Source organism: Streptomyces sp. WAC00040 (assembly GCF_056835925.1).
This window is the reverse complement of record NZ_JAKQZE010000001.1, coordinates 3,915,080-4,030,422: the sequence shown is the minus strand read 5'-3', so window position 1 is coordinate 4,030,422 and position 115,343 is coordinate 3,915,080. Positions and strand designations below refer to the sequence as shown.

The window sequence follows — 115,343 nt, the reverse complement described above, 5'->3', positions numbered from 1 at the left end:
CCATTTGCCGAGCTGCTCCGTCACCTGCGGCGTAACGCGAATCGGACGCAGGACGAGCAGGCCGGTGCGATCAACGCCGCTTCCGGCCGGGCAACGGTGACCCGCCGAGAGGTGAACCGGTACGAGAACGGTGCGAACGTTCCGACGGATCACACCCTGGGGAACATCGCTTTGGCCTGTGGCGTCCCGCTGGAGCCGCTGCTGCGCGAGGCGAAAGCCGCCCGCGCCAGGCGGCGAGAGAAGAACAAGGCCGAGGCGGAGGACCTGGACGACGTGAAACGCCGAACGCTGCTGGGAGGCGCAGTCATCGGTGCGGCTGCGGCTGCCGAGCCGTGGGGCCGGCTGGCCTACGCACTCAGCAAGGGTTCCAAGATCGACCCTGAGTCCGCGGGGGTGCTTATTGATCATGCGGCCCGGTTGCACGTGGACGAGCTGAACGAGAGCGCGCTCAGCCTGCAGTCCCGCGTCGAGGCGCACTTGGACGCGATCACCGCAGCCCTTCCCCGCGCCGGAGCCCACGAGCGAGCCCTGACCATCGCGGCCGGGGAGACTGCCGCTCTTGCTGGGTGGGTCGCCTGGGACCTCGGCGAGCACGACAAGGCCACTTCCTATTACGGAGTGACCTCGGAGTGCGCGAAAAAGGCTGGACACCCCCCGCTGCGCGCTCTCGCTCTGGGCTACGCGAGCTACGGTGCCCCCAGCCCAGCGAAGGCGCTGGAGATGCTTTCGCAGGCAGCTCAGGACGTACGCGGACGTGGCAACGCAACCGCCGCAGCGTGGGCTCTAGGCCGGTACGCGGAGGAAGCCGCTCAGTCAGGCGATGACGCTGGCGCCCTTCGTGCTCTCGACCAGGCCAAGTTCGCTTATGACTTCGCCGACCATACGAGCGAGCAGGCGTGGGTCCGCTTCGTGACGCCATACCGCATGGACTCGTTAACCCTCTCGGTCTACGGCGAACTCAAGCGTCAGGAGCTGACCGCCACGGCCGACTCCGCAGTCGAGCGCCTCGGCGGTGAACTGCCCGAGTCCGGTGTGGTCGTACTGGGTGACCTGGCGTCCGCCCTTCTGCGCGGCGGTGACGTAGATCGCGGGGCCTACGTAGCGCACCAGTTCGCCGCAGCGGCGGAGTCGAAGCCCAACACCATGGGCCGGCAGCGGGCTCAGGCCATCGCTGCCGGGCTCCCCGACACTGAGCGTGACCTGGCCAGCCACCTGCTGACGTTCGCGACGCTGTGAAGCGTCGAAGCGCACAGGCTCGGTGAGAGCGAGGCGCTGTAGTGGGGGCCTTTACCCCGGGCGCGTCTCGTCGACGACCCAGGACAGGTACGCCTCCGACCCTCCGGTCACAGGCAGCGTGACCCACTGGGGGACGTCGTACGGGTGCCTCTCGTGCAGCCATGCCTCTAGCGCGGGGAGGCGATCCGACGAGGTCATGTAGGAGATCCGCCACTCCTGAGCCGCCTCGACCTTCCCCTGCCACCAGTAGAAGGCGGTGATGGGCGCATCGATGTGGACGCCCGCCGCCAGTTTGCTCTCAACAGCGCCTCTGGCGAGGGTCTTCGCCTGCTCCTCGTCGTCACTGGTCGTCTGCGCGATCACGATCCCGTGGTCCATGCGGCTACCTCTCCAGCTCGGGTACCGCGACCCTATCTATGTGTTCGACGCAGGCCAGCGGGTGGTAGCCGGCGGGAGACTACGCAAACGCACTGATTGCTTCTGAAGCACCTGTGATCCCGCGAAAGGAGCGCTTCTTTGACGTCACTGTGAAGGCGCAGCAGGTCGGCCTTGACCACCCGGTGGGCGTTGCCGGGGGGCGCAGCCTCGCCAAGACCGGTCTGGACATCAGACCGCCTGACCGGCCACGACACCGCAAGCGCACCCTTAGTAGGTGGCGGCGTACTGCTGGAGGAAGGTCTGCGCCGCCTTGTTGATGGCCTTCACTGGATCTGCGGTGCGCTGGAAGTTGAACCACTCCCCTGCGATCCGCAGCCGGGTGAACTTCTCGTGGAGGTGGCTCTCCAATGGAAATCCGCCCGGCGACTGCCAGCGCAACACTATAAGAGAAACTGACCCGATCTGGAGCTGCTTCAGGCGCTTCTGGATGTTCGCGGCTACACCGATCTTTATGGACTTCGGGACGGATTCGGTGGACACGGCATAGACCCACCGGGAGTCCATCTCGTTGGTGCTCTCCGCCTCGGGCACACGTGACGCCCGGACCTCTGAGCAGGCCTGACAAACCCCTCTCAGGCCACCGCACGAGCACTGGCCGCAGTCGTCGCAAGGCACGCACGGTTGCTGGTTGGCTGGAGGTATCGCCTCGAGGTTCACGGAGAGGAGGAGACCCAGGCCGTGGTGCTCACGCTTGTCGATCGCACCGACCGCGGTGAGTTCAGCAAGGACTGGTAGCAAAGCGTCCGAGTCGGTCAGGCCCACAACATGTGCAACGTGGTCCAGGTCGAAGGTGTCGCTGCCCTCGTCGACCTGTTGGACTGCGGCGAGGACAGCGTATGTAAGGCGGGCGGTGGGGCTGAGCTCCTTGTTGAGAAGGGTGACGGCGTCGACCAGGACGGCGTAGGGGTGGCGGCGGTAGACGCGGATGAGGAGCCTCCTTCGGCGGAGGCGGCCCGCAGTGTTCGGGCCGCCATGTGATGAAAGCGCCGGGCGCGCGGATCCGTTCCAGAGCGGCCCCGGCCGACCGCCTATGGAGAGCCGTCGAAGTGCCGCCGCCTTGCGGCAGCCGCACGGTGCCCAGTCGGCGCCGACCGAGGGTGGACCTTCACCCGCGAGTGGGCGAGCACTACGCGCCCGCGCGCTCACTCTTCGTACGGGGCCTCCCAGAAAGAGTCCTCCGAGTCAGCGGCCTCTGCCTCAGCTATCTGTTCGGCGATCTCCCTGCGGACGGCCACCGTGTCCGCAGGAGACCACCCCGAGCCGCTGCCGAAAGGCAGTACACGGTCGTGGGGCTGGTACAGCTCCTCGCTTTCCAGACCGCGGCGACAGGCGCGGCACTTCCACGGCCGGCGCAGGGTGATCCACTGCCTGAGCCCGCACCAGGGGCACAACGCGAAGTACGCGCTGGGCCCGTGAGCGGCGGCCCAACTGGCGTAGCCTGACCGGCTGCGAGCGACCGTGATGCCGCCGTGGGTGCGTTCCGCGACCCAGCCAAGGAGGACCATTTCGCCACCGGGCCACGCGCAGGCGCAGGGGCCGTCGCAGCGGCAGGCGCGCGCCTTGCCCAGCTCGACGGCCTTCTCCTTTCGGGGGGTGGCTGGGCCCTTGACCTCAAGCCATGTCCCGATCTCGGGCAGCCAGAAGTCCGGCAGGTAATGCGCCCCTGACGGCAGGGTTATTCGCTCGGGCTCGTACTGCCAGAAAATGCTTTGGGTGTCGAGGGTGCGGGCCCAGTCGGCTTCGAGCCGAGAACGGAAGGTGGTACCGCTGTACACCGTCGATACGGCCTCGATGGGCTGGCCCTCTTCGGGGAGGTCCGTCACGGCGTCTCCGTTCTGGGTCAGTTCTGCGCCGCCCCGCAATTTGACCGCTAACCTCGCGCTTTCATGAAGCGACCTGTCCGACGGGTGGTCACATGGGCGAGACGTGCTTCTGAACAGCAAGATTACGGCTTCTCTACTTTGTTGGCCATCACCGAGTTCGCCCTCAACATTGGCGAAACGCTCCACTCACAGGCTGGTCGGTGCTGCTGGCCGAGATGGTCCGCAAGTCCGCTCCGAACAAAGCGATATCGGCGGCACTCACGCCGTGGCGCAAGCCGCGGGCAGTGCACGATCCGGGGAAGATCCTGCTGGATGTGGCCTTGGCCGTCGCACTCGGCCGGGGCTGTCTGGCCGACATCGGCATGCTGCGGGCCGAGCCGGATGTTCGGCCCGGTGGCCTCCGATCCCACAGCCCTCCGTGTCATCGACAGACTCGCCGCATCCGGCCCGAAAGCCCACGCGGCGATGCGGGACGCACGTTCCCGAGCACGGGGCGGGTCTGGGAGTTGGCCGGTGCGAGCAGTCCGGCCACCGACGGCCAGGTGATCGTGGACATCAGCGGAGTGCTAACCCTCGCGCGCTCCAAGAAACAGGACGCCACCGCGACCCGGAAGAAGGCCTCGGCCACCACCCCCTCGTCGCGTTCGTCGACCACGGCCAAGCCGGGTCCGGGGAGCCGGTGGCCGCCCTGCTGCGGCCCGGCAACGCAGGCTCCAACACCGCCGCGCACCACATCGAAACCGTCCAACTCGCCCTGGCACAACTCCTCAAGGCTCTGCGGCTGGGACGGCAGACACTGATCCGCACCGACTCCGGCGGCAGCATCCACGTCTGATGGGCAGTGGCTGTCGTATTCCGTCCGAATGACCATCACAGACGCCATCCACCAAGCCGTACTGAAGATCCCTAAGAAGGCGTGGACGCCGGCCCTAATACGCCGGCGGCACCCAGCGGCCCGGCGCCTGGGCCGCGGAGATCGCCGATATGCCCGACCTCGGCACCTGGCCCAGGGGGATGAGTCTGGTCGTCCGGGAGGAGCGGCCTCACCCCCGGAAAAGCCGCACCCCACACGCACAGCGTCCCCGTCAGCGAACTGATGAGAACTCATCAACGATTGAGGCTAACCTCCGTTCCATGCAGTTCATCCTCGATGGCGAATCCCTCGAGCTGACGTCCACGCTTGTTCGTAGGCGTCTCGCTGGTCACGTGCCCGAGGAGATCCGCGAGTACTGGGTCGAGGTAGATGGTGTGCATTGGCCGGTCAAGCAGGTCATCTCCCTTGCGACAGGTGCCAAGCGCAGCCGGTTTCAGTCGCATGCCTCTCGGCGGTGGCTGCAGAACCTCGGGTTCTTGATCGGTGCCGGATCCTCGGCCACCGAGAGCGGCTCAATCCCGCGGCTGACCGGCGCGACTCGTCGTGGGCCTTTCGACGAGTCCCAGCTCAAGGAACTGGAGGCGCTCGACGTCCGCGTTGCGTTCTCGTGGCTGAGCGCGGGCCCGATCACGCTGGACGAAGCCGGCCTGCCGAGGTTTCCCGGACTCCCGCGAGCGCCAGGGCTCTACCGCTACGATTTCGGTGTGGACGACGACGGCATCCGCGTGATCTACATCGGGGAGTCCGTGGAGCTGGCCAGGCGAGCCGGCAACTACCGCAACGCCAAGACGGATCGCTCTCGTCAGCGCACCAGCCGCCGCGTCCACAAGGAGATCGTCGGCCACTTGGAGTCCGGTGGTTCGATCGCATTCGCCATCGCAACGTCAGTCCGCTGGGGTGACGATGTCGAGCTGGACCTGCGGCTCAAGTCCGCCCGTCGCCTTGCCGAGAACGCTGCGGTGCTCCTCGCGCAGTCGCAGTCCGGGATCCGCGTGCTCAACATCGACGCGGAGCTGGGAGAGGGCAGCGAGTGAGCAGTCTCCCGGATCTTCGCTTCCTGCTCTCGATCAACAGCGAGAACGCGTGGAGCGATCTGCTCGCCACCCTCATGAATGCCGACCAGGCGATCACCCGCTCCGTGCTCGGGATCGAGGCTGTTGGCCCGCTCCAGATTCGTCGGGAGGTCTCGAAGTCGCGGGGCCGGAAGGCATCGGATCGACCCGACCTGGTGGTGGAGGCGAACGGTCAGGTTGTCGCTGTCGTCGAAGTGAAGCTGCTTGCCGGCCTCGGAATTGAACAGCTGGAGCGGTACTACAAATACGTCGTCGAGGATGACCGAGACGACTGCCAGTTCGTGGCGGTCTCACTTCAGCGCATCCGCCTCGACACCACCCATGCCCAGGACTGGCAGAACCTCACCTGGGAGGAGATCATCGCTCCCTTCGCCTCGTCCCCGGTGCCGTGGGCCGCGACGACAGCCACAGCCTGGACGAGCCACATCAAATCCCAGGTGCCGGAGGTGGATGGCCACACCGTCTGGAATCAGATCGACGGTATCGACCTGTACCTCGCTCTCCGACTTCGTGCTGCCTATATGTACGACAACGTCGCCTTGCCCGGCTGCTCATCGAAGTCCATCCAGGAGATCGGCTCCGGTGGCCTGTACATCGCGATCGTGGACGCCCCGATTCCGGGCAGCGGTTACACCGTCCGCTGGGAAGCCACCGAGAGCTTGCCGACTCAGGACGTTGGCAAGCTCGTCGACAGCAGCGGGCTTCGCGGGGTCGACTTCCGCTTCTTCCTCGTGCAGCAGCGAGTCACCTCCTCCAAGGCCTACGACTGGGATCACCTGGCGCTGCTCTGGCAGGAGTACCTCGCCCAAGAGGACTGGATTCCGTGGAGACCCCATCCGCCGCGCAAGACCTTGCAATGGGAGAAGGATGGCGTGGCTAGGCTCAAGGCGCTCCGCGCTCCAGCGTTCCTCGGCGCTGGCTACGGCGAGAAGCAGGCCAAGCTCAGCGGTGAAGTGGAGTTCGGCGCGCGCTTCGTGCTGCCGCCCTCAACCACACTCAAGGAAGCCACCGAGGTGCTCAGCAGGGTGGCTGTGATCGGGTCCCGGATGGCACAGCACGCGACTCAGCCGCAAGGGAGACTGTGATCGCATTAATCGACGGAGAATCTGACAGCGGCGATGCAGGGGTGGACGGATAGATGATGGGCGACTTTGGACCCGACCGCTTGCGGCAGCTCTTCGGCGACCCGAACGAGAACGGGGTCTACCTGGTCGGCGTCGTGGAGTTCTCGGACGATGCGAGCGAGGACCAGTTGTCGTACGTCGGGAACACTCAGATGGGGACCCTGGAGTCAGTTGCCAGCAGGCTCGGCTATGAGCGGCGTGACATCATGATTGCGGAGCCCTACCGAGAGCCTGGCCGTGGGGTGCTGCCGGACGGAACAGAGCTGGCAGTCACCTCGACCACCGTGCCGGGGAGCGCATCCTGGCATCGAAGTAGCCGGGAGCCAACGCCGGAGGAACGGCTCCGGTGGGCAGGGCATCCAGTGCCACCGCCACCTCCGCCCGAGCCGGTGCCGGTCGGTCCCAACATGGAGACAGCGAGGCCTCGGATCGAGGAGCACCAAGGCGAGGTCTTCTACACGAAGACCGGCAAACCCTTCACCTACCGGACCAACCACTACACCCTGGTCATCGTCGAGAGCCGGCGCAACGTGCAGTGGCACGAGATCACGTCAGCGCTGGAGGCATGGCCGATCGCGGGGCCGTCGGAGATTCCACGATGCCCCGAACGTTCAGGGCGGTACGTCTACGGGATCGTGTCCGACGAGCGGATCCGGCAAGGGGACTGGTGACAACCTTGGACCTGCGGCTCTGTGGCGGCTGATGCGATGCTCGCCGAACCTGCCAAATCGTCGGACGCTGCAGCTACGGTCAGGAGTGAGGTTCTACTACCGCGACTTCCTCGTCGACTGAGCGCCGAGGAGGACCCGAGTACTGACGAGGACGCATGGCCGAGGACCAGGAGTACGACGAGGTCGACGCAGTTGTTCGTATCCCCAAGGGCGAGCACCTCGCCGACTCGCGGAAGAGCGAAGGCTGGAAGCGTGGGTTCACTCCCAAGACGAGTGACAAGGGGCCGGAGCACGTCGAGATCCGCCTGAAGGCCGAAAAGGAGTCAGGTTCAACAGACAAGCCCGAGATCGTCTACGTCACCGAGTACGTGGCGGATCAGCGTCCTCAGCTCACCCCCGGCCAACAGGTCGTGGCTGACATCGCGGGCCAGATCATCGGTGATCTCGTAGAGATCGCAAAACCTCGCGTTGCCCACTGGTGGCATACCCAGGCCGTGCCGGTCCTCGTTGCCAAGGGCGAAGCCTTAGTGCTGAAGCAGCAGGCCCGCAGAGCCCAGAAGAAGGCCTTGCGGGCCGGGGCCACGACGACACCTCCTGTTGCCGTCCCGGGGGTAGAAGCTGACGCGCCTTCCCAAGATCTGGCCACCGCGCCCAGCGACCCGAAGGTCACTGTTACGAGCGAGCAGTTCCAGCAGATGTTCATGACTTGGCTCGCTCGTGAGGACGCCCAGCAGGCGCTCTGGAACCTCATCGTGAATGCCGAGGTCGAGGACGGCGGTGTTGCCACCCTGGCATGGCAGCAGGAACTGAAAGAGCTTTCGCCTGAGCAGCGAACCGAGCAGGTCATAAAGTTTCTCGCTACCAACCCCTCGATCCTGGAGGACTTCACTCGTCAGCTCATGGGCAGCATGGCCCTCGGGCTCGGCGAGACGGCTCTCAGGCGCGACCGGGCGTAGGGGGCCGCACCGTTTCAGGATGGCGCGTCACTAGAAGGGGCCTCCGACCTACGTCGGAGGCCCTCTGTAAGGCAAAGCCGCTGGTGGCGTCGGGCGAGGCGGGCTGTACGCCGGGTTCTGTCGCCCGACCAAGGACAAGGGCACTAGCCAATCTTGGCCGATCAGGTCGCGCGATTCACCGCTTGAGCTTCCAGCCATGCCTCTACCTCCGGCCAGCGGTAGCGCAAATAGCGGCCGACCTTGTGGGCTCGCGGCCCCTGGTGTCGGTGATTCCATATGTAGACCGTATTCAGAGGTACGCCCAGGAAGTCGGCCAGCTCCTCCGCGCTCATCAAGGGACAACGGTCCCCCGCGCCACTGGCGGCTTCTTCCGCAGGGGCAGTGGTTCGACGCATGGGCACTCCAAAACGGTTCGAAGCGGGCAGGAAAGAACCACGTGAGCGGTACTCCGCTGTGGTGGTGGGCGAACGTTTGCATTGAATTCCGGCCGGACCAAACAGAGGGCCTTTCGGCGAAATACCTACGACTCTTGCGAACTCTCGAAGGACACAGGCGAATCTTCGCTGAGGGTTCGTCGAGCCCTCGTCGAACCCTCAGCGAGCATTCGTCTAGGTGAAATCTTCTCTACCACTCTGCGCCCTTTGTCGCGAAGACCCCAAGAATGCATTTGACATCTTCAGCTCGCCTGGATCAACATCCAATTCACTCAGGGCGCGATGAACGGGCAGACAATCTCGCCGTCGACGATGACCCTGATCGAAAAGAGTCCACAAATAGACTCAAAGGGCCGTTGGAAACTAGGAGTTGAGTCGATGCCGTACGATCGCTGGCACAAGTCGCGCCCGAAAGACGGGGAGTCGACCTGCAAGGAACACGGCAAAGTTCCGACGCGGGATCACGGGACGGGGAAGCGGTGGCAGGCCCGATGGCGCAACAGGGAAGATGTACAGCAGACAGAGCTGTTCCGCACCGAGGTCGAAGCCCGCAGGCATGAGACCAAGATGCGGTCCGGAGTGGACGACGGTTCGTACATCAACCCTCGCGCCGGGGAGGTCAGGGTCAGCGAACTCGCCCTTACGTGGCTCAAGGGGCACGAACACAAGAATCCACGGACTTACCGACGCCACAAGGAGCGGATTCTCCTGCACGTCGTTCCTACCGCAGTTGGGAAGATGCGCGTAAAGGACGTGAACGCCTCATCTTTGCTGGACTGGCTGCACGACCGTCGCAGGCTGCTCGAAAGTTCCACGCTGCGCCTGGTCTTCGACAATCTTCGGGCTGTCTTTGACCTGGCCGTGGACGACAGCCTGATACACAAAAATCCGTGCCTCGCCAAGTCGGTGCAGGACGCCAAGCCGAAGCGAGGAGGTGGCGGCCGGGCAGATCTGACCCTAACGTGGGAGGACACCGAGAAGATCCGCGCCGAACTTCCCGACCGCTACAAAGCACTTGTTGACTGTGGTCGCGGCCTGGGTCTGCGGCAAGGTGAGATATTCGGCCTGTCACCAGAAGATATCGACTGGGCACATCCAGACGGCGCCATGGTGCACGTGCAACGGCAAGTAGTCCACGACGGCTCGTTCCTCGTATACGCCCTCCCCAAGGGCGGAGACGACGAGGACCCGAAGGACCGGTGGGTCGAGCTGACCGACGACGTGGCCATCCCCCTGCGCGAGCACATGGAGAAGTACCCGCCGGTCGAGGTGACCCGACCGTGGGGCAGCAAAGGCGGCTCCCCGGTCACGGCGCGGCTGATCTTCTACACCCGGGAGAAGACCGCCATTCAGTCGAATTGGTTCAACTCCTACCGCTGGAAGCCCGCCCTGGCGTCGGCCGGCCTCATCAAGCCCCTTGAGCCCGACGCGAAGGGACGACGCTGGGAGAAGTCCCGCGACGTGATGATGCACGCGCTCCGACACCTGTACGCGTCGATGATGATCAACGGCGGGGTAGACGTGTACACGCTCGCGGACCGACTCGGACACGCCGATCCCGCGTTTACCCTGCGTAAATACGTGCACCGGGTCGTGGGAGCCGGTTCCAAGGTCCGCATCGCGGTCCGGAGCGCCTACACCGGGGCCGCGTGAGTCCTGTTCCGTTCGGCTTGTGCAACAACCGTGCAAGATGATCTTCGAGAGGGGTCATTTGCACAGGTCAGAAGCTTTGTCTATGAGTTCCGCGACATCTGAGGGACAGGTCCCGCGCACCCCCCTTCCGCCCGGCGGAAGGGGGGTGCGTCGTCATGCGTGTCAGGTCGAGATGGCCTCGAGCAGGTCACCGACCTTGGGGTCGGGCAGGGCCCGTGCGACGTCGGCCTGGGCGACGATGCCGACCAGCGTGTGGCCGTCGATGACCGGAAGCCGGCGTACCTTGTGCCGGCTCATCGTCCGCAGGATCTCTTCGGCTTCGTCGTCGGCCCCGATGGTCACCACTTCTCCCTGGGCGAGGTCGCCGGCCTTCACCTGGGCGGGATCATCACCGGCACCAAGAACCTTCACGACGATGTCGCGGTCGGTGAGCATGCCTTTGAGCTTGTCGTCGGTGCCGCAGATGGGCAGGGCTCCGATGCCGAGTTCGGTCATCTTCTTCGCCGCGTCCAGGGCGGTCTCCTCGGCGCCGATGCAGGTGGCGTCCGGGGTCATGATCTCGCGTGCGGTCGTCATCGTGGACTTCTCCTCCTTGTTTCCGGCGGACTCGGCGGTGGGTGCGCCTGCGATGGTGGCCGGCGGGGTGGCGAGAACGCCGTCGCCGTCGCCCCGGCGCAGCACGGCGTAGCCGACCCCGATCCCCAGGGCGACGGGCCATTCCAGCACGTCCGCGGCCCCGAGGACGCCCAGGCCGAGGTAGAGCGGGAGGCCCTTCTTGGCGGGCAGGACCTGGCGGGCCACGGCGACGGGGAGCATGGCGGCGTTCAGTGCGCCGCTTGCCACCTGGCCGGGCGAGGGCATGGTCAGGGAGACCGGGGGCCGCTTCGCCGCCGACGGGGGTCGGGCGGCCCCGGAAGGGGGCCCGGCAAGGCGCTCGCCGGGGGCGGCGGTTCCGGTGCCGGACGGGAAGTGAGTTCGGGGTGTGGAGGTCACTGGTATCGCCTCGACTGTTCGATCAGGACTTCTGGAACCCTTATCAATAGGTCTATCCCGTATCGCCCCTTTCATGAGCTTCGATGAGACTGCCTCTGAAGGTTCATCCGCACCGACCGCTCTGATGCGAGGAGGCACGCTTCATGCCGCCGGAGCATGCCTCGGCCCTCGGAACGCCGCCGTTCCTGCGTTCGATCGTCTCCGGCGTCGCTTCTCGCGCGACGTCCGGTGCCCGGGCCGCCTGGGCAATGGCGGAAGGACTTCTGGCCGGGCCCGGCCGTGAAGTGTGGTGGTCGTCCGAGCGCTGTTACATCGCCGTCTACGGGGTCCACGGCGAGGGGGGCGAGGCCGTCGCCCGTCGTGTGCAGCGAGCCGTGGAGGGGCATCCGGGGGTGCTGTGGGCGCGGGTGAACGCGCCCATGGAGCGGGTGATCGTCGCGGTCGCGTCGCCCGCTCCCCCCGAGAGTGAGCTCGTCGCGCTGGTCGAGCAGGCCGAAGGCGACCATGCCGCCGACGAGGAGGCGTTCGACGAGTGGCAGCCGGAGCCGCACCACCCCGCGGAGGGTCCGCCTTCCCCGGCGGTTCCGGCTCTGGTGGCGGACACGCTGGGCCTGGCCCTGGTGACGTTCCGGCGGCTCGCTCCGTGGCTCGGCCTGCCGCCGGAGGTCGCCGGCGTCATCGATGCCGTTCGCCACCATCCCCGGCTTCGGCACCTGGTCGAGGGCATCGGCCCGACTGAGCAGGTCGATTCGCTGCTTCCGGTGGTCGGCGCGCTGGTGCAGGGTGTCGCCACGGGTGGTGGAGGGCTCGCCCTGGACGTGCTGCAGCGTCTTGCGGTGTGGCGGGAGGCGGACGCCGAACGCACGGCATGGCGCGAGCGCGAGGCCCTGCTGGTCCGCGGGCCGGAAGAAGCCGCCGCCGACGCGGTCACGGCCGGGCGGGCGGGCCCGCCCCCGCAGGACGGCGCCGACCGGTACGCCGAGCGGTCGATGGCGGCGGGCCTCGCAGCCGGTACGGCCGCCTTGCCGTTCGCCGGCCTCCGCAAGGCGATCGCGGTCGGTCTTGCCTCGGTACCGAAGGCGCCCGGCGCGGGACGTGAGGGCTTCGCCACGGCTCTGGGCCGGTACCTGGCACTGCGCGGGGTGGTGACGATGGACCGCACCGCGCTGCGACGCCTGGGCCAGGTGGACACCATCGTCCTGGAGGAAAACGCTCTTCGGGGGGACCGGTACGAGCCGGTGGACCTGGAGTTGCTGGAGGGGGCTGAGCCCGAGCAGGTCTCCGAGCGGCTCTTCGCGCTCTTCGACTCCGATGCGCCGCTGGCCGTCAGTCGCGCGGGCGACTGGGTGCTGGGGCCGCTGGACAAGCTGGACCTCGAAGGGCGGAGCGGTGGCAAGGCAGCGAATCGGCTGCGGCGGCGGGGCAGCGAGAAGACCCTCGGGCTGGCTCAGGGCCGTCGGCTCCAGGCGGTGGCGGGACTGGGCACCGAGTCGGCGCCCGGAGCCGACGCCGTCGCCGCGGCGGCGCGACGGGCCGGGGCCCGGGTCGTGGTCGCTTCCGACCAGGAAAGCCCCGGCCCGACGTTCGCCGACGCCGTGGTGGCGGCGGGCGACAGCCTGGCGGCCTCGGTCCGTGACCTCCAGGCCGAGGGCGCGGTCGTTCTGCTGATCTCCGGTGACCGCCGCGCGCTCGCCGCTGCCGACTGTGCCATCGGTGTGCAACGCGAGGACGAGCACACCCCATGGGGCGCCCATGTTCTCGTCGGGGCGGACCTCGAGGCGGCGGGCTTGATCGTCGACGCGGTAGGGGTGGCCGCCGTGGTCGACCGCGACAGCCACTACCTGGCCGCCGGAGGGAGCGGGGTCGGCGCCGTCGCCGCCCTCCAGGGACCGGCCTGGCGGGCGACCTCGCGGGCACTCGCCGTGAGCAACACGGCCGGGGCCGTGGCCTTCTGCCTCGGCATCTGGCGCGCCCGGCAGTTGCTGAGCCGCCCCTTCACGCCGCCGGTGACCCGCGTCCCCTGGCACCTCATGCCCGCGGACCGCGTCATGGAGCGGCTGGGAACGCGCGCGGAGGGCCTCTCCGTGCAGGAGGCGGCCGCTCGCAGCCCCGAGGCGCACGCGGGAGAGCCGACGAAGCTGACCTTGCCGTACGCGTTCGTCGAAGAGCTTTCCAATCCGCTCACCCCGATCCTCGCCGCCGGCGCCGCGCTTGCCGCGGCCGTGGGCTCCCGGACCGACGCCGCTCTGGTCGCCGCCATTACCAGCGTCTCCGCGCTGGTAGGCGGCGTCCAGCGCGTGCGGACGGATCACGCGCTCGCCGAGCTCTTCGCCCGGTCGGCCATCGAGGCGCGTGTGCGACGCGAGGGGCGGGAGCGTCTGGTCGCCTCGGGGGATCTCGTCCCAGGCGACATCGTCTCCCTGGGGCCCGACTTCGTGGTGCCCGCGGACTGCCGGTTGCTGGAGGCGGAAGGCCTCGAGGTCGACGAGTCCTCGCTCACCGGGGAATCCCTGGCCGTGAGCAAAGATCCCGCGCCGGTGGTCGCCGCGCACATCACCGGACGCCGCTCGATGCTCTACGAGGGCACAACCGTCTCGGCCGGACGAGCCGTCGCCGTCGTCGTGGCGACCGGCTCGGCGACGGAAGCGGGACGCAGTCTCGCCACCGCCCGCCAGGCCGCACCGGAAACGGGCGTGGAGGCCCGGCTCTCCTCGCTCACCCGCGCCAGCATGCCCATCGCCCTTGGGTCCGCCGCCGCCGTCGCCCTCTCCGGCCTCCTCCACGGCCGCCCCCTGACCGACAATCTCGCCTCCGCCGTCAACCTGGCCGTCGCCTCCGTCCCGGAAGGTCTGCCCTTCCTCGTCAACGCCGCGCAGCTCGCCGCCGCCCGCCGCCTGGCCGACAAGGGCGCCCTCGTACGCAATCCCCGCACGATCGAGGCGCTGGGCCGGGCCGACGTCCTCTGCTTCGACAAGACCGGGACCCTGACCGAGGGAACCCTGGAGCTCTCCGGCGTCAGTCACGGAGAAGAGGCCGCCGCCCTCGACCGGCTCGACAGCCGCCACAAGGAGGTGCTCGCCGCGGCGCTGCGCGCCACGCCGCCCGCCCGTCAGGCCGAACCGATGGCCCATCAGACCGACCGGGCCATCGTGGACGGCGCTCGCCGGGCGAACGTCACCACTCGCACCGGCGCGCCCCGTTGGCGGCGCACGGACACCCTTCCCTTCGAGCCGGCCAGGGCGTACCACGCCACCGTCGGCCACGCCGGCGGCGGTGTCCTGCTCAGCGTGAAGGGGGCGCCGGAGAACGTCGTCGACCGATGCACCCGGCGTCGCCGGCCGCACGGTGCCGTGGCTCTCGACGACGCGGCCAGGAGCGCCCTCGCGGGAGCGGCCGAGGACCTCGCCGCGGCGGGCAGAAGGGTCCTGGCCGTGGCGGAACGCCGCATGGAGACCGGCGAGGAGCTCACGGACGAAGCCGTGCAGGAGCTGGTCTTCCTCGGCTTCGTCACACTCGCCGATCCGGTGCGCGACAGCGCGGCACCCGCGACGGCCCGGCTGCGCGAGGCCGGCGTGCACACGGTCATGCTCACCGGCGACCACCCGGCCACCGCGGACGCCATCGCCTCCACCATCAGTGACGACGTCACGCAGCCGAAGGTCTGCACGGGCCCGGAGATCGACGAACTGGACGACGCCGCCTTGGACGAGCTGCTGCCCACCGTCGACGTCATCGCGCGCTGCAGCCCCGGTCACAAGGTGAGGATCGTCCAGGCCTACCAGCGCATCGGCAGAGTCGTGGCCATGACCGGCGACGGGGCCAACGACGCTCCTGCCATCCGCCTCGCCGACGTCGGCATCGCGCTCGGGCGCCGCGGCACCCCGGCGGCGACCGCGGCCGCGGACCTCGTCGTGACCGACGACCGGCTGGAGACGATCGTCTCCGCGCTCATGGAGGGCCGCGCCATGTGGACCTCCGTCCGTGCGGCGCTCGCCATCCTCATCGGCGGGAACCTCGGCGAGGTCACCTTCAGCGTCCTCACCTCCGCGATCACCGGCGCCACGCCGCTGAACGCACGTCAGATCATGCTGGTGAACCTGCTCACCGACCTCGCCCCGTCCCTCGCCATCGCGGTGCGTGAGCCCTCCGGCCAGTCCGGCGAGCGTCTCCTCGCCGAGGGCCCCCACCGCTCACTGGGCACCGCCCTCACCCACGAGATGCTGGCCCGCGGCATCGTCACGGCCCTCGGCGCGGGCCTCGCGTGGACGGCGGCCCGCCTCACGGGCCGCGGGCGGCGCGCGGCCACCGTGGCCCTCGCCGCCGTCGTCGGCACCCAGCTCGCTCAGACCCTCACCACCGGCGGCACCGACCGTAACGTGCTGGTGGCCGGGCTCGGCTCCGCGGCCGTCCTCGTCGCCATCATCCAGGTCCCCGGCGTGAGCCGGTTCTTCGGCTGCACCCCGCTCGGGCCCGTCGCCTGGGGCATCACCGCCGGCGCCGTCACCGGCGCCACTCTCCTCGGCCACTTCCTCGCGCCGTGGATCACCTCACGTCTCGCCCAGGGCGACAGCGGTTGATCCTCGGGCCCGGTGATGCGGGTACTCGCAGAACATGCCGTGTCACGGTCGGGGCCCTCATGCCTCCGACGCGGTCAGGGCCGCCCCGCTCCCGCCGTCGGCATGTCCGGCGCCGTAGGGCACCGGGGCTTGACGGGTCAGCGGGTGCGGACCGCCGTGACGGTGAAGCGTTCGACCTCGGCGATGTGGCCGCCTGTGAACGCGACGACCGTCAGCACCGGGTCGACGGCGCCGGTGAAGGAGACGGACGACCTCCACGGTTGGCTGTTGCCGCCCGCCGACATGCAGCACGAGGTGCCCAGCAGATCCCGCGACGACGGCTGGCGCACGTCCACGCGGACGCTCTCGTCCACGCCGGTGATCCGGCCGCCGACCGTCATCGGGGAACGGGCGACGGAGCCGTAGGCGGGCACGGTCATCGAGAACGTCGTGTCGTCGGTGCCCACCACCTCCCAGGGGGCGTCGGGTCCGGTGCCGAAGCGCACGAGGTGGATGACGGCCGCGGTCCCCGTGCTCTCCGTACCGCTCAGGCCGACGCCGATCCGGGCCTCCCTGCCGTCGACGGACCGTGAGGTGACCCGGTCGACCTCCTCGAAGCCCAGGTAGTGCCGGGTGAAGGAGAGTGCGGTCTGCTCCGGGTCGAGGTGCCAGGGCTGGTGGCCGCCGGAACGGAACTCACGCTCCCACTCGCGGGCCTGGTCGACTGTCGTGAAGGGCCACAGCGGCTGGAGGTTGGAGAACCCGGGCAGCTGCGAGCTGCGCCCCGGCGCGGACGCGGTCGCGGTCGCCGAGGGCGTGCCAGGCGCGGTGGTGGCCGTCGGGTCGGGCGCGGGAGCGGACTGCGGCGGCGAGGACGTCGCGGGGCGGGACGACGGTGATTCCGACGCCCTGGCCGACCCGCCGGAGCCGGTGCAGCCGACGAGTGCCAGGACGGTCAGGGCCGTCGCGGCGACGAGCCGGAAGGGGAGACGGAACGGAAGCGGGAGCCTGGTGTTCATCGATCCCCCAGGAAACGAGTGACGGCCGCGCCTTATGCGTGCGGCCATGGTGCCACCCCTGCCGACCGCGTCATAGAGCGCGCGCCCGGGCGTCCGTGTATTCCGGCCCGTTTGTTCGGGGAACTCCCGCCCGGGAGCGGCTGAAAACGGCTCGGATTCCGGCGTGCGGAACGATGACGGCGGAAAATCCACCCTTTGATCTTCACCCGTTCGGACATGCTCGCCGGACACCTGTCCGACGTTTCGGAATGATGTCGTGGAATACGTCCGCACTCATCGCCGTCGTGCGGCGGATCTCATGTGCAGCCAGACACGCCTGTTCAGCGAAGGGACGTCGCTCCGATGCCGAGGATCGAACTGAACACCGGGAAAGACGCCGGCGTCGAACTCCACTACGAGGACTACGGAAACGGAAGACCGGTCGTGCTCGTCCACGGCTGGCCGCTGAGCGGCCGGTCCTGGGAGAAACAGATCGGGCCGCTGGTGGAGTCCGGATATCGCGTCATCACCTATGACCGCCGCGGATTCGGGCAGTCGTCACAGCCGTGGGACGGCTATGAATACGACACCCTCGCCGACGACCTCGGCGCCCTGCTCGCCCATCTCGACCTCACCGACGTGACGCTGGTCGGCTTCTCCATGGGGGGCGGGGAGGTGGTCCGCTACATCAGCGCCCACGGGACCGCGCGGGTCAGGCAGGCCGTGCTGGCGGCCGCCGTGCCGCCGTATCTCTACCGGTCCGCGAAGAATCCCGACGGCGGCCTGGACGACGCCACGATCAGCCGCTTCGAGGTGGGTGTCCTCGAGGACCGGCCGGCGTTCGTGGACGGGTTCGTCACCGACTTCTTCCGGGTCGGCGAGCGCACCGACCTCGTCAGCGCCGCGCAGCACGCCTACAACGTCGGTATCGCCACTCTGGCGTCCCCCAAGGGCACGCTCGACTGCATCGCGGCGTTCGCGCGCACCGACTTCCGCGACGACCTCGCCGCGGTGGACGTGCCGACCCTGGTCGTCCACGGCGACTCGGATGCCATCGTCCCGTTCGAAGTCAGCGGCAGGCGGACGCATGAGAGCCTCGCCGACAGCAGCCTGGTCCTGATCGAGGGCGCGCCCCACGGGCTGAACGTGACGCACGCGGACCGGTTCAACCAGGCGCTCCTGGAATTCCTCGCCCGCTGAGCCCTCTACGGGCCCATGCCGTACGGGAAAGCCGACTGTCGGACCCGCGGACTAGGTTGGCCGCCATGACGGATTTCGTACTCGTGGCGGGCGCGTGGCTTGGTTCCTCGGCGTGGGAGGAGGTGGTGCCGAGGCTGCGGGCGGCGGGGCACGGCGCTCATGCCGTGACGCTGTCGGGACTCGGCGAGAGGCGGGGTGAGCCGGCCGGCCGGCAGACCCACGTCAAGGACGTCATCGGTGAGGTCGAGCGGCGCGACCTGCGGGACGTCGTCCTCGTCGGTCACAGCTACGCGGGCATCCCGGTCGGGCAGGCCGCGGAGCGGATAGGCGACCGGTTGACCCGGGTCGTCTTCGTCGACTCGGAGGTTCCGACCGACGGCGCGTCCTTCGCGGACGGCTGGTGGCAGGGCCGGGCGGCAATGGAGGCCGCACTCGCGGAGAACGACGGCTTCTGGGCGCCCCTGACCGCGGCCGACTACACGGACGCCGGGCAGGGTCTCACCGACGAGCAGATCGGCCGCATCGTGGCGGGCTCGACGCCGCACCCGGGAGCCTCGTTGACCGACCCGGCGGTGCTGGCACGCCCGCTCGGCGAGCTTCCGGCGACGTACGTCAAGTGCCTGCTCGACGGCCCGGAGCCGAACGCGACGGTGGCCGCTCTGCTGGCCGGCGAGCGCTGGCGGCTGGTCGAGATGGACACGGGTCACTGGCCGATGTTCTCCCGGCCGCACGAGCTGGCGGAGCTCCTGCTGCGGGCGGCCGACGGGTCCTGAGTCCGCGTAGGGCGCCGTGCGGTCCGCGGCAGGGCGAAGGGCCCCGGTTCCTTTCCGGAGCCCTTCGCCGTGGACCAGAAGCGGTGGCTGTCAGCCGGGGACTCGCCTGCGACCGCCGCCACCCCGTCCGCCGGCCGCAGCGGCCATGGCCAGGCCGCAGATCAGGGCGACCGCACCGACGATGACGTTGCTGACGACACTGCGGGTCGTGTCCATCGCACCGGCTACGACCCAGGGAGCGACGATCGTCCATACGCCGATGGCGCATGCCGCCCACGCCATGGCGTGGGTGCGCTCGTAGGCGGAGCTGAAGCCGCCCATGCACAGGGCAAAGGCGATACCGGTGATCAGGTTGGACACGGCCAGGTTGGTCAGTCCGCTGAAGCCGACGATCCATGGGGATGCCGCCAGGTAGATACCGGTGACAAGGCCCAATGTCTCCACGGCCTGGGCGCGTGGAGTGCTGGTCGCCCGCTCGAAGCGGGAGCGCATCTCGGCCAGGTCCGGGTGTTGCTCTATGTCTGCGTGGGTGGTCATGGTGGACGCCGCCTCCTACCAGCAGCCTTATGTGTCCTTTATATCCATGGAACGCCTATAACGTCCATGGGTCAATGGGGAATTTCTCCCGGTACAGGCGGTATTCCGCCCGAAGCACCCGGGGCTCAGGCGCCCGCGCCCGGCGTGACCCCGCCCTTGAGTCGTTCGAGGTCGGACGGGCGGACCTGGATGGCCAGCAGTGCGATCAGGGCCGCCAGCACCGCGAAGATCGCCGCCATGATGAACGCCGCGGACACGCCCGAGGTCAGCACCTGGTCCGCCCAGGGCGGCGGGAGTTCGCCGGTGCGCTGGAAGGCGAGCCGCTCGGCCGGGGTCGCCTCCGCCATGAACTGCGGCACCAGGTCCTTCGCCTCGTTGGTGCTCGCCGTGCCGAAGACCGTGACCAGGATCGACAGGCCCAGAGAACCGCCCACCTGCTGAGTGGCGTTCAGCAGACCGGACGCCGCGCCGGACTCGTGCACCGGCACGTTGGAGAGCGCCATGAGCGTCAGCGAGACGAACTGCATGCCCATCCCGAGGCTGAAGACCAGCATCGGCCCGAGAATGCTCCCCGCGTAGGTGGAGTGGATGTCGGTCAGCGTCAGCCACGCCAGTCCCGCGGCGGCCAGGACGGCGCCGGTCACCATGAACGGCTTCGGACCGTACTTCGGCAGCAGCTGCGAGGCCAGGCCCGCGCCGATGGTGATGACCACGCTGACCGGCAGGAACGCCAGGCCGGCACGCAGGGGCCCGAAGCCCAGCACGTTCTGGACGAACAGGGTCAGGAAGAAGAACATGCCGAACATGGCGGCGGCGAGCGCCAGCATCATGCCGTACGTGCCCGCCCTGTTACGGTCGGCGAACATGTGCAGCGGCGTGATCGGCTGTTTCGAGCGCCTCTCGACGGCGAGGAAAACGCCGAGCAGCACCACGGCGGCGCCGAACGACGCCAGTGTCCAGCCGTCGCTCCAGCCCTCCTGCGCGGCGCGGATGAAGCCGTAGACCAGTGCCACCATGCCGAGCGTGGAGGTCAGGGCACCGGCGAAGTCGAAGTGGCCGGGGTGACGTTCCGACTCCTTGATCCAGCGGGGCGTGGCGATCGCGATGAGCAGACCGATCGGCACGTTGACGAACAGTACCCAGCGCCAGTCGAGCCATTCGACGAGCATGCCGCCGGCGAGCAGACCGATGGCGCCGCCTCCCGCGGACACGGCCGCGAACACCCCGAACGCCCGGTTGCGGGCCGGGCCCTCGGTGAACGTGGTGGTGATCAGCGCGAGCGACGTCGGCGAGGCGATCGCGCCGCCGACCCCCTGGAGGGCCCGGGCGGCGAGCAGTTGGCCGGAGTTCTGGGCGAGTCCGCCGAGCAGGGACGCCAGCACGAAGAGCAGCACGCCGAAGATGAACACACGCCGCCGGCCGAGGATGTCACCGACCCGGCCACCGAGGAGCAGCAGACCGCCGAACGTCAGCGTGTAGGCGTTGACCACCCAGGACAGGCTCGTGGTGGAGAAGTCCAGGGAGCTCTGGATGTGCGGCAGCGCGATGTTCACGATGGTGATGTCGAGGACCACCATCAGCTGGCAGGACGCGATGACGAACAGTGCCATTCCGTTTCCGCCACCGCGATCGGGGGCGGCGGTCCGGACGGAGGAGGTCGGCTGCGGAGTCGTCATGGCGCATCGTGCCTCGTGAGGGGTCCCCTCGGCGCGGGGTGCGGACAAGGCCGTCCACTGTTCGACGTTAAGCCTGTCGGGTGAAACGCCACCAGTCGATCAAGGGGTGAGCAAGGACCCGCTCAGGGCAGGACCGCCACCCCGTCCACCTCGACCAGGCACTGCTCGTCCCACAGCCGTACGACCCCGACGACGGCCATGGCCGGGTAGTCGCGGCCCGCCAGGCGCCGCCAGACGCGGCCCAGTTCACGGGCGTGGACCCGGTAGTCGGCGACGTCGGTCGCGTAGACGGTGACCCGGGCCAGGTCGTGCGGGGTGCCGCCCGCTGCGGCGAGCGCGGTGAGGAGGTTGGACAGGGCGGTCTCGAACTGTGCGGGGAGGGTGTCGCCGACGACCTTGCCGTCCGTGTCCAGTGCGGTCTGGCCGGCCAGGAAGACCAGGCGGCTGCCGGAGGCGGTGACGGCGTGGGAGAAGCCGGTGGGCGGGGAGAGCTCGGCCGGGTTGTGGCGGGACAGGGTCATGCGCGGGCCTCCTCGGCGTAGAGCTCCTTGGCGATGATGGTGCGCTGCACCTCGGAGGCGCCCTCGTAGATCCGGGGGGCACGGACCTCGCGGTAGAGATGTTCGAGGAGATGGCCCCGCTGGAGGGCGCGGGCGCCGTGCAACTGGACCGCGGAGTCGACGACGAACTGGGCCGTCTCCGTCGCGAGCAGCTTGGCCATCGCCGCCCGTTTCGGCACGTCGGCGGCCCCGGCGTCGTACGCGCAGGCGGCGGCGTGGACGAGCAAACGCGCGGCCTCGGTGCGGGTGGCCATCTCGGCGACGGTGTGGGCGACGGACTGGAGTTCGCTCAGCGGGCCGCCGAAGGCACGGCGGGCGGCGGTGTGGGCGAGGGTCGCGTCGAGGGCCGCCTGTGCCATGCCGACGGCGAACGCGCCGACGCTGGGGCGGAAGAGGTTGAGGGTGCTCATGGCGACGCGGAAGCCGCGGTCCGGCTCACCGAGCAGGTCGTCGGCGGTGACCGGCACGTCGTCGAAGGTGAGCGCGCCGATGGGGTGCGGGGAGAGCATCTCCAGCGCGCTGCCGGCGAGGCCGGGGCGGTCGGCGGGGACGAGGAACGCGGTGACGCCGCGGGCTCCCGCGCCTTCGGTGGTACGGGCGAAGACGGTGTAGAAGTCGGCCTCCGGGGCGTTGGAGATCCACCGCTTCTCGCCGCTCAGCCGCCAGCCGCGGCCGTCGGGCACCGCTTTCAGGGCGAGCGCGGCGGCGTCGGAGCCCGCTTCCGGCTCACTGAGCGCGAAGGCGGCGACGGCCCGCCCCGCGACCACCTCGGGGAGCCAGCGGTCGCGCTGCGCGTCGGTACCCGCCTGGACGAGCGGCGAGGTGCCGAGTCCCTGGAGGGCGAGTGCGGTCTCCGCCTCCGTGCAGCCGTACGCCAGGGACTCGCGCAACAGGCACAGTTCGAGCGCACCGGCCGTGAACAGCCTTTCCAGCAGCCCCAGTTCACCGAGCGCCAGGATCAACGGGCGGTTGACACGGCCCGGTTCGCCCTTCTCCGCGAGGGGCCGGAGACATTCCTCCGTCAGGGTGCGCAGCCGGGCGCACCAGGCGGTCTGTACCGGATCGAGCGAGAATACGGACATTCGTGCTCCCACTGAGTACGGCCTGGACGGTCCGCAGACGGCCGGGACGGCCCTCACGGGCGCCCTCGAAAAGCACGGTATCGCGAACTGTTGACTGTCGTCACTGTCACGATACGCTCGTTTGGCGACGCCGACCCGACAGGGGGCGAACCATGGAGCTGACACCCTCGGCCCACCTCGACACCTTCGCGCGCGACCATCTGCCGCCCGCCGGCCAATGGCCGGAACTTCTCTTCGAGCTGCCCGAGCTGCGGTACCCGCAGCGGCTCAACTGCGGCGAGGAGCTGCTCGACCGCACGATCGAGCGCTTCGGCGCGGACCGTCCCGTCTTCCGTTCGGGCGCGGGAGAGGTCTGGTCGTACGGGCAGCTGCGCGAGCGGGTGGACCGGATCGCGCACGTCCTGACCGCGGAGCTCGGGATCGTCCCCGGCAACCGTGTGCTGCTGCGCGGGCCGACCACGCCGCATCTCGCCGCGTGCTGGCTCGCCCTGATGAAGACGGGCGCCGTGGCGGTGACCGTCCTCGCGCAGCACCGGGCCGGGGAACTGGCCACGGTGTGCGAGATCGCCTCGGTGAGCCACGCCCTGTGCGACGTGCGGACGGTCGACGACCTGGTCAAGGCGGAGGTGCCGGGGCTGAGGATCACCGCCTACGGCGGCGACGCCCCCGACGATCTGCTGCGCCTGGCCGCCGCGGCCGGGCCGGAGCCCTACGAGCCGGTACGGACGGCGGCCGACGACGTCGCGCTGATCGCCTTCACGTCGGGCACCACCGGCCGCCCCAAGGGGTGCATGCACTTCCACCGGGACGTACTGGCGATCGCCGACACGTTCTCCGCCCATGTGCTGCGGCCCGAGCCCGACGACGTGTTCGCCGGCAGCCCGCCGCTCGGCTTCACCTTCGGGCTCGGCGGGCTCGTCGTCTTCCCCATGCGGGCCGGGGCGTCGGCGCTGCTGCTGGAGCAGGCGGGCCCCGGGCAGCTGCTGCCCGCGATCGCGGAGCACCGGGTGTCGGTGCTGTTCACCGCGCCGACCGCCTACCGTGTGATGCTGGACCAGCTCGACTCCCATGACACGCGGTCGCTGCGCCGCTGCGTGTCGGCCGGGGAGAACCTGCCCGCCGCGACCTGGCAGGCATGGCTGGAGCGGACCGGGCTGCGGATCATCAACGGCATCGGGGCGACCGAGCTGCTGCACATCTTCATCTCCGCCGCGGACGGGTCGATCAGGCCCGGCACCACCGGGGTCCCGGTCCCCGGGTGGCAGGCGCGTGTGGTCGACGGCGAGGGCCTGCCGGTGCCGGACGGCGAGCCGGGACTGCTGGCCGTACGCGGCCCGGTGGGCTGCCGCTATCTTTCCGACCCGCGGCAGACCCAGTACGTACGGGGCGGCTGGAACCTCACCGGTGACACCTACGTCCGGGAAGCCGACGGCTGGTTCCGCTACGTCGCCCGCGCCGACGACATGATCATCTCGGCCGGGTACAACATCGCCGGACCCGAGGTGGAGGACGCGCTGCTGCACCATCCCGACGTCGCGGAGGCAGCGGTCGTCGGGCGGCCCGACGAGCTGAGGGGCCAGATCGCCGTCGCCTACGTGGTGCTGCGGGACGGCGCCGCGAACGGTGGGGCGACGGCCGATGCCCTGCGGGACTTCGTCAAGGGGCGGCTGACGCCGTTCAAGTGCCCGCGGGAGATCGTCTTCCTCGACGCTCTGCCGCGTACACCGACCGGCAAGCTGCAGCGCTACCGGCTGCGAGCTCTAGAGTGATCGCGTGGCCGAGCAGCACACCCCCAGATCCCTGATCGTCACCCTGTACGGCGCGTACGGACGCGAACGGCCGGGTCCCCTCGCCGTGGCCGAACTGATCCGGCTCCTGGGCGTCCTGGGCGTCGACGCCCCGTCCGTGCGCTCCTCGGTCTCCCGGCTCAAGCGGCGCGGGCTGCTCGTGCCCGAGCGCACCCCGGAGGGCGCGGCCGGCTACGCGCTGTCCGCGGACGCCCGGCAGCTGCTCGACGACGGGGACCGGCGCATCTACGCGCCCTCCTCCGCCGAACTGTCCGACGGTTGGGTCATCGCCGTGTTCTCCGTGCCCGAGGCCGAGCGGCACAAGCGCCACCTGCTGCGCTCGCGGCTGGTCAGACTCGGCTTCGGCGCCGCCGCGCCCGGGGTGTGGATCGCCCCCGCCCGGCTCTGCGAGGAGACCCGGCACACGCTGCGGCGGCTGCGGCTCGACACGTACGTCGACCTGTTCCGCGGTGAGCACCTCGGTTTCGCGGCGACGGCGGAGGCGGTCTCCCGCTGGTGGGACCTGGCGGCGATCGCCAAGCAGCACGAGGACTTCCTCGACCGGCACGAGCCCGTGCTGCGTGCGTGGGACGCCCGCGAGGAGACGCCCGCGCAGGACGCCTACCGGGACTATCTGCCGGCGCTGGACTCGTGGCGGCGGCTGCCCTACGCCGACCCCGGCCTGCCGGCCGAGCTGCTGCCCCAGGGCTGGCCGGGCGGGCGGTCCGCCGAGGTCTTCGGACGGCTCCACGCGCGGCTGCGGGACGCGGGGGCGCCGTTCGTGACCGGGGCGTCACGGCCGTGACGGAGGAGCCCCGGCGGTGACCGGGGAGCCGCATGAGCTGGGCGACCAGCTCGGGCCCGTGTGGATGGTGGCCGCGAACGTCGTGCTGTGGCGGCGGTACGGGGACTTCGGGCAGGAGCTGCGGCCCGGCACCAAGGCCTACCGTGGCGGAGCCAAGGTGTTCGTCGCGTCCGCGTACCCCGGCACGGGGCACGAGCAGCTGACCACCATAGGGCGCGGCCGGCGCACCGGCCGCTGGATCACCATCGACACCGCCACCCGCCATCTGCACGGCTTTCGCGCCGCGCTGGTGTGCACGCCGGCCGTGCTGCGAAGGTACGCCCGGGTCACCTGGTGGCCGGTGCGGAACGAGGAAGAAGCCGTCGCGTGCGCGGAGCGGCTCGGGCGGATCGCCGTCGAGCAGCGCGCCTCGTACCACGGCGGCCCGCATCCCGATCCGTGCCGGTGCCACGAGTGCCTCAGCCGAGCGTGAGCCTCGGCTTCGGTGCGTCGGTGCGGCCGGTGGGCGGCTTGCGGCTGCCCGCCCGGTACGGCAGCGGCCACGGCGCCCCTTCACCGGTGTAGTTCTGGTCGGCCGCCGCGTGGAGCGTCCAGTTCGGGTCGTAGAGGTGCGGTCTGGCGAGGGCGCAGAGGTCGGCGCGGCCGGCCAGCAGGATCGAGTTGACGTCGTCCCAGGAGGAGATCGCGCCGACGGCGATCACCGGGATGTGGGCCTCGTTGCGGATCCGGTCGGCGTAGGGGGTCTGGTAGGAGCGGCCGTACTCGGGGCGTTCGTCGGCGACGACCTGGCCGGTGGAGACGTCGATGGCGTCGGCGCCGTGGGCGGCGAAGGCGCGGGCGACGGCGACGGCGTCCTCGGCGGTGGTCCCGCCGTCGGCCCAGTCGGTGGCCGAGATCCGGACCGTCATGGGCCGGTCCTTGGGCCACTGCTCGCGCACGGCGTCGAACACCTCGAGCGGGAAGCGGAGCCGGTTCTCGAGGGAACCCCCGTACGCGTCGTGACGCCGGTTGGTCAGCGGCGAGAGGAAACCCGAGAGCAGATAGCCGTGGGCGCAGTGGAGTTCCAGGAGGTCGAAGCCGCTGCCGGCGGCGCGCCGGGCAGCCTCGGCGAACTGCTGCCGGATCCCGTCGAGTCCCGTGCGGTCGAGGGCGTGCGGGACCTGGTTGACCCCTGGCCGGTACGGGAGCGGGGAGGCGGCGGACACCGGCCAGTTGCCGGTGTCGAGCGGCTGGTCGATGCCTTCCCACATGACCCGGGTGGAGCCCTTGCGGCCGGAGTGGCCGAGCTGGACGCCGATCGCGGTGCCGGGCGCATGGTGGTGGACGAAGTCGGTGACGCGGCGCCAGGCGGCCGCCTGCTCCGCCGTGTAGAGGCCGGTGCAGCCGGGGGTGATCCGGCCCTCGGGGCTGACGCACACCATCTCGGTCATGACCAGGCCCGCCCCGCCGAGGGCGCGGGCGCCGAGGTGGACGAGGTGGAAGTCGCCGGGCATGCCGTCCCGGCCGACGTACATGTCCATCGGTGAGACGACGACACGGTTGCGCAGGGTCAGCCCGCGCAGCCGGAACGGGGTGAACATCGGCGGCGTGCCCGGCAGGCAGCCGAAGTCCCGCTCGACCGCGCCGGTGAAGGCGGGGTCCCGCAGCCGCAGGTTCTCGTGGGTGACGCGGCGGCTGCGGGTGAGGAGGTTGAAGGCGAACCGGCGCGGCGGCTGGTCGGTGTGGACGGCCAGCTCCTCGAACCAGCGCATGCTGGCGGCGGCGGCGCGCTGGGTGGACTCGACGACCGGGCGGCGTTCGCTCTCGTAGGCGGCGAGGGCCGTGGCGAGGTCGGGCTGCTCCTCGACGCAGGCCGCGAGGGCGAGGGCGTCCTCGACGGCGAGCTTGGTGCCGGAGCCGATGGAGAAGTGGGCGGTGTGCGCGGCGTCGCCGAGCAGCACGATGTTGCCGTGCGACCAGCGCTCGTTGACGACGGTGCGGAAGGCGGTCCAGGCGGAGGAGTTGCCGCGCAGTGGCCGGCCGCCGAGGACCTCGGCGAAGACCTTGGCGCAGCGCTCGGTCGACTGCTGCTCGTCGCAGGTGTCGAAGCCGGCGGCACGCCAGACCTCCTCGCGCATCTCGACGATGACGGTGGAGGCGTCGGCCGAGAAGGGGTAGCCGTGCAGTTGCATCACGCCGTGCTCGGTCTCGGCGATCTCGAAACGGAACGAGTCGAACGCGAAGTCGGCGGCGAGCCAGATGTAGCGGCAGCGGTGGGTGGTGACGTGCGGCGCGAAGACGTCGGCGTGCGCCTCGCGGGTGGCGCTGTGGACACCGTCGGCGGCGATGACGAGGTCGTGGCCCGCGGCGAGTTCGGCGGCGGGCGGTGCGGGGGTGCGGAAGCGCAGGCGTACGCCGAGGGAGGCGCAGCGTTCGTGGAGGATCTCCAGGAGCCTGCGCCGGCCGAGGGCGGCGAAGCCGTGTCCGCCGGAGGTCAGGGTCTGTCCGCGGTGGCCGATGTCGATGTCGTCCCAGCGCACGAACTCGCGCCGGAGGCAGCCGTGGACGGTGGGGTCGGCGTGCTCGATCCCGCCCAGGGTCTCGTCGGACAGCACGACGCCGAAGCCGAACGTGTCGTCGGGTGCGTTGCGTTCCCAGACGGTGATCTCGCGGGCGGGGTCGAGCCGCTTGAGCAGCACGGCCGCGTACAGCCCGCCGGGCCCGCCACCGATGACGGCGATCCGCAGAGGCCGGGCCTTCCGCTCCGGCCGGACTGCGGTGTCCGGGGCCGCGGGCCGGTCATGGCCGGCCGCGTGGTGTGTACCCGCGGGCCCGGCCGGGGGCGGCGTCAGGGAGACCATGTCAGCGGCCCTGCCACTTGGGCGGCCGCTTCTCGGTGAAGGCCGCGTGGAACTCGGCGTAGTCGTCGCCGTTCATCAGCAGCGCCTGCGTCGCCGCGTCCAGCTCGACCGACGCCGCGAGCGGCATGTCGAGCTCCGCCGTCAGCAGCGCCTTCGTCTGGGCGTACGCCAGGGCCGGGCCGCCCGCGAGGTGGTGGGCGAGTTCGGCGGCCCGGGCGTCCGCCTGCCCTTCGTCGGTCAGTTCGCTGATCAGGCCGATGCGTTCCGCCTCCGGCGCGCGGACCGGCTCGCCAAGCATGAGCAGACGGGTCGCATGGCCGAGGCCGACGACACGGGGCAGCAGATAGGCCGCGCCCATGTCACCGCCGGAGAGCCCCACCTTGGTGAAGAGGAAGGCGAAGCGCGCGGACGGGTCCGCGACCCGGAAGTCCGCGGCCAGGGCCAGCACCGCGCCCGCGCCTGCCGCCACGCCGTGCACCGCGGCGATCACGGGGAAGGGGCACTCCCGCACCGCCCGGACGACCTGGCCCGTCATCCGGTTGAAGTCGAGGAGCTGGGCGGTGTCCATGGACAGGGTCGCGCCGATGATCTCGTCGACGTCCCCGCCGGAGCAGAAGCCGCGTCCTTCACCGCCGAGCACGAGGGCACGCACCGAGCGCTCCCGTGACAGCTCGGCGAGCAGGTCGCGCAGGTCGGCGTAGGCGCCGAAGGTGAGGGCGTTGAGTTTCTCCGGGCGGGCGAGGGTGACGGTCGCGACGCCGTCCTTCCTCGTCAGCCGCAGATGACGCCACTCCTGCGTACGTGGCACGGAACCGGTAAAGGGGCTCATGGAGTGGGGCCTCCCTCGGCACGGGCGGTCTGCTGCGCTGCCTCTGGCCTCGAAGCTATCACTCATTCGTGACTTCCGTCATGAGTCCGCAATACGAGTGTTGCGACTCCGCGAAAGTCCCGTACCGGTTGTGGCACAGGTGCCGGCCAGGCCGGGTACTCGCCCCCGTTCCGGCGTCCTGGACTTCGTAGGGTCGTGATCAGCAACCGCCACCGAACGGAAAGCCGCCTTGTCCCCAGCCACCGACTCCGCCTCATGGCGTGTCCCGCTGCCGCACACCACGGCGGCCGTGCCCATCGCCCGCGCGCTGGTGCGCGCGGCGCTGGCCGGCGGCGACCACCCGGCGCCCCCGGACCGCGACACCGCCGAGCTGCTCACGGCCGAACTGGTCGCGAACGCCGTGGAGCACACCCCCGGCGGATCACCCATAGAGCTCGTGGTGGAACTGCTGCCGACGGGCTGCCAGGTCGAGGTCCATGACCACGACCCGACGCCGCCCCACGGGCTGTCACCGTCCGTCCCGATGCCGCGGCCCGACCCCTGGCAGGAGCACGGACGGGGGCTGCTCCTGATCCGGACGCTGAGCACCGCGTGCGGTCATCGGCCCACTGCACGCGGCAAGGCGGTCTGGTTCACCCTCCCCGGACCGGCCTGATCCGGTCCCCGCGCCGCGGCGCCAGGCGTCAACGAGCGGCATCGCTCCGGTCCCGGGCCTGCTGGGCGCCGGCCGCGAGACGGAGTTCCGACGGCCGTGGAGCGCGTAGACGACCGCTCCGACCAGCAGGAACCCCGCGAACCGGAACCAGGTCGCCCGGCCGGTCCACATCGGATACGGGCGGCAGGCCAGATCGTACGGAGAAGTGCGAGTGGGGCCGGGCGTGCGAGCCCGGACCCCACTGATCGCGGACAATTCTCCCGCCGTTCGCTTGATCACCCGAATCGGCGCATGACTATACGGATGCCGTGCTCCCGCCGGCCGTGACGCCCGCCAGCGTGGCCACCATCACGGCCTTGATGGTGTGCATACGGTTCTCCGCCTCGTCGAAGACCACCGAGTGCTCCGATTCGAAGACCTCGTCGCTGACCTCCAGCTCCGTCAGCCCGTGCCGCTCGTGGATCTCCCGGGCGACCTTGGTGCCCAGGTCGTGGAAGGCGGGCAGGCAGTGAAGGAACTTCACCCGCGGATTGCCGGTGGCGCGCAGCACGTCCATGGTCACGGCGTAGGGAGCCAGCGCCTTGATCCGCTCGTCCCAGACCTCCTTGGGCTCGCCCATCGACACCCAGACGTCGGTGGCGACGAAGTCGGCGCCCCGCACGCCCTCCGCGACGTCCTCGGTGAGCGTGATCCTCGCGCCGCTCACGGCCGCGGCAAGGTGCGCCTGCGCGACGACCTCCTCGGCGGGCCAGTAGGCCTTCGGCGCGACGATCCGGACATCCATGCCCAGCAGAGCGCCGGTCACCAGGTAGGAGTTGCCCATGTTGAAGCGGGCGTCGCCGAGGTAGGCGAAGGAGAGCTCCTCCAGCGGCTTGTCGCTGTGCTCCTTCATGGTGAGGACGTCGGCGAGCATCTGGGTGGGGTGCCAGTCGTCGGTGAGTCCGTTGTAGACGGGCACCCCCGCATGGGCGGCGAGTTCCTCCACGACCTGCTGGCTGTCGCCGCGCAACTCGATGGCGTCGAACATCCGGCCGAGCACCCGGGCGGTGTCCTTGGCGGACTCCTTGCTGCCGATATGGGAGCCCGACGGGTCCAGGTAGGTCGTCGAGGCGCCCTGGTCGGCGGCCGCCACCTCGAAGGAGCAGCGGGTGCGGGTGGACGACTTCTCGAAGATCAGCACGATGTTGCGGCCGCGCAGCCACTGCACCTCTGTGCCCGCGCGCTTGGCCGCCTTGAGCTCGGCGGCCAGGTCGATCAGACCGCGGAACTCCTCGGCGGTGAAATCGAGCTCTTTGAGGAAGTGGCGGCCTTCGAGATGTATCGCCATGATGGCTGCTCCTGCGTGACGGACGAGGTGACAGTGGAACTCTATACGATCCACTGCATCGCTATACAGCATCCCGCTCGACGGGGCAGCTCATGCAGCGCGGACCGCCACGCCCCCTGCCCAGCTCACTGCCGGGGATCTCGATGACCTCGATGCCCTGCTTGCGCAGATGGGTGTTGGTGGTCACATTGCGCTCGTAGGCCACGACGACGCCCGGTTCCACGGCCAGGACGTTGCAGCCGTCGTCCCACTGCTCACGCTCGGCCGCGTGCACGTCCTGCGTCGCGGTCAGCACCCGGACGTCCTTCAGGCCGAGCGCGGCCGCTATGGCGTCGTGCATCCGCTCCGGCGGATGGTCGCTGACCTTTAGACCCCCGCCCTCCGCCGGTTCGATGGTGTACGAGCGGAGCATGCCGAGGCCCGCGTACTTGGTGAACGTGTCGCCGTCGACCATGGTCATGACCGTGTCCAGATGCATGAAGGCCCGTCGCTTCGGCATGTCGAGGGCCACGATCGTGCGGGCCGAACCGGCCGCGAACAGACCGCGGGCCAGCATCTCCACGGCCTGCGGTGTCGTGCGTTCGCTCATCCCGATCAGCACCGCGCCGTTGCCGAGCACCAGCACATCGCCGCCCTCGATGGTGGACGGGTAGTCGTCCTGCCCCTCCGACCAGTGATGGAACGGTCCTGCCTCCGGGCCGACGAAGAGCGGATGGTGCTTGTAGATCGCCTCGAAGTGCACCGTCTCGCGCTGCCGGGCCGGCCACCGCATCGCGTTGATGGCGACGCCGTCGTAGATCCAGGCCGAGGTGTCACGGGTGAACAGGTGGTTCGGCAGCGGATGGAGCAGGAAGTCGTCCAGATCCATCACATGGAAACGCACCGACGTCGGCTCGGAATGGCCCGCGAGGAACTCCCGTTTGGTCATCCCGCCGACCAGGGCCTCCACCAGGGCGGTGGTGGGCAGTTCGTCGAAGGCGGCCCGCAGGTGGTCGGTGGCGAGCGGGCCGTACTCCTTCTCGTCGAAGACCCGGTCCAGCACCAGTTTCCTGGCTTCGGGGCTCTCCAGCGAATCGCGCAGCAGATCACCGAAGAGATGGACCTCCACCCCCCTGTCGCGCAGCACGTCCGCGAACCCGTCGTGCTCCTGCCGGGCGCGGCGCACCCAGAGCACGTCGTCGAAGAGCAGTGCGTCCTTGTTGCTCGGCGTGAGCCGCTTCAGCTCCAGATCGGGCCGGTGCAGCACGACCCGGCGGAGCCGCCCGGCCTCGGAGTCGACATGGAATCCCATGTCCCCATCCTGGCCGTGCGGGCCCCGGGACACACGCCGTACGCGGATCTTCGGTCGTTCTTGCGTCGCGCTGCGGCCGGCGTTCCGCCGCGGGGGGCTCTCAGGACGTCACCGCGAGGACCACGATGAGGACCACCAGCACCACGCCGAAACCGCCGAGGGCGAGGACGAATCCACGCCCGTTCCCGGCCGTCACACCGGACGAGCGGTGCCCGCCGCCGGACGGCCCGAGGCCGTCGGTCCCGGACCGCGCCGTTTCGCCGGGCGGATAAAGGGTGCGGGTCTGCGGCTGGGCGGTGGCACGGACCGCGGGCTCAGGCTCGCGGCGGGGCGGCTCGTGTGTTCGGCGGGGCGGCTCCGGGCGGTGGGGCGGCTCGGGTGAGCGACCGACGGGCCCCTGCGGCCACTCCGGGCCTTCCCGGTACTCCGTGGGGCCGGACGGCTGTTGCTGGGCAGGGGGCCGCTGTTCGAGGCGCTCCGGCGGCCGGGCGGGAGGCTCCGGAGGCTCGTGCGTGACGCGGTCGGGCGGCGGCCCGGGCAACGCCATCGTCCGGCGCACCAGCGCCTGCCACACCGGCAGCGTGATCCCGGGGTCACTGCGCCCGGTGAGGATCTGCTCGGCCGCCCCGCGCCCGATCGGGTCGGTCCCGCCGCACAGTTCGGGCAGCAGCCTCTCCAGACGGGTCCCCACATCCGGTTCGGCGGCGAACGGCCGCACGGCCCATCGGTACAGCGACGCCGCGTTCGCGGCACGGACCGGCTCGTCCGGGCCGCTCCGGGCCGCCGAGGCACCGGGAGAGAGATACAGCCGTCGGCCGAGGACCGCGTGGCACATGCGCCTGCGCTCACCGGCGGTCCAGTCGGGCCAGCCCTCCGCGATCCGGCGCACTACCAGCGTCAGCACGTCGTACGTGGGGTCGCCCTCGAGCACCGTCAGCAGGTCGCCGTTACCCGACTCCACGATCGTGTCGGCGAGTTCACGCTCGTCGCGGCAGGCGGCCAGCCGCGCGGGCAGTGAGCCGGTCTCCCTGGGGGCGGAGCGGCGGCCGAGGACCGGCCACCGGCGCCGCTCCCCGTCCGGTTCCGGCCAGGTGGGGCGCACGACCGGAAGCCGCCCGGGCGGCCCGGGAGCCGCCGGCGCTCGCGTGTCCTGAACGGGCGACGCGGCGAACGGCGTTGCCGCCGCGACGGAAGGGGACGGCTCCGCGCGGTACCCCGCGGACCTGGACGGCTCCGCACCGTACTCCGCGGACCTGGACGCGAGAGGCTCCGAGCGGTACTCCGCGGACCTGGACGCCGGAGGCTCCGAGCGGTACGACGCCGGCGTGGACGGCTCGGACGCGTAGTAAGTCTCGGCCGCGGACGGCTCCGGACGGTACGTACGCGGCCCGGACCGGTCGCGCCCGGCCCGGCGCTCGAGCGCGGCCAGAGCGTCCTCCGAGGCCTCCAGCAGCGCACGGCCGTCCCTCACCGCCGCGCCACGGGGAAGCGCCCTCGACAACGCGTCGGCGAGCTCGAACTCGTGCGTGTCGCCGCGTTCGACCGCGTACAGATAGGCGCGTACCAGGCGCTCCGCCACCTCCTGCGGCCGGCCTTCCGGCGCCTGGAGCGGGTCCGTGCGCACCCTCGGACCGTCCTGGTCGGGCGAACTGGACCAGCGGCTCACGAACATGAACCTGATCCGGCGGCTCTCCGCCGTGTCGTGCGTCGCGAACGTCCACGGCTGCGGCAGGACCCTGCCGAAGATCCCGTACAGGGCCCACAGCAGCAGGCACGGCCCGTCGTCGCCCGCGCGGTCCAGCACGGTGTGCAGCGCGGCAGGGTCGCGCAGCACCTCTGCCGCGACCGCCGTCAGTTCGGCCTCCGTCCGGCGGAGCCCGCCGGACAGCCGCCTCCCGCCCTCGAGGGCCGACCGTTCGAGGGCGCCGAGCGGCACCGGGTCCAGCGCGCCGCGGACCTCGCCGAGCGCGATGCCGCTGCCCTCCCAGTCCCAGGTGTGCAACCCGAGGCAGGTCTCGGGGCCGAGGCTCCGCTCGGCCCCGTACAGGGCGTGGCACAAGGTGTCCTGGCGGCCACCGAGACCCCGCCCGGACGTACGGTGCACCAGCAGCGCCGTCGCCGAGTCCTCGCTCACCAGACGCACCAGCGCCGGGGCCGTGCCGGGGCCCGCCGACCTCAGCAGGTGGGTGACGGGCCGGAACAGCCTTACGACGTCGCCGCGTTCGCCGGACCAGGCGACCGGGCCGAAGCCCGTGTTGCCCATCGGGTTGGCGGCGTCCCAGCGGAAGACGATCTGGTCCACGGTCCCGGTGTGACGTGACGTCATACCCCTGTCTCCCTCAACTCGGCTCCGGGCAGGAGCCCGCACATTGCGAACACGGACAGCAGTGGGGCGAGGACCCGGCGCGGCCGCACGCCGTGCGGGAAGGTCTCACCCCTCTCCTGGCCGCCGGTCGCCGCCACGAAGTGCAGCGTGCAGCGGGCGCAGTCGTCGAACGGCTTCAGCCATGCCTGGCTGCCGTGGTGCCGGACGAAGGCATGGACGTCGCGGCTCTCCGCGCGCAGGGTGCTGTCGTCCAGGACCGCCGGCAGTCCGCGGGCCAGCCAGCGGTCCACCGAGGGGTCGAAGCGGACGAGGTCGCTCTTGTTCAGTGCCACGGCCGCGGGGGCGGTGATGTACGGGCCGGTGCGCGGGATCCGGCCGAGCACGGTGGCGAACGCCTCGTCGCCGAGGTCGCGCTGGACGAGTCCGGTGCGCTCGCGCACCGGGTCGAGCTGAGGCAGCCGCAGGGCCCTCAGCGGGTCGAGCACGAAGATGAACGCGCCCACGCCCATGAGGAACCGGGTCACGTCGCTGTTCTGCGCCAGGTCCTCTCCCGCCAGGTCGAAGAAGACCACGGGCCGGGTCACCCCGTGCCCGGTGACCAGCAGGCCGTCCGCGAACTCGGCGAAGCGCACCTGTCCCGTACGCCGCAGCACCTCGCCGCGGTGCAGCGGGTGGACCGTCTCCGCGAGGTACTCGCGGTGCTCCTCCGGGTTGAGCGGCAGGCACTTGAGCCCGTACGGCTCGAGACCGCCCTGCTCGATCTCGCCGAGCATGGCGGCCAGCAGGTGGGTCTTGCCGGCGGCGGAGCTGCCGACCATGGCGACGGTGAGCGGCTCACCGCTGGTGAGGTAGGGGACGGGCAGCCGGTGCGGCTGGTTCTCGTCCGCGTGCGGGCACATCTGGAAGGCCTGGCGCAGTGCGTCCTGACGGTGCATCGGACGGTACTCCGCGCTGAGATCGAGTTTCCTGGGCTCCTTCTTGCTGTCGAGCGTGAACAGTTGCGTCTCGTCGTAGTGCACCGGCAGCAGACAGTGCGGGCACAGCGGGGGCCGGGTCGGCAGGGGCACGTCCACAGGGCCGTCGTGCCGGGGTTCGGCGGCCGGCCTGGGAGCGGGCGAACGGCCGCCGCCCAGCAGCCGCCGCAGCGAGCGGCGGGGCGGGGGGTCGACCAGTTCCACGTACACCTGCTCCTGGTCCGGCGGGGCTGCGAGACCGAGCCGGTCCCGCTTCTCCGCGAGCCTGGCGTCGAACTCCGCGCGGGCGCGGCCGAGCGGGTCCGGGGCAAAGGAGACGACCGCCGGCGGATCGCCGACGTTCAGCAGGCGCATCAGCTCGGCCGGCGCCGCCCGCATCTCCGCCAGGGGAGCGAACGAACCGCTCTCGCCGAGCGCGGCGAGCCTGCCGAACTCGGCCAGGTCCTCGGGAGGCGCGGTCGCGTCCCCGGGGCGGCCGGACAGGAGGAAGTACATGAGCCGGGCCACCGACCACAGGTCGTCGCGCGGATCGGCGGTGCCCGCGCCGTCCCGCTGCTCCGGAGCCGCCCACGGCGCCGCACCGAACGCCTCGCGGGGCTCGCCGACCCGCTGGGTGCGGTACAGCTCGCCCAGCCGCACATGGGTGCCGTCCCAGCGGACCGTGTGGGGGTTGATGTCCCGGTGCACCAGCTGGACGCTCTCCAGCAGGCGCACCGCGAGCGCCAGCTGGCTGAGCACCTTGTGCTGCTCCGCCACGGTCAGCGCGCCCTGCCGGGCGGCGACGGGCCGCCCGGCGTGCGCCTTGTAGAGGACGAAGGGTTCCGGGGCGTCGAGATGGAACCCGACGAGGCGCGTGAACAACTCGCTGTAGGGCTCACCCCCGTGCTGCCGCTCCACCGCGACCGCCGCGCTGACCTCCCGCTCGAGCGCGCCGTAGGCGTCGGCGCTGCCGTGCGCGGAGCGCGGCAGCCGGTACTGGATCACCCGCCAGCCCTTGCTGAGGGTCACTTGCCGGGCCACCAGCGGCGCCCGCTCCGGCATACGGACGTCGTCGGAGAAGCGGGCCGAGAAACGGACGGGGTCCTGGCGGTGGGTGTAGAACTCGAGCTCCTCCACGTCCTCCGCCTGCGCCCCCGTGTTGTGCGGCACGGTCATCGCGTTCCGCCCTCCTCTCCCCTGACCGACCTGACCGTGTCCGGGCGCATCGGCATCAGCGTGAGCACCCCGGCGTGCCTGCCGCCCGCCGTCCACACGACGTCCTCCGCGGCGGCCGGCCACGCGTCCTGGCCGGTCTCCGGCTCAGCGCCTCGCCGCAGGGCCTCCGGCGCGAAGCGGAACCGCCTCGCCGCGTGCGGGTCCTTGGAGAGCAGCCGCCGGTGCTCGGCCCCGCACAGCGGGACGACATGCTCCGTGCCACCGTCGGCCAGGAGACGGCGCACCCGGTCGGAGGAGACCCCTAGCAGACCGGCGATGCCGGGCCGGTTCCCGGGATCAGGGGCGTACGGGGGCGGTGCGGCGACTGCGTCCCTGATCAGCCTCCGGTGCTCCTCGTCGAGCAGTTCGTTCATCAGTGGGCGCAGCGGCACGCCGGCCGCGGTCGCCGGTTCACGCTCCACGGCTGCCCAGCGGGAGGCAAGGATCAGCGCGGCGCCGTGGGTCAGGTCGCCGACCAGGGTGTCGACCAGTTCCGGGCCGCCGTCTCCGGTCTCCCGTTCGAGCCAGGGCGGGCCGTCGCCGTCGGAGCGGGACGGCCACAGGCTGCGCAGGGCGAGCGGCTGCTCCTCGATCGCGGACGGCCGCTGCTCGGCGGCGTGCGGTCGCGTCCCGGCGGTCTGCGTCACGGGGCGGCCGCCGGCGGCCGGGTCCGGTTCGGGCTCCGCGGCAGGGTCCGCCGCATGGCCGTCGTCGAAGCCCGGGCGGAAGCCGGAACCGGCCCCGGGCGCGGCGTCGCCGAAACCTGAGCGGAGGTCCGCGCCGGGGCCCGGCCCCGTATCCGCGCCGAAGTGGCCCGTTCCGTAAGGGCCGTGGACAGTGCTGTCGTCCGGGAAGGCCGTGTGCGAGGCCGCGTCCGGCACGGACGATTCCGCCCAGTCGTCGGCATCGCCCCAGCTGTCCCAGTCGAAGCCGCCCGTCGGCCCGGCGGACGGACCGGCCGGTTCGTCCACCAACAGCGCCCGGTCCACCGACGGACCGGCGCCCAGCCTTTCCTCCACGGTCTCGGCGAGTGACCCCACCAGCACGGCGACGGTGCGTGCCGCGTCGGAGCAGTGGTAGCGGGCGTCGGCGAGCAACCAGTCGTGCACGACGGTGTCCGCCAGCAGTTCGTCGACCCCTTCCACGGCTCCCGCGGCGAAGGCCCAGTCCGTCTGCCCCCACCAGTCGTCGACCGCCGTCGTCCAGTCGCGTATCGCAAGCAGCACCAGCGCGGTCAGCGCGAGGGCCAGGGCGATCGCGCCCGCCCAGACCGGCAGGGACAGCGCCGTGCCGGCGAACGCCCCGGCCACCCCGCCGACGGCGCCCGCCGCGAGGCGGGTGAGGGCTCGGGCGTCGCCGCCCCCGTCCAGACGCCCGTCGCGGGAACGACCGGGACGGCGCCGCAGCATCAGTACGGCGAGACCCGCGCCGGCCGCCGCGCAGAGCGGTCCGCTGAACCACCCGATTGACGGCCACAGCCCGGCGACGCAGCAGATCAGCATGGCCAGGCCCGCGTCGGCCGCCCATGGGCGGCGGATCAGGAACGGTGGCGGCAAAGGGAGTTCCGCGACGCGCTCCGGCGGACAGGTCTCGTCGAGCCGGCGCAGTCTCGCCGTGCTGCCCGCCGGCGCCGACCGGCCGGAGAGCGCGTTGAGCGTCGCCGCGACGGACCGCAGGGGCAGCCGCTGCCGGAGGAGGTGCTCCGTGTGGTCGCGCAGCGCCGGTCCCACGCTCGCGCGGGTCACCTCGGGCACCTCCGTCAGTTCGATGCCGCGATCGAGCAGGCGGCTACGCTGCTCCGGGCGGACACGGTCGCCGCCGCCGTCACCGAGCGCACCCGCGACCTCTGTGCGGTACGCGGCCAGCGCGTCGGCGAGGCCCTCGAACCGGGTGGGGAGGTCGGCCTCCTTGCCGGCCACTGAAAACAGACCTGCCGCGCCCCGGATCGCCTCGTAGGTCTCTCTGGTGTCGTGCAGGGCGTCCACGCACTCCTCGTGCCGCGTGTCGATCCTGCCGCCGGGGGTCAGCCACGGCCGGTCGGCGAGGCTGCGCGGTACCGACCGGCCGAGGAGGAGCGACAGTTCGGGGCTGAGGCCGTCCTGCCGGGTCCCGCCGGGCGCGGTGCCCCCCTCCGGCGGGGTGACGGATAAGGGCAGGTCCTGGCCGGTGAGGTGCTCCAGCGCCTGCCGCCAGGCCCGTGACCGCGCCTCCTCCGTCAGGTCGTGCTCCAGTACGTGTACGGCGGGCACGGCGACGCCGTGCGGCACGTCCGCCAGTTGCCCGAGGACGCAGTCGAACACGGCCGGTTCCACCAGGAGTTCCAGCAGCGGCCGCAGTGACGCGTCGAACTTGTCGGTCCCCGGCGCGGCGCCCACGAGCGTGTCGGGCAGCCACAACACGCCGGCCTCCGGCGGGCCGAGCGGCAGCGGCCGGTGGAGCTGCCGCTGCCCGGGGGCGCCGGTCGCGAGGCAGAGCAGCCGTGCCGGTCCGTAGGAGTAGAGCTGTTCGTAGCGGAGCTGGTGGTCCACGAGGTCCGCCGCGCCATCGATGACGAGGAACCGCCGCGTGCGGTCGTGTTCCGTCTCCTTCAGTGCCGCGGTCACCGGCGCCCCGTGCCGCAGGTCCACGACGACGGCACGGGCCGGGCGGTTCTGTTCCATGGTCACCATCGGTCGCCGTCCTGGTCGTGGCCCTGCCGGCCCCAGTTGCCTTCGTCCCAGGGGTCGCTGGGGCCCGGCGCCTGTGTGCGGGCGGGGTCCTCGTCACGACGGGGGCCTGCGGCCGGTTCGTGGTCGTGGGGGTACGCGTCACGGTCCTGGCCCGGGTCCCTTCGGCCGTGGCCCACGTCGCCCCGTCCGTGGTTGTCGGCCTGTCCGTCCGCGTACGTCCGTTCTCGGCGGGGGTCCGTGCGCGGGTCGGGCCGCGGCTCGTCGCGCGGATCGGGCCGCGGCTCGTTGCGCGGACCCGGGACCGGCGCGTCCTCCTGGCGGCGTGCGGCCTCACTCTGCGCCACGCGCTGGTCGAGCGCGCGCAGGTTGGGCCGGGTGGGGCGGGTGGCGCCGGGGAAGCGCATGTCGAGCGCACCGGGGAAGGTCTGCTCCCAGAAGTCGCGCAGCGGGACGAGCCATTCCTCGTCCTCGGCTCCGAACTGCCCGCTCAGCTCCTTGATCAGGGCGAGCTGGCGGGGTGCCACCTCGTGCACCAGCCGGCGGAACAGCGGCGAGGGGGCTTCCGGAGTGGTGGCGAGACCGACCGGCTGGGCGCTCATCAGCCGCTCGCACACCTCCTCGACGATCCGGCCCTCGTCGAGCAGCGCCCACTGCTCGTAGGCCCGCAGCAGTCCCGCCCAACTGGAGACGCTGTTGTCGAAGGCCTCGAGGCGCAGCGTCATGGTGGCCGCGCCGCCCTCCTGGAGGCGGATGCGGATCTGCTCGGGCGAGTCGGGCGATCCCTTCACCTCGACGAGGCCGTTCCAGACCGCGCACAGGATGCGGTGCAGGATCCGGCGCCGGTCCTCCTCGGTGCTGGCCAGCCAGTCGTCGCGATAGCCGAGGCGCTGGCGCCAGTGCAGGAAGTCGTCCACACCGGCGGCGTCCCGGGCCTCCGCCCACAGCCGCAGCACGTGCCGCACCTCCGAGACGTCGGTGAGGCTCATGCCGCTGCGGAACAGCACGACCGTGATCGACTCCGTGTCCACGGCCCGGAATTCGGGCACCGTTCCGTACGGCAGGCGCAGTTCACGCTTGAGGAACGCCGCGGCGCCCGAGCCGGCCTCGCTCTGCGGGTGCACGATGAGCACCTTGAGCGGGCCGCTGCCGTCCGGCTCGAAGCCGACCGGCAGCAGCCCGACGAGCTGGGAGCGGAACTGCTCCAGCCATCGGGTGTCCACCTTCGCGGCGGCGTCCTCGTCACCGGCCGCGGCCTGCAGCAGCACTCCCAGCGACGGCAGCAGCGGACGGTCGCCGAGCACGCTCGACTCCACGAACAGTCCCTTGACCCGCCGCTCGATGACCTGCTTGATCTCCTTGACACCGGCTTGCGGCGAACGGCGCACCGACTCCAGGGCCCGCATCCAGTCGTCCGGCCGGATCAGCTTGGCCACCAGGCGGGCGGCGCCCGGGTTCTCCGGCAGGTCCTCGTGCTGGTAGAGCCGGCGGATCACGTCGTCGTAGAAGGCGGCGAGGGTGTTCTGCGGGGGCAGCAGGTACAGCACGCCCTTGCGGTCCTTGCGGTAGAGCTCCTTGCGGCGCTCCGCGAAGAACTTGCGCTCGTCCTCCTCGTGACCGCGCAGCGCCTTGACCAGCTCGCCGATCTCCTTGGTGGTGCGCAGCAGCGGGGGCCGCCAGCGCGACTCCTGGTCCTTCCAGCCGCGGTGCCACTTCTGCCGGGCCCGCCACTGGTACCAGGCGTCCTGCTCGTCGAGGGCGTTCTGCACGTCGGGGTCGCCCCAGCGGGCCGGTACGAGGCCGCCGACCGCCCGCTTGATCAGCGGGATCTGCGGCGGGTGGACGTCCACGCCCTCGCCGCGTTCCGGGTCGTTCCTGCGGTTGTCCAGCATGCCGACGAACCCGGCCTCCGCGACCCGCTGCGGATGGCCGGGCAGCCCGGCGAGCAGTCTCTCCAGTCTGAACGGGTCGATCACGCCGAGCAGTTCGCGGCAGCCCGAGCCCGGCCGGAACTCCTCGACCAGCCGCGGGATTTCGGCGTCCAGTTCGCGCTGGAGCCTGCCGAGCGCGTCGTCCATGTCGCCGAGCCGGTTCCGCAGGGCCTGCATGATGGCCCTGGTGCCCTTGGGCAGCGGGTCGGGCGGCACCACCACCGGCGCCTCCCTGGTCCACAGTCGGCCGATGGCGGAGCGGTCGAACAGGTCGCGGACCCGCTCGGTGCCGTCGTCGGCCGGCTTGCGCGCCTCCTCGTCCATCGCCCGCACGGCCTGCGCCAGCAGCCGTCCCGCCACTATCTCGGCGAGGTCGTCGACCGGCACGGTCAGTGAGGCGGCCAGGCTGGTCGACATGGACCGGTGGCCGATGCCCGACCTGGACGGCTTGGAGCGCTCCACGCTCTTGTTGACGAAGCTCGCCGCGAAGGACTGGTAGTCGCCCTCGGTGCGGCCCTGGCTGTTGTCGTCGCCGAGTTCCGTGCCGATGAGGGACATCACCATCGCGGTGATCGAGCGGCGGAGGTCCTCCGGTTCGATGCCGGCGGTGCGGCTGAACAGGAACGCGGTCTGCACCGTCGAGGGGCGCAGCGTGACGAGCCCCTCGCCCGGGTAGCGGACGCCGAGCGAGCCCTGCTCCTCCACGTCGCCGAAGTCGGACCGGGCACTGGGCACGTTCTGGTCGTCGACGAGGCGGGAGAGGTCCACCAGGGCGCGGGACGAGTTCAGTTCGGCCTCACGGCCGCCGCCGGCCTCCGGCGGGAAGGCGGAGGGCATGACGACCAGCGGATAGATCTTGACGCCCTTGACCTTGGACCTGCGGAACTCGTGGCCGATCAGATGGATGAAGTCGTAGAAGATGCCGGCTCCGGTGCCGCCGGCCACGGAGAAGGCCACGAATACGTCGCAGCCGCGAATCTGTCCGCCGCCCATCTCCCGCAGGTCTCCCTGCGAGTTGCTGATCGCGCCGATCGCCTCACGCAACTGGCGCAGCACCGGCTCGAGTCCGCTGCGCAGCGTCGCGAACAGCGCCGACCTGCCCACGGTCGGCAGCTGCCCGGCCCCGGTGTGCAGGGGCGCGACCCGCGGCTGCCGCTCCTGGGGCGGCAGCCAGTGGTGGGTCTCCTCGTGCAGCGCGACCCGCAGCATCCGCGCCACCTCGGGGGAGCTGTCGTAGTCGCTGGGCAGCAGGTCGTGGATGATCCGTGAGGTGCGGGCGTGGGCGGCGGTCTCACCGGCCTTGAGGCCGGCCGGCTGGAGCCGGTCCAGTTCGGACTCGCTGAAGTCCGCATAGACGAACTGCAGGCAGTCCGGCAGCTGGAACGGCAGCCGGCGGCCGTCGGTGACCAGTTTGTTGCCGTCGGGCCCGCACAGCTCCCGGCGCAGTCCGCGCTCCAGGTCCGCGCCGATCCTGGCGCCCGTGCCGCCCAGACCGACGTAGAGCATGGGCTGGTAGATCTTCATGTCTGTCTCCCCTTGCGCCGCCGTGGACGGGCGCTCGTGGCCGAGAGGTGGGTCAGAAGTTGGGGTCGGAAGGGGTGGTTCCGCGTCGTGGCGGGGCGGCGGAGGCGTCGCCCCGGGTCCGTCCGCCGCGGGCGGTGCGATCGGAGGAGCCCTGGGGCCTCGCGCCACGAGGTCCCGGCACCCGCCGGCCGCCGAAGGGGCCGCCGCTCCGGCCCCGGCCCTGTCCGTTACGGCCGGTCCGGCCCGTTCCGGAGGCGGTACGGGCGTCACCGACGACGAGTTCGAACCCGTCGGCCAGACCGGCCGGCTGGCCCTGCCCGATGGCCCGTTCCGGTCCGCCGGGCGGCTTGAGCAGCAGTTGCCCGGCCGTCGTGCGCCGCAGACGGTACGCCTGGGCTCCTCCGCCGCGCCGCAGCGCCGGAGCCCCGCCGCCGGAGCGGCCGACGGAGAAGAGGAACTCCCCGCCGGGGCTCTGGCCGGCCCTGATGGTCAGCGTGTCGGGGCGCTGCCCCTCTGTCCGCAGTTCGAGCCGTACACCCGAGAGGTCCCGCCTTCTCACCCCTGCCCGCCGGCGCACGGCGATGACGGCGGCCAGCGCGCACAGCAGGAGCGCCGCGCCGCTGAAGGCCCACCACCACCTGTCCCACAGGGTGGGTTCGGCGGTGACGCGCACCCCGAGGAAGACGTTGTCCACGACCCGGCCTCCGTCGCCGAGGTCGGTCACCGTGATCCGTCCGGACAGCTCACCCAGGGGGACGTCCGGGCCGAGGGTGACGGTGAACGGGGTGGAACTGCCGCCGGGTGCGGCGTTCACCGTCGCCGGGCCGATACGCAGCGCCGATCCGGGAGGCTGGTCGGCGAGGGAGAGCCGCAGGGTGTGCGGCCCCGAGTCGTTGTTGGTGACGTCGAGCGTGCCGCTGACCGTCTGCCCGGGGTGGACGTCGCCGCGGTCGACGCTCAGCCCGGCGGTGAGTACCGGGGTGCCCTGCGAAATGCGGGCGTGCAGGGGCCGGCGGTCGCTGGTGATGCCGGGTGCGGTCATCTCGGTGGTGAGCCGCAGTTCCCCGGAGGCTGTGGCGGGAACGGTGAACCGTCCGGCATAGCGGGCGTCCTCGGCCCGCTCGTCGGGCTTCTTGCCCCCGTCCGCGAGCGGTACGACGACCGGATCGAAGCCCGCGCCGGTCATCCGGGCGGAGACCCGAATGCCCTTGAGCTGCTCGGGGTCGGTGATCACCACACCGCGCCGGGTCTGCATACGGACCTCGACGACGGCCTCCTCCCCCGGCCGGGGCGAGGCCGGGCTGAGCGTGACCGCGGAACGGAGCCTGCCCTGCCAGATGGCGCGTACGGCGACCTCGCGGTCGCGGTGGCCCTCCGGCGCCTCGATATGGATCCGCCACTTGCCCGGCAGCGGGTTCTTCACCCGCAGCGCCTCGACCGGCCCGTCCTGTCCGCTGGTCTCGAAGGCGGAACCGTCGAACTCGCCCTGGGTCGGCACCCGCCGGCCCTCGGGGTCGTAGTAGGTGACGGTGACCTTGGGGTCGTGCTTGCTGACCGTCAGGGAGCCGTCGGTGGCGATGGGCGGGATGGTGACGGACAGGTCGGCGGGCGGTCTACCGACCGTGCCGTGCGCGACGCGGGCGCAGCGGGCGGCGGCGAAGGTCTCCTGGAGGGCCTTGTCGATCTGCGCCGAGCTGTCGACCACACGCATCTTCGGGGCGGCGCCGGGCAGGTCGGCGCAGCCGTTGCGGAATCCGCCCTCGGCCATCCTGGTCAGCGCGGCCCGGTCGATGCTGTCGCCGAAGCCGAGCGGCCAGATCTGCACGGACTCCCGCCGCGCCCTGTCCAGTTCCTCCGTCAGGCGCTTCGCGCCGTTGGCCTGGCGGCTCGCCTCGTCGGTGCCGTATTCGGGGCTGTCGGAGACGTCGAGGCGGCCGTCGGTGAGCAGGAAGACGACCTTGGGGATCTCCTTGTCGCCCTTCTCCGCCAGCCGGTCAACGGCCTGCCGTACGGCCGCGGGGAAGTCGGTGCCCGGTCCGGTCTTCTTGTCGTCGCGGTGGGCCAGCTGCTGCACGCAGTCGCTCAGCCGCTGCCGTCCCGCGGTGTCGGCCGTGGTCAGGGCGCACACTTCGCTGACCGGTGACTGGCCCGGTTTCTCCGAGCTGCCGAAGCCGATCACGGCGGCGCGCGAACGTGCGGAGATCTCGCCCTGGGTGATCAGCGAGGCGGCTTCCACCTCACGTGCCAGGTCCTCGTCGGACAGGCTCTCCGACTGGTCCACGACGACCGCGAAGTCGATCGGGTCGGGCCCGTCGGACGCCGGCGCGGCCTCCCTGCCCAGGGGGCCGGCGGCCAGTCCCGGCCCGGCGGCCGGAAGTATCAGGAGCGCGCAGACCAGCACCGGCACACCCGTCTTGCGGAACATTCTCATCGTCTCTCACCACAGCTCGCCGAAGAGGACCAGCAGCGCGCCGAGGGTCAGCGTGCAGACCCCCGTGCGCAGCCACCGGTATTTGGCGGCCAGGACCGCCCCGTGCACCCGTGCCTGGCTGACCAGCCAGCGCACGACGTCCTCGCCCGACTCCGAGAGCCGGACGAGCAGTTCATCGGTCGGCGTGCCGACCGCGAGATCGCGAAGGAAGGTGGTGTCCGCGCCGGTCCGCGTGCGCGGCAGTATCACGCCGACGAGCATCAGCACGCCCACCGCGTAGAGCAGCAGCCCGGCGGTCACGACGGCTGCCGCCGCCCGGGACGCCGGCAGCGGGAGTTCGTTGCGCGAGAAGGCGACGGCCAGTGCGGCGACCGCACCGGAGAGCAGGATCGCAGCCTTGGCGTCGGCCCGGCCGATGTCCTCGCGTACGGAGTTGAGCAGCCGCTCGGCGACGAACCGTACGTCGCCGCCGGGGTCGGCGCCTGACCCGCTGCCGGGGCCCGCGCCCCCGGGGCCGGGCCCCGGAGGCGCACCGGTGCCCGGGCCCGGCGGTCCGCCGCCGTTCACTCGTCCCCCCAGTCGTCGAAGTCCGCGCTCGGGCGGGCTCCGCCCGATCCGGCAGCCGGCCGCGAGTCGCGGTCCCGCTCCGCGGACGACTGCACCCGGGTGGGCTCGTACACGTGCCCTTCGTCGGGGGCCGGGCCGGCGGCGTCCTCCGGCTCCTCGTCCCAGAACGGCCGCCTCGGCTCCGGTGTCTCATCCCTTGGTGGGGTGAGCGCGGGCCGGCCCCCCTCGGGGGACGTGAGTACCCGGTCGGTGACCCTGCCGGTCACCCTGCTGCTGTTGTCCCGCAAATACCGGAGCACCTCGTACATCTGCTCGCCCACGTCGTGCCGTTCCAGCATTCCCGCGTCGAGCAGCCGGTTGAACAGGTGCAGATAATCGGCCTGGCCCTCCCGTTTCTCCTGTCGGATCGCCTGGCGGATCTCCCACACCTTGTCGGGGTTGCTCGCCATCAGATGGGTGATCTCGGCCTCCTCGCCGCGCCGCAGGACCTCCTCCAGCTGGGCGGCGCGCTCCGCGACGCGTTCGCGCTCGTACCGGTCCTTCCGCCGGTCCGCCTCGGCCTGCGCCCGGTCCTTCTCCATCTCGAAGGCGACGTCGTCACGCTCGGCGACCCGGTCCCTGACCTGGTCGCTGAGGTCGATGAAGACATGCACCCGGGTACGCAGACCGAGATCGGCGCCCAGATCCATCCGGCCGGCCCGCAGTTCGGCCTGGACGGCCTCCTCCGCGCGCTGCGCCTCCGTCAGCCGGAACCGCCGGGACACCTGGCGCAGCCCGTACAGCAGATCGCCGTGCAGCATCTCGCGTACGTCCCAGACGGCCTTCTCGACCACGAGCCGCGGGTCGTCCACCTCCCACTGCACCTCGGCGCGCGTCTTGAACGACTGGGCGTCGCCGGCCGCCGGCAGGGCGAGGTCGAAAGCGGTGACATGGCGCCCGAGGATCACCTCGAAGACGGCGCGGGGTCCGCCGAACCAGGGCTTGTCGTGGTCCTCCCTGCGGCTCGGCCACAGCACGCTGTGGCCCCCGTTGGGGTACAGGTACACGGCCGCCACCTGGCCGCTGCGCGGCGTGTACGGGAGGACGCACTCCCGCAGCAGCGGCCCCTTGCGCGGCTCGGCGGCACCGGCCTGCTCGTCGGCGCCTGCCCGCTCGTCGGGCCGGAACGGCTGCTGCGCGGGCGGTTCTCCGGCGCCTGACGGGGTCATCGTTCAGCTCCTTCCGCCGCCGCGTCCCAGAGCTGGCGGGCGGTGTCCTTGTCCAAGGGGTCGTCGTCGTCCCGGACCAGCCGGGCCAGCAGGTGCCGCACCCGGTCGCGGTCCCTGCGTTCCACGGTGATCAGCGGGAGGAAGCCGCGGACCACCTCCAGTTGGGCGGGGTCGTCCGCGCACTGGCGCAGGACCCGCCCGAGGGCCTCGAGCGCCACCTCGCCGGAGCGGGGGGTTCCGAGGGTGAGGCCCACCAGGTCGGCGAGCTTGCCGACCAGGGGTTCGTGGGTGGCGAGCAGGGCCACGAGGAGCGGCCGGCGGGCGTGCTCCTCCAGTGCCTCTGTCTCGTCGAGACCCCACAGATACGTGGTGCGCGTGGTCAGCGTGCCCAGCACGCTCAGCAGCACCAGGTCGGCGAGCTCCCGCTGTCCGCCGCGCAGCCAGGCGCCCAGGCGGGCGACGACCGTGGCCGGCTCCGCGCCGGCCAGCAGCCGGGTGACGCTGAACGCCGCGTTGGACAGCGTCGTCACATCGCCCGCCCGCACGGCCTTCGCCAGCGCGTCGAGGGAGGCGCGGACGGAACCGGCGGCCATGCCGTACCCGTGTGCCAGCAGGGCCGTCGTCGCCAGCGCCTCGTCCCCCGACGTGGCCCACTCCTTCAGCAGCGCGCCGACCGCGGGCCGTACGGACGCGTCCCTGGACGCCTCCGCCAGCGCGGTCGCGGCCGACATCTGCTGGACGGGGCTGTCCACGGCGGCCATCGGGCCGATCAGTTCGCCCGCCCCGTGGACCCAGTCCCATGAGCAGAGAACGCCGGCGGCGACGGAGGCCCGCACCCACACTTGGGGCCGCGGGTCGTCGCACAGGGTCCGCAGCCAGCGCACCACCGGGCCGCGCGCGTTGTGGTAGCCGTTCCACACCTCGCGCAGGACGGCGGTCGCGAGGGCCTCGCCCTGGAAGCGGATGGCGCGCACGGGGATCTGCGCGTCACCGAGGTCGAACTCCGCATCCTCCACGACCGCCCGGGCCAGGGCGGGGCGGTCGTCGGCATGGGTGCCGAACAGCCGCCGTCCGACGGGTTGTTCGGGGTCCAGGGTGACGGACATCTCCCAGGCGAGCTGCTCGGCCGCTTCCGCAGCGAGGCCGTAGGGCGAGCCGTTGAACACGGCGACGGCGATACGGAAGGCCGCGGCGCCCAGCGCGGGACCCGCCTCGGGGAGGGTGCCGGGACGGTCGGCCCCTGCGAACCACGCGCGGGCCTGTGCCCGTACGAAGGTGGTGCAGCGGTCGAGGAGTTCGTCGTCGCCCAGTTCGCCGCGCCAGTGGCGGGCGAGCAGCTCCGCGAGACCGGCGGCCTCCTTGGGGCGCAGTTCGTCGAGTCCGAGCGCGCCCTTCAGGTCCTCGCGGCGGGCCAGTGCGCGGCAGGCGTCGAGGGCCTCCGGTGGTTCACCGAGCAGCTGGATGCGCAGATGGCGGTGGAGGACGTCCTCGGTCCCCGGCGGGCGCAGCTGGATCCCGTAACGGCCGCGCAGCAGCCGGTCGGCCAGGTCCCCGCTCTCCACGAGGACGACGCCGAACGCCTTGGCGGTCAGCAACTGCCTGCTGAAACGGTCCAGGTGCAGTTCCGTGAGCCGGCCCGGGTGGCGGCCCTCGTCCCGGCCGTCGCCGCGGGTGCTCCGGCCGGCCTCCCGGTGCAGTTCGTCGGACGGGAGCTCCAGGAGGTGCCCGTACTCCTCCTTGAGCATGTCGCCGGAGATCCGGTGCACGGCCTCGCTGGGGTCCAGCCGGGTGACCTGGTTGTCGGTGAGTTCGGACAGCAGGGCGAGAGCCGTGGCGGTGCGGCCGCTCCCCCGTTCTCCGCACAGGACCAGCAGCCCGCACTCCCGCAGCCTGGTCCGCATGCGGCCGTATCCGGGGGTCTCGCAGTAGACCCCGGCGAGTCGGCGCAGCTCCTCCGCGGGGACGGGGCCGTCGAGCATGGCCGGGCCGGCGCCGGCGCCGAACTGGTTGATGAAGTAGTTGCCGTGGAAGTACTGGCCGTCGTCGCCGAAGGTGACGACCCGCTCCGCCTGCCGCGGTGCGAAGGTCCGGCGTGCCGCGTGGGCGGTGCCCGATCCGCCGGTGCCGCCGGCGGATCCCATCGGACTGCGGCCCGCCGTGGCGAAGGGGTTGGGCGGTTCCGGAGCCGGTTCCGCGGCGTCCTGCGCGGCGGCCTCCGCGTCCGGTTCCGCGGGTTTCCGGTCGGGTGCGGGGGCCGGCTTGTGCTCGTCTGCCGGGGCGTCGGGCGGTGGGGCTTCCGGCTGGTCGTTGCTCATGCGGCACCGTCCCCGTCGGGGGCGGCCGGGCCGCGGTTCTTGCGGATGCCGGTCACCTCACCGTGGAACACGTTGTTCTCGAACGAGGCCACGTCCCCCTGGGCGTTGATGTGGGTGACGGTCGTGCCCGCGGTACCTGCCGCCCTTGCCCGGTCCGTCGTGCCGGCCGCGCCGGTCGTGCCTTTCGTGCCTGTCGTGCGTGACCCCGGCGGGTCCGGAGGCGGTGGGCCGTCCCCCTGTACCGGCCCACCGCCGGTCCCGGTCCCCGGTCCGCCCGCGCCGCCCGTACTGCGGTGCTCGGCGCCCGGCCCCGCTGCGGGCCGGTCCTCGGGCAGCGGGGGCTCGGGTAACCGGGGGATGTGGAACCAGGCGGTCTCGTCCGTCTCCTTGAGACGGACCCGCGCGCTGCGGTACGCCTCCGGTTCGACGTAACGGCCCCCCTCGGCCACCACGTTGGCGTAGAGCCAGTCGGAGACGACCAGCAGCAGATCGCTGCCGGGGGCGAGCTCCATCGTCCGCCTGGCGACCGGGCTGTCGCAGAGCCGTGCCGCCACGTCCACGGCACGGCCCACCAGTCCCCTGCCGTCGTCGAGCACCGGGCCGGCGTTCATCCCGATCCTCAGCCGGAGGCGGTCGGCGCTGCCCGCGTTGTGTTCGCGCAGGCTCTGGAACAGCGTGTCGAGCCAGGTGCCGACCATCAGCGTCGGCGGTACGCCGGGGTCGAGCGCGGCGAGGATCCCGTCGCCGCGGTCCTCCTGGTGGACACGGTCCACCTCCACTCCCACGGAGGCGTAGGCCTCGGCGAACGCCCCGTACATGGCGGCCCGCATACGCCTCTTCGCGTCGAGGCCCATGCGCCCCGAGCCGCAGGCGTCCCCGAAGACCACCAGTCTGTTCACGGCTGCTGCACTGCTCACTCGGACCCCCTGGGTGCTGTCGTCTCGGGAACAAGACTCGGTGCGTCGTGCGACGGGCGATGTAGCCGTTTACACAAGTGGCGGGCTTTTCTTCCCCGGTCCGCGCTGCGGCGGTTGCTCGCGGCCCTGCGCGAGGAGCCGCAGCAGGTCCATGTCGGTGACGATCAGCCGCCGGTGCGCGGTGCGGACGACCCCTTGCTCCCGCAGCAGCCGCAGCACCTTGGCGACCGCTTCCCTGGTGGCTCCTATGGCCGCCGCCAGGTCGTGCTGCGGCAGGGGCAGGTCGATGACGGTGCCGTCGCCGTCGGTGCGGCCGACCCGTCCGCCGAGTTCGACCAGGCGGGCGGCGAGCCGCTGGAGCACGGAGCCGGACGCCAGCGAGCGCCGCTCCACGTCCGAGCTGCGCAGGCGGGCCGTGAGCTGGCGCATGATCAGCGCCGTCGCCTGCGGCCTGGCGGCGAGGAAGCTGCGGAAACGCTCGCCGGAGACGGCCACGGTGCGCACCTCGCCGAGCGCGGTCACCGTGGCGCTGCGCGGGCCGCGGTCCACGGCCGCGAGGTCGCCCACGACCTCGCCGGCCCCGCGCAGGGCGAGGATGAGACGGCCGCCGCGGTCGGTGCCCACGGAGACCACGGCCCAGCCGGAAAGCACCAGGAGCACGAAGGTGCTCGTGTCCCGCTCCTCGATCATGACGTCACCGGACGCGTAGACGCGGGGCGCTCCGAGCGCGGTGAGCGTGGCGCGGTCCTGTGGAGTGAGGGCGTCGAGAAACGAACAGCCCCCTCCGAACAGACTCATCGACTCGCCCCCCGCAGCGGATGTGCTGGCCCTTCGGGGGACCACGTCCTTCGCCGGCGTTCCTTCCCGCGCAGTGGTCTCGCACGGCACTCCGTGCCACACAGTTGACCAACCGTCACACTGCGTCGGGGCAACGACGCTATGGGCCGGTCAATGGTCGGTCAATACGATCTCGATGGAGCTCGGGGGCATGAGGGGGCGCATTCAGCCACGTGCAGGCGCATGAGCCTCAGTCGTACCTCTTGAACGAGCCCCCCGACGTACTGACGGCCTCGGGCGCCCGCCGGGCGCCCGAGGCCGTCACACAGCCGTCGCGGCCGCATCGTCCGTGCGCCGCCTGTCCTCAGGACCTGCGGCTCACAGCCGCGGGTCCACCGGTTCCGACTCCAGAGCCAGTACGGCGAACACCGCTTCGTGGACCCGCCACAGCGGCTCCCCGTCGCCCAGCCGGTCCAGCGCCTCGAGGCCCAGGGCGTACTCGCGCAGCGCGAGGGAGCGCTTGTGGTTCAGGAACCGCTCCCTCAGCCGCTCCAGGTTCCGCGGCCGCGTGTACTCGGGGCCATAGATGATCCGCAGGTACTCACGGCCGCGGACCTTGATGCCCGGCTGCACGAGACGGCCCTTGCCGTCCCGCGCGAGAGCCTGGAGCGGCTTGACGACCATGCCCTCGCCGCCCCGCCCGGTCATCTCCAGCCACCAGTCGACACCGGAGCGCACAGACGCCTCGTCGCCCGTGTCGACGATCAGCCGCCTGGTGACCTGGAGCAGGCCGGTGGCGTCGTGCTCCACCAGCTTGTCCAGCCAGGCCAGTTGCTCGTCGTGCGGGACCGCGGCGAGCGAACGGCCCTCGGCCGCGAGGATCTGGAAGGGTGCGAGGCGCACTCCCTCCAGCCCGTCGGTGGTCCAGCAGTAGCGCCGGTACGCCTCCGTGAACGCGGCCGCGTCGGCGGTGCGCTCGCGCTGCCGGTCCAGCAGGGCCTCCACGGCGGCGCCGCGCGCGGCGGCGGCCTCCAGGGCGGCGGTCGCTGTCGGCAGCACGGCCCCTGAGGCCGCGCCGACCGCGGCGTACTGCGAGCGCAGCAGCCCGGACGCCTTGAGCGACCAGGGCATCAGCTCCGCGTCCAGCAGCAGCCAGCTCGTGTCGAGTTCGTCCCAAAGCCCGGCGTCGGTGACGGCCGTGCGCAGACGTCCCAGGATCTCCTCCGTGACCGCCGGGTCGTCGAAGAACGGCCGCCCGGTGCGGGTGTGCAGCGCTCCGGTGGGGCCTTCGACACCGAAGCGCGCACGCGCCGCGTCCGCGTCACGGCAGACGAGCGCGACCGCCCGCGAGCCCATGTGCTTCTCCTCGCACACGACCCTGGTGATGCCGTCGGACCGGTACTGGGCGAACGCCTCCGCCGGGTGCTCCAGGTAGCCGTCCTCCCTGGACGTGGCCGTCGGGGCCATCGTGGGCGGCAGATAGGTGAGCAGCCGCGGGTCGACGGCGAAGCGGCTCATCACCTCGAGCGCCGCCGCCGCGTTCTCCTCGCGCACGCCGATGCGCGCCATGTGCCGGGTCTCGACCACCCGCCTGCCCTGCACGTCGGCGAGGTCCAGCGGCCGGCCCTCACGGCTGCCCGGGGCCTCGGTGACGAGCGGTCTGACCGGCTCGTACCAGACCTTCTCGGCCGGTACGTCGACCAGTTCACGCTCGGGCCAGCGCAGTGCGGTCATCCGGCCGCCGAAGACGGCCCCGGTGTCGAGGCAGATCGTGTTGTTGATCCATGAGGTGTCGGGCACCGGTGTGTGGCCGTAGACCACGGCGGCACGGCCCCGGTAGTCCTCCGCCCACGGATAGCGGACGGGCAGTCCGAACTCGTCGGTCTCCCCCGTCGTGTCCCCGTACAGCGCGTGCGAACGCACCCGCCCCGACGTGCGGCCGTGGTACTTCTCGGGCAGGCCCGCGTGGCAGACGACGAGCTTGCCCTCGTCGAGCACGTAGTGGCTGACGAGGCCGTCGATGAACTCCTTCACCTGCTCGCGGAAGGCGTCGTCCTCCTTCTCGAGCTGCTCGATGGTCTCCGCGAGGCCGTGGGTGTGCTGGACGTTGCGGCCCCGCAGCCAGCGGCCGAGCTTGTTCTCGTGGTTGCCGGGCACGCACAGGGCGTTGCCGGCGGCGACCATCGCCATCACCCGCCGCAGCACGCCGGGGCTGTCGGGGCCGCGGTCGACGAGGTCTCCCACGAAGACGGCGGTACGGCCCTCGGGGTGGGCGCCGTCCACATAGCCGAGCTTGCCGAGCAGGGTCTCCAGCTCGGAGCTGCACCCGTGAATGTCGCCGATGATGTCGAACGGGCCGGTGAGGTGGCGGAGGTCGTTGTAGCGGCGCTCGAGGACGATCTCGGCGCTCTCCACCTCCTCCACACTGCGCAGGATGTGCACCTTGCGGAAGCCCTCGCGCTCCAGGCCCCGCAGTGAACGGCGCAGCTCGCGCCGGTGGCGCGCGATGACATGGCGGGGCATGCCGGCCCGGTCGGGCCGGCCGGCGTTGCGCTCCGCGCACACGTCCTCGGGCATGTCGAGGACGATCGCGATCGGCAGGACGTCGTACTGCCTTGCCAGCCGCACCAGCTGCCGGCGGCTCTCCGCCTGGACGCTCGTCGCGTCGACGACGGTGAGCCGTCCGGCCGCGAGCCGCTTGCCCACGATGTAGTGCAGGAGATCGAACGCGTCGCCGCTGGCGCTCTGGTCGTTCTCGTCGTCGGCGACCAGTCCCCGGCAGAAGTCGGAGGAGATGACCTCGGTCGGCTTGAAGTGCCTGCGCGCGAAGGTCGACTTGCCGGAACCGGTGGCCCCGACGAGGACGACGAGCGACAGGTCGGTCACCGGGAGCCGGCGGCCGGGCGCGGTCGTGCTTTCGGAGAGTGTCGTGCTGGTCATGCGGCCTTCGCCTCCTTCTCGGTGATCTCGAACACGGCCATCTGCGTGGGCGGGCCCACTTCGGGGTCGTCGGGCCCGACGGGCACGAGCCGTACGCCGTAGCCGTGGCGCTCCGCCACGCCCTCGGCCCACGTGCAAAACTCCTGGCGGGTCCACTCGAAGCGGTGGTCGCCGTGGCGCACATGTCCGGCGGGCAGGCTCTCCCAGCGGACGTTGTACTCGACGTTCGGGGTCGTCACCAGTACTGTCCGCGGCCGGGCCGAGCCGAACACCGCGTACTCCAGGGCCGGCAGCCGCGGCAGGTCGAGGTGCTCGATGACCTCGCTCAGCACGGCGGCGTCGTATCCCGTCAGCCGCTTGTCGGTGTACGTGAGCGATCCCTGCATCAGCTTGACGCGGGACGCCTGCCGCTCGCCCATGCGGTCCAGCTTGAGACGCCGGCCCGCGACGGTCAGCGCACGCACCGACACGTCGACGCCGACGATCTCCGTGAACCGCGTGTCCTTCAGCAGGGCCTGCACCAACTGGCCCTGACCGCAGCCGAGGTCGAGCACCCTGCTCGCGCCGGCCGAGTGCAGTGCCTCCAGGACGGCGGCCCTGCGCTGCTCGGCGAGCGGTACGGGGCGCTCCTCCGTGTCGGTGGTCTCGTCGACCGCGTTGTCGACGTCCTCGACGTCGAGGTCGTCGGCCTCGGCCAGCCGCACCAGTTCGAGGCGCTCCATGGCCCGGCGGGTCAGTCCCCAGCGGCGAGACAGGTAGCGGCTGGTGATGAGCTTCTGTTCGGGGTGGTCGGCGAGCCAGCCCTCACCTGCGCGCAGCAGCTTGTCGACCTCGTCGGGCGCGACCCAGTAGTGCTTCGCGTCGTCGAGGACGGGCAGCAGCACGTAGAGCTGGCGCAGCGCGTCGGCGAGCCGCAGCTCCCCTTCGAGCACCAGCTGTACGTAGCGGGAGTCGCCCCACTCGGGGAACTTCGTGTCGAGCGCGACCGGTTCGACCTGCACCGTGCTCCAGCCGAGCGGCCCGAACAGCGACCGCACCAGCTCGGCGCCGCCGCGGGCCGGCAGCGCGGGCACCTCGATGCGCAGCGGCATCGGAGCCTCCGCTCTCCCGGGCAGTGCGGCGCACACGCCGCGCAGGGCGCTCTTGAAGACCGTGGTCAGGGCGACGGCCAGCAGGGACGACGCCGCGTAGGGGCGGTCGTTGACGTACTGGGCGAGCGCCGAGTCGGGGGCGCCGCCGCGGCCCTTGCCCTTGCCGCGCCGCACCAGTGCCACCGGATCCACCTCCAGGAGCAGTGCGGCCGTGCACCGCTCGGCGGACGCCTCGGGGTAGAAGACGTGCGCCGTGCCGTGCGAGGTGGAGAACGCCTGCGCCTTGTCGGGATGCTTGTGCAGCAGGTATCCGAGGTCGGTCGCGGGGCGTTCAACGGTGCCGGTGGTACTGATCGTTAGGAACACGCGTTTGAGTATCGTCCTCATCGGCCGCTCCGACCAGGGGTTTTCGTCAGGGGACGGCCCGTGTCCGGGGCGCCACCACGCGTGTCCGGCCCGCCTTCAGGGGCTCAGCAGCCGAGCGAGCTCCGCGATTTCGCGAGGGCCGACCCGGCAGCAGCCGCCGGCCAGGCGCGCCCCGGCCTCGCGCCATGCGCGCACCATGCCCGGGTCGTACCCGAAGCCGCCCTGCCAGGACCGGGAGACGGCGTCCCACCGTTCGCCGCTGTTCGGGTACACGACGGCCGGCTTGCCGGTGACCTCCGAGGCGAGTGCGACCGCGTCCGTGGTCTCGCGCGGGTCGCAGCAGTTGACGCCCACCGCGATGACCTGGTCGCGGCCGGCGGCGAGCGCGAACGCCTCTGCGAGCGGCTGCCCGGCGCGGGTGCGGCCGCCCGCGACGGTGTACGACAGCCACACCGGCACGCCGCACTCTTCGGCGGCGTCGAGCAGCGCCCGCGCCTCGTCCGTGTCCGGCACGGTCTCCAGGGCGAGCACGTCCGGACCGGCTGCGGCGAGCGCCTCGATCCGTGGCCGGTGGAACCGCTCCAGCTCGCGCACGCCGAGTCCGTACCGGCCGCGGTACTCGCTGCCGTCCGCGAGCATGGCGCCGTACGGTCCGACGGATGCGGCGACCCACACCTCGTGGCCCGCGGCGTCCGCCGCGGACCTGGCCAGGCCGACGCTGCGGCCCAGCAGTCCGGCCGCCTGCTCCCGGCCGAAGCCCCGCCGGGCGAAGCCCTCGAACGTGGCCTGGTAGCTCGAGGTGATCAGTACCTGGGCCCCCGCCCGTACGTAGGCCGTGTGCGCGGCCTCGACCTGCTCCGGGTCCTCGGCGAGCAGCCGGGCCGACCAGAGGCTGCCGGTCAGGTCGCAGCCCTGTGCCTGGAGCTGGTTGGACAGGCCGCCGTCCAGGACGAGGGGGCCTTCCTCGAGGGCGGCGGCGAGCGTACGGGCGGGTTTCACGGTGCTCCCCCTCGGGTCAGCTCAGCTGCGAGCTGACCTGTGACGAGATCAGTTCCAGGTGGTCGAGGTCGTCGAGGTCGAGCACCTGGAGGTAGAGGCGGGAAGAGCCGGTGGCGGCATAGCGCCCGATCTTGTCGACGACCTCCGCGGGCGACCCCGCCAGTCCGTTCGCCTTCAGCTCGTCCACCTCGCGGCCGATCGACGCCGCGCGACGGGCCACCTCCGCGTCGTCCTTGCCGACGCAGACCACCAGCGCGTTGGAGTAGACGAGGTCGTCGGGGGCACGGCCGGCCTTCTCCGCGGCGGCGCGCACCCGGGCGAACTGCCGCTGGGTGTCCTCGATCGAGGCGAAGGGCAGGTTGAACTCGTCCGCGTACTGGGCGGCGAGGCGGGGGGTGCGGGTCGCTCCGTGGCCGCCGATCAGCACGGGGATCTTCCGCTGGGCGGGCTTGGGCAGTGCGGGCGAGTCGGACAGCTGGTAGTGCGTGCCGTCGTAGGAGAAGGTCTTGCCCACCTCCGTGGCCCACAGTCCGGTGACGATCGCCAGCTGCTCCTCGAGCCGGGCGAACTTCTCCTTCGGGAAGGGGATGCCGTACGCCTTGTGCTCTTCCTCGAACCAGCCGGCGCCGAGGCCCAGTTCGACCCGGCCGCCCGACATCTGGTCGACCTGGGCGACCTGGATCGCCAGCACGCCGGGGAGCCGGAAGGTGCCCGCCGTCATCAGGGTGCCGAGGCGGATGCGCTTGGTCTCACGGGCCAGTCCGGCCAGGGTGATCCAGGCGTCGGTCGGCCCGGGCAGCCCGTCGGAAGAGCCCATGCTCAGGTAGTGGTCGGACCGGAAGAAGGCGTCGAAGCCGAGGTCCTCGGTGGCTTTGGCGACGGCAAGCAGGGTGTCGTAGCTCGCCCCTTGCTGGGGCTCGGTGAAGATTCGAAGATCCATGCTTCCATCCTGCACCCTGGACTACCGGCCCGGCGGCCGAAGGCTCCCTCTGACCGTCAGGGGCCGGCGCGGCCGCGGACGGTTTCCGGCGGCCGGTCCGGTTCCCGTTCGGCGAGCCGGCGCAGCATGCCGCGTACCCGGTCGCTGGACTCGTCGGCGGCGTCTATCGTCTCGATGCACTGCCAGTAGAGCCCCTCGTCGTCCGTGGCGCAGGCGACGCCGACGAGTGCGATGCCGACGTCTCCGAGCAGCACGTTCAGAGCGATCAACGTGGCCTCCGGGTCGGCCACTTCGGTCAGTCCCGTGGCCCGGACCGTGCCGCTGCGCACCATCGGATGGTCGAGCACGCCGCATCCGCGACCGCCGATCTCGCTCAGCCCTCTGGCCTCGCCCCGCAGTTCCGGCGGGCCGACGAGCACCAGACGGGCGCCGATCGCCTGCGCCAGAGCCTGGGCCTGCCATGCCTCCGCGACGATCTCCGGCACCGCGCGGCTCTGGGCCAGCGCATGACGGCACATCCTGACGAGCCGTTCCGCATCCATGTGCGCACCCCCGTTCGTGCGAAATCCTGCCCACTGAGTTCATTACCCAGAGTGAAGCCCATTGAGCCGGAAAGCCAGGGGAATTCGGAAATCTGTGGACAGCCAGGCCGTTGTGGATAACTCGACAACTCCGGAGAGTGACGACGTGGCATTGTGTGCCCGGTGGTACCCGGCTGTTCGCCCCCGGTTCTCACTTCGGTGGGAAACGGACCTCGTTGCGGTCGATCTTCTCCGACAGCGCCTGAAGGGCGTCGATCCCGAGCACCTCGCAGAACTGCAGCAGGTAGGCCAGCACGTCCGCGACCTCGTCGCGCACCCCGTGCGCCCTCTCCGGCTCCTCCATCACCCGCGCCGACTCCTCCGGTGTCAACCACTGGAAGATCTCGACCAGTTCGGCCGCCTCGACGCTCAGCGCCACGGCGAGGTTCTTCGGCGTGTGGTAAGGCTCCCAGCCGCGCGCCGCCGCGAACCCGGCCAGCCTGCGCTGCAGCCCTTCGACATCCAGCCCGTCGTCTCTCGTCACGGCACCAGGTCTACCACCGTCACGCCGTCGATCCCCCGCGCGCACGACGCGTCCGTGACGGTCCCCACCAGCCTGATGTGTCCCCGAGCGCACATCTCCGCCCCCAGCGCCACCAGTTGGCGGGTCTGTTCGGGGTCGAGGCTGCGGTCGAAGCCGTCGGCGAGCACCGTGAGCGACTGGTAGGCCACGGGCACCTCCGCCACCTGGTCCATGGCGAGCACGCCCGGCCCGGTGAGCAGCACCAGGGCGAGCCCCAGATACCTGAGCTCCCCTTCGCCGAGCCGTCCCACCGGTGTCGAGCCCAGCGCACCGCCCCGCGCGAGCAGGGCACGCACCCGCCCGCCCGCCAGTTCCTCGACCGCGACGTCGGCCACCGCTCCCGCGCACCCCATCCGGGCCGCCGACGCGAGCCTCGCGTGCCGCTTGGCGCATTCGCTGCGCGTGCGGTGCAGGACCTCGGCAAGGTTGTCGCAGCCCCGGCGCAGCCGTCCGGACCCCGCCGGCACGGGCCGGCGCATCCGCTCCGGCCGGGGGTCGCAGGCGAACACCGACCGCAGTGCCACCACGACCTGTTCGGCCGCGGCGAGCACCTGTAACTGCGCCTCTGTGCTCCCCGCGACGCGCAACGGCAGCAGCGCGGTGCCGAGCCTGTCGTCGGGCAGCGGACCGCGGGTGACGGTCGCGGAGCCCGCGGTGTGCCACGCCGCCTCCACGACGGACCGTGCGGGGTCGCGCAGTGCCGTGGTCAGCAGGGTCCGGCCGCCGCCGGTGAGCCGTTCGCCCGCCACCCGCAGGCTCGGCTCGGTCTGCACGGCCAGGTCGAGCATGACCGGCCCGGCCGGGCCGTCGACCGTACAGCCGATACGGAATCCGCGCCGCCCCTGTCTGTCGGCGACCGCCCGCTCCGGGACGCAGTCGGCCGGCTCGGGGAAGGCGGTGGCCAGATCGCGGCCGGCGCCCAGGAGCGCCAGCGCCTCGCACGCCTGGAGCGCGCTGGACTTGCCGCTGCCGCTCGGCCCCGCGAAGAGCGTCATGGGGCCGAGCGGGAAGGCGGCGGCCCGGTGCGACCTGAAGGCGGAGAGCCGTAACTGTGTGACGGCGGGCCGGGCGTTGGTCCCGCGGCCGGGCGACGCCTGGGGACCGACGACCGGCGTGCGGCTCCCGATCGGCGTTCCCACGTCCATGACCTGGGTTTTCGTGTCCATGATCGGGACGGTACGCAGCCCGGACACGCCGAACCGTTCCGTCTGAGGGACCTTCCTACGAATGGGGTACGGGCTCGGCCGCGGCCCCCTCGACCTCGGTGCCGACGGGTGCGAGCAGGAAGACGTTCCGGTCGACCCGGTGCATCTGGCACCCGAGTCCGAACACCACACCGCTGCTGAAGTCGAGGATCCGCTTGGCGACGTCGGCGTCGGCGCCGGTGAGGTCCAGCAGCACCGGCATCCCGGCGACGAGGTACTCGGCGACCTCGCGCGCGTCACCGAAGACCTGTACGCGCAGCACGATGAAACGACGGTGCTCGGCGGCCTCGTACTCCCGTGGGACCGTGACGTGGTCGACCCGCGACGGCCACTCGTTGCGGCCGCGCAGCGGGACGACCTGGGCCAGACCTTCCCACTGCTCGTCGGTGACGTCGTACCTCTCGTACCTACTCATGGGTCCATCCTCACCCCCCTCACCCTTTCGGCCCAACAGCGACACGGATGGAGGAACGGGAACCCGCCCGGCACCGTGCCCGCCGCGGGCGCAACGCCGGGGGCCCGGCCCTGAGGGCGCCCCTGAACGCAGCGATCCCCTGGCCCGGAGTCCGGACCAGGGGATCAAGGGATCAGGGCCAAAGGATCAGCCGCGTTCGAAGACGGCGACCGTGCGTGCCGGGACCGTGAAGGTGCCCGAACCCTTCTCGTACGCGGCCGACTTGACGGTCGCGTCCGCGCCCGCGCGCTGGACCGGGTGGAGGGCGTAGGCCTCGCCGGCCAGTGCCGCGACGCGCTGGGTCTGCTGCTGCGGACCGGCGTTGAACACCACGACCAGGTCGTCGAGCCGCATGGTGATCACGCCGGGGGTCTCGTCCTTGCCGGACAGCGGGAAGGACAGCGCCGACTGGACCTGCCCGGCGGTGGACAGGCCGAAGGCGGGCTCACCGGTACGGATCTTCAGCAGGTCCCGGTAGGCCGCGGAGGCACCGTCGATCTCGGCGCAGCCCACGGTCAGCGACGGGTCGGTGAGCAGCGGCTTCGCGAAGCCCCACTTGGACTTGTTGTCGGCCGCCGGAGGCAGTCCGCGGCCGAAGCCGTTGCCGTCGCGGCAGTCCCAGTGGATGGCGTTGAACCAGTCACCGCTGTCGTACGAGTTGCGGTCCAGCGACTTGGACCGCAGCAGGTCCGAGCCCGCCTGGGACAGCGACGGCCCCTGCGACAGTGCCGACGTCGCCATCGCGAGCACCTGCATCCGGGCCCGGTCGTCCGGCGACGTGCCGGCCGGCAGCTTGAAGGCCAGGGCGTCGTACAGCGCCTCGTTGTCGTGGGCGTCCGAGTAGGCGAGGGCGTCACCGGGCACGGCGGCGTAACCGGCCGGGGCGCCGTTGTAGTCGACCTCGGATCCCTTGACGGTCCGGCCGCTGGTGTCGGTGAAGGAGTAGGACGCGAGGTTGCCGGACAGTCCGACCTTGATCAGGTCCTGGTAGTGCAGCAGCCGGGCCTTCTGCTCGGCCTGGGTGCCATTGGCCTTCGAGGTGTTCGGGTCGGTGTAGAGACCGGAGGCGAAGCCCTGCACGCCCGGGTCCTCGTCGAACGGTCCGCCGCCGCGGACGGCGTCGCGTGCCCGGTCGGAGAAGGTGGCGATGCCGGTGCCGGCCATGTTCTTCTGGGTGGCCTGGACGAACCGCGCGTCGTCGGCGATCTCGCCGAAGTTCCAGCCCTCCCCGTAGAGAATGATCTTCTTGCCGTCCACGCCGTCCCGCTCGAGCGTCAGCTCGTCGAGCGCGGCGCGGACCGCCAGGATGTTCTCCTTGGGGTGGTGTCCCATCAGGTCGAAGCGGAAGCCGTCCACCTTGTAGTCACGCGCCCAGGTCACGACGGAGTCCACGACGAGCTTGCCCATCATCGCGTTCTCCGGCGCGGTGTTCGCGCAGCACGTGGAGGTGGCGACGCTGCCGTCGGCCAGCAGCCGCTGGTAGTAGCCGGGCACGACCTTGTCCAGTACGGACTTGTCCGACTGCCCCGCGGCCACGGTGTGGTTGTAGACCACGTCCATGACGGTGCGCAGGCCGTCCTCGTTGAGCGCCTTGACCATCTGCCGGAACTCGACCGTGCGCTTCGTGCCGTCCGGATCGGTGGAGTACGAGCCCTCGGGGACGGTGTAGTGCAGCGGGTCGTAGCCCCAGTTGAACGCGTCCTTCGCGGCCGCCGCGGCGACGCAGGCCTGCTGCTCCTCCGAGTCGGGTGCGTAGATCTTCAGGTCGCACTCGGGCTGCTGCTGGTCCGACTTCTTCTCGGGGATGGTGCCGATGTCGAAGGCGGGCAGCAGATGCACGTACGAGGTGCCGGCGCCGGCGAGTTCGCGCAGGTGCTTCGAGCCCTTGCTGTCCTTGTCGGTGAAGGCGAGGTAGGTGCCCTTGTTCTCGGCGGTGGCGTCCGCGATGGAGAAGTCGCGGACGTGCAGCTCCTGGATCTGGGCGTCCTTCAGCGGCACGGCCGCGGGCTTCTTCAGCGTCGACCAGCCCTTGGGCGCGAGAGACCTGTCGGACAGGTCGACGACGACGCTCTTCTCCGAGTCCGCCGTGAGCGCCAGCGAGTACGGGTCGGTGACCTTGTTGGTGACGACCTTCTGGACGGAGGGAGCCCAGACCTTCACGTTGTACCGGTAGGTGTCCCCCTTCCAGCTCCTGCTGCCCTTGACGGACCAGACTCCGCTCGCCTCGTCGCGGCGCATCGCGACGGTCCTCCCCTCGAGTTCGAGGGAGACGTGCTGGGCGGTGGGCGCCCAGAGCCGCAGTGTCGGCACGCCCTTGCGGTCGAAGGTGGCGCCCAGGTCGGCCTTGGTGGCCCTGGCCGCGTACACGTCGTCGAGCACTCCGGCGATCTGCACCCCGGTGGCCGTGACCACGGCTCCGTTGGCGGCGTACTGGGCCGCCACGAGCTGGCTCTTCAGCGCTTCCCGGATGCGGTCGCGGTCACGCGGGTCGACCGTGTGGGCGGTGTACTTCGACAGGTGCGGGAACTTCCCCTTCTGCGCGTCGGTGAGCTCCGTCCTCGCGAGGCGCAGCACGCGGCGGTCACCGGTGAGCGCGCCGTCCTCGACCGCGATCGAGCCGTCGCGCGAGTAGAGCAGGGCGCTGGAGGCGGCGGCCTCACTGCCGTTCCAGGCGACCGTGTTCTCGTCGATCCAGACCGCCTGCGCCTTGGTCAGGTCCAGTGCCGCTCCGCCGCCCTTGGGCTGCGGCAGCAGGTACCTCTCCTGGCCGGCGAGCAGCCACACCTCGTGGCCGTGAGCCTTGAGGTCGAGCGACTGGTCGGACGGCAGGTCCTTCTCGTCGCCCTTGTGGAGGATGTAGCTGAGCGACGTGGCGCCGGGCGCCAGCGGCACCTCGTAGACCGCGCCGTACGCGTCGGTCCGCACCGGCTCCAGCGGCTTCGACCAGTCGGTCGGGTTCGCGGCGCCGGTCCAGGTGTGCAGGCCCCAGCCGGCGTGGTCGCCGTCGGCCCGCTTGTAGTGCAGGATCGCCTTGCCGGTGTCCTGGGGCGGGTAGGCGCCCTCGGGGGCCGTGTTCCGCACCTCCGGCTTGCCCTGCTCGATCCAGACCTCGCCGGTCCGGGACAGATCGATGCTGCGGTCGGCGTCGGTGTCCTTCACGCCGTCCTTGTTCACGGCGATGAAGCCGACGGAGGAGGCGCCGGGCTTGAGCTTGACGTAGGCGAAGGCGCCGTAGGCGTCACGGCCGGTGAACGGCTTGCCCGCGGGCCAGGTGGTGCCTTCGCCCTCGGCGATGTCGCCCCAGGTGTAAAGGCCCCAGTCGTCGTAGTCCCCGTCGGCGCGCTTGTAGTGGACGATCGCGTAGTCGCGCTGGGTGGCGCTCGGCGGCTGCTCGACGGCCGGGGCGCCGCTGGTGGTGGCGGCCGTGGCACTCGCGGTACGGCCCGCGCTGTCGACGACGACGGCCTTGTAGCGCAGGGCCGTTCCGGCCGGGGCCGTGATGTGCTGGGTGACCTTGTAGGGGGCGTGGTCGGCGGAGCCGAGGACCTGCCACCTGCCGTTGCCGGTCTGGGCGGCGAAGACGACACGGTTCTGCTGCCCGCCGTCGACGTCCGCGGAGATCTCGACGGTGCCGGTGGCGCCGGCCTCCGGCGCCTCGAGCGTGATCGACGGCACGGCGGCGGGCGCGGCGAGCGGCCCGGCCGCCTTGAGGACGACGGAGGAGAGCGCGGGGACGGTCACCTCGATCTTCTTGTCCGCCCCGCTGCGGACGGTGCCGTCGGCGCCGTGGATCGCGGTGAAGTCCATGGCGGCCGAACCGGTCGGCACCTGGACGGTCTTCGCCTCTGTGGCGTTGTTGAGCGCGACGACGTACTCGGTCGCCGCCCGGGCGTCGGTACGGGAGAAGGCGTACACCGAGTCCTGCGCGTACCGCTGCTGCTGGATACCGTCACGCAGCGCCGGGTGAGCCTTGGTGAGCTTCGCGAGCGCGGCGATCTGCCGGTAGAGCGGGTGCGACGTGTCGTACGCGTCCTCGGCGTGGGTGCGGCCCGTGCCGATCTGGTCGTCGTCCAGGAAGTCGGCGGTCCTCGAGGCGAACAGCGTCTGGCGGGCGTCCTTGTCGCCGCCGGCCCCGGTGTATCCCTGCTCGTCGCCGTAGTAGACGACGGGGTTGCCGCGGCTGAGGAACATCAGTTCGTTGGCGAGCCGGTAGCGCTTCAGCAGCTCGGCGTCGTCGGCGTCCTTGTTGTCCTGCGCCAGGAAGGTGCCGAAGCGGCCCATGTCGTGGTTGCCGAGGAAGGGCACGGACTCGTAGGCGTTGGCCTTGTCCGTGGTGTAGCGGTAGTCCTGTGCGAAGAGGTTCGCCAGCTTCTCGGCGGACCCGCCCTGCGAGGCGAAGGTGCGTGCCGCGTCCTGGAACGGGAAGTCGAGCGTGGCGTCGAGGCGGCCCTGGGTGACGTACTTCGAGGTGATGGCCGGGTCCGCGGAGTAGACCTCGCCGAACATGAAGAAGTCGTCACGGCCGTGCTTCGCCGCGTACTCGTCCAGCGAGGTCGCCCACTGTGTCCAGAACTCGGTGTTGACGTGCTTGACCGTGTCGATGCGGAAGCCGTCGATGTCGAAGTCGCGGACCCAGCGCTGGTAGATCTTCTCCATGCCCTCGACGACCTCGGGACGTTCGGTCCACAGGTCGTCCAGGCCGACGAAGTCGCCGTGCTCGGAGGACTCGCCGGCGAAGGTCGAGTCACCGCGGTTGTGGTACATCTCCGGGTCGTTGAGCCAGGAGGGGACCTTGAGGTTCTTCTTGGCGTCCGGCACGACGGGGGTGCGCGGGAAGGAGTCCTCGTCGGTGCGGGGGAAGCGCCGGGTGCCGTCGGCGTAGTCGCTGTCGTCGAACGGCACGCCGTCCTCGGTCAGATAGGGGAAGGCGCCCTTGGAAAGGTAGCCGTACGACTTCTCCTTGTAGTCCACGACGTCGGCGGTGTGGTTGGTGATGACGTCGAAGAAGACCTTCATGCCCTTGGCGTGGGCCTTGTCGATCAGCCTCTCCAGGTCGGCGTTGGTGCCGAAGTGCGGGTCGACCTGGGTGAAGTCGGTGATCCAGTAGCCGTGGTAGCCGGCGCCCGCGTCCTTCCCCTCGCCCTGCACGGGCTGGTTCTTGAAGATGGGCGCCATCCAGATGGCGGTGGTGCCGAGCCCCTTGATGTAGTCCAGCTTCTCGGTGAGCCCCTTGAGGTCGCCGCCCTGGTAGAAGCCCTTGTCGGTGGGGTCGTAGCCGGTGGTGAGGCGCGAACCGGTCAGTCCGCCGCGGTCGTTGTTCCTGTCGCCGTTCGCGAAGCGGTCGGGCAGGACGAAGTAGAACTGCTCGCGGGTGAGGTCGTGGCGGGCCGGCTCTGCGGCAAGCGATCTGTCCGACGGCGGCTTGGGCGGTTCGGGCGCTGCGGCCGCCGGAAGGGCGGTCACGAGCGCCGCGACCGTCGCCGTCGCCGCGGCGGCGGCCACGATGTGGCGCAGCGGGACACGGGGGCGTATCAAGGCGGGTCTCTCCTGGATGAGGGTGGTTGTGGTGCGAGTGCGGTGCCCCGCGCCCGGGGAGGGACGCGGGGCAGCACAGGGGATGGCGTCAATTGCGCCAGGTGTCGTTCAGCGTGACCTTGCCGGAGGACGGGACGGTGGCGGTGCGGTTGGCGCCGCTCTCCCAGGTGACGTTGCCTGCTCCGTCCTTGCGGATGTACTTGTACTCGAAGGACGTGCCCGCGGCGAGGTTCACGTCCGCTTTCCACACGGGGTAGGCGGCCGGGTCGAGCTTGACCGCGCCGGCGGGGTTCCAGTTGCCGAGCGCCGGCTGGTTGCCGGTGACGTAGATGTTCTGGCCGACGACCGTGGTGGCGTTGACGGCGAAGGACGCGCCCACGCTCACCGGTTCGGGGTCGGTCGAGCCCCCGCCGCAGTCCCGCGCACCGGCGTGCAGTGCGAGGGCGGTGCCGGCGCCGAGCGTGGCGGTGAACTGCCCGGAGCCGTTGACGGCGACGCTCCTGCCGCTCTGCACGTCGCAGTAGGTGCCGGACGGCAGGGAGGTCTGGAAGGTGCGGGTCAGCGCGGCGCCCTCCTGGTTGATGGCGACGTACGCCTTGGTGCCCCGCCCGAAGGCGATCTGGTCGGCGCCGTTGTCCCACCAGTTGGTGACGCCCTGGCCGCGGGCGGTGTTGCGGAAGCCGACCATCGAGGAGATCTCGCGCCAGGAGTGCTGGCACTTCCACCCGTCGCTGTAGCAGCTGCTCACCGCCCCGCCGTTCGGCGGGCCGGCGTCGTGGTTGGTGAACTCGTATCCGGAGTGGACGTCGGGCGAGCCGTACGGCCAGGCGAGCATGAAGACGTGGGCCAGTGTGTAGTTGGCCCCGTCCTTGTAGGTGAGGGTGTCGCCAACGCGCTCCGTGTCGTGGTTGGCGACGAAGACGGCGGACTTCCCGGACTCCATGAAGCCCCAGCCCTCACCGAAGTTCTTCAGGTGGGCGAGGCTCCCGCCGGTGAAGACCTGCTTGAGGCCGCGTCCGTAGCGGAACTCCTGGACGTCGCCGCTGCCGAGGTACTCGCTCGGGGAGACGGCCTCGCCCGCGCCGTGGATGGCCTCGTGCTTCCAGTAGACGCCCGTGTTCGCGAGCCTGCCCTTGATGGCGGCCAGGTCGTCGGCGGGCATGTGCTTGGAGGCGTCGATGCGGAAGCCGTCGACGCCGAGCGACAGCAGGTCGTTCAGATATGCGGCGATCCGGCCCCGGACGTACTCCTCGCCGGTGTCCAGGTCCGCGAGCCCGACGAGCTCGCAGTTCTGCACGTTCCCGCGGTCCTGGTAGTTGTTGATCTGCGAGGTGCAGTTGTCCATGTCGGGCGCGGAGTACAGACCGGGGTAGTTGTACTTCGTGTACGCGGATCCGCCGGTACCGGTGCCGGAACCGGCGGACATGTGGTTGATGACGGAGTCGGCGATGACCTTGACGCCCGCCGCGTGGCAGGCATCGACCATGCTCCGGAATGCGGTGCGGTCACCGAGACGACCGGCGATCCGGTAGCTGACGGGCTGGTACGAGGTCCACCACTGGCCGCCCTGGATGTGCTCCTGGGGCGGCGAGACCTGGACGAATCCGTAGCCGGCGGGGCCGAGGGAGTCGGTACAGGCACGGGCGACCGCGTCGAACTTCCACTCGAACATCACCGCGGTGACGTCCTTGTCGCCGGGTGGGGCGGCCTGGGCGGTACTGGGGGCCGTGACGGCGACGGCGGCTCCTGCCACAACGGCGAGTGCCGCGGCCACGGTTCTGTTGGCCATGGTTCCTCCTGGGCTCACAGGAAGGTGCGGATGCGAGGGGTCAGCCTCGTGCGGCAACGCGCCGTGCCCGCAAGGCCTTGGGGATTTCTTGCTGCAAGAAGTCTGAAACTCGTTGCGGACGAGACCGTATGGCCCGCCCGGCCGCCGGTCAACCCTTCAGGCAGACTCCGGTGACATGCTTGAAAACCCGCTGTTTCCTGGCCGCAAACTCTTTCGCAAGTCATTGCAACGGTGTTACGTTCAACCATGACTCCGGTCCGGTCGGCCGGGGGTTCCGGTCAGTGCCGGGGCCCTACGCGCCCGGCCGGCCGGGCCGGTCACGCTACCGGCCCGTGAACGCCGGAGCGCCTCAACAGGCCGCGTAGGGACGGGTATCGGGCCAAGGCCCCCCGACTTCGCCGGCCGAGGCCGCGCAAACGGGAGGCCCGGGGCCGCAGACAGACCCCGCCACGCCCCGATCAGGGGCAGGCCCCGGGCTTCCGAACAGCCTTCGGGCGCCGCCGCATTCACCGGAGCGCGACGGCGCCCCGGCCGAGCGGCGCCGTCTCCGCGCCGCCACGCACCATCAGTTCCCGCCGAAGGCGCCCCGGCACCGCCTTCATCGACGACGCGCCTCCGGCCGATCGACGCCTGCCCGGCGCCGTGTCAGCGCCGCGGCGCGCCCGTCGAGCCGCGCACCACGAGTTCCGGCTGGAAGACGAACTCCGTTCGCTGCACCGGGTTTCCGTCGATCTCCTCGACCAACGCGTCGACCGCCGCCGTCGCCATGGCCTGCACCGGCTGACGCACCGTCGTGAGCGGCGGGTCCGTGAAGGCGATGAGCGGCGAGTCGTCGAAGCCGACGACCGAGACGTCCCCGGGCACCTCCAGTCCCCGCGCCCGCACCGCCCTGATGGCGCCCAGCGCCATCAGGTCGCTGCCGCAGACGATGCCTGTGCACCCCTGGTCGAGCAGCAGGCCGGCGGCGGCCTGGCCGCCCTCTACGGAGAACAGCGTGCGCTGGATGAACCCCTGCGCCTCGTCCGCGTCCAGCCCCAGCATCGTCCCGAGGGCCTCGGTGAAGCCCTCGGCCTTGCGCAGCGAGGGCACATAGCGGGTGGGGCCGATGGCCAGACCGATGCGCTCATGGCCGAGTTCGACGAGGTGCCGCACGGCCATCCGCGCCGCGGACCGGTCGTCCGGCGAGACGAACGGCACCTCCACGGCCTCGTTGTAACCGTTGATCAGGACGAACGGGATGCCACGGCCCGCCAGCTTCAGATAACGGGAGGGGTCGGCCGTCGTGTCCGCGTGCAGCCCGGAGAGGAACACGATGCCCGTGACGCCACGTTCCTCGAGCTGCTCGACCAGCTCGTCCTCCGTCGAACCGCCGGGCATCTGCGTGCACAGCACGGGCGTGTAGCCGTGACCCGCCAGCACCTGTTCGATGACCTGCGCGAACGCGGGGAAGATCGGGTTCGTCAGCTCCGGGATGATCAGGCCGACGAGCCCGGCGCTGCGCTGCCGCAGGCGCACGGGCCGCTCGTAACCGAGCACGTCGAGGGCGGCCAGCACCTTGTGCCGGGTGGCGGCGGCGACGCCGGCCTTGCCGTTCAGCACCCGGCTGACCGTGGCTTCGCTGACCTGCGCCTGGAGGGCGAGGTCGGCGAGCCTCGGGGCGCCGTTTCCGTCGCCCCGAGGCAGCGGGATCGTCACACCGCCCACCAGACGGTGGTGTCGGCGGGCAGCTCCGCCATGTCGTCCACGATCATCACCGTCTCGTTGGCGAGAAGGGTGCGGCCGGGCAGCGGCACGCGGACCGTCGCACCGGTGGTGTTGGCGGTGCAGACGAAGCCGTCGCGGCGGAAGGCGAGCACGCCCTCGGGGGACTCCAGCCATTCCACGGCCGTGCCGGCGCCGAGGCCCGGGTGCTCACGGCGCACCGCGAGCGCGCTGCGGTAGAGCTCCAGTGTGGAGCCGGGATCGCCGGTCTGCGCCTCGACACTCAGCCCGCCCCAGGAGGCGGGCTGCGGCAGCCAGCTGCCGCCGCTGCCGAAGCCGTACGAGGAGCCTTCCACGGTCCACGGGATCGGCACCCGGCAGCCGTCGCGGTATCCGTCCTGGCCGGCCGCGCGGAAGAACGACGGGTCCTGGCGCACCTCGTCCGGGAGGTCGGTGACGTCGGGCAGGCCGAGCTCCTCGCCCTGGTAGATGTAGGCGGAACCGGGCAGGGCCAGCATCAGCAGCGTCGCGGCGCGGGCCCGGCGCAGACCGAGCTCGCGGTCCCCGGCCGTGCGGAGCTGGGTGCCGAGGCCCGCCGGGTTGGCGAAGCGGGTGGCGTGCCGGGTGACATCGTGGTTGGACAGCACCCAGGTGGCGGGGGCGTCGACCGGGCGCATCGCGGCGAGCGAGCTGTCGATGACGGTGCGCAGCTCGGCGGCGTCCCAGGGGGTGCCGAGGTACTGGAAGTTGAACGCCTGGTGGAGCTCGTCGGGGCGCACGTAGTTGGCGGTGCGCTCCACGGTCGGCGTCCACGCCTCCGCGACGGCGATCCGGTCGTCCGGGTACTCGTCGAGGATGGTGCGCCAGCTGCGGTAGATCTCGTGCACACCGTCCTGGTCGAAGAACGGCATGACATCGTTTCCGAGCAGCTTGACCTGGTCGGTGCCGCCGAGGTCCGGCAGGCCCTCGGCCTTGACCAGGCCGTGCGCGACGTCGACGCGGAAGCCGTCCACGCCCATGTCCAGCCAGAACCGCAGGATCGAGCGGAACTCGTCGGCGACGGCCGGGTTGTCCCAGTTGAAGTCGGGCTGCTCCGGGGCGAAGAGGTGCAGGTACCACTCGCCGTCCTCGGTACGCGTCCAGGCCGGGCCGCCGAAGATGGACTCCCAGTCGTTGGGCGGGAGTTCGCCGTTCTCCCCCTTGCCGGGGCGGAAGTGGTAGCGGGCCCGCAGCGGGGACCCGGGCCCCTCGCGCAGCGCGCGCTTGAACCACTCGTGCTGGTCGGAGGAGTGGTTGGGGACGAGGTCCACGATGATGCGCAGACCAAGTTCGTGGGCGTCACGGATCAGCGCGTCGGCGTCGAGGAGTGTGCCGAACATGGGGTCGATGGCACGGTAGTCGGCGACGTCGTAGCCGGCGTCGGCCTGCGGGGACGCGTAGAAGGGGCTGAGCCAGACGGCGTCGACACCGAGGTCCTTCAGGTACGGCAGTCTGCTGCGCACGCCTTCGAGATCGCCCATGCCGTCGCCGTTCCCGTCGGCGAAGCTGCGCGGATAGACCTGGTAGATCACCGCGTCGCGCCACCAGCCCGTGTGCGTGCCGGACGTGGGGGCGGCGGGGGCAGCAAGGTGCTGGGTCATGTCATCCCTGGAGGTGATGGGGTGGGGTGCGACGCCGGCCCGGGGATCAGGCGCGGACCGGCGTCGCCGCTTCATACGAGTGGTCAGCCCTTGACGGCACCGGCGGACATACCGGTCACCAGATGCCGCTGGGCGAAGAGGAACACGAGCGCGGCCGGGATGGCGATGAGCACGGAGGCCGCCGCCATCGGGCCCCACTGGGCGCCGTACTGGTTGACGAACTTCTGCAGACCGCCCGCGAGCGTCAGGTTCTCGTCGCCGACCATGAAGGCGGAGGCGTACGCCACCTCGCCCCAGGCGGTGATGAACGAGTAGAACGCGGTGACCGCGATGCCGGGCTTGGCGAGCGGCAGGATCAGCCTCCAGAACGTGCCGAACGGGGTGAGCCCGTCGACCTGGCCCGACTCGTCGATCTCCATCGGGATCGTGTCGAAGAAGCCCTTCATCATCCAGGCACAGAACGGGACGGCGATGGTCAGGTACGTGACGACCAGGCCCACCGGCTGGTTGAGCAGCCCCATCGTGGCCATGATGTTGTAGATCGGCACGATCAGGACCGCGACGGGGAACATCTGGGTGATGAGCAGGGTCCACATCAGTCCGCGCTTGCCGGGGAACCGGAAGCGGCTGACCGCGTAGCCCGTGGTCGCGGAGACGAAGACGCCGAGGACCGTGGTGAGGCCCGCGATGAGCAGCGAATTGCCGAACCAGGCGAGGAATTCTGTGCCCTTGAGCAGGTAGGTGTAGTTCGCGAGGGTCGTTTCCTTCACGAAGTCCGTGGTGCTCGCGTACTCCGCCGGCTTGAGGGAGGTCAGGAAGACCCACAGCACCGGGAAGACGGCGATCACGGAGGCCACGATCAGCGTGGCATGCAGACCGACGGAGGCCAGCGGCGAACGGCGGCCGCGTCGGGACGTGTTCACGGCGGTGGTCACCAGACTTCTCCCTGCTTGCGGAGGACTCGCCGGTAGACCGCGGCGAAGAGCATCAACAGGACGAGGATCAGCACGCCCCACGTGGACGACTGGGCGAAGTCCCGCGGGCTGATCTCGAAGGCGAACTTGTACGCCTGGGTGACCAGGATCTGCGTCGCCTCTCCGGGCCCGCCCCGGGTGAGCAGGAAGATCACCGGGAACATGTTGAACGTCCAGATGGTGCTCAGCAGGATCACGGTGGTGCTCACGGAACGCAGTCCGGGCAGCGTGATGTTGCGGAACCGCTGCCAGGCGCTCGCGCCGTCCATCTCGGCGGCCTCGTAGAGCTCGCCCGGGATGGACTGGAGGCCGCCGAGGAGGGCGACCATCATGAACGGCACACCCAGCCAGACGTTCACGGCGATCACCGAGAACTTTGCCCAGGTCGGGTCGTTCAGCCACGGCACGGCGTCGATGCCGCCGCCCGCGAGGATCCTGTTGAGGAGTCCGTTGTCCTGGTTGTAGAGGAAGCGCCAGGCGAAGACGGAGACGAAGCCGGGCACCGCCCAGGGCAGGATCAGCAGCATCCGGTAGAACGAGCGGCCGGCGATCCTGCGGTTGAGCATGTTGGCGAGGCCGAGGCCGAGGACGAAGGTGACCGAGACGCACGCCACCGTCCACAGCAGCGTCCAGCCGAGCGTGCCGAGGAACTGGTCTCCGGTCAGGGCCTCCGTGTAGTTCTCCAGGCCCACGAACTCGTAGGTGGCGGGGATCTCGTTGACGCCGATGCTCCGGGCGACGTTCCGCTCGTTCGCGTCCGTCAGCGACAGGTAGATGCCGCGGAACAGCGGGTAGCCGATGATCACGGCGATCACGACGGTCACCGGGGCGACCATCGCCCAGGCGTACCAGTGTGTGGAGAGGGAACGCTTGAGCTTCCGCTCGGGCTTGCCAGTACCGCGGCTCCGGCCGCGGGCGACATCGCCCGCGGCCTTCGCCACCGACTGGCTGCTGGTGTCCACAGCCATCAGCCGGCCAACCTTCCTGTTACTTCCAGTCCTTCAGGAGCTTGCGGTAGGCGTCGCCCGCCGCCTTCGCGCCCTTCTCCGGGGTGGTCTGGCCGGTGAGGACCTTGGTGTACTCGGTCACGAGCGGGGCGAAGAGGCTGCCGGTCTCGGGGATCCAGGGGCGCTCGACAGCCTTGTCGACGACCGGGCGGAAGAAGCCGACGATCTCGTTGCTGGCGACACCGGGCTGCGAGTAGACCGAGGTGCGGGTCGGGAGCAGGTTGAGCTCCTTGGCGACCTGGGCCTGGGTCTCGGCGGAGGTCATGTACTCGGTGAAGGCGTACGAGGCGTCCAGGTTCTTGGAGCCCGCGTAGACCGCGAGGTTGTGACCGCCCTGCGGGGCGCCCTGGCCGGCCGAACCGGCGGGCACGGGGGCGACGCCGAGGTTGGCCTTGTCGGTGAACTGCGGGCCCGCGTAGGTGTCGGCGACGGCCCACGGGCCGTTGATCATCATGGCGACCTTGCCTTCCTTGAAGGCGGTCTGCATGTTGTTCCAGCCGTCGGTGGCGTCGGTCTTGGCGGCACCGGAGGTGACCAGGTCCTTGACGACCTTCATGGCCTTGACGCCGGCCTCGTTGTCGACCGTGATGCTCTTGTTCTTGGCGTCGACCAGGTCGCCGCCCTCGCCGTAGAGGAAGGAGAGGAACCAGTAGGCGTCGTCGCCGCGCAGGTAGAGGCCGGTCTTGCCGGTCTTGTCCTTGATGGTGGCGGAGACGGTCTTCAGCTCGTCGATGGTCTTGGGGACCTCGACACCGGCCTCCTTGAAGATCTTCTTGTTGTAGAAGATGCCCATGGAGTCGATGACCTGCGGCGCGGCGTAGGTCTTGCCGTTGTACTTGGTGGAGGCCGCGGCCTGCTTGAGGAAGTCGTCCTCGTCCTTCAGCGCGGCGGTGCCGTCGAGGGGCGCGAGGTAACCGAGGTCGGCGAACTCGGGGGTCCAGGCGACCTCGGAGCGGATGACGTCGGGGGCGCCGGAGCCGGACTGGGCGGCGTTCTTGAACTTGTTCTGCGCCTCACCGAACGGCACGTTGACGTACTTGACGGTGACCTTCGGGTGCTTCTTGGTGAAGCCCTCGGCGATCTTCTTGAAGACCTTGTCCTCGCTGCCGACCGTCGAGGTGTCCCACCAGGTGACCGTGCCGCTGAGCTCGCCCGAGCTCTTCTTGCCGCTGTCGCCGCTGTCGTTCCCGCCGCACGCCGTCGCCGACACGGCCAGTGCCGAGACCAGAGCGATGGCCGCTATGCCACGCCGCATGTGAACTCCTTCAACTGATCCCGGAAGGGCGGAGGCGAAGACCTGCCTCCCGCCGTCCGCTCCCTCGCGGTGCCGGGTTGCCAGGAACGTAACAGGGCTGAAAACCATCGGAAAGAGCTTGCGGCAAATTTCTGCAAGGACGGGCGATCGTTACATCCACGTGTCCTGAGAGTTGCCGAAGGATCGCTTGACACCCTCCCGGACACCGGACCAGGCCCAGGGTGCGTCCCTGGGCGGGCCCCTCGCAAGCACTCCGCAAGGCTTTGCAGCGATGTGACAGGTTTCATGTCTCCCGAGGCCCCGCCGACGGCGCCGGCCGCGACATGAGGCGATGAAAGTGCCGATTCCCGCACCTGGTGGGCAATCCGACGTACGCCCGGTACAGTCCACTCCCATGACCGCGCGGCTCGCCGACATCGCAGCCCAGGCGGGGGTCAGTGAAGCCACAGTCAGCCGCGTGCTCAACGGCAAGCCCGGCGTGGCCGCGGCCACCCGCGAGTCCGTCCTTGCCGCCCTCGACGTGCTCGGCTACGAACGTCCGGTGCGGCTGCGGCAGCGCAGCGCGGGACTGGTCGGACTGATAACCCCCGAGCTGGACAATCCCATCTTCCCCGCCCTCGCCCAGGTCATCGGCCAGGCCCTGACCCGCCAGGGATACACCCCGGTGCTCGCGACCCAGACCCCCGGCGGGTCCACGGAGGACGAGCTCACCGAGATGCTGGTGGACCGCGGCGTCTCCGGCATCATCTTCGTCTCCGGACTGCACGCCGACACCACCGCGGACACGCAGCGCTACGAGCAGCTGCGCGCCAAGGGCGTCCCGTACGTCCTGGTCAACGGCTTCTCGCCGAAGGTGCAGGCTCCCTTCGTCTCCCCCGACGACCGGGCCGCGATGCAGCTCGCGGTGACCCACCTCGCCTCCCTCGGCCACACCCGGATCGGCCTCGCGCTCGGCCCCAGGCGGTTCGTGCCGGTGCTGCGCAAGATCGAGGGCTTCCAGCACGCCATGGAGGAGCGGCTCGGGCTGTCGCCCGAAGAGTCGCAGGAGCTGATCCAGCACTCCCTCTACACCCTCGAGGGCGGCCAGGCCGCCGCGGCGGCGCTGATCGCCAAGGGATGCACCGCGATTGCCTGCGCCAGCGACATGATGGCGCTCGGCGCCATCAGGGCGGCCCGGCAGCAGGGGCTCCACGTGCCGAGGGACATCTCGGTGGTGGGCTTCGACGACTCGCCGCTCATAGCGTTCACCGATCCGCCGCTCACAACCATCCGCCAGCCCGTGCAGGCGATGGGGCAGGCGTCGGTGCGCGCGCTGCTGGAGGAGATAGGGGGCACACCCGCCCCGCACAGCGAGTTCGTGTTCATGCCGGAACTGGTGGTCCGCGGTTCGACCGCTTCGGTGGCCAAGCGGACCCCTGACCGGGACGGAGCCGACGGATGAGCGGTCCCCACTACGACGTACTGGTCGTCGGCGGCACCGGCGTGGACACGATCGTCCGCGTCGACGCACTGGAAGTACCTCCGGGCGACTCGCTGTTCGTCCCCCCGGTGCGCGACTACGTGGGCCACACCGGCAACGGGGTGGCACTGGGCTGGCAAGCACTGGGCCTCGCCGCCAAGTTCATCGACTTCCTGGGCGACGACGTCCAGGGCCGCACCGTGCTCGCCGCCTACGAGGAGCACGGTCTCGACTTCAGCCATGTCGTCTCCCCGCACGGCACACCCCGGGGCATCAACCTGGTCGACCCGCAGGGCCGCCGTTTCTCCTTCTACGACGGCCGCCACCCCGCCGACCTGCGCCTCCCGCGCTCCTTCTACCTGCCTTACCTGGAGCGCGCCCGGCACGTCCATCTGCCGATCGTCGGCCACAACCGCGACATGTACGAGGACATCCACCGGCTCGGGATCACCAGCTCCACCGACCTGCACGACTGGGACGGACGCGATCCGCACCACCGCGACTACGCCCTCGGCTCCGACTACGTCTTCCTGAGCGCCGCCGCGCTGCACGGCCGGCTCGAGAGGGTGATGCGGGGCATCGTCGACGAGGGTCGCGCGCGGATCGTCGTGGCGACGGACGGCGCAGAGGGCTGCCACGTGCTGGTACGCGGTGAGGACAAGGTCCGCCACTTCCCCGCCGTACGCCCCGAACGGCCCGTCGTCGACAGCAACGGCGCCGGGGACGCGTTCGTCACCGCGTTCCTGCACACGCTGTTCGAGGGTGGTGACGTGAAGCGGTGCGTGCTCGCCGGTTCCGTGTCGGGCGCCTTCGCCTGCGGCGCGGCCGGCACGCACACCGAGTTCATCGGCCTGCCGGAACTGCGCGCCGCGTCCGCGAGGGCGGCCCTCCCGGACTGATCGGGCCGGCCCCGAACGACGGCGCCGTCCCGGGACATGCGCCGGGGCCCGCAGAGCGCCCCACGCGCCCCACAGGCCCCGGCTCCCCTGCGTGTCAGCTCTTGACCGCCCCCGAGGTGATGCCACCGACGATGTGCTTGCCGAGAAGCGCGAAGACCAGCAGCAGCGGCACGGTGGCGATGAAAGCGCCGGTCAGCACGATCGCGTGGTTGACGGTGTGGTTGCCGGACCCGAGCCCGGCGAGGGCCACCTGGAGGGTCGGAGCGCCGTCCGGCGTGAGGGCGATGAACGGCCAGAAGAAGTCGTTCCACGCCTGCACGAAGATCAGCATGCCGAGGACGGCCATCGCCGGCCGGGCGATGGGGAAGACGACGTGCCAGATGATGCGCAGGCTGTGCGCGCCGTCCATCCTGGCGGCCTCGATGAGCTCCACGGGCAGCGCCTCGAGCAGGTACTGCCGCATGAAGAACACACCGAAGGCGGCGACCAGGCTGGGCAGGATCACCGACTGCAGCTGATCGACCCAGCCGAACTCGGTGATCAGCTGGTAGAGCGGGATGACGCTGAGCTGCGGCGGCACCGTCATCGTCGCCACCACGATCGTCAGGAGCACGTTGCGTCCCTTGAACCGCAGCTTGGCGAAGGCGAACCCGGCGAGCGTCGCGAACAGCACCGTGCTCGTCGCGACCGCGCCGGCGACGATCGTCGTGTTGATCAGCGCCTCCCCCATGTCCACCTGGTTCCAGGCGATGGAGAGGTTGTTGAACAGCTCCCGGCCCGGCAGCAGCGGGCTCGGGGCCTGCACGACGCGCTCGCCGGTGTGGGAGGCGGCGACCAGGTTCCAGTACAGCGGGAAGAGGGAGACGACCGCGGCGAAGACCAGCAGCGCGTACGTCAGCGGACCGCCGTGGTGCTGACGGCCGGCCTTCTGGCCGAGCCGCCGCCTGCGGCCCCCGGTCGTGACGGACGCGGCGGGCGCCGCCGTCCTGTTCAGCACATGGCTCATGAGCGTGCCGCTCCGTTCTTCTTCGCGTTCGACCGGCTGAGCAGGCGCTGCACGAATCCGATGGCCAGCAGCAGGAGCAGCATCACCCAGGCGATGGCGGACGCCTGGCCGAGCGCGCCGGTGACCCAGCCCTTCTCGTACATCAGCAGACTCAGCGTCTGGTACTGGTTGCCGCTGCCGCCGCCGATGCCGAGGCTGCCGCCGAAGATCAGCGGCTCACCGAACAGCTGAGTGGCGCCGATGGTGGAGACGACGATGGTGAACAGGATCGTCGGTTTGATCGAGGGGATCGTGATGCTGATGAACTGCCGGAACCGGGACGCCCCGTCGAGTGCTGCCGCCTCGTAGAGGTCGTTCGGCACGGCCTGCATCGCGGCCAGGTAGATGAGGGCGTTGTAGCCGGTCCAGCGCCAGGTGACGATCGTGGAGATGGCGATCTGGGCAGGCCACTTCTCGGTCTCCCAGTTGACCGGGTCGATGCCCACGTAGCCGAGCAGCTGGTTGATCATCCCGTAGTCGGTGTTGAACAGCTGGGCGAAGACGAGAGCGGCGGCCGCGATCGAGGTGGCGTACGGGGCGAGGATCGCCACGCGGTAGAAACCACGGCCGCGAATGCGGTAGTTGAGCAGATGCGCGAGACCGAGCGCCATCAGCAGCTGCGGCACCGTGGAGATCACACCGATGGTGAAGGTGTTCGCCAGGGCGTTCCAGAAGAAGTCGCTCTCCGCGAGCCTGGTGTAATTGTCCAGGCCCCGCCATTCGGCCTCGCCGCCCAGCTCGACCTTCTGGAGCGACAGCCAGCCGGTGTAGAGGAGCGGGAACAGACCGAAGGCGGCGAAGACGAGGAAGAACGGCGCGACATAGACGTACGGGGTCGCCTTGAGGTCGATGCGGTACAGGCGGCTGCGCCAGCCGGACGGGTTCCGGTGCCCCGGGTCCCTGGGCGCGCCGGAGGAAGCGGCGATCACAGCGGCGCCCTTGTCGGGCTGGAGGGAGGTGGCCATCAGGCGCCCTTTCCCTGGTGAGTGGTGACGGAACGGCGGATGGCTTCGACGGCACCCGCGAAAGGGGCCGCCGGCCGCCGCGCGGGCAGCCGGCGGGAGGCGGCGACTACTGGTCGATCTTGTCGTCGACCAGCTTCTTCACGTTGTTCCAGGCCTTCTCGGGCGAGGTGCCACGCGTCTCGATGTCGAGGATTCCGTTGTCCGTCAGGAAGGTCTTCACCTGTCCGTCCCAGCGGCCGATCGGGGCGGGCTCGATCTGCTGGGCCGCCTCGGAGTAGATCTTGCCGACCGGTACGCCGGGGAAGTAATCCGGCTGGGCGTTCTGCACGGTCCCGGACTTGAGGCCGTCCGTGGTCGAGGGGATGTTGCCGTTCACGGCGAAGACCTTGGCCTGCTGCTCGGGCGCGGTCAGCCAGGCGGCGAGCTTCGCGGCCTCGACGGTGTGCTTGCCCGCCTTGGGCACGGCGAGGAAGGAGCCGCCCCAGTTCGCGGGGACGGGCGCCTGGGCGATGTCCCACTTGCCCTTGTTGGCCGGGCCGGCCTGGTCCTTGATGATGCCGGTCATCCAGGAAGGACAGGCGACGGTGGCGAACTTGGAGTTCTTGAAGGCCGCGTTCCAGGTGCCCTTCTCGTCGAACTGCCGCAGCTTGGCGGTGAGTCCGCGCTGTGCGGCCTTGACGGCGGTGTCCCAGGCCTTCATCACGCCGAGGCTGCTCTCCCAGCGCAGCTTGCCGTCCTCGCCGGAGTACTGGTCCGGCTGGCTGGAGACTACGGCGTTGAACAGACCGCTCGCCGAGTCGTGGAACGCGGTGCCCGCCGGTGCCTTGGCCTTGTACTTCTCGCCCTGCTCGATGAATTTGGCCCAGTCGCCCGCCCACAGCTTGCCGACCTCTTCACGGTCGGTGGGCAGCCCTGCCTTCTCGAAAAGGTCCTTGCGATAGCAGATGCCCATCGGGCCGATGTCCGTGCCCAGCGCGACGGTCGAGCCGTTCGGGGCGGTGGCCTGCTTGACCTTCCAGTCGAGGAACTTCGACGTGTCCACGCCTTCGGCCCTGCCCAGATCGACGAACTTCCCGGACATCGCCTCGCCGGTGGCCTCCGCGATGTAACCGACCTCGATGGCCTGGATGTCGGCGAGTCCGCTGCCCTGCGAGAGCCGCAGCTTCAGTGCGTCCCAGTACTTCTGGCCGTCGGCGACGTTCGTCTCTTCGATCTTGATGCCGGGGTTCAGCTTCTCGTACTCGGCGTAGAGCTTGGCGCCGGTCTTGTTGTCGAAGCCGAACGATCCGAACGTGCCCACACGGAGGGTGATCGTTCCGCCGCCCGAGCCCTCGTTGCTCTCGTCGCCCCCGGAGCCGCCGCATCCGGTCACGAGGAGGCCGAGGGACAGCAGACCCGCGGTGGTGAGGGTGACTGCGCGGCGTCTGCGCGGGACGTCACCGGAAGTTATGCGCATTCGAGGCTCCTACGACTGTTTTCGGCTGGTGGCGGGCCCAGAGCGACAGAGTGGGGCTGACGGCGAACAGGACCGGTCACAAGTGGGGAAGTGGAGGAAGCGGTGCAAGGCAGGCCCGAGCGGGCCGACGGGCAAGTGGGAGCGCTCCCACTACTGCTTGGTTCGAAAGCTTCGCGGCGACGACACCCTCTGTCAAGGTCGGGCAGCAGAGCTTTATTGCTCCGAGATGTCAGCGGCATGAGAATCTCCCCCTTTCAGTACGACCAAAGACCCCTAATCTGCCCAAATGGGCCACCCTGTGCCACGACCGCGTGTGTCACGACTCCCCACGGCCGGCGCTCCTCGACAAGCCTGAACGGAAGGATCAATAATGGGAGCGCTCCCGAACTCTCTGTCGCCCTGGTCTCCAGGGAGAATCGAACGGGTACCGCACCACCCCCTCCGGAGGTCACGCATGGCAGCACGGGGCCGTTTCGGCCAGCCCACACTCGAGCAGGTCGCCGCCCTGGCCGGCGTCGGGCGGGGCACCGTCTCCCGAGTGATCAACAAGTCGCCGGGGGTCCGCGACTCGACCCGGCACGCCGTGGAGCAGGCCATCGCCGAACTCGGCTACATCCCGAACCACGCGGCCCGCGCCCTCGCCGGCAGCCGCACCGACGCCGTGGCCCTGGTCATTCCGGAGACCGAGAAGCGGTTCTTCACCGAGCCCTACTTCTCCGAGATCATCCACGGTGTCGGGATGGGCCTCGCGGACACGGAGCTCCAGCTGCTGCTGACCCTCGTCCGCACGGAGCGGGAACGCGGGCGGTTCCTCCAGTACGCGAAGGCCCGCCGGATCGACGGCGTGCTGCTCGTCTCCGTGCACCGTGACGACCCCCTGCCGGACCTGCTCTCCGAGATGGACATGCCCACCGTCCTCGGCGGCCGCCGCAGCAGCGACGAGACGGTCTCATACGTCGACTCCGACAACGCCGGAGGGGCTCGGATCGCCGTGCGCCACCTGGCCTCGACCGGCCGCCGCAAGATCGTCACCATCACGGGCCGTGCGGACATGTACGTGGCCCAGTGCCGGCTGCGCGGCTACGAGGAGGCGGTCCGCGGAGCCTGCGAGGACTTCGACCCCTCCTGGGTGGCCGCGGGCGACTTCACCGAGGAGAGCGGCCGCCACGCCATGGCGGAGCTGCTGCGGCTCCACCCGGACCTCGACGCCGTGTTCGCCGCCTCCGACGTGATGGCCGCCGGCGCCCTGCACACGCTGCGCGCGGCGGGGCGTCGGGTGCCCGACGACGTGGCCGTCATCGGCTTCGACGACTCCCCGCTCGCCCAGCACACCGACCCGCAGCTGACCACCGTCCGGCAGCCGGTCGAGGAGATGGGCCGCACCATGGTCGGCGTCCTCCTCGACCAGATGGCCGCCCCCGGCGCTGCCTGGCGGAACGTGGTGGTGCGCACCGAGCTGGTGCGCCGGGACACGGCCTGACCACGGTGCCCCCCGCGTGCCCAGGCCCTTGGCGCCCGGACGGGACCTGAGGCGATCCGCTCCCGGACGTGACGGCACACCTGCGAGGACATCGGCCCCTCCGGTCGCCGCGAACACGGCCACGCTCCCGGCCGAGCCGGACGCCCGGCCCCTCCCCATCGGCTCACCGGGAAACAAACGGCCGTACGTCCGCACACAGGCCTTCTCACGGCAAGGAGTGGCCGCCCTGCACCAGAGCGCTTCCCAAGGGTGTGCGGCTGTGCCGTACGGATACCCCCCGCCGCTCCGTGGCGACAAGCCCTGCTGCACGCAGTGCGGCGGCGTGGCGGCTGGCTGCCGTGGTGGAGATGCGAAGGTGTGCCGCGAGCGTGGTGGTGCTGTGGCTGATGGCGAGGGAGTGCAGCACAGCGGTACGGGTGGCACCGAGTAATTCGTCGAGGGCCGACCCGCCGGGGGCTCTGGTGGCCGGTTCCGGGATCCACACCGGGTTCCGTGCCACCGGATAGACCAGAACCGGCGGAAGCTCGGGAAGGGCGAGCGTGATGGGGTGGTCGTGGCAGAAGAAGCTGGGAATGATCGTCAGGCCCCTCCCCTCAAGGCGGAGTTGCTGATCGACGGGGTAATCGATCTCGAGGACGGGCGAGCTCCAGCGGGAGTTGGGGCCGAGCCGGGCCAGCATGCTCTCACTACCGTGCTCGAGCACATCACGCGCCCGATGCTGCCTGTCGCGGTGGACACAGCGGGCCGACGCCGCACCATGCGGAGCCACCGCGATGCCGTGGTAGCGGTGCAGCATGGCGCCGAGGCGGCGCAGGGCGTGGCCCCGGCCCGAGCCGATCTCGTCAAGCCACGCGGACGGGTGGGAGCTGCCGTCGACGAGGCGGGTGATGTCAGCGCGGAGCCGGCCCCTGCTGGTGGAGAGCACCATGTCGAGACCCGCGTTCAACACGGGTTCGGAACCGGTGCCGCCGGTCGGAGTGAGGAAGTCCGGGAAGTAGGAGGTGCGCGGGGCGAGAGTGGTGAGCATCCGGACCTCGTGACCTGCGCCGACGGCGGCCAGTGCGGCACGGGTGCGACGGCACCACGGGGCGAAGAAGGGAGCCGGGCGGACCAGTTGGTGCAGGCTCAGGATCGTTTCCCACATGGCGTCCGGCTGCTGGGCGAGCCGAACCCTCCCGAGGTCCTCTGCGGTGAACCAGATACGAAGCACGTCTCCCCCCGATGCAGTGCCGATGCAGTGCCGATGCTGTGCGCAGAGTGCCCCCACGGGCATACGGATCGCGAGGCGGCGCGCCGAACCTCGGCGGAACGCTGTCGGCGACCGTCACTTACCACACCGGAACGCGTAGGCGCTCGGGATCGCGGTACTTCGGGAGAGCTGTCGCTCACCGGTGCCGGCGGGCAACGTGGTTCCCGTCGTCCCCCAGCGCCCGGTACGAGGGCGTTCGACCAGAAGCGACCAGGTCGGACCGGGCGACGACCGTGGCGTTCACAACGCCCCGCCCCGAAGTTCCACGACCGGAAGGGACACGATTTCTGTGCGTACGAGAACAAAGCTGGCGGTCACTCTTTCCGCAGGCGCCCTGACCGCCCTCGGGATAACCGGTCCGACCTCCGCCGCGACCACGCTCGACAGCACGATCGCGGCCCAGGCGGAGCGGGCCGGCCTCGACCGGAGCGAGGTTGCCGATCTGCAGAAGCAGATCGACCGGCAGATGGCTGTCACCCCGGGCGGCAAGCAGATCGGGGTCAACCAGGTCGCCTGGCGTGACGGTAAGGCGATCATGACGTTCCCGCTCCCGGGCGAGAAGCAGGCCCGCGCCGTCGACGAGCCCATAGGGACGCTCGGTACGGCCAACTGCAGTTACACCTGGACCTGTCTCTACGAGCACTCGAACTATGACGGCCGGCGACTGACCTGGTCGGACTGCGCGTTCAACAACCTCTCCAACTGGGGCTTCAACGACAAGACGTCGTCCTGGCACAACAACCAGACCCGCGGAACCGTGACCAGGGTCTACAACTGGACCGGCAGCTACTGGTCTCAGCTCTGGTCCTCCACCGCTCCGTCGCAGAGCTCCTACGTCGGCAGCACCAACAACGACAAGGCCGACGGCATCCAGGTCTGCTGACTCTCGCGCCGGCCTCTTCCGCTCTCCCGGGAGGAGGCCGCTCGCGTGACGCGGGATCCGCGGCCCTCACTGCCTGTCGACGGTAGTGAGGGCCCCGGAGCGCGCTGAGACGGCGGCGGCGTCCCGGCTTCCCCGATGGCCGCCGCCGGACCCCGCGGCGGCGGCCCCGGTCCGGGGCGGACCGTCAGCGCCCGTAGACCTTGAACTCGTAAAGGGAGATGCCGTACGGGGTGGCGCGGGTCTGTCCGTGCAGACGGACGTAGCGCCCCTGACCGGAGACGTCGAGCGACTGGGTGCCGCCCGTGCCGCCGGAGGTGGCGTACAGGTCGGTCGAGGTGCGGAAACCGGGGTCGTCGGAGATCTGGACCCGGAACGACCTGGCGTACGCCGCTTCCCACGCGAGCACCACGCGGGAGACTGAACGGGACGCCCCCAGGTCGACGTTGATCCACTGGTGGTCCTGGAAGGCGCTGCTCCAGCGGGTGTCGTCGCGGCCGTCGACCGCCTGCCCGGGCGCGAGCCCGCTGTTCTCCGAGGACGACGCCCACGCGGGGCGGCCCTGGGAGAGCAGGGACTCCTCCGGCTGCGGGCCCGGGGCGCCGTTCGAGAGCCGGTCCGCCGTGCGGTCGAGGTACGTCGCCGTCCACGCGAGCGGCGCGTTCCAGTTGATGGTGTTCTCCTTGGAGCCCCAGGCCTCCGGCGCGGTGTCCGGACCGGCGTAGGACTTCGCGGCCGGCCTCCCGGTGGGCGTCGCCGGGTCGTTGATGTTCTCGTTGTTGGGCCCGCCGGACAGCCAGCCCTTCGGATAGGGAGTACCGGGGTACGCGCCCCAGGCGAGCCGGTCGTGCAGATCGGTCTCCGCGTACTCCCCGTAGCCCGTGATGTAGGACAGGCGCATCGCGTTGTTGCCCATGAGGTAGTCCATGGCGCGGTGCATGGCCTTCAGGTACCGGACGTCGTCGGTCAGGTCGTGGGCAGTGCCGAGGAGCAGCATCCGGTTGGCGATGGAGGAGTTGGAACCCCAGGGGTACTTCGCGGAGCCGGGGATGAGGGCCGGGTAGCCCTCGGCGTTCAGCGTGGTGACGACCGAGCCGGCGAAGGCCGTCAGGCTTCCGCGCATCCTGGCGATGTCGGCGGCGGGCAGGTCGGCCGCGACGGTCAGCAGGGAGAGCGTTCCCGCGGTGGCGACCTCCGCCCAGTCGAACTGGGCGACCTCGCCGTAGTGGGGCGATCCGGTGACGGCGGAGCGGTAGCCGGCGGCCGAGCCGTCGGCGAGCCGGTGGGCGGTCAGATAGAGCTCGGCCGCCGCGGCGTACCGGTCGTCGCTGTTCCTGGTGTCGGGGTAGTCGCCGCCGCCCTCCGCGTCCGAGCCGACCGCGTAGTCGACATCGGGCATGGCCTCCGCGCGCTGCCAGGCGGTCCTGGCGCTCGCCCAGAGAGCGTCCGAGCGGGCGGGGTCGTACTGCCGCAACACCCGGGCGAGCTGGGCGTTCGTGCGGGCGACCGCGTACGTGGCGTTGGTGGACGGGGGCATGGCGGAGCGGGCGAGGGCGTTCTCCGCGCCGATGTCGGTGACGGGGAAGGCGCTCCAGGTGTGGTTGTGCACCTTGTGGGAAGCGAGGCCCGTGGAGGGCAGCATCCCCGCCATGAAGCGCGAGCCGTACTCGACCTCGTCGAGGATGTCGGGACGGCCGTTGCCGCGCTCGGGGACGGGCAGGCTGCCGTCGCCGTAGGCCGCGGGGTCGCGCTCGTAGAGGTTGAGCAGGGTCCAGGCGGAGATGGCGTGGTTGACGGGGTAGATGCCGAAGTCCCCGGCGTCGGCCCAGGAGCCGGCGGCGTTCAGCCGCTCGCCTCCGCACCAGGCGTTGTAGCAGGGCACGGAGCTGTCGCCGGGGTGGAGCGCCGCGTGGGCGTGGGCGCCGTGCTGGAGGTACTGGCCCTCGACCGGGGTGCCCATGCGGTGGAAGTAGAAGTACTGCATGGCCTCGCGGCCCAATTGGGGATAGAGGGCCTTGTCCTGAATGGTGAAGGCCACGCTGGATCCGGCGCCGTCGACGCTGAGGCGGTAGTCGCCGGCGCGGGTGACCGAGGAGAAGTCCGCCTGGTGCACATGGTCGCCGGAGGCGGGGTCGCTGCCGTGCACACGGGTGGTGCCGGAGGCGACGACCGCGTTGTCCCCGGCGCGTCGCAGCTGCCAGGAGAGCGGCGACGTCGAGGGGGCCACGACGGTGGCGACCTTGTCGGCCGCGGTGAGGTAGCCGACCTGGTTGACGCGGACGGGACTCGGGTCACTGCCGGCCGCCGCCGCGGGGGCCGCTGCCTCCGCCGCGACTCCTGAGGCCGGAGTGAGGAGGGTGGCGGTGAGCGCGGCCGCGAGGGCGGCTGCCGCGCCGGAACGGCCGAGGCGTCGTGGTCGCGGGTGCGGGGCGCGGGGCATCGTAGGGCCTCCTGGGTGGGGGACGGAAGCGAACGCGTGCGGGTGGTTCACGGCGGCTACTTCGCGACGCAGGGTCGGGAGCGCTCCCATCAAAACAACCTCGCCGGCCGATTCAGGGCGGCCGGTACGGATTGACGGGAGCGCTCCCACACGAGCGCCGCGACCCTCACCGGAGCCCGGCCCTTGACGACCGGACACGCAAAGGAGGGCCGGCACCACTTGTGCGGCGCCGCGGACCAATGAAGCGGCTCCCGCGGCCCGTGTCAATGACCGCGGCAGAACCCCGCACTCTTGACAACCCGCGACCGCTGGCCGAATCTCATGGGAGCGCTCCCATTTCGGCTGACGGACAGCTCTGTCTTTCGCCTGCCCCGCCGCAGAGCTGCCGGTCGCCGGAGCGGGAGCGCTCTTCAGCAGCTCCACCCAGTTCGTGCCCGGTGGCCGCGGGCGCCCCGCGGCCACCGGCGATCGACCGATCAGAGGATGACGATGACCGCAGAGAACGATCCGGTTCCCGCAGGGCTCACGCGCCCGCCGGCCGCATCGGCCTTTCCACCGGGATTCCTGTGGGGAGTGGCCACGTCCGCGTACCAGATCGAAGGCGCGGCCAGCCAGGACGGGCGTGGAGCGTCGATCTGGGACACGTTCTCCAGCACGCCGGGCAAGGTGGCGAACGGCCACAACGGCGACGTGGCCGCCGACCATTACGCGCGCTACGAGCAGGACGTCGCCCTGATGTCCGAACTGGGCATGGGTGGTTACCGGTTCTCCGTGGCCTGGCCGCGCATCCAGCCGGACGGGCGCGGCCCGGCGGACGCCCGGGGCCTGGACTTCTACAGCAGGCTGGTGGACTGCCTGCTGGAGAGGAACATCCGGCCCGCCCTCACTCTGTACCACTGGGACCTCCCCCAGGCCCTGGAGGACGAGGGCGGCTGGCGGAACCGCGACACGGCCTTCCGGTTCGCCGAGTACGCCCAGCTGGTGAGCGAGGAGCTCGGCGACCGCGTGAAGCTGTGGGGCACTCTCAACGAGCCCTGGTGCGCGGCCTTCCTCGGTTACGGCAGCGGCATCCACGCGCCCGGCGCCGTCGACCCGGCCGGTTCGCTGATCGCCGCCCACCACCTGCTTCTCGGCCACGGCCTCGCGGTCCCCGCGGTGCGCGCCGCGGCGCCCGACGCCGAGGTCGGGATCACGCTCAACTTCTATCCCGTGGACGCCGATACACGGAGCAGCGCCGACCTGGACGCCGCCCACCGCATCGATCTTCTCCAGAACCGTCTCTTCCTCGACCCGGTGGTGGAGGGCGCGTACCCGGCGGACGTGCGGGAGCACTTCGAGCGGGTGTGCGGCACCGGCCACATCGAGCCGGAGGACGAGAAGATCATCGGGGCGCCGGTCGACTTCCTCGGCGTCAACTACTACACGTCCTACCGGGTCGCCGGTGGCGGCGAGCCCTCCGGCCCGTCGCCGTGGCCCGGCGCCGAGGACGTGCGCTTCCTCGACCGCGGTCTGCCGAGGACCGGCATCGGCTGGGAGATCGACTCGGACGGCCTGCGCCGACAGCTGGTCCGGATCAGCCAGGACCATCCCGGCCTGGCCATGTACATCACCGAGAACGGCGCGGCGTTCGACGACACCGTCGACGCCGACGGCCGGATCGACGACACGGACCGGATCGCCTACATCGACGGCCATCTGCGGGCGGTCCACCGGGCCATCGAGGAAGGGGCCGACGTCCGGGGCTACTTCCTGTGGTCGCTGCTCGACAACTTCGAGTGGGCCGAGGGCTACGGGATGCGGTTCGGCATCGTGCGCGTGGACTTCGAGACGCAGCGGCGCACTCCGAAGCAGAGCGCCCTCTGGTACGGGAACGTCGCCGTCGCCGGCGGCCTCCCCGACTGACAGCCGTTCCCGTGCCGCGGCACGGGAACGGCCCGCAACACCGCGGTCCGGCGACACGGCCGCGCACCACGGCACGGCACCCACCGGCGAGGCCGCTCCCGTATGAGGGGGCGGGAGCGGTCCTCATGGTCGCCGGGGCCGGTACGGCTCGGACCACAGCCTCAGGGCCTGCGCCAGGAGTCGTCCTGGAGGTGCGATCCGGCCATCGGGCCCATCCGCAGCATCCCGCCGTCGACCGACCACGACGCTCCGGTGACGTAACCCGCGTCCTGGCCCGCGAGGAAGGCGATGACCGCCGCTACCTCCCGTGCGTCGCCGGGGCGGCGCAGCGGGATCCCCGGCCGCTCCTCGGCATGGACGTCCGTGTCCTCCTGGCCGGTCATGGGTGTGGCGATCTCCCCTGGAGCAACGGAGTTGACCGTGATGCCGTGTTCGGCGAGTTCGAGGGCCATCACCTGGGTGAGCAGACCGAGACCGCCCTTGGCCGCGCAGTAGGGGGCGGCGCCGACCCTCGGCTGATGCTCGTGGACCGAGGTGACGTTGATGATCCTGCCGCCGTCCCCCTGGTCGATCATGCGGCGGGCGGCCCGCTGACCGCACAGGAACGGGCCGACGAGGTCCACGTCGACGACCTGGCGGACCGTGTCGAGGTCCAGATCCAGAAACGGTGTGGCGGTGCCGGTGCCGGCGTTGTTGACGAGCACGTCCACCCGGCCCAGTTCACCGGCGAGCCGGTCGACGACGTCGGCGGCTCCGGGCAGGACCGTGAGGTCCATCCGGGCGACGGCGGCACGGCGGCCGTGGCCGCGTACCTCCTCGGCCGTCTCCTGCGCCCCTTCCTGGTCGGTGTGGAAGGTGATCCCGACGTCCATGCCCGCCGCGGCCAGCCGCACGGCGGTGGCCCGCCCGATGCCGGAGTCGCCGCCGGTGACGATGGCGACCGGCCGGCCGGCGCCCGGCGAGGACGGTGCGGCTGCTCCTGGGGTCACGGCCATGAGGGCTCCTTGCGCGGCACGACGACCAGTTCGGAGACCGCGCTGGTGTCCGGCACGGACAGGGCGTACAGGACGGTGTCGGCGACGATGTCGGGGCTCTGGAGCATGGTCAGGTCCGCGTCCGGGAAGCGGTCGAGGATGAACGGGGTCTCCATGCCGCCGGCGATGATGCCGGTGACGCCGATCCCGGGACAGTCGCGCTGCGCCTCCTGGAACAGGGTGTGGGTGAAGGCGCGCAGCCCGGACTTGCCGGCCGCGTACGGTCCCGCCTCCGTCCAGGTGCGGTTGGCCGCGGTGGAGAGGATGTTGACGATGTGACCGCCGCCACGCGCGACCATACGGCGGTAGGTCTCCAGGCAGAGGAACATCGGGCCGAGCAGGTTGGTGGTGATCACCCGGCTCACCTCCTCGGCCGTCAGGTGCTCGATCGGCTTGCAGACGTCGACGGCCGCGTTGTTGACGAGGATGTCGACCCGGCCGCCGTCCTCGTCCAGCTCGCGGAAGACGTCCGCGACCGCGGCGGAGTCCCGTACGTCCAGGGCCACGAACTCCGCCTTCCCGCCCTGCCGGGCCAGGTCCTCGCACAGTTCTTCCGCGAGTTCCCTGCGTACGTCCGCGACCAGGACGCTCGCCCCCGCGCCGGCCAGCCGGCGGCTGATCGCCGCACCGAGGCCTCTCGCGCCGCCGGTCACCAGGGCCTGCCTGCCTTGAAGGTCGACCTGCACTCCGCTGCTCAATGCTCTGCCTTCCGTCCGCGCCCGTTCGGTTGCCGCTCGGCGTGCGGCTGACACGGCATCGGCTCGGTGGGTAGCCCGCCGCACCGCATCCACTCCACTGTGACGCGCGCAACTGTGTCCGGCACTCGCGCGAAGCCCCCAGCGGCCGTTCGAAAGGGCCTGTGAGCAAGCACACCAGAAGTGCCCGATCCCAGTGCCCGCAAGGGTTCCGGCCCGTCACGGGCAGCGTCGTCGGGGTCGCCGGAACCGCTTCTCCGAAGCCGTCTGCCACGATGGTCTGCGCCCTGCCGGAGAGCGCCTTTCGCCGTCAACGGACGTGCGGGGGACAGTCTTCCGTGGTGGGGTGCCGTCAAGATCCGGTGGAGCGACCGCGCAGTGCAGCCGGTGTTCCGAGCTTCCGCCGCATTCCGCCACATGGGTCCCTCGGGGGCTCGTCACCCGAGTGTTCACCGTGCCTTCTTCTTCCTCCCGTCCTTCCGCCCCGTCCGTCTCCCCGGCTCCGCAGGGCCGCCTCGCGCAGCGCCTCCTGGGCGACCGTTCGCCGTGGCGCTGCCTCAAGTACGCCAGCATGCGCTGGTGGTCCGTCGCGAACTTCGTGTCGAACGCCGGTACGTGGATGCAGCTCACCGTGCAGAACCTGCTGGTGCTCCAGATCACGGGGTCGGCCGCCGCGACCGGACTCTCGATGTCCGTGCAGGCCGCGCCCGGGCTGCTGATGAGCCTCGCCGGCGGCGCCGCCGTCGACCGGTGGCCCCGCAAGCTGACCGCGGCGGTGAGCCAGGCGCTGTTGGGCGCCGTGGCGTTCACGACGGCGTTCCTCGTGGCGATGGACCAGCTGAACCTTGGTGTCCTGATGGCGCTCGCCGCTGTCACGGGTGTCATCGCCACCGTCGACGGCCCTGCGTGCGCGCTGCTCGGCAACGACCTCGTCAGGACGGAGGACGTTCCCTCCGCGATCGGCGTCGGTTCTCTGGTCCACAACGCGGGCCGGCTGGCGGGCGCGGCACTCGCCGGTGTGACCGTCGGCTTCCTCGGCACGGCCGCCGCCTATGCGGCCAACGGGCTTTCCTTCCTCTTCGTGACCGCCGTCATACCCTTCCTGCGCCCCGTGGCGGGCGCGGTCCGCGCCCGGTCGGAGCGCCGGACCGAGAAGGCCGCCGCACAGGATCCGGGCGAGGACCTGAGCATGCGCGAGGGCCTGAGGTACTTCATGCGCAGGCCGAGGCTGGTCGCCCTCGCGGGGATCACCGGGCTGAGCGCCGTCTTCGGACGCAACTACCAGCTCACGCTCGCCGTGCTCGTGGTCGGGCCGCTGACCGGCGGTGCCGGGGCATTCGGCACCGTGTCCACCGTGCTCGCCGTCGGCGGCATCCTGGGCGCGGTGCTCGGAGCGCGGCTGCGCAAGCCGTCCGTGAGGCTGGTGGGCGCCCTCGCGGCCGCCGGTGGTGTCCTGCAGATCGTCGCGGGTCTCTCGCCGTCGCTCGTGATACTGCTGATCATCGTGCTGCCGATGGCCCTGGTGGAGTCGGTCTCCGACACCGCGGGCACGACCGTGCTCCAGACCGATCCGCCGCCGCACATGCGGGGCCGGGTGCTGGGCGTGTGGGGCAGTGTCCGTACGCTCTGGGGCCTCGCCGGTCCCCCGGCGCTCGGGCTGCTGATGGAGCTGGCCGGTGCGCGCGGCGCGCTGGTGACCGGCGGACTGGTGATCGCGGGCGCGATCGCCGCGGGCCATGTGCTCCGGGAACGCCGGGTCACCGCGAAGCCGGTGGTCGTACGGACCGAGGGGCCGGCGCTGACCGGTCAGCCCGGTCTGAGCACGGCTGCCTGACCGGCCGGTGGCCCTGCCCCGGGCAGCGGCAGGCTGCGTACGGCGTCGAGTACCTCCTCGACGGTGATGCGCAGCAGCCGCTCGTCGGGCCGGTCGCCGTGGGCGTCACCGGGACGCGGCGCATCGTCGGCGTCCGGGTGCCACAGCACCCGGTGGCGCGGCCGGGCGGGCGGGCCCCACAGCCGGGGCGCCACCGGGCCGAACAGGGTGACGGACGGGGTGCCGAGGGCCGTCGCCAGATGGGCGAGCCCGGTGTCCCCCACCACCACGCAGCGTGCCTCCGCGACCAGGGCCATGAGCACGTCGAACGGGATGTCGCCGCCCGCCCCGCCGAGCACCGCCCCGTCGGGCAGCCCGGCCAGGCGGGCCACCGAGGCCGCCGGCCGGGCCTCCGCCGCCCCGGCCGTCACCACGACACGGTGTCCGGTGCGGTGCAGGTCGCGCGCCACGGCGGCGAAGCGCTCCGTGGGCCAGCGGCGGGACGCCGCGTCGGCGCCCGGATGCACGACCACGGCGCCCGGTGCGGGTGAGCGGGTGGCGGGCGGCGGCACGGACAGGTCCTCGGGGTCGGCCGGCAGGCCGTGGCCTTCGAGGAGGCGGCACCAGCGCTCCCGCTCGTGCTCGTCGTCCCGCCACACCGGACCGTCCGGCAGCCCGTAGGCGTAGAGGTCGCTGGGTCCGAGCCCGGCGAGCAGCCCCCGGCTGGCGGGACCGTTCCCGTGCAGGTCCACGGCGATGTCCGGCGGCGGACCGTCCCAGGTCAGCTCCGCCGGTACGGCCCTGCCGGGCGCGGAGGCGGGCAGCAGCCTGTCGACGAGCCCCGTCGCCGCGGCGGCCGCCGTCAGCCGGGCGGGCGCGGCCAGCACGACGTCGTGTCCGGGCAGCCCGCGCCGCAGGGCCCGCAGGGCCGGTACGGCGGCGAGCAGATCGCCGAGGCCCAGTGCCCGCAGCACCAGGACATGGGGGCGCGCCCCGTGGCGCGGGCTTCCCGGAGTGCTCGGGCTCTCGCCGCTGCGGGTGCTCATCCGGTCTCCTTCGATGCCGGGCGGTGCGGCCGGCGAGGTGCGCGGGCCGTCCTGGTCCCTCAGCGCGGCGGGGTGTCGGCCGGCTTCGCCGATTCGGCCGCGCGGTGGGCGAGCAGCGTGGTGGAGCGGCCGTCGAGGTAGGGCAGGACGACCGCCTGCCCGCCCCAGGCGCGTACCACGTCGGCCTCCGGCAGGTCCTCCACGGAGTAGTCGCCGCCCTTGACCCACACGTCCGGCCGCAGCCTGCCGAGCAGCGCGCTGGGGGTGTCCTCCTCGAAGACGACGACGGCGTCGACGCTGCCCAGTCCGGCGAGCACCCGCACCCGGTCCTCCACCGGATTGAGCGGCCGGCCCGGCCCCTTGCGACGCGTGATCGAGGCGTCGGAGTTGACGCATACGATCAGGCAGTCGCCGATGCGGCGCGCGCTCTCCAGCAGGCCCACGTGCCCGGCGTGCAGCAGGTCGAAGCAGCCGCCCGTGGCGACCACGGTGCCGCCGCGTGCCCGGACGCTCTCCACGAGCGCGAACGGGTCCGTCGCCGCCCCTTGCCGTGTCCGGTCGGCGAACGCCGTCCGCCACAGCTTCGGATTGCCGGCGCCGCCCGCCGCCACGAACGCCGCAGCGCCGGCCACGCCGCGCTGCACCGCCTCCTCGGGGAGCGCGCCGTCCGCCAGGGCGGCGGCGGTGGCCGCGGCGAAGCAGTCACCCGCGCCGCAGGGGTCGCCGTCGGCACGGTAGGGCGCGGGGACGAGCATGGGCGTGCCGCCGCCCGGCCGGGTCAGCAGGACGCCGCGTTCGCCCAGGGTGACGGCGACGGTCGCCGCCAGCCAGCGGTCCGCCAGTCGCGAGCCGCGTTCTGCGAAGTCGCGCAGCGAAGGCTCCTCGTCGGCGGGAGAGCCGGCGAGCGAGCGGACCTCGGCGGCGTTCGGTGTGACGATCCGGGCGCCGGGGACGGGGGCGGCGCCGCAAGGGTGCGGGTCCCAGACCAGTTGGATGCGGTGGGCAGTCTCGGCGAGCTGTTCACGGACGGCGTCGGCGGTGTGCCTGCCGTAGTCGGCGACGAGGACGGCCTCCGCCTCTGCCAGCGTCTCGGCCACGGCGGTTCCGGGGCTGCCGGGTATGCCGCCGCCGCGGTCGATGCGTACGAGGGGCCGTCCGCCGGCCAGCACGCGGGTCTTGACCGGCAGAGTTCCCCGCAGCGGGAGTTCGGCCAGCCGGACGCGTCCTTTCAGCGCCCGGCGTACCGCCGCGCTCGCCGGGTCGTCGCCCAGGGCCGTGACGAGGACCACCTCGCGGCCGTCCTGGGCGGCCAGGACCGCGGCGAGACCCGCGCCGCCCGGCCTTCGGTGCTTCCCTCGCACGTCGACGACGGGCGCGGGCGCGTCGGGGGCCAGGCGCTCGGCGACGCCTTCGATGTCCTCGTCGAGGAGGACGTCCCCGACGACGACCAGCGGGCCCGGGCCGGTCATGACAGCCTCCGGCGGGCGGCGGCGGCCTGGGTGGCGGCCGCTCCCGGCGCGTGCCGCAGGGTCTTGGCGGGCGGCACCGCGGCGGCCGTCGCCTCGTCGAAGGCCTCGCACAGCAGGTGCACGGCGACGAGGTGGGCCTCCTGCACGGTGGCGGCGGTGCCGGCGTCGATGCACAGGGCGTCGTCGGCGACGTCCGCCAGGGGGTTGGGGCGCGGTCCGGTCATGGCCCACACCAGCAGTCCGGCGGCCCGTCCGGTCTCCGCCGCGCCGGTCAGGTTGGCGCTGCGGCCCGAGGTGGAGAGCAGCAGCAGGACGTCACCGGGCCGGCCGTGGGCGGCGACCTGGCGGGCGTAGACGTGCTCGAAGCCGTAGTCGTTGCCGATCGCCGTGATGCTGGAGGTCTCCGCGTGCAGCGCGATGGCGGAGTGGGCGGGGCGTTCTTCGCGGTAGCGGCCGACCAGTTCGGCGGTCAGGTGCTGCGCCTGGGCGGCGCTGCCGCCGTTGCCGGCGGCCAGCAGGCGGCCGCCGACGGGCAGGACGGCGGCGAGGTGTTGGCCCCACCGGGCGACCTGGTCGAGGCCCTCCCGGCGGAACCGGCCGAGGGCGTCCTGGAGCGACTGGCAGTGCCGGTGCGCGGCCTCCGTGGCAAGTGGTTCGCTCATGCTGGTCGGGCCGTGCGCGCGTCCCTGGGGACGGCGGCCGTACCCGCACCTCCTTCGGGCGTCGGTCTCTTCGGGCGTCGTGGCGGCGGTTCGCCGGTGGCGCCGGCTCCGGGCGGGCCGGGACGCGGTCGGCGGTGCTGTCACACCACCCCGGTCGCCCCGGTCACCCGGGCAAGGACCGGCCGGGCGGCCAGTACCCCGAGGTAGGCGGCTTCGGTGCCGGCGGCGACCCGTGCCCAGCCGAACCGGCTCAGCACCCGGCGGCGTCCGGCCTCTCCGCAGGCCTCCCGCAGCCGGGGGTCCGCGAGCAGTTCGGCCACCGCACGGGCGAGCGCCTCCGGGTCGCGGGGCGGCACGAGCCGCCCGGTGGCCGGGTCGGCGACGGTGTCGAGCTGGCCGCCGACGGCGGTGGCGACGACCGGCCTGCCGCAGGCCATCGCCTCCAGCGGCACGATGCCGAAGGGCTCGTAGTCGCCGGGGCACAGCACCACGTCGGCGGAGCGGATCAGCGGCGCCACCTCCTCGCTCGGGACGCCTCCGGTGAAGTGGACCCGGCCGGCGACACCGAGGCCGTGGGCCAGGTCGCGCAGCCTGCGCACCTCGTGGTCCTCGTCGAGCCGGCCGGGCGGAGGGCCGCCGACGACCAGCAGTTCCACGCCGGGCAGTCTCGTCAGCGCGGTGATGGAGATCGCCGCGCCCTTGCGGGGGACGAGCCGGCCGAGCTGGATCAACCGGTGGCTCTGGGAACCGCGGGCGGCGGCCGGTCCGTGCGGGGTGAACTGGTCGGTGTCGACACCGCACGGCACGACACCGACGCGTTCCGGCGGGATGCCCATGGCCGCCAGTTCCGCGACCTCGTCGCGGCAGGTGGCCAGGATCCGGTCGCAGCCGGCGCCGACCTCCTTCTCGCAGGTGATCCGGGCCGGCGGGCTGGTGTCCGCGTGCCGCTGGTGCCTGCGCTTGACCGTGCCGAGGGCGTGGAAGGTGTGCACGAGCGGCAGTCGCAGTTCACGGGTGGCGTGCAGGGCGGCCATCCCTGACATCCAGAAGTGCGAGTGCACCAGATCGGGCGGGTCGCTCTGCCAGTCGCGCACCATGTGACGTCCGAACCCCAGCATGTGCGGCAGGAGTTCGTCCTTGGGTATCTCCTCCGGCGGGCCCGCGGGCACGTGGCGCACCTCGACGCCGGTGCTCAGCCGCACCCGGTCCGGCAGTTCCCGCGCGTCGCGCCGGGTGTAGACGGTGACCCGGTGGCCCCGGTCGGCGAGCGCACCCGCCAGCCGGGCGACGTGGACGTTCTGCCCGCCGGCGTCGACCCCGCCGAGTACGGCGAGCGGGCTGGCGTGCTCCGAGACGAGCGCGATCGACAGCGCTTCGGTTCCGATGGCATCGCTGTAGGTCATGCGCGCACCTCCGTCATCAGTCGCTCCCAGTCGTCCAGGAAGCGTTTGAGTCCGTAACGCTGCAGCGCCGCCTGCCGGGCGCGGGCGCCGTCGGCCGCCGCCGCTTCCGGTTCCTCCAGGTACCGGCGTACGGCGCGGGCGAGGACGTCGGGCCGGGTGGACAGCGTCCCGGTGCCGGGCGGCACCGCCTCCACGGCCTCCGTGGTGGCGAGGGCGACGACCGGCATCCCCAGGTGCATCGCCTCCAGCAGCGAGAGACCGAGGGAGGTCCAGCGCACCGGGTGGAGATACAGCCGGCGTTCGGCCATCGCACCGTGCAGTTCCCGCTGCGGCAGATCGGCGTTGCGGCAGCGCTCCGGCGGCAGGCCGAGGTGTTCCGCCAGGCCGTCGGTGCGCATGCCGAACACATCGAGCGGGGCGGCTTCCGCGAGCCCTGCGAGCAGGTCCGTACCCGTCCATCGGCCGCGTCGTACCGGCTCGTTGACAACGACGGCCGCACGCGCCAGCCGCCCGGTGTAGAGGTGTCCCGGGTCGACGACGCCGTGTTCGACGACCACGGTCCTGGTGGAACCGTTGTCCCAGAACAGCCGGTTGAAGTGCGTGACGTGCACCAGTGTCAGATCGTCGCGGTCGGCGAACGGGTGCCGGGTGGCGGGTACGTCGCCGTCCGGCGCGTTGTGCTCGAGGTAGACGGCCGGTATGTCACGGCCGGGCCGGCGTCCGCCGAGCCAGCGCTCGGCGAGGTCCATCTCGTGCGGCCGTTGCAGCACGACGAGGTCGACCTGCGCGTCGCGCAGCTGCTCCGGCGTCGTCTCCCGCACCGTGTCCGGCCAGTCGAAGGTACGGGCCCGCCCGAGCCCGTCCGGGTCGCGGCCGGGTGTGACCGGAACGAGATACGTGTGGGGGCCCTGCACGAACGCCGTCGTCCAGGAACCGTGCACATGCCACAGCAGAATGTTCATCGTCGTGCTCCTCGCTCCTTGTCCGTGGCGCCGAGGGCCGCCACCGCGGCGAGCACCTCCGCGTTGCCGACCCCGTCGAGGCAGGGGTGCCCGGCCACGGGACACTTCCGGGCGCGGCTGCCCGCGCACGGTGCCCGCTGGTCGCCCAGCAGCACGTGCGGGACGTTGTAGGGGCGCCAGCGGTCGGCCGGCACCACGGGCGCGAACAGGCAGGCCACCGGCGTGCCGACCGCGGCCGCGAGGTGCCCGGGGCCGGTGTTGCCGACCACGGCGACCCGCGCCCCGGCGAGTACGCCCGCCAGTTGGGGAAGGGACGTCATCCCGCCCAGGTCCAGCGCGTGGTCCGCCGCGACCTGGGCGGTCAGGTCCTTCTCCGCCCGGCCTCCCGTGACCACGACGCGGTGGCCTGCGGCGGAGAGCGCGGCGGCGGCCTCCGCCGCCCGTTCCGCGCTCCACGCCCGGGCGGGGACGGCGGCGCCCGGGTGCAGCACCACGTACGGCTCCGGCCCGGTCAGATGCTCGGTCCCGGGCGGCTCGCTGACGCGCAGGGAGCCGTCGTCGCCGGGCGGCAGGGCGAAGCCCGCGTCCAGGGCGAGGTCCAGTGCGGCGCGGGCCTCGTGGCGGCGCGGCCTGCGGTGGTGCCTGAGGTCCAGCAGCGCACCGGGGTAGTGCTCGCAGTCGGCCGCGGTCCAGCCTAGGCCCGCGAGCTTGAGCAGCAACGCGATCGGCAGCGGGCTCTGGTGGTGGGAGACGAGGATCAGGGCCCGGTCGTAGCGCCCGGCCCGCAGCCTCTCCAGCAGTTGCTGCGTCTCCTCGTACGACACGGGTGCGGGCTCCAGTCCCACCCAGGGGGCGTCGTGGACCAGCACCTCGTCCACGCCGGGCAGCAGGTGCGCGGCGTGGACACCGAGCGGTCCGCAGAGCAGCGCGGTGTGCGAGGAACCCGCTGCGACGGCGCGCACGGCGGGTCCGGCCAGCAGCACGTCACCGGCGCTGTCGAGCCGCACGACCAGCGTTCTGGGCCTGCTCATGGCCACTCCTCGCGTACGAAGGCCGGCAGGCAGGTGGAGAGGGTCATGCCCCCGATCCCGCGGCCCCGCCCGCCGCCGCCGGCGGCCGTCGCCGCGGCGGGCACCGTTGTACCGCCCACGGGAAGGAGGCGGGTGACTCGGTCGGGACGCTGCTGCGGGCCGGCGGTCCGGTCCGTCTCCGCCGCGGGGCGCGCGACGGCCCGTGACGTCACGGCACGCTCCGGGCGGTCCGCCCCCGTCTGCGGCGCCGCCGGCTTGCCGCACCGTGCGGCCGGGTCCAGCACGAGCCGTACCGCGCGCAGCAGGTCGGGCGCGGTCTCGGGCGCCGCCGCGATCTCCTCGGGCCGGGTGGCCACGGTGGGCACGAGGATCCCCCGCGCGCCGGCGGCGAGCGCGGCCGTCACGTCGGAGCCGATGTCACCGATGACGACGGTGCGCGACGGGCACACGCCGAGGCGTTCGCACGCGGCGAGCACGAGTCCGGGCGCGGGCTTGCGGCACGGGCAGCCGTCGTCGGGCCCGTGCGGGCAGACGGCCCATACGGCGAACGGCCCGAGCAGGGCGTCGATCCGCCGCTGCACCGCCGACACCTGACGGAGGGTCAACCTGCCTCGGGCGACGCCCGACTGGTTGCTGACGACGCCCACCGGCATGCCCAACGCGCGCAGGGCGGCCAGGGCCTCCCAGGCGGACGGCATCGGCACGACACGCTTCGGATCGCCGTTGTAAGGGACATCGACGACGAGTGTGCCGTCGCGGTCGAAGAGGACCGCGTCGGGCAGGTCGGCGGCGTCCGGCGGCAGCGGGGTGCCCCGCGCCGACGGCGGGCCGTGGAAGAGCCACGGGCCGGTGCCGTGTCGCTCCGGTCCCCCGGGGTGCCGCGCCTCGGACGGCTCGCTCATGGCAGCACCCGCTCCCGCACCGCCCGGCCGGACGCCTCCGGGACCAGGGCCGGCACGGGCCGCGGCAGCGGCCGCGTCCGGCGGTGGCGCAGGTGTGCGCCGAGCCAGTGCCAGGTGGCGACGGGCGGGACGACCGCGCTGGTCAGCGCCATCGAGATGATCTCGTCGCGAGTCCGGGGGCCCGGGGCGATACGGGCCCAGGCGAACTCGGCGGTGCCGGCGAGCCAGAGCGCGGCGCAGGCGGTGGCCGCGACGGGCCTGGCCAGCACCGCACACGTCAGCGCGGCCGCCGCCGAGGCCGTCACGGCGAGGTGGCGGGGCAGGCGTCCCCGTGGCGCGTCCGCCCGGCGCCACCAGTCGCGCCCGTGCAGCCGGTTCATCAGCACGTCGTCGGCGTTGCCGGCCTGGACGCGTACGGAGACCCAGCGGCCGGCCGGCCGGACCGGATGTGTGGTGGTGCGGATGCCCGCGGTCAGGTCCCACCCGGCCGCCCGGACACGCAGCGCCAGGTCGGCGTCCTCCCGGAAGGCGCGCGGGAAGCGTTCGTCGAAGCCGCCGACGGCCTCCAGCACCTCCCGCCGGTAGGCCATGTCGGCGGTGATCCAGCGGGCGGTGGCCAGGCCCGCGGTGTTGCGCTCCCAGTCGGTCGGGCGGCGGTCCGTGGGCAGCGGGACCTCGATCCGGGCGGTGACGCCGCCGGTGCGGGGCCCGGCCGCCGCGAGGTCGCGGGCCAGGTCCTGGCACCAGGTGGGTCCGGGCACCACGTCGTCGTCGAGGAAGACGATCCAGGGGACGGGCCCGGCCACCCGCAGGCCGGTGTTGCGGGCCGCGGCCGGTCCCCGGGCGCGGCCCGGGACCACGGAGGTGATCGGCCGCAGCTTCGCGGGAATCTCGACCGGGAGGGGGGTGCGGGGGGCGCCGCGGCGGTCGTCGACGAGGACCACGCGCACCGGCCCGGGGCCGCCGGCGGCGGCCAGCGCCCGCAGGCACGCGGTCAGACTGGGCCTGCCGACGGTCGGTATCACCACGGTGTACCGCAGCGGCTCGTCTCCATGGGCGGTCATCGCAGGGCTCCCGTTCCGGAGTCGTCGGTGTCGTCGCTGTGGCGGAAGAAGTCGCCGCGCCGGATGGCGTACGGTCCGATGGCCAGCAGGTCGACGGGCGACGAGCCGAAGCATTCGAGGGCGTCGCGCGGGTCGTCGACCATGGGCCGGCCGGCGGTGTTCAGGCTGGTGTTGACGACGACCGGCAGTCCGGTGAGCCGCTCGAACTCGGCGAGCATCCGGGCCACCAGGGGTTCGCGCGAGCGGTCGACGGTCTGGATGCGGGCCGTTCCGTCGACATGGACGACGGCGGGGATGCGTTCCCGCCACGCCGGAGCCACGTCGTGCACGAAGAGCATGTACGGGCTGGGCATCGGCCCTTCGAAGATCTCCGCGGCCCGTTCGGCGAGCACCATCGGGGCGACCGGCCGGAACTGCTCACGGCCCTTGACGTCGTTGAGGCGCTCGAGGTTGCCCGCGTGGCCGGGGTGGGCGAGCAGTGAGCGGTGGCCGAGGGCCCTCGGGCCGTATTCGGAACGGCCCTGGAACCAGGCCACGATCGCGTTGTCGGCGAGTGCCTCCGCCACGGTCGCGGCGATGTCGGCAGGGCGGTCGAAGGGCACGGCGGCGGTCTTCAGCCAGGCGCCGAGTTCCGCGTCGGACCAGTCACGTCCGAGGTCCGCGCCGTGCATCGGCTCCGGGTCGTCCCCCGCGCCGGCGGACAGCAGGAGGGCGCCGCCCAGGGCGGTGCCCGCGTCACCCGCGGCAGGCTGCACCCAGACCCGGGAGAAGGGGCCTTCGCGGGCGATACGGGAGTTGGCGACGCAGTTGAGGGCGACGCCGCCGGCGAGGGTGAGCAGGCTGTCGTGGGTCTGCCCGTGCAGGTGGCGCACGAGGTCGAGCATGGTCTCCTCGAGGACGGCCTGGGCGCTCGCGGCCACGTCGGCGTGCTCCTGGGTCCACGGCTCCTCCGGACCCCGCGGCGCGCAGAACTGCTGCCAGGGCACGCCGGTCGCCCGGAACCCGCCGTCGCCGGTGGGGTGCACGTACTTGCGCAGCTCGCCGAGCATGCGGGGTGTGCCGTGGGAGGCGAGGGCCATCACCTTGAACTCGTCGCTGGACCGCAGGAATCCGAGGTGCTCGGTCAGTTCCTCGTAGACGAGTCCGAGCGAGTGGGGCAGTTCCTGTGCGTGCAGGGCCTCCAGCCGGCCGTGTATGCGGCGTGCGGCGAGGTGCGAGGCCCGTTCGCCGCGGCCGTCCAGGACGAGCACCGACGAGGTGTCGGCGTGGGGTGCGGCGAAGGCGCCGGACGCGGCGTGTGCCATGTGGTGCGGTACGAAGCGGACGATGTCGGGGTCAAGGCCCGGGAGCGCGGTCTGAAGGAAACCGGGGGCCTCTCGTGCGTAGGCGAGGCGCAGGTGGTCCCAGGGGTCGTCGAGGCCCATGGCGTCGGTCGGCCTGGCGAGCGACGGATCGAACGAGTACGCCACCGCGTCGAGGTCCTGGGGCCGCAGCCCGGCGCGCTTCAGACACCAGGCGGCGGACCGCTCCGGCAGTTCCCAGGCGGAGAAGGGCAGCGGGCGCTTTCCGTGCTTGCGCCGGGAGAAGCGTTCCTCCTCGGCCGCGGCGACGGTCCTGCCGTCGATGACGAGTGCGGCGGCGGGGTCGTGGAACAGGGCGTTGATTCCGAGAATGCGCATGTCAGTCAAGGCCTTTCAACGAGACGCGTCCAGGGTCGGGGCGGGCGGGCGCGCCGTCAGTCCATGTGGTCGCGGAACCAGGCGATGGTGCGGCGCAGGCCCTGCTCGGCGCTCACGGACGGCTCCCACTCGAGCTTGTCGCGGGCCAGCGTGATGTCGGGGCAGCGCACGGCCGGGTCGTCGGTGGGCCGCTCGATGAAGCGGATCTCGGAGCCGGAACCGGTGAGTTCGATGACCAGACGGGCGAGGTCGAGCATGGTGATCTCGGTCGGGTTGCCGATGTTCACCGGGCCCCGCAATCCGTGGGCGGCGGCCGCCAGGACGCCGCGGACGGTGTCGTCGACGTAGCACAGGGACCGCGTCTGACGGCCGTCGCCGCTCACCGTCAGGGGCTCGTCGGCCAAGGCCTGGCGGACGAACGTCGGTACCGCCCGGCCGTCGTGGCCGCGCATCCGGGGACCGTAGGTGTTGAACAGCCGCACGATGCCGGTGTCGGTGCCGTTGGCGTCCGCGTGGGCGGTGGTCAGTGCCTCACCGAAACGCTTGGCCTCGTCGTACACGCTGCGCGGGCCGACCGGGTTGACGTTTCCCCAGTAGCGCTCGTTCTGCGGATGCTGCTGGGGGTCGCCGTAGACCTCCGAGGTGGACGCCAGCAGGAAGCGGGCGCCGAGGCGGTGGGCGAGCGCCAGAGCGTTGCGGGTGCCGAGGCTGCCGGCGTCGAGCGTGTGCAGCGGCAGCCGGAGGTAGTCGGCCGGAGAGGCCGGGGAGGCGAAGTGCAGCACCAGGTCCGCGGGCGGCTCGACGGTGAACGGCTCACTCACGCTGGCACGCACGAGCTGGAACCCGGGGCGGTCGCGCAGCGCGGATATGTTCTCCGGGCGGCCGGTGCTGAAGTCGTCGACGCAGGTCACCGCGGTGCCGGAGTCCAGCAGCGCCGTGCACAGGTGCGAACCGACGAAGCCCGCGCCACCGGTGACGACGGCGTGTTTCCAACTGCGCGAGAAGGCGGCGTTCATCGACTACCTCCGTACGTGCCGTGCGTCCTGCCGGGTCTTCCGGCCTGCGACCAGCGTCGGCCGCTCCCGGTGGCCGGGCCGCTTCACGTACTGCATCCGAGTGAGCCACGGAACGTGTTCACCGGGCGCGAGTCGGCTCCGTCCCGGTGAATGTCCGGCACCTGGGTACCCGTCGCCGCATGACCTCTTCGAACCCTCTGGCCGTTGTCACGGGGGCGTCCAGTGGCATCGGCTTCGAACTGGGAAAACAGCTGGCCGAGCGCGGTTTCGACCTGATCGTCAACGCCGAGGACGACACCCGGCTGCATCAGGCCGCCGAGCGGATGCGCGCCGCCGGCACAACGGTGCAGGCGGTCCGTGCCGACCTGCGTGACTACGACGAGACCGAACGGCTCTACGAGGCGGTCTCCAGGACCGGTCGCCCGGTCGCGGTCGCCGCGCTCAACGCGGGCATCGGCCGCGGTGGCGCGTTCCTCGACACCGACCTCGCCGACGAGCTCTCCGTCGTGGACCTCGACGTCAGATCGACGGTCCACCTGGCCAAACGCCTGCTGCGGGACATGGCCGACGCCGACAAGGGACGACTGCTCATCACCTCGTCCGTCGCCTCGACCATGCCGGGCTCCTTCCAGGCCGTCTACAACGCCTCGAAGTCCTTCCTCCAGTCCTTCGCGCAGGCTCTGCGGAACGAACTACGGGACACCGGCATCACCGTCACGTCGCTGATGCCCGGCCCCACGGAGACGGACTTCTTCCGCCGTGCCGACATGGGCGACACCAAGATCGGACGGCAGCCCAAGGACGATCCGGCGCTGGTCGCGAAGCAGGGACTGGACGCGCTCATGGCCGGCACGGACAAGACCCTCGCCGGCTCGGCGAGGACCAAGGCGCAGGGACTCGCGGCCAAGGTTCTCCCGGACCGGCTCAAGGCCGCGGCACACCGCCGCCTGGCCGAACCCGGCTCCGGCGACCGGCCGGGGAAAGCGGACGAGGAGGCACGATGAAAGCACTGACCTGGCACGGAAAGCGCGACGTACGCGTGGACACCGTCCCTGATCCCGAGATCCGCGACTCGACCGATGTGATCGTCAAGGTGACGACGTCCGGGCTCTGCGGTTCCGACCTGCATCTGTACGAGCTTTTCGGGCCGTTCATCGATCCGGGAGACATCCTCGGCCACGAACCGATGGGCGTGGTGGAGGAAGTGGGCTCGGAGGTCACCGCGGTACGGCCGGGCGACCGTGTCGTGGTTCCCTTCAACGTCTCGTGCGGCACCTGCTTCATGTGCGCGCAGGGCCTGCAGTCCCAGTGCGAGACCACTCAGGTCAGGGAACACGGCATGGGCGCCTCGCTGTTCGGCTACACCAAGCTCTACGGGCAGGTGCCCGGCGGGCAGGCGCAGTACCTGCGGGTCCCGTTCGGCAACACGCTGCCCATCAAGGTCCCCGACGGCCCACCGGACGACCGGTTCGTCTACCTGTCGGACGTGCTGCCCACGTCGTGGCAGGCGGTCGAGTACGCGGCGGTGCCGCCCGGCGGCTCCGTGGTGGTGCTGGGCCTCGGGCCGATCGGCGACATGTGCACCCGCGTCGCGGCGCACCGCGGTGCCGGCCTGGTGATCGGCATCGACCTGGTGCCGGAACGGCTGGAGCGGGCCAGGGCTCACGGCGTGCGCACGTTCGACCTGGACGAGTACGGCGCCAAGGTCGTGGACGCGGTCCGTGATCTGACCGACGGCAGGGGCGCGGACGCGGTCATCGACGCGGTCGGCATGGAGGCCCACGGCGCGCCGGTGGCGAAGGCGGGGCAGCAGTTGACGACCCTGCTGCCCGGTGCGGTCGCCGCCCGGATGATGAAGCGCGTCGGCGTCGACAGCCTCTCCGCCCTGCACCTGGCGATCGAGTTGGTACGCCGCGGCGGCACCGTGTCCCTCTCCGGCGTGTACGGCGGGATGGCGGACCCGATGCCGATGATGACCATGTTCGACAAGCAGGTGCAGTTGCGGATGGGGCAGGCCAACGTGTGGCGGTGGGTGGACGATCTGCTGCCGCTAGTCACCGACGGCGATCCGCTCGGCACCGAGCAGTTCGCCACCCACCGCGTGCCGCTGGAGAAGGCCCCGGAGGCCTACGAGATGTTCCAGAAGAAGCAGGAGGGAGCCGTCAAGGTGCTCTTCTCGCCCTGACCCTCGGCCGACCGGTCGAGCCGGTCACACGAGGCCCTGGGCGAGCATCGCGTCGGCCACCCGCTCGAAGCCGGCGATGTTGGCGCCGGTCACGTAGTCGCCCGGGGCACCGTAGCGTTCGGCGGTCTCGTGGCAGGTGCGGTGGATGTCCCGCATGATCGCGGCGAGTTCGTCCTCGACGCGGCCCGCGGACCAGGTCTCACGTGCCGCGTTCTGGCGCATCTCCAGGGCGCTGACGGCCACGCCGCCCGCGTTGGCGGCCTTGCCCGGACCGAAGGCCACACCGGCCTCCTGGAACAGGCGGACCGCTTCCGGCGTGGTGGGCATGTTGGCGCCTTCCGCGACCGCCTTGACCCCGTTGCGCACCAGGCTGACGGCGTCCCGTTCCGTCAGCTCGTTCTGGGTGGCGGAGGGGAAGGCGAGGTCGGCGGGCACGTCCCACACACTGCCGCCGGGTACATGGCGTGCCGAGGCGCCGCGGCGCTCCGCGTACTCGCTGACGCGGGCGCGTTCGACCTCCTTGACCTGTCTGAGCAGTTCGAGGTCGATGCCCTTCTCGTCGACGACATAGCCGGCCGAGTCGGAGCACGTCAGCGGGTGGGCGCCGCTGCGCAGGAGCTTCTCGATGGTGTGGACGGCGACGTTGCCGGAACCGGAGACGACGGCGGCCTGGCCCTCGAGGTCCTCGCCGCGCAGGCTGAGCATCTCGGCCGCGAACAGCACGCTGCCGTAGCCGGTGGCCTCGGTGCGGCCGGCCGAGCCGCCCCAGCTCTGTCCCTTGCCGGTGAGGACGCCGGCCTCCCAGCGGTTGGTGATACGGCGGTACTGGCCGAAGAGGTAGCCGATCTCTCGGGTGCCGACGCCGATGTCACCCGCGGGCACGTCGGTCTGCTCGCCGATGTGCCGGTGGAGTTCGGTCATGAACGACTGGCAGAACCGCATGACCTCGGCGTCCGACCGGCCGTGCGGGTCGAAGTCGCTGCCTCCCTTGCCGCCGCCGATGCCGAGGCCGGTCAGGGCGTTCTTGAAGACCTGTTCGAAGCCGAGGAACTTCACCACGCCGAGATTCACCGACCGGTGGAAGCGCAGACCGCCCTTGTACGGGCCGAGGGCGCTGTTGAACTCGACCCTGAATCCCCGGTTGATGTGGACGGCGCCGCGGTCGTCCTGCCAGGGCACCCGGAAGATGATCTGCCGCTCCGGCTCGCAGAGCCGCTCCACGATCCGCGCCTGCGCGTACTCGGGACGCGCGGCGAGGACGGGTGCCAGGGTGTCCAGCACCTCCCGTGCCGCCTGGTGGAACTCCGGCTGTGCCGGGTTGCGTTCCTCGAGTTCGGCGCGGAGCGAAGCCAGTCGGTCCTTCGGGGATGACAGTGCCACAGTGTGTCCCTTCTGCCCTGACGTCGGAGTGACGGCCGTGCACGGCGGCCTTGCGCAGGTCGCCGCTGCGACTGGTACGGCCGGGCACCTGCCCGCCGTTCACTTCTGCCCGGATCGGCCTCCGACCGGGCCCGCCGACGCTGCCGAACCCGGCCCTCAGTGTGTCGGACGCCCCGGTCCCCGCTGTTCGCGGGGGCGCCCGGCAGGGCCCGGTGGCGGCGAAAGCGGGAGGGAGCGGTCCGCCCGAGTCTGGGTGGACCGCTCCCGTTGCGGTGCGCCGCCTGCCTCAGCCGCGCCGCAGCACAGCCGCCAGAGCCTCGTACAGCACGGTCTCCGCGTCGGGTACCGCGTTCACCGCGCGCCAGGCCACGAACCCGTCCGGGCGGACCAGCACCGCGCCTTCGGGGGTGGTGCCGTGGGCCTGCGCCCAGTCGGCGCCGGCCTCCGCCACCAGGTCCGCCTCCGTTCCCTGACCGACGCGGTACGCGACCAGCCCGACCGACAGGCGATCGGCGACGAGTTCCGAGGCCGTGAGCCAGTCCTTGCCGCCGTGGCCGGTCAGCAGGACGAACGACTTCTCGTAGAGGTCCAGCGTGGACAGTCTGGTGTGGTCGCCGTGCCGGTGGAGCCACATGTGCGGGGCGCGGGTGCCAGGGGCTCCGGAGAAGTCGATCCGGTCGGGCACCGGGGGCAGCTGGGGGTCGGCGCCGAGGACCGCCCCGCGCGGGTAGCTGTAGCCCAGCACGACGGGGAGCAGCCCGCCACGCGGTCCGGCGGCCACCGCCGCCGGAGCCGGCTCGTACCCGGGGTGGCTGTGTTCGACCGACCGCGCGGACGCGCGGGCGCTGGTGGCCAGCGCCACCGGCAGGCGTTCCTGCTCGTACGTGTCGAGCAGCTCCGGCCCCGCCGAGCCGCCGAGGACGGCCGCGATCTTCCAGGCGAGGTTGTGCGCGTCCTGGATGCCCGTGTTGGAGCCGAAGGCGCCGGTCGGCGACATCTCGTGTGCGGAGTCCCCCGCCAGGAAGACCCTGCCCTGCCCGTAATGCTCGGCGACCCGTTCCGCGGCGTGCCAGGGCGCCTTTCCGGTGACCTCGACGTCGAGGTCCGGCACACCGGTCGCCGCGCGGACGAGGTCGGCGCAGCGCTCGTCCGTGAAGTCCTCGAGCGGCTCGCCGCGGTCGTACTGCCAGGGGGCGTGGAACACCCAGAGCTCCTTGTTGTCCACCGGGAGCAGGGCGCCCTCAGCCTCGGGGCCGGTCAGGTAGCAGACCACGAAGCGGCGGTCGCCGACCACGTCGGCGAGTGCGCGTGAGCGGAAGCTGACGCTCACGTTGTGGAACAGGTCACCGGGGCCGGACTGCCCGATGCCGAGCCGCTCACGCACCGGGCTGCGCGGCCCGTCGGCGGCGATCAGGTAGTCCGCGCGCACGGTGCTCTCGCGGCCGCTCGCCCGGTCGCGGACGACGGCGGTGACGCCGTCTCCGTCCTGCTCGAAGGAGACCAGCTCCGTGGAGAAGCGCACATCGCCGCCCAGTTCGACGGCCGCGTCGAGGAGCACGGGCTCCAGGTCGTTCTGACTGCACACGCACCATGCGGCGGGGCTGAGACGGCCCGGCGAGCCGCCCTTCTCGTCGATCTGCTTGACCAGCCACTCGCCGGCGTCGGCGTCACCCAGGTCCGGCGTCTGCAGGATGCCGTGGTTGTCGGCCAGTACGGACGCCGCGGCCCAGATCCGATCCGCCACCCCGGCCGAACGGAACACCTCCATCGTGCGCAGGTTGTTCCCGCGGCCGCGGGGGTGGACCGAGGTGGCCGCGTGCTTCTCGACAAGCATGTGCCCGACGCCGAGCCGGCCGAGGAACAGGGATGCGGACAGGCCCACGAGGGAGCCGCCCACGATCAGGACCGGTACGCGGTGTTGTTCGGCTTTCTCTTCCATGAGTGCTCCAGCTCCAGCCGCCGGTAGGAATTTGGCGTTCTCCATCCCCGCGTTTCCTGCCCGCGCGCGGGGGGTTCGGCTCGGCCCTTCACTCGCGTGGTGCACACATCTCGCGCCACCCGTGTTACCGACACAGGATCGAAGCCGGACCACCACATCGCGCCACTGGTGGCCAGCCGTCCGCATCGCCGGATGCGTCGCTCGGAATTCCCGAGGCCCGGCGTCGTGCCGCAGGCGGCCTCACCGACAAGGAGATGCGTGGATCATGACAATGCTGTCCGAACGTGTGTCCCAGTCCGCATTCGACGGCTCCCGGCTCCGGGTCGTGCTGCTGCTTGACCTCCAGGACGGCGCCCAACAGCGCTTTCTGACGGCCTACGAGCACATGCGCAACCAGGTTGCCGCCGTGCCCGGGCATCTCAGCGACCAGCTCTGCCAGTCGATCGAGAACCCGTCGCAGTGGCTCATCACCAGCGAATGGGAGAGCGCACCGCCCTTCCTCGCCTGGGTGAACAGCGAGGAGCACGTCGAGACCGTACGACCGCTGCACGACTGCGTGCGCGACACGCGGTCCCTGCGCTTCAGCGTCCTGCGGGAGACCGCAGGCGCGCACGCACCCCAGGCCGCCGTCCAGCACGTCGGTGGGCTCCAGCCGTCACCGCGGGTCGGAGACGGCGTGGTCCGCCACGCTCTCACCTTCACCGTCAAGCCCGGCAGCGAGCAGAAGGTGGCCGAGATCCTCTCCGGCTACACCTCGCCCCAGGCGCAGGTCGACGACACCACCCGGCTCCGCCGCACCACGCTGTTCATGCACGGCAACCGCGTCGTGCGGACCGTCGAGGTGCAGGGCGACCTGCTCGCGGCGCTGCGGCACGTGGCCAGGCAGCCCGAGGTCAGGGCGGTCGAAGAGGCCATCAACCCGTACCTGGAGCAGGACCGGAACCTCGACGACCCGCAGTCGGCACGGCTGTTCTTCACACGCGCCGCCCTGCCCGCGGTCCACCACCTCGCGCCCCCGGGGGAGCAGCACGCGGAGCGGGAGCGCCACGCGCTGCTCTACCCGGCGAAGCCCGGCTGCGGGATGGCGCTGGCCCGGCTGCTCGCCGAACAGGACGAGGCAGCGGCCGACAGCGCCGGCTGCCCCGTCGACAGCAGCACCGTCTTCCAGCGCGACGACATCGTCGTACGCCTCGTCGACGTGCGCGGCCCCCTCGACATCGATCCGTCGGGCGTCATGGGCGCACACGGCCGGCGCAAGGCCGCCGTGCTGGCGAAGCTGCTGGACACCGAGGCGCTCGGCCTCGACGAGTCGCTCTCGGACGAGAAGGCGATGACCCGTCTGCTCGAGAGCTCCCAGATGCGCCTGATCACCGACCGCCGTGCCCGTTGAACCACGCACCCGGCCGCCGGCGGCCGTGCGACACCCCGAAGTCACCGTGCCGCAAGGCCTTGTGGAGGAACCAGTCATGACCACAACCCATCGCATCGTCGACCTGAGCGAGACCCAGCCCAACCGCAGGCGCGGCGGCGACCTGCGCGCCATGCTCACCCCCACCGCGGTGGGGGCCACGAGCGGCTTCATGGGTCTGGCGCTCGTGGAGCCCGGCGACCGCATCGGCGAGCACTACCACCCGTACTCCGAGGAGTTCGTGTACGTCGTCGCCGGCGAACTCGAGGTCGACCTGGACGGCGAGCCGTTCGCCATCCGTCCCGACCAGGGCCTGCTCATCCCCCCTTATGTGCGGCACCGGTTCCGCAACGTGGGCAGCACCCAGGCCCGCATGGTCTTCCACCTCGGGCCGCTCGCGCCCCGGCCGGAGCTCGGCCACGTCGACACGGAGGACACCCCCGAGGCCGCGGGCACCGGCGCGCACCTGCCGCCTGAGCGAACGGGGTCGGTGTCGTGACCCGGCGTGTGGCGGTGACCGGCGTCGGCATCGTCGCACCCGGAGGTGTGGGCGCCCCGGCGTTCTGGGACCTGCTGTCGAACGGCCGGACAGCGACCCGCGGGATCACCCTGTTCGACCCGACCGGGTTCCGCTCCCGTATAGCCGCCGAGGTCGACTTCGACCCCGCGGCCCATGGTCTCGGCGCCGCGGACGCCCAACGCGCCGACCGGTACGTGCAGTTCGCCCTTGTCGCGGCCCGTGAGGCGATGGCCGACGCCGGGCTCGACGCGGCGACGCTGGATCCCTGGCGGACCGCCGTGTCGATGGGCACCGCCGTCGGCGGCACCACCCGGCTCGAGCGGGACTACGTCAAGGTCAGCAGCACGGGCAGGCGTTGGGACGTGGATCACAGCGAGGCGGCGCCCCATCTCCACCGGGCGTTCTCCCCCAGCACGCTGGCGTCCGAAGTGGCCGAACAGAACGGCGTGCGGGGCCCGGTGCAGACGGTCTCCACCGGCTGCACCTCCGGCCTCGACGCGATCGGCTACGCGTTCCACGCCATCGAGGAGGGTCGGGCCGACATCTGCGTCGCCGGCGCCTCCGACTCGCCGATCTCCCCCATCACGGTGGCCTGCTTCGACGCCATCAAGGCGACCTCCCCCAACAACGACGACCCGGCTCACGCGTCCCGCCCCTTCGACGCGAACCGCGACGGCTTCGTCATGGGAGAGGGCGGGGCCGTACTGATCCTCGAGGAACTCGAGCACGCCCGCGCCCGCGGTGCGCACGTGTACTGCGAGATAGGCGGTTACGCCACCTTCGGCAACGCCCACCACATGACCGGCCTCACCCGTGAGGGCCTGGAGATGGCACGGGCGATCGACGACGCGATGAACCACGCACGGCTCGACCGGACGGACATCGACTACGTCAACGCGCACGGATCCGGCACCCAGCAGAACGACCGCCACGAGACGGCGGCGGTCAAGCGGTCGCTGGGGGACCACGCGTACAAGGTGCCGATGAGCTCCATCAAGTCCATGGTGGGCCACTCCCTCGGTGCGATCGGCGCGATCGAACTCGTCGCCTGCGTGCTCGCACTGGCCAATCAGGTGGTGCCGCCCACCGCCAACTACGAGACCCCCGACCCCGAGTGCGACCTCGACTACGTGCCGCGCACCGCGCGCCCCCTGAAACTGCGCAGCGTGCTGTCGGTGGGAAGCGGCTTCGGCGGCTTCCAGTCCGCAGTCGTACTCACCCGACCAGGCGGGAGTGCATGATGAGCCCCGGCAACCGGCACACGAGGTCCGCCGTCGTCACCGGCATCGGTGTCGTCGCCCCCAACGGTGTGGGTGCGGAGACCTTCTGGAAGTCCACCGTCGAGGGCATCAGCGCCCTTGACGGTGTCAGCAGGGAAGGCTGCGAGCACCTGCCGCTGCGGGTCGCCGGCGAGGTACGCGGCTTCGACGCCGAGTCGATGGTCGAGCAGCGCTTCCTCGTCCAGACCGACCGTTTCTCCCACTTCGCGATGGCGGCGGCCGACCTGGCGCTGGCCGACGCGGGGATCGGCGAAGGCGCGCACGGCGGTACGCCCTACTCGGTCGGTGTGGTCACCGCCGCCGGGTCGGGCGGCGGCGAGTTCGGCCAGCGTGAGCTGCAACGCCTCTGGGGACAGGGACCGACGTACGTCGGCCCGTACCAGTCCATCGCCTGGTTCTACGCGGCGAGCACCGGGCAGATCTCCATCCGCGGCGGCTTCAAGGGCCCCTGCGGAGTCGTCGCCAGCGACGAGGCCGGCGGGCTCGACGCCGTCGCACACGCCGCCGGGGCCGTGCGCCGGGGCACTGACACGGTTGTCGTCGGCGCGGCGGAGGCACCGCTCGCTCCGTACTCGATCGTCTGCCAGTTGGGTTACCGGGAGCTGAGCACCTGCGAGGACCCGGATCGCGCCTACCGCCCCTTCACCCCGCAGGCGTGCGGCTTCGTGCCCGGCGAGGGCGGCGCCATGCTCGTCGTCGAGGACGCGGAGACGGCCCGCCGCCGAGGCACCGCGATCCGCGCGACGGTCGCCGGCCACGCCGCGACGTTCACCGGGGCATCCCGGTGGGAGGAGTCACGGGAAGGGCTGGCGCGGGCGATCGGCGGAGCCCTGGAGGCCGCGGGCTGCTCGCCCGAGGAGATCGACGTCGTCTTCGCGGACGCACTCGGCCTGCCGGAGGCCGACCGGGCCGAGGCTCTGGCGATCACTGACGCGCTGGGCGCGCACGGTTCCCGCGTCCCGGTGACCGCCCCCAAGACCGGCACCGGGCGGGCGTACTGCGGGGCGCCGCTGCTCGACACCGCCGCCGCGGTACTCGCCCTGGAGCACGGTCTCGTACCGCCCACCCCCCATGTCCACGACGTGTGCCACGACCTGGCCCTGGTGACCGGCACCGCCCGGCCCACGGAGCTGCGCACGGCCCTGGTGCTGAGCCGGGGACTGATGGGTTCCAACTCGGCGCTCGTGCTGCGGCGCGGCGCCGACCCCTCGTGAGATGGAGAACCTCGCCATGACAGATCACCTGACCGTCGAAGAACTGGCCGCCCTGATGAAGAAGGGAGCCGGGATCACCGTCGACCCGGACGAGATGGAGCAGCGGCCCGAGACGCCCTTCGAGGTCTACGGCCTCGACTCGCTCGGCCTGCTCGGCATCGTGGGCGAGCTGGAGAACCGGTACGGCCGGCCCCTGCCGCCCGACGCCGACCGCTGCAAGACGCCCCGTGAATTCCTCGACCTCGTCAACACCTCACTGATGGCAGGAGCCTGAGATGCCCGGACACACCGAGAACGAAGTCACCATCGACGCCCCCCTCGACCTCGTGTGGGACGTCACCAACGACCTCGACCACTGGCCGCAGCTGTTCAGCGAGTACGCGTCCGTGGAGGTCATGGAACGCGAGGGCAACCGGACCTTGTTCCGGCTGACCATGTACCCCGACGAGAACGGCCAGGTCTGGAGCTGGGTCTCCGAGCGCGTGGCCGACCGTTCCGCGCTCACGGTCACCGCCCGCCGTGTCGAGACGGGCCCCTTCCAGTACATGAACATCCGCTGGGAGTACGAGGAGACGCCGCGCGGTGTACGGATGCGCTGGACGCAGGACTTCGCGATGAAGCCGGACGCGCCCGTCGACGACGAGTGGATGACGGCCAACATCAACCGCAACTCGCCGATCCAGATGGACCTCATCCGGAACAAGATCGAGCAGCGCGCCCGGCTCGGCCGGGACTCCAAGGACGCCACGGCGCCCGCCCCCGCGGTCTGACCGCGCGCCCGACCTGCCGACGGCATCCGAAGGGACACCCCCGATGCACCACGCCCTGATCGTCGCCCGGATGGCACCGGGTTCCGCCCCCGACATCGCCGAGGTGTTCACTGCCTCCGACAAGGGAGAGCTGCCGCACCTCGTGGGAGTGAAGCGGCGCAGCCTCTTCCAGTTCGGCGACGTCTACCTGCACCTCATCGAGTCGGACAAGCCGGCCGGCCCGGCGATCGCCAAGCTGACGGAGCACCCGGAGTTCCGGGACATCAGCGACCGGCTGTCCGCCTTCGTCAGCCCGTACGACCCGCAGACCTGGCGGAGTCCGAAGGACGCCATGGCGCAGCAGTTCTACTCGTGGCAGAGCGACTGACCGGTCACAAGCCGCACAGCCGTCGGCCCCGCGGGTTCCCGCGGGGCCGACGGCGGTCGGTCGCCGACCCTGGACGCTCCTCAGTCCGGGACCACGCTTTCGAACAGATGCAGATAGGCGTTGACCGGACGGACCTCGCCGACGAGCAGTCCGGCTTCGGACATCCGGCTGATCATGCTCTGCCGGGTGTGCTTTGCGCCGCCGACGTTGAGGAGCAGCAACAGGTCCATCGACGTGGTGAACTTCATCGACGGGGTGTCGTCGACCAGGTTCTCGATGACGAGCACCCGGGCGCCCGGGCGGGCCGCCGCGACGATGTTGCGCAGTGTCCTGCGGGTGCTGTCGTCGTCCCACTCCAGGATGTTCTTGATGATGTACAGGTCGGCGGCGACCGGCATGGCCTGCCGGCAGTCGCCGGGGACGATGTCGGCCCGGTCGGCGAGCGAGCCGCCTCCGAGCAGCCGGGGGTCGGCCGCGGCGACGACACGGGGCAGGTCCAGCAGGGTGCCCCGGACGCCGGGGTGCTTCTCCAGCAGCTCCGCCAGCACATGGCCCTGGCCGCCGCCGATGTCCGCGATCGTCTTCGCTCCCCCGAGGTCGAGCAGTTCGGCGACGTCCCGCGCCGACTGCCTGCTCGAGGTGGTCATGGCCCGGTTGAAGACATGGGCCGATTCGGGCGCGTCCTCGTGCAGGTGGTCGAAGAACTCCTTGCCGTAGATGTCGCTGAAGACGCCGCCGCCCTTCCTGACCGCCTCGTCGAGCAGCGGCCAGGCGTCCCAGGTCCACGGCTCCGTGCACCAGAGCGAGATGTACCGCAGGCTGTGCGGGTCGTCCTCGCGCAGCAGTCGTGACATCTCGGTGTGGACGAACCTGCCGTCGGCGTCCTCCTCGAAGATGCCGTAGCAGGCCAGGGCGCGCAGCATCCTGCGCAGGGCGCCGGGCTGTGCCTTTACTTCCGCCGCGAGCTCCTCCGCGGTCGCCGGCGCGTCCCCGAGCGCGTCGGCCACGCCGAGCCGGGCCGCCGCGCGCACGGCGGCGGCACAGGCCGCGCCGAAGACGAGCTCTCTCAACCGCATGGCGGGCACAGTGGTTTCGCTTGCAGTCGTCATGCCGCATCGGTCTTTCGTGAGTGGCCGGGGCCGGTCGGCACCGTCCGGACGGTCAGCACAGGCCCGCGGGCTCGGAGAGTCCGCACATGTTCCGGCTGAAGACGTTGCCGGTGCCGTCGGGGTCGCGGTTGGCCAGGTCGGCGGCTCCGTTGCCGAGGACGACGTTGTTCCGGACGACGTTGTCGGTGCCGGCGGCGCCCACGATGCTCTTGAAGAGGACGATCCCGCCGGACATCGGGGCGGAGCCCACGTTGCCGCGGATCACGTTCCACTCCAACAGGGTGTCCTCGGTGCCGGTGAGGACGATGCCGGTGCCCTGGATCTCGGGCAGTCGCGCGGTCTTGTCGCAGTGCTTGTTGTTCTCGTGCACGCTGTTGAAACGGACCGTCAGGGCGCCGGCCCGCGGGGTCGTCTCGTCGCCGACGAGGAACGCGCCGGCGCAGTTGCCGGTGATCTCGTTGGCCTGGACGGTCAGGTTGCGCACGCGGCGGATCGTGGTGCCGATGCGGTTGTCGACCATCAGGTTGTTCGAGACGACCGTGCCCATGGTGTCGGTGGCGCCGGACTCGGCGCTGACGGTGTTGGCCACGAAGATGCCG

At 71.4% G+C, this 115,343-nt stretch carries 88 protein-coding genes and 1 pseudogene (2 of these 89 running past the window's edge); 29 read left to right on the top strand and 60 right to left on the bottom strand.

Annotation, left to right across the window (positions count from 1 at the left end; genetic code table 11):
• Positions 1 to 1,236, top strand: partial view of a helix-turn-helix domain-containing protein gene (locus tag MDN94_RS18480; protein WP_482726841.1) — the 3' portion only. Its footprint begins 12 nt before the window's first position; 1,236 of the gene's 1,248 nt are visible here — the last part of the coding sequence; the start codon falls outside the window, past its left edge; the stop codon is at positions 1,234 to 1,236.
• 51 nt (positions 1,237 to 1,287) lie between these two features.
• On the opposite strand, the gene cutA is transcribed toward MDN94_RS18480, so the two are convergent.
• The 3 genes from cutA to MDN94_RS18465 form a co-directional block, all read right to left on the bottom strand.
• On the bottom strand, positions 1,288 to 1,614 hold the full coding sequence (cutA, locus tag MDN94_RS18475; protein WP_062022327.1) for a divalent-cation tolerance protein CutA: 327 nt from the start codon (positions 1,612 to 1,614) through the stop codon (positions 1,288 to 1,290).
• Between the two features lie 267 nt (positions 1,615 to 1,881).
• On the bottom strand, positions 1,882 to 2,820 hold the full coding sequence (locus tag MDN94_RS18470; RefSeq protein WP_482726840.1) for a GIY-YIG nuclease family protein: 939 nt from the start codon (positions 2,818 to 2,820) through the stop codon (positions 1,882 to 1,884).
• Positions 2,817 to 3,497, bottom strand: coding sequence for a PDDEXK family nuclease (locus tag MDN94_RS18465; protein WP_482726839.1), 681 nt, complete (start codon positions 3,495 to 3,497; stop codon positions 2,817 to 2,819). Before MDN94_RS18465 ends, MDN94_RS18470 begins: the two co-directional genes overlap by 4 nt.
• Positions 3,498 to 3,694: 197 nt before the next feature.
• On the opposite strand from MDN94_RS18465, the pseudogene MDN94_RS18460 reads away from it, so the two are divergent.
• From MDN94_RS18460 to MDN94_RS18440, 5 genes and pseudogenes are all read left to right on the top strand, one after another.
• A pseudogene (locus MDN94_RS18460) lies at positions 3,695 to 4,547 on the top strand (transposase); the annotation flags it as partial.
• An 84-nt stretch (positions 4,548 to 4,631) separates the two neighbouring features.
• On the top strand, positions 4,632 to 5,405 hold the full coding sequence (locus tag MDN94_RS18455) for a GIY-YIG nuclease family protein (protein ID WP_482727124.1): 774 nt from the start codon (positions 4,632 to 4,634) through the stop codon (positions 5,403 to 5,405).
• Complete coding sequence (locus tag MDN94_RS18450; RefSeq protein ID WP_482726838.1) at positions 5,402 to 6,529, top strand: PD-(D/E)XK nuclease family protein; 1,128 nt, start codon at positions 5,402 to 5,404, stop codon at positions 6,527 to 6,529. Before MDN94_RS18455 ends, MDN94_RS18450 begins: the two co-directional genes overlap by 4 nt.
• A gap of 446 nt (positions 6,530 to 6,975) precedes the next feature.
• On the top strand, positions 6,976 to 7,239 hold the full coding sequence (locus MDN94_RS18445) for a hypothetical protein (protein WP_482726837.1): 264 nt from the start codon (positions 6,976 to 6,978) through the stop codon (positions 7,237 to 7,239).
• A 155-nt stretch (positions 7,240 to 7,394) separates the two neighbouring features.
• Positions 7,395 to 8,195, top strand: coding sequence for a hypothetical protein (locus tag MDN94_RS18440; RefSeq protein ID WP_482726836.1), 801 nt, complete (start codon positions 7,395 to 7,397; stop codon positions 8,193 to 8,195).
• A gap of 161 nt (positions 8,196 to 8,356) precedes the next feature.
• Here MDN94_RS18440 and MDN94_RS18435 read toward each other — a convergent pair whose 3' ends face one another.
• Entirely contained in the window at positions 8,357 to 8,527 is a 171-nt protein-coding gene (locus MDN94_RS18435) for a helix-turn-helix transcriptional regulator (protein WP_346174884.1), read from the bottom strand.
• Between the two features lie 480 nt (positions 8,528 to 9,007).
• Between MDN94_RS18435 and MDN94_RS18430 the strand changes: the two genes are divergently transcribed.
• Positions 9,008 to 10,282, top strand: coding sequence for a tyrosine-type recombinase/integrase (locus MDN94_RS18430; protein ID WP_482726835.1), 1,275 nt, complete (start codon positions 9,008 to 9,010; stop codon positions 10,280 to 10,282).
• Positions 10,283 to 10,444: 162 nt separating this feature from the next.
• Here MDN94_RS18430 and MDN94_RS18425 read toward each other — a convergent pair whose 3' ends face one another.
• Entirely contained in the window at positions 10,445 to 10,858 is a 414-nt protein-coding gene (locus MDN94_RS18425; RefSeq protein WP_482727107.1) for a CBS domain-containing protein, read from the bottom strand.
• A 560-nt stretch (positions 10,859 to 11,418) separates the two neighbouring features.
• On the opposite strand from MDN94_RS18425, the gene MDN94_RS18420 reads away from it, so the two are divergent.
• Positions 11,419 to 15,852: a cation-translocating P-type ATPase gene (locus MDN94_RS18420; protein WP_482726834.1), complete on the top strand. Its 4,434-nt coding sequence runs from the start codon at positions 11,419 to 11,421 to the stop codon at positions 15,850 to 15,852.
• A gap of 137 nt (positions 15,853 to 15,989) precedes the next feature.
• Here MDN94_RS18420 and MDN94_RS18415 read toward each other — a convergent pair whose 3' ends face one another.
• Positions 15,990 to 16,850 (bottom strand): hypothetical protein, encoded by an 861-nt coding sequence (locus MDN94_RS18415; RefSeq protein WP_482726833.1) that lies wholly within the window; start codon positions 16,848 to 16,850, stop codon positions 15,990 to 15,992.
• A 342-nt stretch (positions 16,851 to 17,192) separates the two neighbouring features.
• Between MDN94_RS18415 and MDN94_RS18410 the strand changes: the two genes are divergently transcribed.
• Together MDN94_RS18410 and MDN94_RS18405 are read left to right on the top strand one after the other, a co-directional pair.
• Complete coding sequence (locus MDN94_RS18410; protein WP_482726832.1) at positions 17,193 to 18,029, top strand: alpha/beta fold hydrolase; 837 nt, start codon at positions 17,193 to 17,195, stop codon at positions 18,027 to 18,029.
• Between the two features lie 65 nt (positions 18,030 to 18,094).
• Entirely contained in the window at positions 18,095 to 18,802 is a 708-nt protein-coding gene (locus MDN94_RS18405) for an alpha/beta fold hydrolase (RefSeq protein ID WP_482726831.1), read from the top strand.
• A gap of 90 nt (positions 18,803 to 18,892) precedes the next feature.
• Here the strand turns inward: MDN94_RS18405 and MDN94_RS18400 are convergent, their stop codons facing one another.
• From MDN94_RS18400 to MDN94_RS18385, 4 genes are all read right to left on the bottom strand, one after another.
• The gene (locus MDN94_RS18400; RefSeq protein WP_482726830.1) at positions 18,893 to 19,339 is read right to left on the bottom strand and encodes an SPW repeat protein; all 447 of its coding nucleotides are present in this window, start codon (positions 19,337 to 19,339) and stop codon (positions 18,893 to 18,895) included.
• 125 nt (positions 19,340 to 19,464) lie between these two features.
• Positions 19,465 to 20,949 carry an MFS transporter gene (locus tag MDN94_RS18395; protein ID WP_482726829.1) on the bottom strand — a complete coding sequence of 495 codons (1,485 nt, stop codon included), beginning with the start codon at positions 20,947 to 20,949 and terminating at the stop codon, positions 19,465 to 19,467.
• 188 nt (positions 20,950 to 21,137) lie between these two features.
• Positions 21,138 to 21,536 (bottom strand): RidA family protein, encoded by a 399-nt coding sequence (locus tag MDN94_RS18390; RefSeq protein ID WP_441264853.1) that lies wholly within the window; start codon positions 21,534 to 21,536, stop codon positions 21,138 to 21,140.
• Entirely contained in the window at positions 21,533 to 22,657 is a 1,125-nt protein-coding gene (locus tag MDN94_RS18385) for an acyl-CoA dehydrogenase family protein (RefSeq protein ID WP_482726828.1), read from the bottom strand. Before MDN94_RS18385 ends, MDN94_RS18390 begins: the two co-directional genes overlap by 4 nt.
• Positions 22,658 to 22,809: 152 nt before the next feature.
• Here MDN94_RS18385 and MDN94_RS18380 point away from each other — a divergent pair, with 152 nt between their 5' ends.
• The 3 genes from MDN94_RS18380 to MDN94_RS18370 all read left to right on the top strand — a co-directional run bounded on the left by MDN94_RS18380 (position 22,810) and on the right by MDN94_RS18370 (position 25,721).
• Positions 22,810 to 24,426 (top strand): AMP-binding protein, encoded by a 1,617-nt coding sequence (locus tag MDN94_RS18380; protein ID WP_482726827.1) that lies wholly within the window; start codon positions 22,810 to 22,812, stop codon positions 24,424 to 24,426.
• A 4-nt stretch (positions 24,427 to 24,430) separates the two neighbouring features.
• Complete coding sequence (locus MDN94_RS18375; protein WP_482726826.1) at positions 24,431 to 25,249, top strand: PaaX family transcriptional regulator; 819 nt, start codon at positions 24,431 to 24,433, stop codon at positions 25,247 to 25,249.
• Positions 25,250 to 25,313: 64 nt separating this feature from the next.
• Complete coding sequence (locus MDN94_RS18370; RefSeq protein WP_482727106.1) at positions 25,314 to 25,721, top strand: hypothetical protein; 408 nt, start codon at positions 25,314 to 25,316, stop codon at positions 25,719 to 25,721.
• Here the strand turns inward: MDN94_RS18370 and MDN94_RS18365 are convergent.
• Both MDN94_RS18365 and MDN94_RS18360 read right to left on the bottom strand, forming a co-directional pair.
• Positions 25,708 to 28,089: a bifunctional salicylyl-CoA 5-hydroxylase/oxidoreductase gene (locus tag MDN94_RS18365; RefSeq protein WP_482726825.1), complete on the bottom strand. Its 2,382-nt coding sequence runs from the start codon at positions 28,087 to 28,089 to the stop codon at positions 25,708 to 25,710. The two genes, MDN94_RS18370 and MDN94_RS18365, sit on opposite strands and share 14 nt — an antisense overlap.
• Before the next feature lies 1 nt (position 28,090).
• Positions 28,091 to 28,918: an enoyl-CoA hydratase family protein gene (locus MDN94_RS18360; RefSeq protein ID WP_482726824.1), complete on the bottom strand. Its 828-nt coding sequence runs from the start codon at positions 28,916 to 28,918 to the stop codon at positions 28,091 to 28,093.
• A 229-nt stretch (positions 28,919 to 29,147) separates the two neighbouring features.
• On the opposite strand from MDN94_RS18360, the gene MDN94_RS18355 reads away from it, so the two are divergent.
• Positions 29,148 to 29,573, top strand: a complete 426-nt coding sequence (locus MDN94_RS18355) for an ATP-binding protein (protein WP_482726823.1) — start codon at positions 29,148 to 29,150, stop codon at positions 29,571 to 29,573.
• Positions 29,574 to 29,868: 295 nt separating this feature from the next.
• On the opposite strand, the gene argF is transcribed toward MDN94_RS18355, so the two are convergent.
• The 27 genes from argF to MDN94_RS18220 all read right to left on the bottom strand — a co-directional run bounded on the left by argF (position 29,869) and on the right by MDN94_RS18220 (position 74,021).
• The gene (gene argF, locus MDN94_RS18350) at positions 29,869 to 30,900 is read right to left on the bottom strand and encodes an ornithine carbamoyltransferase (protein WP_482726822.1); all 1,032 of its coding nucleotides are present in this window, start codon (positions 30,898 to 30,900) and stop codon (positions 29,869 to 29,871) included.
• Positions 30,901 to 30,961: 61 nt separating this feature from the next.
• On the bottom strand, positions 30,962 to 32,191 hold the full coding sequence (locus MDN94_RS18345) for an arginine deiminase (protein WP_482726821.1): 1,230 nt from the start codon (positions 32,189 to 32,191) through the stop codon (positions 30,962 to 30,964).
• Positions 32,192 to 32,291: 100 nt separating this feature from the next.
• Positions 32,292 to 34,517 carry a DNA polymerase III subunit gamma/tau domain-containing protein gene (locus MDN94_RS18340; RefSeq protein WP_482726820.1) on the bottom strand — a complete coding sequence of 742 codons (2,226 nt, stop codon included), beginning with the start codon at positions 34,515 to 34,517 and terminating at the stop codon, positions 32,292 to 32,294.
• Positions 34,514 to 36,646, bottom strand: a complete 2,133-nt coding sequence (locus MDN94_RS18335) for a hypothetical protein (RefSeq protein ID WP_482726819.1) — start codon at positions 36,644 to 36,646, stop codon at positions 34,514 to 34,516. The genes MDN94_RS18340 and MDN94_RS18335 overlap by 4 nt, the downstream gene beginning before the upstream one ends.
• A complete protein-coding gene (locus tag MDN94_RS18330; protein WP_482726818.1) occupies positions 36,643 to 39,354 on the bottom strand; it encodes a hypothetical protein in 2,712 nt (903 codons plus the stop codon). Before MDN94_RS18330 ends, MDN94_RS18335 begins: the two co-directional genes overlap by 4 nt.
• Complete coding sequence (locus MDN94_RS18325) at positions 39,348 to 42,806, bottom strand: tubulin-like doman-containing protein (RefSeq protein WP_482726817.1); 3,459 nt, start codon at positions 42,804 to 42,806, stop codon at positions 39,348 to 39,350. Before MDN94_RS18325 ends, MDN94_RS18330 begins: the two co-directional genes overlap by 7 nt.
• A 52-nt stretch (positions 42,807 to 42,858) precedes the next feature.
• Positions 42,859 to 45,237, bottom strand: coding sequence for a VWA domain-containing protein (locus MDN94_RS18320; RefSeq protein ID WP_482726816.1), 2,379 nt, complete (start codon positions 45,235 to 45,237; stop codon positions 42,859 to 42,861).
• Positions 45,238 to 45,243: 6 nt separating this feature from the next.
• On the bottom strand, positions 45,244 to 45,804 hold the full coding sequence (locus MDN94_RS18315; protein ID WP_482726815.1) for a Pycsar system effector family protein: 561 nt from the start codon (positions 45,802 to 45,804) through the stop codon (positions 45,244 to 45,246).
• Complete coding sequence (locus tag MDN94_RS18310; RefSeq protein WP_482726814.1) at positions 45,801 to 47,012, bottom strand: hypothetical protein; 1,212 nt, start codon at positions 47,010 to 47,012, stop codon at positions 45,801 to 45,803. The genes MDN94_RS18315 and MDN94_RS18310 overlap by 4 nt, the downstream gene beginning before the upstream one ends.
• Positions 47,009 to 49,327 carry a hypothetical protein gene (locus MDN94_RS18305; protein ID WP_482726813.1) on the bottom strand — a complete coding sequence of 773 codons (2,319 nt, stop codon included), beginning with the start codon at positions 49,325 to 49,327 and terminating at the stop codon, positions 47,009 to 47,011. Before MDN94_RS18305 ends, MDN94_RS18310 begins: the two co-directional genes overlap by 4 nt.
• A complete protein-coding gene (locus MDN94_RS18300) occupies positions 49,324 to 50,244 on the bottom strand; it encodes a nucleotidyl cyclase domain-containing protein (protein WP_482726812.1) in 921 nt (306 codons plus the stop codon). Before MDN94_RS18300 ends, MDN94_RS18305 begins: the two co-directional genes overlap by 4 nt.
• A 69-nt stretch (positions 50,245 to 50,313) precedes the next feature.
• On the bottom strand, positions 50,314 to 51,042 hold the full coding sequence (locus MDN94_RS18295) for a Crp/Fnr family transcriptional regulator (protein ID WP_482726811.1): 729 nt from the start codon (positions 51,040 to 51,042) through the stop codon (positions 50,314 to 50,316).
• A 357-nt stretch (positions 51,043 to 51,399) separates the two neighbouring features.
• Positions 51,400 to 53,961 carry a polynucleotide kinase-phosphatase gene (locus tag MDN94_RS18290; RefSeq protein ID WP_482726810.1) on the bottom strand — a complete coding sequence of 854 codons (2,562 nt, stop codon included), beginning with the start codon at positions 53,959 to 53,961 and terminating at the stop codon, positions 51,400 to 51,402.
• The gene (locus tag MDN94_RS18285; protein ID WP_482726809.1) at positions 53,958 to 55,418 is read right to left on the bottom strand and encodes a 3' terminal RNA ribose 2'-O-methyltransferase Hen1; all 1,461 of its coding nucleotides are present in this window, start codon (positions 55,416 to 55,418) and stop codon (positions 53,958 to 53,960) included. Before MDN94_RS18285 ends, MDN94_RS18290 begins: the two co-directional genes overlap by 4 nt.
• 96 nt (positions 55,419 to 55,514) lie before the next feature.
• Positions 55,515 to 56,417, bottom strand: coding sequence for a homocysteine S-methyltransferase (gene mmuM, locus MDN94_RS18280; protein ID WP_482726808.1), 903 nt, complete (start codon positions 56,415 to 56,417; stop codon positions 55,515 to 55,517).
• A 16-nt stretch (positions 56,418 to 56,433) separates the two neighbouring features.
• Positions 56,434 to 57,357, bottom strand: a complete 924-nt coding sequence (locus MDN94_RS18275; RefSeq protein WP_482726807.1) for an LLM class F420-dependent oxidoreductase — start codon at positions 57,355 to 57,357, stop codon at positions 56,434 to 56,436.
• A gap of 56 nt (positions 57,358 to 57,413) precedes the next feature.
• Complete coding sequence (locus MDN94_RS18270; RefSeq protein WP_482726806.1) at positions 57,414 to 57,899, bottom strand: DUF6099 family protein; 486 nt, start codon at positions 57,897 to 57,899, stop codon at positions 57,414 to 57,416.
• 190 nt (positions 57,900 to 58,089) lie between these two features.
• On the bottom strand, positions 58,090 to 58,422 hold the full coding sequence (locus MDN94_RS18265) for a nucleotide pyrophosphohydrolase (protein WP_482726805.1): 333 nt from the start codon (positions 58,420 to 58,422) through the stop codon (positions 58,090 to 58,092).
• Positions 58,419 to 59,627, bottom strand: coding sequence for an AAA family ATPase (locus tag MDN94_RS18260; RefSeq protein ID WP_482726804.1), 1,209 nt, complete (start codon positions 59,625 to 59,627; stop codon positions 58,419 to 58,421). The genes MDN94_RS18265 and MDN94_RS18260 overlap by 4 nt, the downstream gene beginning before the upstream one ends.
• A gap of 55 nt (positions 59,628 to 59,682) precedes the next feature.
• A complete protein-coding gene (locus MDN94_RS18255) occupies positions 59,683 to 60,081 on the bottom strand; it encodes a cell division protein SepF (RefSeq protein ID WP_482726803.1) in 399 nt (132 codons plus the stop codon).
• Positions 60,082 to 60,267: 186 nt separating this feature from the next.
• A complete protein-coding gene (pulA, locus tag MDN94_RS18250) occupies positions 60,268 to 65,655 on the bottom strand; it encodes a pullulanase-type alpha-1,6-glucosidase (protein ID WP_482726802.1) in 5,388 nt (1,795 codons plus the stop codon).
• Between the two features lie 88 nt (positions 65,656 to 65,743).
• Positions 65,744 to 67,444 (bottom strand): carbohydrate-binding module family 20 domain-containing protein, encoded by a 1,701-nt coding sequence (locus MDN94_RS18245; protein ID WP_482726801.1) that lies wholly within the window; start codon positions 67,442 to 67,444, stop codon positions 65,744 to 65,746.
• 645 nt (positions 67,445 to 68,089) lie between these two features.
• Positions 68,090 to 69,148: a LacI family DNA-binding transcriptional regulator gene (locus tag MDN94_RS18240; protein WP_482726800.1), complete on the bottom strand. Its 1,059-nt coding sequence runs from the start codon at positions 69,146 to 69,148 to the stop codon at positions 68,090 to 68,092.
• Positions 69,136 to 70,785: a glycoside hydrolase family 13 protein gene (locus tag MDN94_RS18235; protein WP_482726799.1), complete on the bottom strand. Its 1,650-nt coding sequence runs from the start codon at positions 70,783 to 70,785 to the stop codon at positions 69,136 to 69,138. The genes MDN94_RS18240 and MDN94_RS18235 overlap by 13 nt, the downstream gene beginning before the upstream one ends.
• 83 nt (positions 70,786 to 70,868) lie before the next feature.
• Positions 70,869 to 71,720 (bottom strand): sugar ABC transporter permease, encoded by an 852-nt coding sequence (locus tag MDN94_RS18230; protein ID WP_482726798.1) that lies wholly within the window; start codon positions 71,718 to 71,720, stop codon positions 70,869 to 70,871.
• The gene (locus MDN94_RS18225) at positions 71,717 to 72,727 is read right to left on the bottom strand and encodes a carbohydrate ABC transporter permease (RefSeq protein ID WP_482726797.1); all 1,011 of its coding nucleotides are present in this window, start codon (positions 72,725 to 72,727) and stop codon (positions 71,717 to 71,719) included. Before MDN94_RS18225 ends, MDN94_RS18230 begins: the two co-directional genes overlap by 4 nt.
• 19 nt (positions 72,728 to 72,746) lie before the next feature.
• The gene (locus tag MDN94_RS18220; protein ID WP_482726796.1) at positions 72,747 to 74,021 is read right to left on the bottom strand and encodes an extracellular solute-binding protein; all 1,275 of its coding nucleotides are present in this window, start codon (positions 74,019 to 74,021) and stop codon (positions 72,747 to 72,749) included.
• Between the two features lie 394 nt (positions 74,022 to 74,415).
• On the opposite strand from MDN94_RS18220, the gene MDN94_RS18215 reads away from it, so the two are divergent.
• Together MDN94_RS18215 and MDN94_RS18210 are read left to right on the top strand one after the other, a co-directional pair.
• Positions 74,416 to 75,462, top strand: coding sequence for a LacI family DNA-binding transcriptional regulator (locus MDN94_RS18215; protein WP_482726795.1), 1,047 nt, complete (start codon positions 74,416 to 74,418; stop codon positions 75,460 to 75,462).
• The gene (locus tag MDN94_RS18210) at positions 75,459 to 76,379 is read left to right on the top strand and encodes a carbohydrate kinase family protein (RefSeq protein WP_482726794.1); all 921 of its coding nucleotides are present in this window, start codon (positions 75,459 to 75,461) and stop codon (positions 76,377 to 76,379) included. The genes MDN94_RS18215 and MDN94_RS18210 overlap by 4 nt, the downstream gene beginning before the upstream one ends.
• 94 nt (positions 76,380 to 76,473) lie before the next feature.
• Here the strand turns inward: MDN94_RS18210 and MDN94_RS18205 are convergent, their stop codons facing one another.
• The 3 genes from MDN94_RS18205 to MDN94_RS18195 all read right to left on the bottom strand — a co-directional run bounded on the left by MDN94_RS18205 (position 76,474) and on the right by MDN94_RS18195 (position 79,845).
• Positions 76,474 to 77,385, bottom strand: a complete 912-nt coding sequence (locus tag MDN94_RS18205) for a carbohydrate ABC transporter permease (RefSeq protein WP_482726793.1) — start codon at positions 77,383 to 77,385, stop codon at positions 76,474 to 76,476.
• Positions 77,382 to 78,389 (bottom strand): carbohydrate ABC transporter permease, encoded by a 1,008-nt coding sequence (locus MDN94_RS18200; protein ID WP_482726792.1) that lies wholly within the window; start codon positions 78,387 to 78,389, stop codon positions 77,382 to 77,384. Before MDN94_RS18200 ends, MDN94_RS18205 begins: the two co-directional genes overlap by 4 nt.
• Before the next feature lie 106 nt (positions 78,390 to 78,495).
• Positions 78,496 to 79,845, bottom strand: coding sequence for an ABC transporter substrate-binding protein (locus MDN94_RS18195; protein WP_482726791.1), 1,350 nt, complete (start codon positions 79,843 to 79,845; stop codon positions 78,496 to 78,498).
• A gap of 454 nt (positions 79,846 to 80,299) precedes the next feature.
• On the opposite strand from MDN94_RS18195, the gene MDN94_RS18190 reads away from it, so the two are divergent.
• Positions 80,300 to 81,325, top strand: a complete 1,026-nt coding sequence (locus MDN94_RS18190) for a LacI family DNA-binding transcriptional regulator (protein ID WP_441264815.1) — start codon at positions 80,300 to 80,302, stop codon at positions 81,323 to 81,325.
• Between the two features lie 205 nt (positions 81,326 to 81,530).
• On the opposite strand, the gene MDN94_RS18185 is transcribed toward MDN94_RS18190, so the two are convergent.
• On the bottom strand, positions 81,531 to 82,535 hold the full coding sequence (locus tag MDN94_RS18185; RefSeq protein ID WP_482726790.1) for an ArsR/SmtB family transcription factor: 1,005 nt from the start codon (positions 82,533 to 82,535) through the stop codon (positions 81,531 to 81,533).
• Positions 82,536 to 82,863: 328 nt separating this feature from the next.
• Here MDN94_RS18185 and MDN94_RS18180 point away from each other — a divergent pair, with 328 nt between their 5' ends.
• On the top strand, positions 82,864 to 83,457 hold the full coding sequence (locus tag MDN94_RS18180; protein WP_482726789.1) for a peptidase inhibitor family I36 protein: 594 nt from the start codon (positions 82,864 to 82,866) through the stop codon (positions 83,455 to 83,457).
• Between the two features lie 184 nt (positions 83,458 to 83,641).
• On the opposite strand, the gene MDN94_RS18175 is transcribed toward MDN94_RS18180, so the two are convergent.
• The gene (locus tag MDN94_RS18175; protein WP_482726788.1) at positions 83,642 to 85,894 is read right to left on the bottom strand and encodes a glycoside hydrolase family 9 protein; all 2,253 of its coding nucleotides are present in this window, start codon (positions 85,892 to 85,894) and stop codon (positions 83,642 to 83,644) included.
• Positions 85,895 to 86,383: 489 nt separating this feature from the next.
• Here MDN94_RS18175 and MDN94_RS18170 point away from each other — a divergent pair, with 489 nt between their 5' ends.
• Entirely contained in the window at positions 86,384 to 87,796 is a 1,413-nt protein-coding gene (locus MDN94_RS18170; RefSeq protein ID WP_482726787.1) for a GH1 family beta-glucosidase, read from the top strand.
• A gap of 161 nt (positions 87,797 to 87,957) precedes the next feature.
• On the opposite strand, the gene MDN94_RS18165 is transcribed toward MDN94_RS18170, so the two are convergent.
• The gene (locus MDN94_RS18165) at positions 87,958 to 88,791 is read right to left on the bottom strand and encodes an SDR family oxidoreductase (protein ID WP_482726786.1); all 834 of its coding nucleotides are present in this window, start codon (positions 88,789 to 88,791) and stop codon (positions 87,958 to 87,960) included.
• Positions 88,782 to 89,528 (bottom strand): SDR family oxidoreductase, encoded by a 747-nt coding sequence (locus MDN94_RS18160; RefSeq protein ID WP_482726785.1) that lies wholly within the window; start codon positions 89,526 to 89,528, stop codon positions 88,782 to 88,784. The genes MDN94_RS18165 and MDN94_RS18160 overlap by 10 nt, the downstream gene beginning before the upstream one ends.
• A gap of 568 nt (positions 89,529 to 90,096) precedes the next feature.
• Between MDN94_RS18160 and MDN94_RS18155 the strand changes: the two genes are divergently transcribed.
• A complete protein-coding gene (locus tag MDN94_RS18155) occupies positions 90,097 to 91,359 on the top strand; it encodes an MFS transporter (protein WP_482727105.1) in 1,263 nt (420 codons plus the stop codon).
• Here the strand turns inward: MDN94_RS18155 and MDN94_RS18150 are convergent.
• The 10 genes from MDN94_RS18150 to MDN94_RS18105 all read right to left on the bottom strand — a co-directional run bounded on the left by MDN94_RS18150 (position 91,332) and on the right by MDN94_RS18105 (position 102,572).
• A complete protein-coding gene (locus tag MDN94_RS18150; protein WP_482726784.1) occupies positions 91,332 to 92,384 on the bottom strand; it encodes a glycosyltransferase family 9 protein in 1,053 nt (350 codons plus the stop codon). The genes MDN94_RS18155 and MDN94_RS18150 overlap by 28 nt on opposite strands.
• A gap of 59 nt (positions 92,385 to 92,443) precedes the next feature.
• Complete coding sequence (rfaE2, locus tag MDN94_RS18145) at positions 92,444 to 93,853, bottom strand: D-glycero-beta-D-manno-heptose 1-phosphate adenylyltransferase (RefSeq protein WP_482726783.1); 1,410 nt, start codon at positions 93,851 to 93,853, stop codon at positions 92,444 to 92,446.
• Positions 93,850 to 94,515: a D-sedoheptulose-7-phosphate isomerase gene (locus MDN94_RS18140; RefSeq protein WP_482726782.1), complete on the bottom strand. Its 666-nt coding sequence runs from the start codon at positions 94,513 to 94,515 to the stop codon at positions 93,850 to 93,852. Before MDN94_RS18140 ends, rfaE2 begins: the two co-directional genes overlap by 4 nt.
• Before the next feature lie 140 nt (positions 94,516 to 94,655).
• Positions 94,656 to 95,918, bottom strand: a complete 1,263-nt coding sequence (locus MDN94_RS18135; protein WP_482726781.1) for a glycosyltransferase — start codon at positions 95,916 to 95,918, stop codon at positions 94,656 to 94,658.
• Positions 95,915 to 96,880, bottom strand: coding sequence for a glycosyltransferase (locus tag MDN94_RS18130; RefSeq protein WP_482726780.1), 966 nt, complete (start codon positions 96,878 to 96,880; stop codon positions 95,915 to 95,917). Before MDN94_RS18130 ends, MDN94_RS18135 begins: the two co-directional genes overlap by 4 nt.
• Entirely contained in the window at positions 96,877 to 97,911 is a 1,035-nt protein-coding gene (locus MDN94_RS18125) for a glycosyltransferase family 9 protein (RefSeq protein ID WP_482726779.1), read from the bottom strand. The genes MDN94_RS18130 and MDN94_RS18125 overlap by 4 nt, the downstream gene beginning before the upstream one ends.
• Positions 97,908 to 98,813, bottom strand: coding sequence for a D-glycero-alpha-D-manno-heptose-1,7-bisphosphate 7-phosphatase (locus tag MDN94_RS18120; RefSeq protein WP_482726778.1), 906 nt, complete (start codon positions 98,811 to 98,813; stop codon positions 97,908 to 97,910). Before MDN94_RS18120 ends, MDN94_RS18125 begins: the two co-directional genes overlap by 4 nt.
• The gene (locus MDN94_RS18115; RefSeq protein ID WP_482726777.1) at positions 98,810 to 99,877 is read right to left on the bottom strand and encodes a glycosyltransferase family 2 protein; all 1,068 of its coding nucleotides are present in this window, start codon (positions 99,875 to 99,877) and stop codon (positions 98,810 to 98,812) included. Before MDN94_RS18115 ends, MDN94_RS18120 begins: the two co-directional genes overlap by 4 nt.
• Positions 99,874 to 101,556, bottom strand: a complete 1,683-nt coding sequence (locus MDN94_RS18110; protein ID WP_482726776.1) for a carbamoyltransferase family protein — start codon at positions 101,554 to 101,556, stop codon at positions 99,874 to 99,876. The genes MDN94_RS18115 and MDN94_RS18110 overlap by 4 nt, the downstream gene beginning before the upstream one ends.
• A 56-nt stretch (positions 101,557 to 101,612) precedes the next feature.
• Complete coding sequence (locus MDN94_RS18105; RefSeq protein ID WP_482726775.1) at positions 101,613 to 102,572, bottom strand: UDP-glucuronic acid decarboxylase family protein; 960 nt, start codon at positions 102,570 to 102,572, stop codon at positions 101,613 to 101,615.
• A gap of 179 nt (positions 102,573 to 102,751) precedes the next feature.
• Between MDN94_RS18105 and MDN94_RS18100 the strand changes: the two genes are divergently transcribed.
• Both MDN94_RS18100 and MDN94_RS18095 read left to right on the top strand, forming a co-directional pair.
• Complete coding sequence (locus tag MDN94_RS18100; RefSeq protein ID WP_482726774.1) at positions 102,752 to 103,576, top strand: SDR family NAD(P)-dependent oxidoreductase; 825 nt, start codon at positions 102,752 to 102,754, stop codon at positions 103,574 to 103,576.
• Positions 103,573 to 104,757, top strand: coding sequence for a zinc-dependent alcohol dehydrogenase (locus MDN94_RS18095; RefSeq protein ID WP_441264799.1), 1,185 nt, complete (start codon positions 103,573 to 103,575; stop codon positions 104,755 to 104,757). The genes MDN94_RS18100 and MDN94_RS18095 overlap by 4 nt, the downstream gene beginning before the upstream one ends.
• A gap of 24 nt (positions 104,758 to 104,781) precedes the next feature.
• Here MDN94_RS18095 and gdhA read toward each other — a convergent pair whose 3' ends face one another.
• Complete coding sequence (gene gdhA, locus MDN94_RS18090) at positions 104,782 to 106,137, bottom strand: NADP-specific glutamate dehydrogenase (protein WP_482726773.1); 1,356 nt, start codon at positions 106,135 to 106,137, stop codon at positions 104,782 to 104,784.
• A gap of 286 nt (positions 106,138 to 106,423) precedes the next feature.
• Positions 106,424 to 108,076: an FAD-dependent oxidoreductase gene (locus MDN94_RS18085; RefSeq protein ID WP_482726772.1), complete on the bottom strand. Its 1,653-nt coding sequence runs from the start codon at positions 108,074 to 108,076 to the stop codon at positions 106,424 to 106,426.
• A 265-nt stretch (positions 108,077 to 108,341) separates the two neighbouring features.
• Between MDN94_RS18085 and MDN94_RS18080 the strand changes: the two genes are divergently transcribed.
• From MDN94_RS18080 to MDN94_RS18050, 7 genes are all read left to right on the top strand, one after another.
• Entirely contained in the window at positions 108,342 to 109,466 is a 1,125-nt protein-coding gene (locus tag MDN94_RS18080) for a SchA/CurD-like domain-containing protein (protein WP_482726771.1), read from the top strand.
• Between the two features lie 76 nt (positions 109,467 to 109,542).
• Positions 109,543 to 109,983: a cupin domain-containing protein gene (locus tag MDN94_RS18075; RefSeq protein ID WP_441264795.1), complete on the top strand. Its 441-nt coding sequence runs from the start codon at positions 109,543 to 109,545 to the stop codon at positions 109,981 to 109,983.
• Entirely contained in the window at positions 109,980 to 111,245 is a 1,266-nt protein-coding gene (locus tag MDN94_RS18070) for a beta-ketoacyl-[acyl-carrier-protein] synthase family protein (RefSeq protein ID WP_482726770.1), read from the top strand. The genes MDN94_RS18075 and MDN94_RS18070 overlap by 4 nt, the downstream gene beginning before the upstream one ends.
• A complete protein-coding gene (locus tag MDN94_RS18065; RefSeq protein ID WP_482726769.1) occupies positions 111,245 to 112,498 on the top strand; it encodes a ketosynthase chain-length factor in 1,254 nt (417 codons plus the stop codon). Before MDN94_RS18070 ends, MDN94_RS18065 begins: the two co-directional genes overlap by 1 nt.
• Positions 112,499 to 112,514: 16 nt before the next feature.
• Positions 112,515 to 112,772 carry an acyl carrier protein gene (locus tag MDN94_RS18060; RefSeq protein WP_482726768.1) on the top strand — a complete coding sequence of 86 codons (258 nt, stop codon included), beginning with the start codon at positions 112,515 to 112,517 and terminating at the stop codon, positions 112,770 to 112,772.
• Position 112,773: 1 nt separating this feature from the next.
• Positions 112,774 to 113,268, top strand: coding sequence for an SRPBCC family protein (locus MDN94_RS18055; protein WP_441264791.1), 495 nt, complete (start codon positions 112,774 to 112,776; stop codon positions 113,266 to 113,268).
• Between the two features lie 43 nt (positions 113,269 to 113,311).
• Entirely contained in the window at positions 113,312 to 113,635 is a 324-nt protein-coding gene (locus MDN94_RS18050) for a TcmI family type II polyketide cyclase (protein WP_441264790.1), read from the top strand.
• An 80-nt stretch (positions 113,636 to 113,715) separates the two neighbouring features.
• Here the strand turns inward: MDN94_RS18050 and MDN94_RS18045 are convergent, their stop codons facing one another.
• Together MDN94_RS18045 and MDN94_RS18040 are read right to left on the bottom strand one after the other, a co-directional pair.
• A complete protein-coding gene (locus MDN94_RS18045) occupies positions 113,716 to 114,744 on the bottom strand; it encodes a methyltransferase (RefSeq protein WP_482726767.1) in 1,029 nt (342 codons plus the stop codon).
• Positions 114,745 to 114,796: 52 nt separating this feature from the next.
• On the bottom strand, positions 114,797 to 115,343 hold the 3' portion of the coding sequence (locus MDN94_RS18040) for a right-handed parallel beta-helix repeat-containing protein (protein WP_482726766.1). The gene runs 518 nt beyond the window's last position; only the last 547 of its 1,065 coding nucleotides appear in the window; its start codon lies beyond the right edge, outside the window; it ends in the stop codon at positions 114,797 to 114,799.

What these genes read in the sequence shown, in the direction of transcription:
- cutA (WP_062022327.1), bottom strand. Translation starts at nt 1,614, where the DNA reads ATGGACCACGGGATCGTGATCGCGCAGACGACCAGTGACGACGAGGAG.
- MDN94_RS18455 (WP_482727124.1), top strand. Translation starts at nt 4,632, where the DNA reads ATGCAGTTCATCCTCGATGGCGAATCCCTCGAGCTGACGTCCACGCTT.
- MDN94_RS18445 (WP_482726837.1), top strand. Translation starts at nt 6,976, where the DNA reads ATGGAGACAGCGAGGCCTCGGATCGAGGAGCACCAAGGCGAGGTCTTC.
- MDN94_RS18440 (WP_482726836.1), top strand. Translation starts at nt 7,395, where the DNA reads ATGGCCGAGGACCAGGAGTACGACGAGGTCGACGCAGTTGTTCGTATC.
- MDN94_RS18435 (WP_346174884.1), bottom strand. Translation starts at nt 8,527, where the DNA reads ATGAGCGCGGAGGAGCTGGCCGACTTCCTGGGCGTACCTCTGAATACG.
- MDN94_RS18430 (WP_482726835.1), top strand. Translation starts at nt 9,008, where the DNA reads ATGCCGTACGATCGCTGGCACAAGTCGCGCCCGAAAGACGGGGAGTCG.
- MDN94_RS18425 (WP_482727107.1), bottom strand. Translation starts at nt 10,858, where the DNA reads ATGACGACCGCACGCGAGATCATGACCCCGGACGCCACCTGCATCGGC.
- MDN94_RS18420 (WP_482726834.1), top strand. Translation starts at nt 11,419, where the DNA reads ATGCCGCCGGAGCATGCCTCGGCCCTCGGAACGCCGCCGTTCCTGCGT.
- MDN94_RS18415 (WP_482726833.1), bottom strand. Translation starts at nt 16,850, where the DNA reads ATGAACACCAGGCTCCCGCTTCCGTTCCGTCTCCCCTTCCGGCTCGTC.
- MDN94_RS18410 (WP_482726832.1), top strand. Translation starts at nt 17,193, where the DNA reads ATGCCGAGGATCGAACTGAACACCGGGAAAGACGCCGGCGTCGAACTC.
- MDN94_RS18405 (WP_482726831.1), top strand. Translation starts at nt 18,095, where the DNA reads ATGACGGATTTCGTACTCGTGGCGGGCGCGTGGCTTGGTTCCTCGGCG.
- MDN94_RS18400 (WP_482726830.1), bottom strand. Translation starts at nt 19,339, where the DNA reads ATGACCACCCACGCAGACATAGAGCAACACCCGGACCTGGCCGAGATG.
- MDN94_RS18395 (WP_482726829.1), bottom strand. Translation starts at nt 20,949, where the DNA reads ATGGCACTGTTCGTCATCGCGTCCTGCCAGCTGATGGTGGTCCTCGAC.
- MDN94_RS18390 (WP_441264853.1), bottom strand. Translation starts at nt 21,536, where the DNA reads ATGACCCTGTCCCGCCACAACCCGGCCGAGCTCTCCCCGCCCACCGGC.
- MDN94_RS18385 (WP_482726828.1), bottom strand. Translation starts at nt 22,657, where the DNA reads ATGTCCGTATTCTCGCTCGATCCGGTACAGACCGCCTGGTGCGCCCGG.
- MDN94_RS18380 (WP_482726827.1), top strand. Translation starts at nt 22,810, where the DNA reads ATGGAGCTGACACCCTCGGCCCACCTCGACACCTTCGCGCGCGACCAT.
- MDN94_RS18370 (WP_482727106.1), top strand. Translation starts at nt 25,314, where the DNA reads ATGGTGGCCGCGAACGTCGTGCTGTGGCGGCGGTACGGGGACTTCGGG.
- MDN94_RS18365 (WP_482726825.1), bottom strand. Translation starts at nt 28,089, where the DNA reads ATGGTCTCCCTGACGCCGCCCCCGGCCGGGCCCGCGGGTACACACCAC.
- MDN94_RS18360 (WP_482726824.1), bottom strand. Translation starts at nt 28,918, where the DNA reads ATGAGCCCCTTTACCGGTTCCGTGCCACGTACGCAGGAGTGGCGTCAT.
- argF (WP_482726822.1), bottom strand. Translation starts at nt 30,900, where the DNA reads ATGGCGATACATCTCGAAGGCCGCCACTTCCTCAAAGAGCTCGATTTC.
- MDN94_RS18345 (WP_482726821.1), bottom strand. Translation starts at nt 32,191, where the DNA reads ATGGGATTCCATGTCGACTCCGAGGCCGGGCGGCTCCGCCGGGTCGTG.
- MDN94_RS18340 (WP_482726820.1), bottom strand. Translation starts at nt 34,517, where the DNA reads ATGACGTCACGTCACACCGGGACCGTGGACCAGATCGTCTTCCGCTGG.
- MDN94_RS18335 (WP_482726819.1), bottom strand. Translation starts at nt 36,646, where the DNA reads ATGACCGTGCCGCACAACACGGGGGCGCAGGCGGAGGACGTGGAGGAG.
- MDN94_RS18330 (WP_482726818.1), bottom strand. Translation starts at nt 39,354, where the DNA reads ATGGTGACCATGGAACAGAACCGCCCGGCCCGTGCCGTCGTCGTGGAC.
- MDN94_RS18325 (WP_482726817.1), bottom strand. Translation starts at nt 42,806, where the DNA reads ATGAAGATCTACCAGCCCATGCTCTACGTCGGTCTGGGCGGCACGGGC.
- MDN94_RS18320 (WP_482726816.1), bottom strand. Translation starts at nt 45,237, where the DNA reads ATGAGAATGTTCCGCAAGACGGGTGTGCCGGTGCTGGTCTGCGCGCTC.
- MDN94_RS18310 (WP_482726814.1), bottom strand. Translation starts at nt 47,012, where the DNA reads ATGACCCCGTCAGGCGCCGGAGAACCGCCCGCGCAGCAGCCGTTCCGG.
- MDN94_RS18305 (WP_482726813.1), bottom strand. Translation starts at nt 49,327, where the DNA reads ATGAGCAACGACCAGCCGGAAGCCCCACCGCCCGACGCCCCGGCAGAC.
- MDN94_RS18295 (WP_482726811.1), bottom strand. Translation starts at nt 51,042, where the DNA reads ATGAGTCTGTTCGGAGGGGGCTGTTCGTTTCTCGACGCCCTCACTCCA.
- MDN94_RS18290 (WP_482726810.1), bottom strand. Translation starts at nt 53,961, where the DNA reads ATGACCAGCACGACACTCTCCGAAAGCACGACCGCGCCCGGCCGCCGG.
- MDN94_RS18275 (WP_482726807.1), bottom strand. Translation starts at nt 57,357, where the DNA reads ATGGATCTTCGAATCTTCACCGAGCCCCAGCAAGGGGCGAGCTACGAC.
- MDN94_RS18270 (WP_482726806.1), bottom strand. Translation starts at nt 57,899, where the DNA reads ATGGATGCGGAACGGCTCGTCAGGATGTGCCGTCATGCGCTGGCCCAG.
- MDN94_RS18260 (WP_482726804.1), bottom strand. Translation starts at nt 59,627, where the DNA reads ATGGACACGAAAACCCAGGTCATGGACGTGGGAACGCCGATCGGGAGC.
- MDN94_RS18255 (WP_482726803.1), bottom strand. Translation starts at nt 60,081, where the DNA reads ATGAGTAGGTACGAGAGGTACGACGTCACCGACGAGCAGTGGGAAGGT.
- MDN94_RS18245 (WP_482726801.1), bottom strand. Translation starts at nt 67,444, where the DNA reads ATGGCCAACAGAACCGTGGCCGCGGCACTCGCCGTTGTGGCAGGAGCC.
- MDN94_RS18235 (WP_482726799.1), bottom strand. Translation starts at nt 70,785, where the DNA reads ATGACCCAGCACCTTGCTGCCCCCGCCGCCCCCACGTCCGGCACGCAC.
- MDN94_RS18225 (WP_482726797.1), bottom strand. Translation starts at nt 72,727, where the DNA reads ATGGCTGTGGACACCAGCAGCCAGTCGGTGGCGAAGGCCGCGGGCGAT.
- MDN94_RS18220 (WP_482726796.1), bottom strand. Translation starts at nt 74,021, where the DNA reads ATGCGGCGTGGCATAGCGGCCATCGCTCTGGTCTCGGCACTGGCCGTG.
- MDN94_RS18215 (WP_482726795.1), top strand. Translation starts at nt 74,416, where the DNA reads ATGACCGCGCGGCTCGCCGACATCGCAGCCCAGGCGGGGGTCAGTGAA.
- MDN94_RS18210 (WP_482726794.1), top strand. Translation starts at nt 75,459, where the DNA reads ATGAGCGGTCCCCACTACGACGTACTGGTCGTCGGCGGCACCGGCGTG.
- MDN94_RS18205 (WP_482726793.1), bottom strand. Translation starts at nt 77,385, where the DNA reads ATGAGCCATGTGCTGAACAGGACGGCGGCGCCCGCCGCGTCCGTCACG.
- MDN94_RS18200 (WP_482726792.1), bottom strand. Translation starts at nt 78,389, where the DNA reads ATGGCCACCTCCCTCCAGCCCGACAAGGGCGCCGCTGTGATCGCCGCT.
- MDN94_RS18195 (WP_482726791.1), bottom strand. Translation starts at nt 79,845, where the DNA reads ATGCGCATAACTTCCGGTGACGTCCCGCGCAGACGCCGCGCAGTCACC.
- MDN94_RS18190 (WP_441264815.1), top strand. Translation starts at nt 80,300, where the DNA reads ATGGCAGCACGGGGCCGTTTCGGCCAGCCCACACTCGAGCAGGTCGCC.
- MDN94_RS18175 (WP_482726788.1), bottom strand. Translation starts at nt 85,894, where the DNA reads ATGCCCCGCGCCCCGCACCCGCGACCACGACGCCTCGGCCGTTCCGGC.
- MDN94_RS18170 (WP_482726787.1), top strand. Translation starts at nt 86,384, where the DNA reads ATGACCGCAGAGAACGATCCGGTTCCCGCAGGGCTCACGCGCCCGCCG.
- MDN94_RS18165 (WP_482726786.1), bottom strand. Translation starts at nt 88,791, where the DNA reads ATGGCCGTGACCCCAGGAGCAGCCGCACCGTCCTCGCCGGGCGCCGGC.
- MDN94_RS18155 (WP_482727105.1), top strand. Translation starts at nt 90,097, where the DNA reads ATGCGCTGGTGGTCCGTCGCGAACTTCGTGTCGAACGCCGGTACGTGG.
- MDN94_RS18150 (WP_482726784.1), bottom strand. Translation starts at nt 92,384, where the DNA reads ATGAGCACCCGCAGCGGCGAGAGCCCGAGCACTCCGGGAAGCCCGCGC.
- rfaE2 (WP_482726783.1), bottom strand. Translation starts at nt 93,853, where the DNA reads ATGACCGGCCCGGGCCCGCTGGTCGTCGTCGGGGACGTCCTCCTCGAC.
- MDN94_RS18140 (WP_482726782.1), bottom strand. Translation starts at nt 94,515, where the DNA reads ATGAGCGAACCACTTGCCACGGAGGCCGCGCACCGGCACTGCCAGTCG.
- MDN94_RS18135 (WP_482726781.1), bottom strand. Translation starts at nt 95,918, where the DNA reads ATGACCTACAGCGATGCCATCGGAACCGAAGCGCTGTCGATCGCGCTC.
- MDN94_RS18130 (WP_482726780.1), bottom strand. Translation starts at nt 96,880, where the DNA reads ATGAACATTCTGCTGTGGCATGTGCACGGTTCCTGGACGACGGCGTTC.
- MDN94_RS18125 (WP_482726779.1), bottom strand. Translation starts at nt 97,911, where the DNA reads ATGAGCAGGCCCAGAACGCTGGTCGTGCGGCTCGACAGCGCCGGTGAC.
- MDN94_RS18120 (WP_482726778.1), bottom strand. Translation starts at nt 98,813, where the DNA reads ATGAGCGAGCCGTCCGAGGCGCGGCACCCCGGGGGACCGGAGCGACAC.
- MDN94_RS18115 (WP_482726777.1), bottom strand. Translation starts at nt 99,877, where the DNA reads ATGACCGCCCATGGAGACGAGCCGCTGCGGTACACCGTGGTGATACCG.
- MDN94_RS18110 (WP_482726776.1), bottom strand. Translation starts at nt 101,556, where the DNA reads ATGCGCATTCTCGGAATCAACGCCCTGTTCCACGACCCCGCCGCCGCA.
- MDN94_RS18105 (WP_482726775.1), bottom strand. Translation starts at nt 102,572, where the DNA reads ATGAACGCCGCCTTCTCGCGCAGTTGGAAACACGCCGTCGTCACCGGT.
- MDN94_RS18100 (WP_482726774.1), top strand. Translation starts at nt 102,752, where the DNA reads ATGACCTCTTCGAACCCTCTGGCCGTTGTCACGGGGGCGTCCAGTGGC.
- MDN94_RS18095 (WP_441264799.1), top strand. Translation starts at nt 103,573, where the DNA reads ATGAAAGCACTGACCTGGCACGGAAAGCGCGACGTACGCGTGGACACC.
- MDN94_RS18085 (WP_482726772.1), bottom strand. Translation starts at nt 108,076, where the DNA reads ATGGAAGAGAAAGCCGAACAACACCGCGTACCGGTCCTGATCGTGGGC.
- MDN94_RS18080 (WP_482726771.1), top strand. Translation starts at nt 108,342, where the DNA reads ATGACAATGCTGTCCGAACGTGTGTCCCAGTCCGCATTCGACGGCTCC.
- MDN94_RS18075 (WP_441264795.1), top strand. Translation starts at nt 109,543, where the DNA reads ATGACCACAACCCATCGCATCGTCGACCTGAGCGAGACCCAGCCCAAC.
- MDN94_RS18065 (WP_482726769.1), top strand. Translation starts at nt 111,245, where the DNA reads ATGAGCCCCGGCAACCGGCACACGAGGTCCGCCGTCGTCACCGGCATC.
- MDN94_RS18060 (WP_482726768.1), top strand. Translation starts at nt 112,515, where the DNA reads ATGACAGATCACCTGACCGTCGAAGAACTGGCCGCCCTGATGAAGAAG.
- MDN94_RS18055 (WP_441264791.1), top strand. Translation starts at nt 112,774, where the DNA reads ATGCCCGGACACACCGAGAACGAAGTCACCATCGACGCCCCCCTCGAC.
- MDN94_RS18050 (WP_441264790.1), top strand. Translation starts at nt 113,312, where the DNA reads ATGCACCACGCCCTGATCGTCGCCCGGATGGCACCGGGTTCCGCCCCC.
- MDN94_RS18045 (WP_482726767.1), bottom strand. Translation starts at nt 114,744, where the DNA reads ATGACGACTGCAAGCGAAACCACTGTGCCCGCCATGCGGTTGAGAGAG.